The organism is Heyndrickxia sp. MSNUG (assembly GCF_049532715.1).
GTDB lineage: Bacteria > Bacillota > Bacilli > Bacillales > Cytobacillaceae > Mesobacillus.
Genome location: NZ_CP150978.1, coordinates 2,722,005 through 2,837,347 on the forward strand (window position 1 = coordinate 2,722,005; position 115,343 = coordinate 2,837,347).

Below are 115,343 nucleotides of genomic sequence, written 5' to 3' on the forward strand. Positions count from 1 at the left end.
ATAAAAGCATTATAACACAGGCGATGCCCAGCCCATCAATTAATGCTCTTTCGCATCATGGGCCAGGCACCTGCTATGTTATTTTTTTATGAAATGGTACATATGATTCATAATTTCTGTATATTTATTTTTTGCATCTGCCAATCCGAATTGTTCAGCTTCAATGAGGGGGACAACCTGATAGTGTCTCTGCCTGCTGCTTGATACAAAAGTAGGCATGAACTCAGGATTTCCCAAGACTATTTCCGTTTCTTCCGGTGTTACTTGCTTTGTTATTTCTATTGTGGCGAGCCCGCCGATATCTTTATAGTCCCACATCTGCCCGGATAGAAAATTGCCAAGGGAGTATACGACCAAAGCTTTTCTTCCATCGGCTGCTGTCAGCCAATCCATAGGCTGCAAAACATGCGGATGATGCCCAAAAATGATATCTACACCCGCATCAACGAGGAATTGGGCCAACTCTTTCTGCTCATCTGTTGGAAATCGCTGATATTCATTTCCCCAGTGAATACTCATAACCACGATATCCGATTGTTCTTTTGCGGTGCTGATCTCAAGCTTCATCATTTCTCTGTCTATCAGGTTCACCAAATAATCTTTGCCTAAAGGAACGGGAATCCCATTTGTTCCATAAGTGTAAGACAAATAGCAAACCTTGATTCCATTTTTAGTTAAAATTCGCAGCTTGTGCTGGTCTTCTGCATCCTTAAATGAACCAACATAGGGAAGTCCTGCAGCTTCCATGTGACTGATTGATTTCAGAACTCCTTTTTCAGATTTATCGAGTGCATGATTATTGGCATTTGAGACTATATCCACTCCTGCGTCAAGCAAGGCATCTCCTACCTGCACAGGGCTATTGAAGCTTGGATAGCTCGACAAGCCTAATTCAACTCCGCCCAGAATCGTTTCCTGGTTTGCAAGGAGCAGGTCAGGTTCAATAAGCTGGTTTTTTACATATCTAAATATCGGCTTAAAATCATAGCTGTTGTTTGAATAAGCATCTTCATATACAGTGTCGTGAATTAGAATATCGCCAATGGCTCCTAATTTCACTTTCTCAATATAGGATTTTCCAGAGACCTCAAAGCTCCTTTCACTATGCGCTTTTTGGCTTTTCACTTGCACATTTGGCTCTTTTGCTTCGACTTGTTGATACATTAGAAACATTAAACTTGTGGCTAATATCCCCAATCCTGCAAAAATAGATAATCCGAAAGCAGTTTTTCTATTCTTTTTTCTCATGACGCACTCCCCGGTAGAAAACTGAGGCATTTTTATTTTTTAGCCTCTATGGATAATATATTATAATTACAAGGCGAAATGTATAGATTAAAGGAGAATTTTCGCACTTTTGTCATAATTCGAGGACATTTGCGCTCAATATGCATCGAATTACAAATTTAAAGGAAGGTGAGATGCCCTTGTTTGAAATTACCGGGAGCGCGCTCCAAATTTTACAAAATGCGATTATAAAGGAAAGTGATGATGGAGAAAAGCTTTTTGTGAGGCTCACTATGGGAATCGGCTGAGGCGGCCCTCAGCTCAAGGTCGCTCTGGAAGAGCAGCCATTAACGAACGATAAAGTTTTCGATTTTAAAGACGTATCCATATTAATTCATGAACAGGATCATGTTTATTTCAATCAAACAAAACTGGATTATATTAGAGATGTATTCGGGATGGGGAAGTTTACTCTTATAAAAAAATAAACGCGGGTACCAAGCGAGGTATCCGCGTAATCCTGTTATTCGTTTACCAATCTGTTTGTTCCAAAAAATCCAATAGCTCATCCAGGTTGTTAATTCTAATCACTGAATCCTTCTTGTTCATATCTTGCAAATCAGTAATGAATTCCACCACGAAGTCATTTGGCGGCATTACCTCAGCAGTGGTTGTCGTGAATATATAATGGTCCGTAGACATAAGCACTTCTTCCATTCAAACCGCCTTCTTTCCAGGTTTTCTTACTTTCATTTTATCAATTATATTGATGGTCATTCCTCAATTAATTTGACAATATTTCGACTAATACAAAAAGGGATGGCATACATCTCCAAGTTCGTAAAAATTCAGATTGAAGGGAGTTCAAACGAAAACCTTGTTCGTCCAAGCTTAGAGCTTACTTTTAGCCTTCCCCCATGCTCTTCGATGATTTGCTTACAAATAACAAGTCCAATTCCCGTGCCATTTTCTTTTGTTGTATAGAATGGAGTAAAGAGTTTTTCTGCTCCCGTTTCTGCTAAGCCAGCTCCATTATCAATTACGCTGAATTTCGCAAATCCATTAAAATTCTTTACAGCTATCGCAATTTCACCGCGATCTACATCACTTTCCTCAATCGCTTCAAATGCGTTTTTCAGCAGATTTAAAGCCACCTGTTTTAGTTGTTTTTCATCTGCCCATACGAAAACTTCCACATCCGGAACCTTGACTGTCAACTCAATTTGCTTTAGCAATGCTTCACTTTTAAAAAGGCTGATGATTGCTTTTGTAAAAGAGTTTAAGGAAATTTTGTTTTTTCCCGAAGATCCAGGTTTGAAAATGGATAAAAATTCACTAAGCAAACCATTCGCACGATTAATTTCTTCTAAAGCAACATCGGCAAATTCAGATTTTCCTATTGTTTGCATTTCAGGCTTTAACAGCTGGATAAACCCCTTGATTGTTGTCAGCGGGTTTCTGATTTCATGTGCGAGTCCTGCTGCTAATTTGCTTGCAGAGGCAGCTTGATAATCATTTATCACTGCCTCGAATTTTCCATTCAGCTGCTTTAGCATCTGCTGTTTACTAAGAATTTCTTTATCCAGCCTGTCACACTCCTGTTCCAAACTAGACTTTCTTTCTTTTAAAGTAAAAAGGTCCAAGTGAGTTTGCTGAAAATATAAGGAACCGGAATATGTAAATGGTTTGCTTTGTTTGCTGTCTGTTCCTGTCTTTTTCGGTGCAGGCTTGTTGGTTAGGGAAGCAGGAGGATGGATTAACATTTCTTGTTTTGTGCTTTTAATTTCGTGCTTATTTTTCTCAGCAAGCCATAGGCTTCTATATGAATTTTGCATGATATCACTTCTCTTCTAAAAAATATTGGATCATAACTTTGTTAAAAGCCATCCTTGGGCAGAACATCAAAAATTCTATTCATTATTTTGTAGTTTACCTATTTTCGATATCTTTCGAATTTATATGACATTTATGTTTAGATTATACCAGCTTTTTAGATTTGTTTGTAATAAAGAACAAAAAAAATCTTATTAAGAACTTTTTTGTCACAAAACCAAAGGAGATTAACATCCATTTCTGGCCCAAACATGAAAGCACTAGACATTGTCCGCAAATAGAAAGCCGGCAAACCATATGGTTTGCCGGCTTTCTATTTTATAGCCATTTAATTTTTGGTTCTGTTTTATTGCGGATGCGGGTAATATTGGCCCGATGCCTATATATGACGAAAAATGCAAGAACGGCAACTACAATAATCAACGGAACATCCCTGGTAAAAAGGGCGTAAATAAAGGTTGCAATCGCAGTTAGCATAGAGGATAAGGACACATATTTTGTTATGTACAGACTTATAAAAAAGAATACGAGCATGAATAAAAATAATAACGGTGCATATGCAAGCAGAATACCACCTGAGGTTGCAACTGCCTTGCCACCGCGAAATCCTGCAAAAATTGGATACATATGGCCAATTACTGCGAAGACACCAACAGCTAGCATATGCATATCTGCTTCAAAAATAACTGGTAAGAATGCTGCCAGAGTTCCCTTTAATACATCAGCAATACTGACCGCAAGTCCAGCTTTTACCCCTAAAGTACGGAAAGTATTGGTTCCTCCTAAATTCCCGCTGCCATGTTCACGAATGTCTTTTCCAAAAAACAGCTTGCCTACAATTAAGCCGGATGGTATCGATCCAAGCAAATAAGCCAGGACAATAATAATTGCGTTTAATGCCATGAAATATTCTCCTTTAAAGATTTTAAGGTTCTTTTATTTTACCATGTTCTATTAAAAACTCCATGCAAATCTTTAATATAGACTGTTTTCGCCTTGATTGCTGCTATTTCAAAAAGCTATTGGTTGCTAAGTAAGTTTATAACTCACTTAAATAGTAAATAAGTATAGTATTAAAATTAAGGAGTACTATCATATGGGGATTGCTAAAAAATTATTTAAAAGCAAAAAGATGCTGATTCTGCTCATACTAGCATTGATTGTTGGAGTGACAGTCTACCATAATACACATAAGGAACTGCCCGAGGGACTTTCTTATGAAGGTAAAATCCATAACGTCAAGGATGTCCGGTTTTTATATGATTTAACCTACACAGGTCAAGATGGCGAAAAGAAATTCGAGCAGGAGATTTTTGATACTGTTCTAAAAAGAATCGGAGAAGCTGAGGAATTTATCGTTTTGGATATGTTCCTTTTTAATGATTACTACAAAAAGGATATGGGCTATCCAGAAATCAGTGAAAACATTAGTGAAAAATTGATTGCCCAAAAAAAGAAGCATAAGAATTTGAAAGTTGTCTTTATTACAGATGAAATCAATCTTACTTATGGATCCCATAAATCTGATACCTTGAAGGAATTGCGTGAAAATGATATTGAGGTCATCTTCACGAAACTAGATCCGTTACGTGATTCCAATCCATTGTACACCGGCATTTGGAGAGTATTCTTCCAATGGTTTGGCCAGTCAGGGGAAGGCTGGATTCCGAACCCGATGGCAAAGAACGCACCAGATGTAACTCTAAGGTCTTATCTTGAATTGCTGAACTTGAAAGCGAATCACCGAAAAGTCTTTGTAACGGAAAAAACAGCGATCGTTGCCTCTGCAAATCCACATGATGCCAGCGGATTTCACTCTAATATCGCATTTGAAACGAGCGGAAATGTCATCGGGGATATTTTAGAGTCAGAGCAGGCCGTGTCGGATTATTCAGGCGGGGGCAAACTCCCTGAGTTTTCAGCTGATGAGGAAACAGGGAAAATAAAGGTACAGGTTTTGACAGAAGGCAAGATATTCAAGCATCTTCTTGATGAGCTTAAGAAGACAAAAAAAGGCGAAAAAGTCTGGATCGGTATGTTCTATCTTGCCGAAAGGAATGTCATTGACGAAATTGATAAGGCTGCAGACCGCGGAGCTGAAATAAATATCATTCTTGATCCAAATACAAATGCTTTCGGCAACCAAAAGTCAGGTCTCCCAAATATACCAGTATCAGCGGAAATGCAAAAGCTGGGCAGCAAGAATATTCATATCAAATGGTATGATACCGGGGAAGAACAATACCATACAAAAATGATTTATTTTGACCGAAAGAATGAAGCAACTCTCCTTGGCGGCTCAGCCAATTTCACGAGTAGAAATCTCGATGATTTCAATTTGGAGACAAACCTAAAAGTTACCGCACCTGCTGGTAGCCAGGTGATTAAAGACGCAGATCGATATTTCAAGCGAATTTGGAATAATGAGGACGGCAAATTCACCCTTGAATACGAAGAAAAAGAAGACACGATGACTCCATTTAAATATATGATCTACTGGATTCAGAAAATCCTTAGATTTACAAGTTATTGATATTGCGGCTTCCTTTTTGAAAGCCTTTTTCAATTGGCTGCTAGTGAAGAAAATCAAATAGTCGACTTGTTATTAACTTTACCAATCATGTAAAAACCCCTTCTCATTTCCAGTTTCTTTCAGTACGATAGTTAATAGGGGGGGAATCGTATGGCAGAGCTTAAGACAAATGAATCAAAATATATATCAAAAAAAGTCATTTTAGCGGGTGTTATTTTTTCCGCTTTTTTAATAGCTTCAAGCATATACTTTTTGCTATATCCTTTTGCTTCTAAAGAAAAAGCGGAATACTTTAAAGGAGAGTATCCGATTATTTATAACGGTGAGCAAACTGGTAATGCTTTAATTCATCAAAATACAGTTTATGTTCCGCTTGATTTTCTGAAAAAACTTGATGAATCGATTGTATTTGATGGCAATTCCAACTCGGTGATTTTCACCACGGCCGACAAGGTAGTGCAGATGCCTACAGATTCACTTACGTATTTTATTAATGAAAAATCTGTAAAGCTCCAGATGACGCCTATCCATTCGAAAAATGGTAAGCTTTATGTGGCATTAGATCCGGTCATCAGCTATTATCCTCATAAATATAAAATCTTAAAAGAAACGAAAGCAATTCTTTTCCAAACAGATGGAGAGAAGATGAGGCAAGGTAAGGTTACAGGTGAAGATGTCCATCAAGAAGAGCTGCGATTACGTTCAGGTCCAGGTCTGGATTATCCCTATACAGCACAAACAGCAAATGGCGAAAGACTCTATATAGAATCTGAGAAAGATGATTACTATTTCGTCAGAAAGGACAACGGCGTGGCAGGTTATTTACATAAAGATTTTACCATTCCCGGTAAAACAGAGAAAATATCAGTTACAAGGAAAATTCCTCCTAAAAAGTTGCCTGATTTGGCAGGTCCCATCCATTTAACCTGGGAGGCTGTCTACTCCAAAAATCCGGACACGGAAAAAATACCTGAAATGCCAGGCGTGAATGTGGTTTCTCCAACGTGGTTTCATCTCAATGCAGCAGATGGTGAAATAAAAAGTTTAGCTTCTGCAGAATACAGCAAATGGGCAAGGGCAAAAGGTTTCCATGTATGGGGACTCTTCACAAATGCTTTTGATCCGGAAATGACACATGATGCTTTCAAGAATTTTGAAACGAGAAAGAAAATGATCCGACAGCTGCTCCACTACTGCAATATGTATGAGCTTCAAGGTATTAATTTGGATATTGAAAATGTCACCCCCGAAGATGGACCATTAGTGACTCAATTTGTCAGGGAAGCTTCACCCTATTTCCGTGAAGCGGGGCTCGTTTTGTCACTAGATGTAACCTTCCAGTCGGAGAGTGCGAATTGGTCCAAATTTTACGAAAGGGAGAAGCTGGCACAATCGGTCGATTATATAGCTGTTATGGCATATGATGAACATTGGGCAAGCTCACCAATTGCCGGAAGCGTTTCATCGTTGCCATGGGTAGAAAAAAATTTAGCAAACTTGCTAAAGGTTGTGCCTAAAGAAAAGTTGATCCTTGGTGTGCCATTGTATACCAGACTATGGTCAGAAAAGGAAGCAGAGGATGGCGCAATAGAAGTTAGTTCCAAAGCATTATCAATGGCAAAGGCTAAGGAATGGGTAAACGACAACAAGGTTGTTGTAAAATATGATCCTGAAAGCGGCCAAAATTACGCAGAACATTATGATCAAAAGGATAAAACGAATTTTAAAATATGGCTTGAAGATGATTTGTCCTTGAAAAAACGTACTGAGCTGGCTAAAAAATACGACTTAGCAGGTATCGCCACCTGGTCCCGTTTTTTTGCCGACAGTTCAGCATGGACAGCATTAACATTTGCCGATGAACAAAACGTAACAAAAAAATAATTGATAATGGAGACTATCAACATGAAAACTAGTCTTTCGGCAATCCAATGGATGGCTTTTATCATTGCAGGTTCAATCGTCGCACCCATCGCCATCGCGGATATATACCATTTGAATCCTGCCGAGACTACTGGAATGGTCCAGCGTACAATGTTTGTACTTGGGGTATCCGGTCTGCTTCAGGCTTTACTAGGGCATAGAATGCCCATCAATGAAGGGCCGGCGGGGCTTTGGTGGGGAGTTTTCACTATTTATGCAGGCTTAAGCACCACGCTGTTTTCTTCCAAAATTGAAACACTTCAGGCACTTGAAGGGGCGATGATCGTTAGCGGGCTTGTGTTTTTTCTATTAAGTCTATTCAAACTGATCGAAAAACTGGCTCAATTGTTCACGCCTGTCGTCAATGGTACATATTTGCTCCTGCTGATTATCCAGTTAAGCGGTTCTTTCATGAAAGGCATGATGGGACTGGGAGGCGATATGAATCAAATAGACCTTAGAGTCGCATCGTTCAGCCTTGTAATGGTGGCTTTAACTTTCTATTTATCCAGACATCGAATCAGGTGGGTAAGCCAGTATTCAATTCTGATTAGCCTTTCTGCCGGTTGGATGCTTTATTCATTACTTGGTTTAGGGGAAGGTTTACATTCTTATAAAGGCCCAGCATTTGATCTGCCTGAAATTTTCGCGTTCGGTAAGCCGGTATTTGACACTGGCTTGATGGTGACCTCAGTTTTTATCACCTTCTTGTTAATCACAAATATGCTTGCAAGCATCCGGGTTACCGGACAGGTCTTGAAAGAAAAAGGAAATGTTGAAGGAGAGCTGCGCTATCGTGCAAGTGGGTTTACCGCAGGAGTTAACCAAATTCTTGGAGGTGTGTTTTCGGCAATTGGTCCTGTTCCTATTTCAGGAGCAGCTGGTTTTATTGCTACGACCGGAATCACGAAGCTGCTTCCATTTGTGATCAGTTCTCTCTTGATCATTGCCGCAAGCCTTTTACCCGGTTCAATGTCATTCTTTGCTTCGCTGCCGGCACCAGTGGGGTATGCAGTAACTTTTGTCATTTTCGCAAATATGATTGCGATTGCTTTTTCCGAATTCGATCGTGAACCAGACAAAAATAGATCAAGACTTGTCATTGGAATCTCATTACTGGCAGGAGTGGGTGCTATGTTCGTCCCTGGTGAAGCCTTCCGTGATGTTCCGCCTGCACTTGTTTCGCTCCTGAACAATGGATTGATTCTTGGAACATTGATTGCTGTCATCACAGACCAATTTACCATGGGCAGAATGAAACCCAACAATAAAGCGTGAAGATGTAATAATTTGAAACGTTCTACCTTATTCGTTTAACGTTTTTTTTAGTGGATCGATGCAAGTATTTTCATTTATCGAAAGAAATTATAAGTAATAGGCAAGTTTATGTCACCTTTCAATATCTTAAGTTAAAATGAAATTGGGATAAAAATACATTCCTAGGAGTGAGTGGCACATGGCAATTGAGAATCCAAGCCGAAATGAAATCGGGAAAATCTTGAAAAAAGCGAAAACTATCGCAGTAGTCGGATTAAGTGATAATCCTCAGCGCACCTCATATATGGTGTCACAGGCAATGCAGGCATCAGGCTACGTAATCATCCCGGTAAATCCGACTGTTGATGAAGTTCTGGGAGTCAAGGCAGTGAAGTCTTTAAAGGACATTGAGGGCCACATCGACATCGTCAATATTTTCCGCCGTTCAGAATACCTTCCAGAACTTGCGAAGGAGTTTGCCGAAATCGATGCTGATGTTTTTTGGGCACAGCTTGGTGTGGAAAATGAAGAAGCTTATCGTTTTCTAAAGGAAAAAGTCTACACTGTCATCATGGACAGATGCATAAAAGTAGAACATGCAATGACTAGATAATTAGGAAGCGTGGGGATATATGTTCCCACGCTTTCCCTTTTGTTTAAGACAAAAATCCGCCATAATGGAAAGAAACATCTTCGTTTCAAGGCAGGGATTTTCTATGGAGTTTTTAAACAAGCAGCTCGCCCAGGAAATTGTCGATCGGACAATGAGCATCCTCGGCAGGAACATAAATGTGATGGATAACCGAGGAGTCATCATTGGCTCTGGCGATAAAAACCGGATTGACGATTTCCATGAGGGGGCAGTCATGGTGGTTGATAAGGGACAGGGCTACGCTATCAGCGATGAAGAGGCGGAAAAGTTGAATGGTGTTAAAGCGGGTATCAATCTTCCTATAACGTTCGAGGGGAAAATTGTTGGAGTCATCGGAATAACAGGACCACCTGATGAAATTATTAATTACGGCGAACTTGTGAGGATGGCCGCAGAGTTAAGCCTTCAGCAAGCTGTACTCATGAATGAAATCCAGTGGGACGAACGGTTGAGGGAAGAGCTAGTCAGCCAGATTATTCATTTTGAAGGCACATTTGATTCTCTTTTTCTTGAACGATCTAAACGTCTGGGAATCGACTTGCAGCTGCCAAGAACAGCGATGGTAATATTAACTTCCGATCGCAAAAAATCTTTTTCCTTTCTGAAAAGCAGGCTGGAAAAAGAAGATTTATATTTGATGCAGCACGACAGGATTGTCATTTTAAAGAAAATCCCTTCAGGAAACAATACAAATGAATTGGCTTATCTGAGAAAAATTGCTGAAGACTGGCATAATGGTATGAAAGAGTATTTAAAACTGGATGTAAAAATAGCGATTGGAGAATATCATGAAGGACTTTCTGGCACAGCGAAATCCTTTCTTCAGGCATCTAATACACTTATAGCAGGTCTAAAATTAGATGCTGATCAGCACATTTTCACTTATAAAGATTACTATCTACCTGTTTTTTTACTTGTAGCATCAAGGGATGGACTGACCGAGGATTTGGATCCACTCGTCGAGGTTTTATCAAAAAAGGACCCAAAAGGTGAACTAACGGATACATTACGAGTGTATATTGAAACGAATGGGGACATGAATGGCACCTCACAACAACTATACATCCATCGCAACACATTAAGGTACAGGCTGGATAAAATCACTGAAATCACTGGCAAGGATCCCCGAAAAACTGCAGATTTGCTACACTTATATATAGCTCTAGTAAATAAAGAGCTGAAATAATTGTGCTTTTGCACAAAAGACCTGTACTATTACAGGTCTTTTTTTGATCGTTTGTATAATGAAAAGCGATCAGATAGCGCTTACAATTATATTACAACAAGATACGAGGAGGAATTACATTGGATATACAAGTAAGCGCTTTCGGCGCGTTAGTAGCTCTTATTGTCGCAATTTTTCTTATTCTTAAAAAAGTATCGCCAGCTTACGGAATGATTGCAGGCGCCCTTATCGGTGGACTTGTGGGCGGAGTCGATGTCACGAATACCGTTACTTTAATGATGGAAGGTGCTAAAGGCATCATTCCGGCAGTTTTAAGAATTCTTGCTGCAGGTGTGCTTGCTGGTGTACTGATAGAATCAGGGGCAGCAGCCGTAATCGCAGAAACGATTGTTAAAAAAGTAGGAGAAACACGGGCATTGCTTGCACTTGCAATAGCAACTATGATCCTTACAACTGTTGGGGTATTCATCGATGTAGCGGTAATTACCGTATCACCCATCGCATTAGCGATTGCAAACAGAGCTGGCATCTCCAAAACAGCTATTTTGCTTGCCATGATCGGAGGCGGTAAAGCTGGCAATATCATGTCGCCAAATCCAAATGCAATTGCTGCAGCGGATGCTTTCCAAATACCATTAACTTCTGTTATGGCAGCTGGAATAATCCCCGCCATTTTCGGCCTAGCGGTCACATATATTTTAGCTAAGAAGCTAGTAGACAAGGGGTCAAATGTAACTGCACAGGAAAGTGAAACGCAGCACAGCGGAAAGCTCCCGCTCATTTTCCCGGCAATCGTCGCTCCGTTAGTCACGATCATCCTGCTTGCTCTTCGCCCGTTGTTTGATATCAATATCGACCCAATGATCGCCTTGCCAGTCGGAGGGATTGCAGGTGCTCTGGCTATGGGCCACATTAAAAAAATTAATGATTATGCTGTTTCAGGTTTAGGAAAAATGTCCGGTGTTGCCATCATGCTACTTGGGACAGGGACCCTTGCAGGAATTATCGCAAATTCCGGTTTGAAGGATGTTGTGATTAATAGTTTAGAAGCTTTAGGTCTGCCTGGTTATGTACTGGCTCCAGTTTCCGGTATCTTTATGTCAGCAGCAACAGCCTCTACAACCGCAGGCACGGCTGTAGCATCACAGGTATTCGGATCCACCATTCTTGAAATGGGTGTCACAGCACTAGCAGGTGCGGCAATGGTCCATGCTGGTGCAACTGTTCTTGATCACCTGCCACACGGAAGCTTCTTCCATGCAACAGGAGGCAGTGTAAATATGGAAATCAAAGAACGTCTAAAAGTAATTCCTTACGAAACGATAATTGGTTTAACTTTAGCGATCATGTCCACATTGATTTTTGGAATCTTTAAGTTTTTCGGATAGGACATTTTCACAATCTTATAGAGTTAGTCAATTTTGATAATCCGGTTCCAGCAATGAAAGGAGAAGCTGCGCATGAAAATCGTAATAGCACCTGATTCATTTAAAGAGAGCTTGACTGCACTTGAAGTGGCCCAGGCAATAGAAAAAGGGATGAAAAAGGTTCTTCCTCATGCTGATTTTATTAAAGTTCCCATGGCAGATGGAGGGGAAGGAACTGTCCAATCTCTAGTTGATGCAACAGGGGGGAGGATCATTTCAAAAACGGTCACAGGACCACTTGGAGAACCCGTCGAAGCATTTTTTGGACTATCTGGTGATGAAAAGACCGCAGTAATTGAAATGGCTGCCGCTTCTGGTCTGCATCTTGTTCCATCTGAAAAAAGAAATCCTTTAATCACCACTACAAGGGGTACAGGTGAATTAATAGCAGCCGCTCTTGATTTTGGAATCGAACGAATCATTATTGGAATTGGCGGCAGCGCTACAAATGATGGCGGATCCGGCATGGCAAAAGCTCTCGGCATTAAGCTTCTGGATTCTGAAGGAAACGAAATAGGTGATGGCGGTAGAGCACTTAGGGACATTGCCGCAATCGATATGTCCAATATAGATCCTCGCGTGGCATCTGTTTCGATCGAAGTTGCATGCGATGTCGATAACCCGCTTACTGGCCCAAAAGGCGCTTCGAGCATATTCGGACCTCAAAAAGGGGCTAACCCTGAAATGGTAAGACGTTTGGATGAAAACCTAATTCATTATGCTCAAATGATTCTCAGCGATGTGGGCAAGGATATCGAAAAGATTCCTGGCGCCGGTGCCGCCGGCGGTCTTGGAGGAGGCTTAATGGCTTTCCTGTCGGCAGAATTAAAAAGTGGCGTAGATATTGTTCTTGAAGCGACGGCACTTGAAGACAAGCTGAAGGATGCAGATTTTGTCCTTACCGGAGAAGGAAAGATTGATGGACAGACGATTTTTGGCAAAACACCAATAGGAGTTGCGAAAACAGCAAAAAAATACAATATTCCCGTGATCGCTATCGCAGGCAATGTAGGCTATGACAGTCATGTTGTCCATGAACATGGAATAGATGCCGTTTTTAGCATTGTACCTGGTATTATCCCACTGACCGACGCATTTGAAAATGCCAGTGTATATGTGGAAAGGCTGGCTTCAAATCTTGCATCTGTCATTAAATTAAGTAAATAACAAAAAAGCCGCAAGCTGTGTGAGCAGCATCGCGGCTTTTTTACGTTTAGTAAGGATTGTAAAAGGTTATTGTTGATTAACAAGCTCCATTGATTAATCGGAAATTAATAGTCCAGCTCAGTACAGTCAAAAAGAAAAATAAAAACACCTATAATTAAGGTGCATTTCGACAAAAAATGTATTTGAATTATGAATATGCACATAGTAAAATGAAAGGTGCTCTAACAGAAGCGCAAGTATATACACATAAAAACTCTATTATAACACTAACACAGATGAAAATGAATGTCAAGTATAAGGGCACGAATATTGGGAGTGGATTTTCATGGAAGAAAAGCAGCTGATAAACCTGGAAACTGAACAGAACCGTGTGGATTTTATCATAAAGGAGATCGATAAAAAAGCGGAAAAATGGAATGAAAGTTCTAGTGGTGTTGGCTCTGATGCTCTCCAGCTCAGAAAAACATTCTGGGAAGACGTCACTGTGAACTTTGATGAATCCGATGATGTCGAAGAAACATTCACCAGCATCAAACAGCAAGCAGCACTCCTTTCAGAGCGTGAACGTACACAATCCCAAATGATCAAGCAGCTGAAAACTTTATCCCGTCTTAGATTTTCCCCCTATTTTGGCAGGGTTGACTTTAAGGAAAAGGGTGAGAGCCAGACAGAGAAAATATACCTTGGAATCGCTTCGCTAATGGATGAAAAAGAAGAGAACTTCCTTATCTATGACTGGCGTGCACCGATTTCTGGGCTGTATTATGATTACTCCCCAGGACCAGCTAACTATAAAACTGATATTGAAACGATCGAAGGAACAATGGAGCTTAAACGCCAGTTTGTCATCAAGGCAGGAAAAATTAAGGCAATGTTTGAAACTGGTGTAACAATCGGTGACGAGATGCTCCAGGAAGTATTAGGCAACAATGCTGACACACAAATGAAGACTATTGTAGCGACAATCCAGAAGGAACAAAACCAGATTATCCGAAATGACTCCAGCAGCCTTGTTGTAGTCCAGGGGGTTGCAGGAAGCGGAAAGACCTCCGCGGCCATGCAGCGGGTAGCATACCTTTTATATAGATACAGGAATATTATAAAGTCAGAAAACATCATGCTTTTCTCCCCAAATCCGTTATTCAATAGCTACGTAGCCACAGTACTGCCTGAGCTTGGGGAAGAAAATATGCAGCAGGCCACTTTCCAGGAGTACCTGGCTACTAGATTCGGAAGTGACTATACACTTGAGGATCCTTTTGAACAAATGGAGTTTTTATTAGAAGCGGAAAAAGATGAATCATTTTTCGTACGTAAAGACAGCATCCGTTTTAAATCCAGCATGGATTTTAAATTCCTTTTAGACAGATATGCTGAAAAAATATCAACGGAAATACTCCCCTTTAAAAACATAGGTTTTAAAAAGCGGATTATTATTTCTAAACAGGACATCGCTGCCTTTTACGAATCCATTGACAAAACTATTTCGTTACCAAACAGGGTCCAGCTCGTTAAAGAGTGGCTTATCAAGGAATTGAAAAAGAAATCCAAAATTGAACAAAAACAAGAATGGGTAGAAAGAGAGATTCAATTTCTTGAAAAGGAGGATTATCTCGAAGCTTTTAAACAAAGCCAGCAAAAACAGGGTGCAGCAGATGATACCTTCAATGATTACGATCGTGAACAAAAATGGTTAACGGAAATGGTTGTAAAAAAACGTTTTAAGCCGCTGTTTAACTCTGTTAAAAAACTTAGGTTTGTTGATACAAGAACCATTTTTATTGATTTTTTTAAACATGGTCACGCACAAAATGAAGTTCTTCCAGATGAATGGGAAAAATCATGTGCTATTACAATCAGCAATTTAGAAAAACGTTTCATTGCTTATGAGGATGCAACTCCATTCTTATATTTGCAGGACTTAGTGGAAGGCAGAAAGTCAAATACATCGATTCGCCATGTATTCATCGATGAAGCACAGGATTATACACCATTCCAATTTGCCTACATCAAAATGATGTTCCCATACAGCAAAATGACACTGCTTGGTGATATTAACCAGGCAATCTATTCAGGACCTACAGGAGCTCCAACCATTTTAGCGGAATCTGAACTCGATTTTGGAGAAAAAGAAACCTATCGATTGACAAAGACATATCGTTCGACGAGACAAATTGTTGAATTCACTCGCCAGTTGATTGATGGAGGAGAATTAATTGAACCATTTAACAGAACTGGCCCTAAACCAGTGATTGTCCAAATTGAGGACATGAATGATCAAGTAACCAAAGCAAGTAAATTAATTGAGAAGATGCAAGAAGCGGGGCACAAAAATATTGCAATCATCTGCAAGACTGCAAAGGAAAGCAAATCAGCCTTTGAAGCAATCAAACAAAGGCATGATGCCAGACTGATTGAAAAAGGTACATTAACATTTGAATCAGGCATTAATGTTGTACCAGCCTATCTTGCTAAAGGTATAGAATTCGATGCTGTCGTGATCTTTGATGTTTCTGAATATCAAAGAGAAGAAGAGAGGAAATTGCTGTATACCGCCTGTACGAGGGCCATGCATGAGCTGTTCGTTCTTTCAGCAGGGTTTAGGAGTCCATTGCTAGACAGAGTGAATAAAGAAACATATGTCATACAATAATATCCATGTAAATTTTTTATTGATTGTATCCTCATTTTAAAAACTTGTTTAAAACGTTAAAAGCTCATCCGTCCTGGATGAGCTTTTTTTGTTGACCAGGGAATTATAAAATTTTTCAGGTGTGGATAACTCAAGCCGGATTTGCTTATTCCAGCCCCCGCGCCTAGCCCCTCGAGTCGCTTGTCCAGTGTCGCCTCCTAGAAACTCCGAAACTTCAACTCCGCCGGCAGAAGCAAAAAACGCTTCTTTGTCGGAGTCTCCAGTTTCTGCGTTTCTGGGCAGTCGGCTATACATTTCGATTTCGGTCCGCCCAATGAAGTCAAAGAACGACTTCACTGGTCGGCCCTTCGACAGACACGATGTCTTAGTGCCGACGTTGCCACAGGACGTGGCGGGTTTAGTCGGCCAGCGCTTGTCGGGGCTGACCAAGGCGCTTGCGCTTTTTGTTCCTTAACAAAAGCTGCCATATGTTTGATTTTCGGGATACCTAGGTGCTCATTTCTACAGTTCCTTTTATCAACAGCTTTTTGAAAAAACCTTTTATCTAAACAATTGAAAAATACTGCCTCGATATTTTTCGGTTTCCACTTTATTTGTTCTTGCTTGCTGCAATGCAGAATTGACATCAATCAACCCATTGCCAAAATCAATATCTTTACCCTTTTCGCCTAGATCGATTGCTGAGTTTATTATGATATTGATCACCTGAGTATTCGTTAATTCAGGATTTGCTGACTTAATTAAAGCGGCAAGGCCTGCTACATGCGGTGCGGCCATTGAGGTACCGGACAAGGAAGCATATTGCTTATTAAAATAGGTGCTGGGAATATAGACACCTGGAGCAGCAATATCAATGTACTCACCATAATTCGAAAAGCTGGCCCTTTTTCCGTCATAATCGACAGCCGCGACGCTCAGCACCTCAGGATAAGCTGACGGATAGGTTGGCTGATCTGAGCCGTCATTACCCGCTGCTGATACCATCACAACATTTTTTGAATAAGCATATCGTACAGCTTCTTCCAGCACTTGTGAGGGCTGGTAATTTCCCAGGCTGAGGTTGATGACATCTGCTCCATTGTCGACAGCCCAAACTATGCCTCTTGCAATATCAAACGTCGTACCATATCCTTTTGCTCCCATTGCTTTTACAGGCATTATTTTATTGAACCACGTTATGCCTGCAACACCCTCATTGTTGTTTGTCTCTGATGCAATGATTCCAGCCACATGTGTCCCATGTCCATTATCATCATCCGGCTCATTATTTTCATTCAGTACGTTATATCCTTTTACAATCCTGTTTTTCAGTTCCGGATGATCAAGATCCACCCCAGTATCAACAATTGCGATATTGATCTCTTTTGATCCGCGCGTAATATCCCACCCTTGTTCAGTTCCAATTACAGGTAAGTTCCACTGATAATTTTCCTGATAAAGCAGATCGTTAGGCAAATTAACTTGATTTTGCATCAAAATAAAATTAGGCTCGACATATTCTACATTCGTTCCCTCTTTAAAATAATCAACCATTTCAGGTGTTTCCATCACCGTCGACCTAAAAATATAGATCGAATCGAAATGCTTATTTACTACCCAGCCTTTAATGTCACGGGTAATTTGGTCAATCTCATCAGCACTTGGTTCATTTAAAAAATCGACCGTCACCTCGTGATCATAGTAATGGCTTGTATCTTTTTGGTTATGATGAATTCTCGTAACCTCTTGCTGTGTGTCCAACTGCTTCTTTATTCCTTCTCCCATTTGAACATTATTGATTTCAACCATATGTTGGCGGCCAGCCCCTGTTTTAATCATCATCCGCTGGCCTTCTGATTGGACAGAAGCCCCATTATGATCGGCTTTGATATCATCTCGCCTGAAGATTCCGCCGGCTGTAAGTGCTAAAAACAAAATCAAAGTTGCACCCAGGACAAATACCTTGGTACTTCTCATATATATGACCTCCGTAAAAAAGAGAATTTGTTCTTATGTTGCTGTACGATTGCTGATATTAATGGCGGGAATCACTGGGAGTTATTTTTTTCAGCCGTCTATCATTACGTGTTGGCGCTTATAAAGAAATGGATTGAATAGGCGGAATCAAGGAGCTGAATCACGATATTGCATGATTGGCGTTCTTATTCATTTTGCAACTATCAACGAAGACTTCTTTCAAAATTGTTATAGAATAGATTGTGCTGTAACCACAAAGTTTATGAAGAGGTGCCGATAAATCCATAAAAGATCTTATTCAAGTGTCCATTTATTTGATTTTTTATGACAAAATTCCATTTAATTCTTTAAATCCGTTTGCCAAATCCTAATTAATCGCTACAATTAAGCATAGACGCCATTCTTATGGTAAAATAAATATAGAGAACGAGTGTTCTCACATGTGATCTGGAGCACTTTTTAACACCTTACTATCTACAAAGACGAATACTTAATTAATTCATTGACACTATACATAAAAACCGTCAATGTTGTTTGCAAGAAATGAAAGGGGTATGTTTGTGGCAAGAAATCAGCAAGCTTTTGATTATAATGATGATGCCATACAGGTACTAGAAGGCTTGGAAGCCGTCCGGAAAAGGCCTGGTATGTATATTGGCAGTACAGATACACGAGGGCTTCACCATCTCGTTTACGAAATAGTTGATAACTCTGTTGACGAAGCACTTGGCGGCTACGGAAATCAAATTATCGTTAAAATTCATAAAGATAATTCTATAAGTGTCCAGGATAAAGGACGCGGGATGCCTACAGGAATGCATAAGCTTGGCAAGCCGACACCGGAAGTCATTCTTACCATATTGCATGCAGGCGGTAAATTTGGACAAGGCGGATATAAAACGAGCGGCGGCTTACACGGTGTAGGTGCTTCTGTCGTAAACGCGCTTTCAGAATGGCTCGTCGTCACCATTAAACGTGATGGATTTGTTTATGAACAGCGTTTTGAGAATGGCGGAAAACCAGTAACCACTCTTGAAAAAATAGGAAAGACAAACCAGACAGGTACAACGATTCACTTTAAGCCAGATCCAGAAATCTTTTCGACACTGACATATAACTATGACACTTTATGCGAGCGTCTTCGTGAATCAGCTTTCTTATTGAAAGGGTTAAAAATAGAAATTATTGACGAACGTCATGATGCCAAGGATGTTTTCCACTATGAAACAGGAATCCAGGCATTTGTTCAATATTTGAATGAAGAAAAGGATGTTCTTCATCCGGTAGTCAGTTTCGAAGGTGAATATAGCAAGATTGAGGTTGAGTTTGCATTCCAGTTTAACGATGGATACTCCGAAAATGTTCTTTCGTTTGTCAATAATGTCAGGACGAAGGATGGAGGCACTCACGAAGCGGGTGCAAAGACAGCAATGACCAGGGTATTCAACGAGTATGCCCGCAAAGTCGGACTGCTGAAGGAAAAGGATAAAAACCTGGAAGGCGCTGATATTCGTGAAGGTTTGGCCGGGATTGTATCAGTTCGCATTCCTGAAGAGCTCCTTCAATTTGAGGGCCAGACGAAAGGAAAACTTGGTACAAGTGAAGCCAGATCAGCAGTTGACTCTGTTGTTTCCGAACACCTTTTATATTTTCTTGAAGAGAATCCGGATATCAGTACGTTGCTGATCCGTAAATCAATCAAAGCATTCCAGGCACGTGAAGCAGCACGTAAAGCGCGTGAGGATGCACGCAGCGGAAAGAAAAAGAAACGCTCCGATGCAATGCTTTCTGGAAAGCTGACACCTGCCCAGTCTAAAAATCCAGCAAAAAATGAACTTTATCTTGTAGAGGGAGATTCTGCAGGCGGTTCCGCGAAGCAGGGACGGGATCGGAAGTTCCAGGCAGTACTGCCTTTGCGAGGCAAGGTTATTAATACTGAAAAGGCCAAGCTGCAGGATATATTCAAGAACGAGGAAATCAATACAATCATCCATGCAATCGGTGGCGGAGTTGGTACCGACTTTAATGTAGATGATATCAATTACGATAAAATCATCATCATGACAGATGCTGATACAGATGGAGCCCATATTCAGGTTCTGCTTTTGACATTCTTTTATCGATATATGAAGCCGCTTATTGAGGCTGGAAAAGTATTCATCGCACTTCCACCGCTATACAAGGTAAGCAAAGGTACTGGCAAGAAAGAAATCATAGAGTACGCATGGAGCGATGATGAGCTTCAGGGAGCGATGAAAAAGGTCGGAAAAGGCTACATGATCCAGCGCTACAAGGGACTTGGTGAAATGAATGCCGACCAGCTGTGGGAAACGACGATGGATCCAGAATCCCGCACATTGATTCGCGTGCGAATCGATGATGTAGCACGAGCTGAACGAAGGGTAACAACTCTGATGGGTGACAAGGTTGAACCTCGTAGAAAATGGATTGAATCTAATGTCGCATTCGGTCTTGAAGAAGACGGCAATATACTTGAAAATGAAAATATTTCAGTTGCAGAGGAGGTTGCTGGCGAATGAGTTCAGCAGAAAAGTTCCGTGACCTTCCTTTAGAAGATGTATTAGGCGATCGTTTTGGCCGTTACAGTAAATATATAATTCAGGAACGTGCACTTCCTGACGCAAGGGATGGACTAAAGCCTGTACAGCGCAGGATATTGTATGCCATGCACGTAGAAGGCAACACGAGCGAAAAAGGGTTCAGGAAATCCGCAAAGACCGTCGGTAACGTTATCGGTAATTACCATCCACATGGTGATACCTCCGTTTATGACGCAATGGTGCGGATGAGCCAGGACTGGAAAGTACGTAATTATTTAGTTGATATGCATGGAAATAACGGGAGCATTGACGGTGATCCTCCTGCCGCGATGCGTTATACAGAGGCAAGATTATCAGCAATTGCGGGCGAATTATTAAGGGACATTGAAAAGCGGACAGTGGAATTCATTCCAAACTTTGATGATACTTCCAATGAACCTACAGTACTCCCTGCCATGTTCCCGAACCTTCTTGTTAATGGTTCAACAGGTATTTCTGCTGGTTACGCAACCGATATACCACCTCATAATCTTGCTGAGGTAATCGATGGAGTGTTCATGCGAATGGACAACCCAGCCTGCACGATCGATGACCTCATGCAGGTTATTAAAGGGCCTGATTTTCCAACTGGGGGAATCATTCAGGGTGTAGAGGGAATCAAGAAGGCCTATCAGACGGGCAAGGGGAAAGTCATTGTACGCGGAAAGGCTGAAATCGAAGAAGTCAGAGGCGGAAAGCAGCAAATTGTCATCACTGAAATTCCATATGAAATTAACAAAGCGAACTTGGTCAAGAGGATTGATGAATTCCGTCTCGACCGAAAAGTAGAGGGTATTTCAGAGGTCCGTGATGAGACTGACCGAACTGGCCTTCGTGTTGTCATCGAGCTTAAAAAAGAAGCAGATGCAAGCGGAGTCTTAAACTACCTATATAAGAATAGCGATTTGCAAATAACCTACAACTTCAATATGGTTGCGATTAACAAGAAGAGACCTGTCTTAATGGGCCTTGCTGAACTCCTTGATGCATATATCGACCATCAAAAGGATGTCGTAACGAAGCGTTCACAGTACGACCTTCAAAAAGCAAGAGAGCGCCAGCATATCGTGGAAGGCCTCATGAAAGCTCTTTCCATCCTCGATGAAGTGATTGCTACGATTCGCGCTTCGAAGGATAAGCGTGATGCAAAGGATAACTTAATCAAAAAATTCGCTTTTACTGAAGTTCAGGCTGAGGCCATTGTTTCCTTGCAGCTATATCGATTAACAAATACGGATATAACAGCACTTCAGGCTGAATCAGAGGAGCTTGCCAAGAAAGTAGAAGAACTTTCTGCCATTCTTGCAAGTGAGAAAAAGCTTTTAGCAGTCATCAAAAAAGAATTAAAAGACGTGAAAAAACGATTCGCAGATGACCGCCGCACAAAAATAGAAGCAGAAATCGAAGAACTCAAAATTAACCTTGAAGTACTAATTGCCAGCGAGGATGTAATCGTAACGGTAACCAATGACGGATACGTGAAACGGACAAGCCAGCGTTCTTACGCAGCTTCCAATGGCATGGACTTTGCAATGAAGGACACTGACAGATTAATGTCACAGTTGAACATGAATACGAAGGATGTCTTGCTGTTATTTACCAATAAGGGCAGCTATCTATATTTGCCTGTCCATGAGCTGCCTGATATTCGCTGGAAGGATCTTGGCCAGCATGTAGCCAATATTGTTCCGATCGACAGGGATGAAGAAATCATCAAGGCTATGCCAATCAGTAACTTTGACCAAAATCTATTCCTAGTGTTTATCACTAAGAATGGTATGGTTAAAAAATCTGAATTAAGTTTGTATAAAGCACAACGTTACTCAAAGCCTTTAACTGCGATCAATGTGAAAGGTGATGACCGTGTTGTTGATATACACATCACGGATGGAACGAAAGAATTATTCCTAGCTTCATATCTTGGTTATGCCCTTTGGTTCAATGAAGAAGAGGTTAGCCCAATCGGTGTTAGAGCTGCTGGGGTGAAAGGAATGAATCTTAAGGATGGCGACTATGTTGTTGGCGGTAAAGTGATTGATGGTGGCCAAAGCCAGTCAATCGTTGTTGCTACACAGCGTGGAGCAGTGAAAAAGATGAAACTCTCTGAATTCGAAAAAAGCTCTCGCGCAAAACGCGGAGTGGTGATGTTAAGAGAATTGAAATCAAATCCGCATCGAATTATCGGTGTAGAAGCTGTCCGAGACCAGGATGAAATTTTCTTCCAAACGGAGAAACAGCATATTGTATCAGTAAAAGCTGGTGAACTTCGCTTTAATGACCGCTATACGAACGGTTCATTCCTAGTGGATGAAAGTGAAACCGGAAAGCTAAACGAGCTCTGGAAAGTCGAAAGTGAGCTGCCAGCAGATAATCAATAATTTTTCTTTTAGACACAGGTTAATCCTGTGTCTTTTTTGTTGGCTGTCTTCTGTTTATACTCTTGTTTAGAAAGCAGCAAAAAGATTACGAAAAGAGCCTTATTGTTGGATATTTTTATATACAGTGACAGTCTTGCATCCCGCGGAGGAATCGGTAACAAACAATTTGGTTTGAAACCCTTTGTTATTTCCGAGGGTTTTATGCATTTTTTTACCATTAATGGGCAACTTAACAGTATATATTTTGGAGGGATGCACATGAAGAAGGAGCTACTGCTGACATTCGCTGCTTTCTTTTGCATGTCATTAACTGCGCTGACCGGTGTATATGCTGGAGAGTCGCACGATAAGACAGTTACTGTATCAGAAGACAAAGTGGATGTCACAGGGGATGGAAAAAAGGATACCATTTATGTAAAAGGCGTGCCTTTTGAAGAAGGTGCACAGTTCCTAAAAAGAATCTACCTTAAAATCAAGGCATCGAACGGGAAAACATACAAAATTGAATTAGAAGGCGGGTATGACCCTTCAACCACTTTCCGGGATCTGAACCATGATGGGGTTAAAGATATCTTTGTCAGCATTCCAACTGGCGGCAGTGGAGGACTATCGAACTTTTTTTTATACACTCTGAAAGATTTTAAAGTAACTGATATCACTGTTCCTGAACCATTAACAATTAATAGCCAGTTTGAAGATGGCTATAAAGCATCCATCACGATTGAAGAAACTGGCCAATCTTACAGCTTTGACTTAAGTGACAGGAAAGAGGATTACGAGCGGCTTGGTCTTTACCAGGACGGCAAATTGAATGAACCAACTGAATTAATGGTCCTTCCTTATGGACTATTAAAGCCAGTAAAGGGAAAAGAAAACCTTTATTGTTTAGCTGGCAGTCAGCGAGTCAACGGAGCATATAATGCGGATGGCGTTGCGGAAGTGGAATCGACCTGGTTTTATGAAAAGGGCAAGTGGAATTTGGTCAATACAAGAGTTAAAAGCTTAAAAACTCCATAATGTAGGCGCCTGTAACGTATTGGGCTCATTTTGCATAGGCTATGAAAAAAAGGATTCTTTTTTTGAAAGGAGCCTTGGATCATGAGCAAATTCAAACCTGAAAAGTTGAGTGTGAAGTATATTCCACCCGCAACAGATTTTGAACCCGTTGACAGCAGGAAATATACATTAACACATTCTGATACAACCGGTGAACTATATTTAAGCATTGGGAACATATACGATTACCAAGCCATTAACTATAAAATGCGTGATGAAGTATTGGCTGAATGGATAACCGTTAATGGTGAATATTTGCTGTACGGAAAAGCATATGTCAGCAACGGGGAATTTGATAAAAATCTGTCCAGGATTCGATATATGATCTTTAAAAAAGAAATGGATCTGGCTTTAACCGGCATAATATATGGAGACAGAGGCTTTTACAGATACTATCCTTGGCTGCTTGACGTCCCAATTTATGTCCAATTTGCATCGGTTTATCCGGAATTTAGTGAATTAGTATATTACGGAACGCCCAGAAAGTACTTATATTTAGCCCAGAGAAAACGGGTCGACAAAACACAGGTTTAACCTGTGTTTTTCTTGTTAAACCAAGACTTGAGAGGGAGGAGGCAGAAACCAATCATGTAAAACTATTTCATTCCTTAGACCTTAGTAAAGTGAAATAAGGTTTAGCTTATGATCATTAAATAAAAAACAATCTAAGAAAAACAAAATGAAAGAGCAGATATTTACATAATAATATTATGTAAACTAATTTAATAAAAAAGGAATTAAAGATATAGAACTAGATATTAAATTAAGCTGGAATGCTTTAATTGACAGTTTCAATAATTTTTAAAAAACAATAATAATTAAAAGTTAATAGCAAGCTGATAAAAAACATGGAAACTTGATATAAAATAAAAGGAATTTTAAGTTCCAACTGAATTAAACTAAAAAACAAATTAATAAGTTGATTAACGATTAGAAAATAATATATAAAAAGTTAGTGATAAAATATGCAAAAATAAAATAATTAACTAAAATTAATCATTTCTTAAAAATTTCAATTTCATCTCACTAACTTAAGTATACTTAGTGATTGAGATGATTTGTATTAGCATTTATAGAACTTCCTAGAATTTATGTTATGTAAACTAGGAAAAATATAATTTGAACTAATGGATTTACTATCCCCCTCTTTATCTTTAATGTCCGTTGAAGTGAATCTGCCTACATTTCTTCTTATTAAGTGTTCCATAGCAATAACCTGGGTTACTGCTCAAAAACCCTTGCAACTTTTTGAAAAGAATTTATCTTCTTAAATAATTCTTAAAGAGAATTTACCTACCTTAGTTTTTATAGTTTTTTTGCATATTAAGTTTATTGATTGTATTTTTTAGATCCTCGTTTTTAAAATGTTTAAATATAGTACCGTTACATTTCAGAACTACTGGAAATCACCAAAATGTGTTCGGTTCCTTTCTTTCCCCCTGGTTTACATATTTGGTAATCACGACACAGGCTATTTATCCTTTTCTCCAAAACAGGTGTTATGTACAAGTTCACTGCAAGATACATCATAAACTTCCTTAATTGTTTACAGAAAACAAAAAGCAGGACTACTTTCAATAAGTATTCCTGCTTAGCAAAATCATGCCAAACTGGTTGGCGTTGTTAATCTATCTGCAAACACTTAAATCATTTATCCTTGCGGTATAAGTATATCTGCTGGCAGTCCAATTCGAACCCATCTGTCTAGGCGTAATTTCTAATAATAGATATTTAATTTAGCTCGGTCCGTTTTCTTAATAAGCCTGAGTGTTTACTCGCTGATTGGTACATCAATCAATAAATTTTCTTGGTATATGAAAAAAAGCAAAGCCATATTGGCCCTGCTTTTTACTTGACTATTACTTTCCCAACCATTCCTTCCTGGAAATGGTAACGACATATCAGTTCATAAGTACCGGCCTGTTCTGGTTTTACGGAAATGCTTTTTTCTTTTCCTGGCTGGACCTCGGTGTCAATTCCAAGCTTTTCCACTGTAAAAGTGTGCTCTTTCTTGCCTTTGTTTCTCAATATTAACGTTGTAGTTGTTCCGTTTGGAATCGTGATAACTTTAGGATTAAAATAAACATCATTCAATTCTACCTGAATCGCATTCACATTCTCCATTGGTTGGGTTACAATACCGAATTCGGCAAAAACACTGAGTGAGCCTGTAGTTGTCACAACCATAACCATTGCAAGAAAACCGACCAATCCTGTAATCCACTTTTTCAAAGACATTCGTAATCCCTCCTTTCCTAAACATTATTTTTTTCTAATTTATAAAAAATTATCACTCTAAATTAGATCCAAACTTCCTTTCAAACAGTAACCTTTTTATCTGAGTAACATCTGTTTCACCAAAGGCATACCCACCATGTCCTCCTGGGAATCTTTCAGGCCATTCTTGTGCTCCCTTAACTTCGATTTTAACTCTGCTTACATTGTTCCGAAAAACAAACTCCTGCACGGCTTCTGCAAATGAGAAGCCAAAAACTTAAGACCATCAATCTTAAGAGTTGATTGAATTTCGCTTTTAAGTTTAAAAACAACTAGATTAACAAATCATTTTTCAGAAAAACAAAAAAGGCAACACCCATAATAGGTCCGTTGCCTTTCTAATTGAATGGTTAAAAAAACAAGCCACCTATATAGCGTTTAATTAACCATTTTAAATCGGTGATACTTTTAATAAGAATTATTTAAAAAGCCCAATTAAATTTATCTTCTACTATGGCATTTGTGGTTTTCCACCTGTAAGGTGAGCATCGAACATGTCAATTATTTCTAAGAATCTATCCGCTTCACGGAACACATGGTCAGCCAATAATGGATGAATGATACTCTTTATTTTGCACTGCTCAATTAAATCACGGGCCGTTTTCTTGAAATCTCTTAGAGAAGATACTGACACACGATTTTGATCCAGGAACTGATCTAATAAAGGAACTGTTTGTGATTGCGGTTTCATCGATTCTAGGTCTCTTGCTTGATACATGAGCTGATCAAAATCGTTGCTGAAATTACGTGCTATATCAATTAGTTTTCTTTCGGACGGATCCAGCAAATGACCAATAAATTTTGCATGGTCGGCCATAATCCTTAAGAAGAAAACATTTTCTTTAATAATTGCATCAGGAAGTGGTTTCAGTTTACCTTCGTTTAGTTCAATCAATCGTTTTCGAAAATAATTCGCTTCCCTGCTTGTGTGATCAACTAATAGCGGAAAATTATTTGCCCCTGGCAATTTACAGGTTAGAATTAGCCCTAGCACTTTTCGTTTAAAGGCAAAAATACTTGCTGCCGCCTGCTGCACTTCTGAATTAAATCTTCTTATTTGTTCAGGATCTGTTTGATTGGTAAAAGAATGAGCTGTCTGTTCAATGCTTTCAAATAAACGGTAAAATTGATTTGCTTCTTGGATAAGTTGAGTATCCTCTGCTCGAAATCCTAGCCGAAGAAATAAGGAGTGTTCCTTCATGATCCTCGACCAAAAACGAATTTCATTTAACGATCGCTCAACAAACAATAAAGATGTAACGCCCGTATCCGCATGTAATAAGGATTCATCTTCATTCATTCCAATTCCCCCTATAAAGAAATTCATTCGCTCAATTCTTATTAACAAAATCATTCAAATATACCGATTAAAAAATAGCTTTGCTCTCCCTACTTAAATAAATTTATTTTTTAAAATTTCGTATTGCGAAGTATATTCAAAATCTTTAAAATAAAACAGACTGCATTTTTACATCAAGCTTAAGGGAGACATTATGAACCGCAAAATTTTTCTTTATGTAAAAGCTTTTTCCGATTTAGGAACCTTTATGGATCTAATAGCAATAAATGTTTTAATGTATGCAGCTACTGGAAGCTCAGCTTGGCTGGCGGCCACTATGGCAGTTCGTACACTCGGCGGAGTAATCTCAAGTTTATTTTCCGGGATACTTGCCGACCGCTTTGACCGCAGGAAAATAATGATTTGGACTGATGTATTCCGTGCAGTCATTATCCTGAGTTTGATTCCATTTCCAAATCCAATTATGATTCTGATCGTCTGTTTTTTAATTGGATTGACAAGCAGCTTTTTTGCAGTCAGCTATAGTGCGGAGATTCCGCAAATCTTTGGTCAGGATAAGGTACTTGAAACGAACGCTTTAATCTCGCGGTTAACCTCGATCAGTTTAGTTTTTGGTTTTATCGGTGCTGGGGTGATAACTGATTTCCTCGGATATCAGATTACCTTACTGATTGACGCGGCGACCTACATAATTTCTGCAATTGTTTTATTAAAAATGAAATGGGAAACGACAGTCCCAGTAGAGAAAATTGCCATAGCTAATGGATTTAAAGACAAATTGTATACCATTGTCAGGGATTTGAAAGAAGTCTATTCATTTATCATGCTGGCACCAATGCTTTTAATGATTAATATCGTTTTCCTTGTAGGTGCTTTTGCTGGTGCTTCGCATAACTTAGGGATTCCGTTATTGGCAGAGAATATTAATGCTGATAAGCAAAGCTTTTATTATGGCTTAATCTGGGGTGTATGGGGGATCGGTTCTGTGTTGGCAACTATGATCTTGCCTAAGTTACCATCACTTACAGGAAAGCGTCTCTATTTTACTTTCTTTATCTCTGCAATGCTTATGTCAGCAGGCTTTATCACTTTCCTATCCAATTTAAATCTCTGGATTGTTTTATCCTTTGCCTTCTTTACAGGTATTTTTGATGCATGCTTCACTACCTTGCATGCTACCATCTTACAAAAAACGGATAACCATATTCGTGGAAGAATCTTTGGAGTCGGAATGCTGTTAAAATCCTTAGGGTTTGCTCTCGGATTTGTAGTCGCACCTATTTTACTTGAAGTTTTATCACTGCCTGAAATGGTATGGATTTTCCACGGAACTTTGATTACCACAAGTATTTTTGTTATGAATTATGCCATTGGCATTCAGAAGAAGGCTGAAGGAGTAAACCAGAGTTTGTGATAAATAAAAGCCCAGTATTGCTGGGCTTTCGCGATTTTTTGTCTATTTTTATTAATGTGACAGCGGAATTTTTTATTATTCTCCTGCTTTACTGCTATCCATAAATACACGAGTGAAATCCTCTATGAATGCTGGAATATCCGCTTCCATACCAATCCAGTCGAGAGTTTCTTCCGGCTCTGGCTCAGGTTTTGGCCGGAAATCAGCCATGCTTTTGCCTCTTGCTCCTCCGAAAAGTTCAATTCTCACTCTCCGCGGCAAATATTTTACTAGATCCGGATTTACAAGTGCACTTAATGTTATTACATCATGAAGAGGTGCACCCGGAATACCAGGGACATTCTTTTTATATGCTTCAAAATAATAGTCATACACTGGTTTGATCAGATCCTTGAATGGTGAACGGCTGTTCTCGGCTAGATAATCGATTACACTGGGAGGAATAATAGCTTTATTGGTAATATTCAATGGATGCAAAAACACATTCCTGGCCTTTTCAAGGACTTGATTGGCTGCAATAGGATCAGCGTAAAAGTTCGCCTCGGCTTCAGCAGTGACATTTCCCGGTACAAGGAATGCTCCACCCATAATGTAAATAGCATTGACATTCTTAAAAGCTTCCCGACCGTAGAGAATTAAAGGAATTGCAAGATCTGTCTGCCTCCCTACTCCAACTATAACTAGATTATTGGCGTATTGTTTAACAATCTCAAGAATCTTGTTGATGTCATATACCTTTACCTCCCCTAAATCTTCAGGAGGTCTAATTGGTCCCAATCCTTCAGGGCCATGGATTTCCGGATAAAAGGTAGCTAGTTCTCCTGACAATGGTCCCGATGAACCTGCAATGATTGGAATGTCTTCCCTTCCCGCTAGTTTAAGTAAATAAGCAGTATTATTGATTACCTGTTTCTTAGTTATATTTCCGTATCCAGCCACAACACCTACTACATTTATTTCCGGATGTAATAGTGCGTACATGAGTGCCAGTGTGTCATCCACCCCGGAATCCGTAAACAACAGAACATTATACATAGCTTCCCCTCCTGTGATACCACCGTTTTCATTATATGACACCTGCTGTACCATTCATTCACTTTGGTTTTTAGTAAGGGCACTTCACATCTATTTTCATAAGTTAGGAATCTCCAATTAAAGAATAAAATGCCCCAAAAAACAGGACCGCTCCTGTTTTTTTGGGCATTTTATTTAAAGCTTTCTTGTTACGAAATAGTCTTTACTTCTGGCATAAGATCGTCTGCCTGCCATCTTGCTCACTCTCTTCAAAGAACAGAATCTTCCAATCGCTGAATTCCTTCAACAATTCATTGGATTCAAGTTTGTATTTATCTGAGATTGTTTGGTTCACGGTTTCAGTATCAACCTTATAGAAGGTCTCCATAAAAAAGAATCCCTGATCCTTTACTATTTCTTTCACTTTCGGAAAAATATTTCTATCTAGATAATATGTGATCACTGCTAGATCATATTTACCTTCGAAAACAATACCGCCAGTCACTGACATATCTGCTACTAATGCGGATACTTTCAACGCGAACCGATCAACTTGCTCACTTATGTATTTGACAGCAACTTCCGAAATATCAACTGCGGTTACTTCAAAACCCATACCAGCGAGAAAAATGCTGTTTCCACCCAGTCCACAGGCAATATCAATTGCAGTTTCCCCCTTTAGGTTCTCAGCAATCTGCCTTAGCCTTTCATTTGGTTCCGGCGGATTCATATATTCATTTTGTCTAAGTTTATTTGAATACTTGCCATTCCATTTATGCTTAATATCCATAAGGTCCCCGTCCCCTAAAAAGTTTTTCTATGAGTATATTATACTTTAAAAATCAGTTCTTCCAATTGGCAAAAAAACAGCCATTCTGCTATTGCAAAATGGCTGCTTAATATGCTATTCACCTAAATCTACATTATGATAGACCTGCTGCACATCCTCCAGATCTTCCAAAGCATCAATCAGCTTTTCAAATTGTGCCTGTGCTTCTGGATCGAGTGTGATATCATTTTGAGCAAGCATTGTGAGTTCCGCTACAGTAAATTCAGTAATTCCAGCATTCTTCAACGCTTCCTGGATCGCATGGAACTGGTCTGGCTCTCCGTATACGATTACGGCGTCTTCTTCCTCGATAATATCGCGAACATCGACATCAGATTCCATTAAAATTTCAAGCACTTCATCAGCTGTTTTGCCTTCAAAGCCGATTACTGCTGTTGCATCAAACATATACGCTACAGATCCACTCACTCCCATGTTTCCGCCGTTCTTTCCATAAGCGGCACGTACATTTGATGCAGTACGGTTCACGTTATTTGTAAGTGCGTCAACAATGATCATTGAGCCGCTAGGTCCAAAGCCTTCGTAGCGAAGCTCATCGTAACTTTCTTCTCCGCCGCCTTTTGCTTTTTCAATAGCGCGGTCAATGATGACTCTTGGTACATTGTAAGTCTTTGCTCGTTCAAGGACGAATTTCAAAGCCTGGTTGGATTCAGGATTCGGTTCACCCTGTCTTGCTGCTACATAGATTTCAAGTGCGAACTTTGAATAGACACGGCTTGTGTTTGCATCTTTAGACGCTTTTTTCTCCTTGATGTTATTCCATTTACGACCCATATATCCCACTCGCTTTCAACTTATATCAGTTGACTGCAGCTCAATAACTATCATAATAAAATAGTCTTTTCTACAGCCTTTCACAGATAATATTATACCTTAAAAGAAGGATTTGTTAAGAGGGAACTCCCACTAAATCACAGTTTCTCTTTTTATCAGTTCATTCGCAATCAATTGATAAGATTTGATCCGATCTTCCGGTGAATAGGTGATTGTCACAATCATAATTTCATCCGTTTTATATTGCTTTTGCAAATCTAGCAGCTTATTTTTGACTTGATCAGGATTGCCTATGATCATTTTCTTCTTCATTGTTTCTAATGCTTCTTTTTCAGGTTCTGATAGCTTATATTGTTTTACATCCTTTATAGAAGGCACGCCCGAATGCCCTTCTCCTTTCCCCCGTTGAATGCTCCATACGAGGGAACTCAAGGCGATTTCTTCAGCAAGTTCAGTTGTCTCTGCACAAAATGCTGTAACTGTGAGGATTGTTCGAGGTTGCCTATTACTCCCATTCTTGAATGCTTGATAATAGCAATCTAAAATTTCCGCAGCATCCTTGTCGCTCATAAATAATCCGAATGCATAGGCCATCCCATATTCTGCTGCCAGCATAGCACTTTTCTTGCTGGTCCCTAGCAGCCATGGGACAGGAGCAATATCCGGTATTGGAGCCGCATTGATTTTTGCAAACTCGCTGTCTTCAGGATGATCATTGTAGATAAAATGAAGCAAGTCCTTTAGCGATGCGGGCATATTCCAAACATTCTGGAGAAAGTGATCGGATAATGCGCTTGTTACTTCTGCTGAACCCCCTGGGGCCCTGCCAATTCCGATATCAATCCGATCTGGAAACAACGTAGCCAGCATATTGTACACTTCTGCGATTTTATACGGCTTATAATACGGCAGTAAAACTGCACCAGAACCTATACGGATACGGCTTGTGGCCGCTCCGATGTAACTGAGCATTACTTCAGGTGCAGGACAGGCTAATCCTGGCATATCGTGATGTTCGGCAATCCAGTAACGTTCATAGCCCAGTTGTTCTGCAGCTTGAGCTAATTTAACAGATTGTTCCAATGCTTCTTTTGTACTCTGATTAGACGAAATTGGCACTTGATCCAGTATACTCAGTTTCATCGTTTACTCCTTTTTTTCCAGCAGTACTAATTTGAAAATCCCAACTTGTTCGCTTTCATAAAGATTGGTAACAGAGGTTGAATACTCCACGATTCTTCCTCTGAACTCCAGGTTGCTCTCAGGCACTATTACATCAAACTCACCCTCATATAACAGAGTTGTAATATCGTGATATTCATTACTTGTCACCTTAAACTCTATTGAAATTTGAGTAAATCCATTTATATTACTTTCTTCATACTGACTTACCAGGATAACTTGATCATTAAGTATTATTTCCTTTATCATCATTTAGTTTAGCCCCTTTCCAAGCAATGGCTGGAACCTATTTTATCATTCTGTTTTTGAGCAATCAAAGAATCGGTTCGGTAAAAAAACCCACCCAAATTTGGGCGGGAATCTCTTAATTATATTTTGGCTAAAAAGTCTTCCATAGCCCTTACAAGCTCAGCAGGCTGTTCATACATGCTCATATGGCCTGCGCCTTTAATCAATACCTGTTGAATATTAGGTTTTTTAATTGTAAACGCCTTATCAGGAGGAATGATTTGATCCTGTTCACCCGCCACTATAAGAACAGGCACTTCAGAATCTTCAAGTACGTAATTTTGGTCCGGCCTGTCCCTCATTGCCAGTAATGCGCTCACAACGCCCTTAATTGATGTAGACATTCCAATTTTTACAGTAGTTTTAATATCCTGTGCATTTACCTCTGAATTAGCTGGTGAGAAAAGCTTTTGAGAGAGTCCATGGATGAACGAATCCATCCCTTCTTCAAGCACTTTCTTTGCGTTCGTTTCTCTGCCTGACTTAGCTTCATCTGAATCCGGATTGGCTGTGGAATGAATTAACGAAAAACCATTTAAATATTGCGGATATCGCTCAGCAAATGCAAGAGTGATATATCCTCCAAGTGAGTGGCCAAACATAGTTACATCCTCAAGTCCTAATGTATCCAGTAACTCCTTTATCAATCCTGCCATATCTTCAATTGAATTTTTTTCAAATCCCATTGTAGACTCTCCATGTCCGGGTAGATCTATGGCAATAGCTCGATAATTTTCAGAGAGATCAGGCAGCACCTTTTCCCAATATAGCTTGCTTCCTGCAAATCCGTGAATTAGCACGATTGTTTTTCCTTCACCTTTATCAAAATAGGATATTGCTGTATTCCCAACTTGTATTTTTTTGGATTCCATATCATTTGCTCCTATCGTTTTGTAATATTTATTTTATTCCCTTGTACGAATTTATTAATCTCTCCGCAGCTCCCACTTTGCAAAATATTGCGTTTGAACAGGTAGAAAGGCTGATATTACCACACCTCAAGCTCCTGTTTCTCTGTTACAATTTTAAAGTTGAATAATCTCAGGGGGACTCTGATATGAAAAAACGCATCCTGCTCCTAATGATCGTATTGGTTACCTTCGGTGGAGGTTTTATATCTGGAGTACTGTATTCCAGCAAAAAATCTACGGCTGAAGATGTACTTTATACTATTGGAAATACTCCTCAATCAGTTAAAAACCTTGAACTTAAAGCTGCTCCAAAGGCAAAAACACACAATCCAAAGGTGCTGATTGGCTATGTTCAGGACTTCCGCAATCCGGATGAGATCGACTATAAGAACCTGACGCATGTGATATTTTCCTTTGGCCATCCAACAGTCGATGGCAAACTCCTATTAAACGGTGACCAAGCTCTAAAAAATTTACGGGCAATTATTTCCAATGCAAAACAGCATGATACTAAGGTTATTTTAGCAATAGGCGGCTGGTACCATATAAACGGCGGCGAATCCTATGATTACTTCAAAGCTGCTATTTCCAACGAGAATTCCAGAAAAAAGCTAGTCAATGAGCTTGTTAGCTTGGCAGATCGAGAAAATCTCGATGGAATAGATATTGACTTTGAACATCCACGCTCAAAGGATGATGCTCGTTTCTTAGCTGCATTTTCAAAAGAACTAAGTTCCTTGCTTCATCCGAAAGGCAAAGAGCTATCCATAGCAGTAAACGCTAAGGTTCATAGCGTGACGGGCACCGAAATTCATTCTGTCGTATTCGACCCAGAGATGTTCCAGTATTTCGACCATGTCAATTTAATGGCATATGACGGCCAGTGGGATGGCGAGTACAATGCCGCCAATTTATCTCCTTACTCTTATTCTGCTAATATTGTTTCATATTGGTCGAATCTTTTTGATCGATACGGTTTTTCGAGGGAAAAGCTTGTGCTAGGTGTTCCTCTTTATGCGCAGCCTGAGGATTCCGCTATAAAACAGGTTTCCTATGAAGCTCTTATCAATAATAATCCTGCAAATGTTAATAAAGACAAAGTTAGTATGAATGGTACTATCTATCATTATAATGGGCATTCAACACTTCAAAAGAAAACAAAATTAGCGCTGGACCAGAAGCTTGGCGGAATGATGCTGTGGGAAGCTGGCCTCGATGCTCGAGGCCAAAATAGTGCGACTACATTGATTGCTAGCGTATTAGACAATAAAGATGACATACGCTTCTATACAAAGAAATAGCTAAACGAAGCCATTTAGGCTTCGTTTTTTTTGCCTCTGTCATACATGGACACAGATTTGCACCGCTTGAATAAATTAGCAATAAAGAATGTTAGGTGGTGCAACCTGCATGGAATTACCGACTATTTTAGGCGGCCCTATTTTACGAAGAGCTGAGCCTTCCTGTATATATATTTGGATCGCGTTAAGCCGGAAGCTGGAAATCGGCGCTGAATTGTTTCACATCCTTGAATCAGAGACCACTGAAACTGTTCAATATCTTCCACTGGACATCGGACTTGAAACTAAGACAATCAAGGCTGGAGATCAACTATATGTATCACTTATAAAAATAATGCCTAAGGACAAAGCTTTTCCTCCATACACACTACTCGGCTATAATCTGTTATTTAAACGCGGAGTTCTTCATCGCGACTTAGGAAGCTTTGATTTACTAACACCTGGACATACGGATGCAATTGTATATGGCAATCTCAAGTATCCTGCTTTTTATATAGACTATAAGCATGAAACAACCAGGATTCTATATGGGTCATGCCGGAAACCGCATGGCAATGGAAATGATGCATTTTCAGCTGCTGATCTATTGTTGCACGAGCAGTATCAAGATCTATCTGAACGCCCTAGTGCGTTATTTTTAATGGGTGACCAGATTTATGCCGATGATGTGGCAGACCCGCTCATTCCTATTTTAGGTGCTGTCGGCAAAACATTGTACGTTAACCAGGGAGCTACCCTTCCGGAAGGATCCTTGATAAATGATTCACTCTCTCCACGGCTGAACAAAATAAATGGCCGTCAATACCTGATTGAACATCTGGCTAAATTCACGACTAGAAATGGAGATAATCATTTAGTCTGTTTCAACGAATATGCCGTAATGTATTTAATGGTATGGAACCCTGAACTCTGGCATTATGTACAGGAAAATGAACTGCTGCTTTCTTTTCAGCAAGTGATCGATCGAGGCATGCTGCATCTTAAATTTGATCAAGACAAGAAAATACGAAAGAAAGAGCTAAAAAAACTTAAAGCGAGATATGAAGAGCAGCTTGATCACCTTAGAAATTTTATCCCATCCGTTTCTGCCGCCAGAAGGGTTATGGCGAACACACCAACATATATGATCTTTGATGATCACGACATAACAGATGACTGGAATATATCACCGGATTGGACTGAATCCGTCAGCCATTCACCTCTAGGTCAGCATATCGTAACAAATGGATTGGCTGCCTACTGGCTTTTTCAGGGTTGGGGGAATGACCCAGAAACTTTTGACCAGAATTTTTTGAAATCCATCCAAAAGTACATCGAATCAAAAAATAGTCAGTCCGAAGAGTATTTATATGGTATTAAAATGTTATCCGAGTTCCAATCCTGGCATTTTGTGGCCCCGACTATCCCAAAAACGGTTTTCCTCGACACCCGTACACAACGGGAATTTGACCCGCGCCCTAAGCCAGTTAAGCTTTTGAATATAATAGAGGAAACCACTCGGACTCCCTTTTTGATCAGCAATGAAGCATGGGACCAGATCACTCAGAAACTTAAGGCAAGCGGCTGGAAGAATAATACACCGCTGAATATAGTCTCTCCTTCACCGGTTTATGGAATGGGATTAATAGAATCCTTCCTTCACAAATATGTTTATCCTTTTAAAGTACTCGGAATTCCAGTCCAGACATCCTTTGATTTTGATTCATGGAAATACAACGGAAAAGGGTTTAATTCTTTTATAAGAACTGTAAGCAAATGGAAGCCAAGCTACTGTGTTTTGCTTTCAGGAGATGTTCACTTCTCAACTCAAGTAAAATCTGAAATTCAATATGATAATGGCGACAAATTATTCTTTTTCCAAGCTATAAACAGCCCCATTGTTAATGAAAGCTTTACTGGCATTTGGGGTGGGCTTATGAAGACAGTCATGTGGTTCAATGCAAGAAAACGAAAAAAATACACTCTTCATCGCCTCTGTGACCAGGAATATAATTTAACTTTACAAACGCAGCCGCCAAATAAAACCTCCAATCATTTATGGACTGAAACCATTCAATATCTTCCATTTGAGGATAACAGCATTATTGAAACCACAAACTCCATCGGTTCATTAAAAAATAGAAAAGGAAAAATTGAAAACACACTTTTGATCGGTTCAGAAAAAGTAAATAGTGCCAGTAAAATTTTATTCAATTTACCAATGAGAGAGTAATGTGACATTTTTTAAACTGATGAAGCGGACTCACCTTTTTCCGATGTCACTAGTTTTTTTGAATAAGGGAATAAAAAGAAGGCACCCTTAACTACTTCCAATATGCTGTCTTGATTTAAGTATGCAAAGGCTTCAAAATCTTAATTTGATACCGACAAATAACCCAGGAGAACTTTCTCCTGGGTTTCCTGTTTATAATTTTTGGTGCTTTTCGCTTCAATCACAGAGTTGAAAAATATCACAGTTTTTAATTTAGTAGATCCTTATATCCCGATTTGCTCAAACTCCTTAATCTTCTCTAGCCTTTCCACAAGCACCATGCATTTCCGGTCCCCAATTTCATATATATACATTTTATGGCCATTTTCTTTCAGAAGCTTCTTAAATTGGATTTCGCCTATTAGATCATACCCTTTGGCTAAATCCGCGATTTTCTGTAAAATCTGTTCTCTGCTTGGTTCGTTAGTAGAGGCTATTTTAATAGGAATGGGGATTCCTTTAATCTTAAAAGTTACTAAAATGACGCTATCCAATTAAATCAACTCCTTTCAAAACCAATTCGACGCATTTTATTATTTTTCCTCTATATATAGTTATTTCTTTGTCGCAACTAGTAAAAAGCTCTGACCTTTAAAACTCTCAACCTCATCACCTGAAAATGCGATTGAAAAATGCTTAACCATTGAGTCGGTAGCTGCTTTCATGAATTTACTTAATTCGGTTTTATCCTTGTCAGGCAAATCCATCATCTTACACCATGTCTCATAATGAAATTTCTTATCAAAAGTGAACATAGAATCCGTATATAAACCGGCTTTTTCAACTTTTAAAATCCATTCAGATTTTTTATATGCCCTAAAATGGCTTGGATCTCTTTTCTTTTCAACTGTGTTATAAAACTCATCATATTCGTTGTTCTCAGGCGCGACATTATCGACAAGAACAAATAGGCCTCCTGACTTTAATACCCGAAAAACCTCGCTTCCGAAACGGTCTACTGCCGAAAAATGATGGGCCGCAATCCGGCAAGTCACGACATCAAAAGATTCATCAGGAAAAGGTGTTTTTTCAGCATCCCCCTGAATGAAATCAACATTTTCATGACCGTTTAAACGTATAAACCGCTCAGCCTCATTAAGCATATCTTCAGTTAAATCTAATGCAGTGACCTTTTTAAAGTAAGGGGCAAGAGCATTCGCTACATGTCCTCCGCCTGTAGCTAAATCAAGAAGATTCCCAAAAGCCCCGTTATCTTTTACAATCTCAACAACTTTAGCCAAATCCATTCCTTTAGCGTGGGATTTGCTTGTTACATAATGGCTTGCATTTTTACCGAACTGCTGTTGGACCATCTCTTTTTCGCTCATCCGGATTCCTCCTGTTATCCTCATGTCACCATAATAACAAATAAAGGAAAAGTTTGGAATTAACAAAAAGAACGGAGAGCAATAAAGCTCTCCGTTCCTTTCTATTCCTCTTCATTCACCATTTCATCAAATGCAGCCGATACTTTTTCAAACTCTTCATCTGAGTCAATTGCCGTAAAATCGCCTTCTTGATCGACTTTTAAGAAGAAGATATCGATGTCTTCATCAGTTTCTTCCTGTAGATCTTCTACAAAACTGACAGCAACGTAATCTGTACCTTCAATGGTAACTGTTCCAATTACCTCAACTTCATTTTCCTCTTCATTTTCATCACTTATTGTAAAAACTTCGCCAACTTCGATTTTATCCATCATCCAGTCCCCTCTCAATATATTGTTACTCTCAGAAATAGTATATCTTAACTTTTTATTCCCGATTCAATGATAAAGGTAACACAAGTTTAGTGATTCTCTAACAAAAATGAATGAATCTCTGCTTTTCGCTCCTGAAAAACTTGTTTTCCAAGCTGCTTCATTTCTGTCATAAAGCTAATATCATCAAAAGGAATTTCTTCTGTTAATTCACAATTAATTCGCAAATAGTGACCCTCGAGTAAAAGACGGCAATGGTAAGTAACGGACTCAGACGACAAATCCATTGCGAGATCCAGAAGCTTTGGGGTGACCTTCAGTGAAGGAAAATGAAACGGCAGCCATTGCCGGACACCCCAATATCTTTCTTTTTCCATTTGAAAATCGATCCTTTGCTGTCCAGTTCCTATAGATAGGATTTTAATATCCGTAAGCTGAGCTTTGAAATGGTGTAAAGCCTCTGTCACACATACCAGCGAAGGATTATTTGCCCATAGACCTCCATCAATCGACATGTATTGATTGTTTACATTGTTGGGTGGAAAGTAGATCGGTGCTGAACAGGATGATAGAACAGCATCCCATAATTTAACGTTTAACACCTCTTTTTCCGAGAATCCATAATCTGATCGATGAACATACGGTTTGCCATGCGTAATATCAACTGCCGGTATAATCAGAGGCTTACTTATATCCCCAAGCGCTATTTCACCAAACGCTTTTTTCAACAGCCTGCGCAAGTATCGATCACTATAAACGCTCTTGAATAGCCCAACCTTTGCTTTACGCACAAAGATTTTCTCCCCATAAGTAAGATAGCTTTCCATCACTTTATCCATTTTTGTATTTAATGCAGCAGACGAAGCTATAATCGATCCCGTACTTGTCCCGGCAATAACATCGAACAATTCTGCTACCGGCACTTGGTATTCTTCCTCAATCGCCTGTAAAATCGCGATAGGGAATACACCTCTTATTCCACCGCCATCTATGCAAAGCATTTTCATGTTAATCCCCCGATATTACTCATTGTCATTAACAGCCTTCCCTAATATGGAAACAATATAATTGTATAAATATAAAAGCAGAGCCGATCATAAACGATCAGCTCTGCCCTTTAGCAACTCTTATGAAACTTTTTCTTTTTCACGGTCAAAGGTATATTCTTCTTCCCAATACTCTGCATTTTTAATGCCTAGCTTCTTCGAATTGAAAACTGGATCCAGACCTTGCTTTTTCTGCGCTTCGTAATCTTTAAGTGCAATTAAAGCTGGCTTTGCCAGAAGGATAATGGCAATTAAATTCAGCCACACCATCAACCCTAGACCGGCATCTCCCAATGCCCACGCAAGGGATGCTTCTTTGATTGCTCCGTAAAACGTTGCACCCAGGATCACAACCTTAAGAATGAACATCGGGACTCTTCCATCTCTTCCCCTAAGAAGGTAAGCGATGTTCGTCTCAGCCATATAGTAATATGCCATGATGGTAGTGAAAGCGAAGAAGAAAAGGGCCACAGCGACAAACCCAGCACCGAATCCAGGAATTACAGAATCGACAGCTGCTTGTGTATAACCAGGTCCAGCTTCAACTCCAGATAAGTTTTCGACAATGAATGACTTTCCATCAGGACCAACAGTATTGAACATACCTGTAAACAGAATCATGAATGCTGTTGCTGAACATACAAACAGAGTGTCGATGTAAACCGAGAACGCCTGTACTAAGCCTTGCTTTGCAGGGTGTGAAACCTCTGCAGCAGCTGCTGCATGCGGGCCAGTACCTTGTCCTGCTTCATTTGAGTAAATCCCTCGCTTTACTCCCCAAGCAATGGCGCTTCCTAGGATACCACCAAACATGGAATCAGCACCGAATGCACTTTTAAAAATAAGAGCAAAGACAGCAGGCAGTTCAGTGATGTTCATAGCAATAATTACTAATGAAACCAAGATATAGCCTAGTGCCATAAAAGGAACTGTATATTGGGCTACATTCGCAATCCTTTTAACACCGCCAAAAATAATTAATCCTAAAAGTGCAATTACAATGAGACCAGTAACACTTTTGCTGACCCCAAACGCGTTCTCCATGCCAATTGCGATAGAGTTGGATTGGATGCCTGGCATCAATAGAGCCATCGCTAATAGAGCTGAAATGGCAAAAGCGATTGCAAACCATCTGATTCCAAGGCCTTTTTCGATATAATATGCAGGTCCGCCTCGGTATAAACCATCTTGCTTAACCTTATAAATCTGTGCAAGAGTTGACTCTACAAATGCACTTCCAGCACCGATAAAGGCAATTGCCCACATCCAGAACACTGCACCAGGGCCTCCCATTGCAATCGCTGTTGCCGTTCCTGCGATATTACCAGTTCCAACACGGCCTGATAAAGCAATAGATAAGGCCTGGAATGACGAAACACCCGCAGCAGAACTTTTCCCTTGAAACATCAGCATTACCATGTCTTTAATGTGTCTAACTTGTAAAAACCTTGTCAAGACGGAGAAGAGCAAACCGATTCCTAAAATGATATAGATGACCGGTGTACTCCACAAAATCCCATTTAACCAATTCACAAATACTTCCAAGTGAATCCCCCTTTACAATTTTAAAATTCTTTCTATTTAGAATTATATGATAACATCTCTTGTGGGACAATTAAAATGTGATGTAAAACAGTACACTATTTCTTCATCTGTACAAAAACACACCCTTTTACCTAAGTAAAAGGGTGCTTCTCCCATTTGTATTCAGTTAGTTTATGATTTCACTTCACGCAGTATGGGAAGTGTACAGCATCTAAATGAACCACCAGATTTAATGATCTCCGTTATATCCACTTCAATAACTTCAAACCCTTTACTCCGGAGCTTTTCATTGACTCCTTTGTTTACAGGCAGGCTGAAAATATGCTTGTTTCCAACTGACAGAACATTTGTTCCGAGAGTGAATTGTTCTTCTTCCGTCACATCTATAAGTTCATATCGGGAACTGAATAATGTAATGTCCTCCTCTGTCAGTGCCTTTCGATAAATGAGCGCCACATCTGGAGATACTACGTTAAAGACACAATCCAAATGAAGATATTCTGCTTTGAAATGGATTGCCTTTACTTCAAATTGCGGCAGTAATCCTTGTAAATGATTCACAGCATTTTGATTTGTACGATTGCTCAGACCAATATAAATAGTTTCGCGATCAATGATGACATCGCCGCCCTCGATTTGGTCACCAAGTAAATTGTAATAAGAAATCCCCTCGTCCTCGAGCCATTGTTTCAAAACATCCTCTTCACCTTTACGGATATCACTTGCCATTTCAGCGACAAATATGGTCTGTCCAAGAGTGAACCCTATATCCCTTGTGAACACCTGCTCAGGATACTTTTTGTGATATGGAAGCAATATGACCTCTGCGCCGTATTTTCGGAGGGTACTTACAAAATCATTATGCTGTTCTAATGCTCGTTCAATATGTATTCCTTCATCCTTGAAATGTTTCTGCGTTTCATTTATCACTTCTCTAATCGTCATATACTGCGGCTGGCACAAAATGACTTTTTTCAGCACATCGTATTCATTTATTACAAACCCTTTATTATCTGCCTGGCTGTTCTGTTCCATATTCATTCCTCCTAGTCAATTCGTTCATAGGTTTTCCTTATTTTTACTTAATCATTACTATCAAACCAAAAGTTCGGTCAGGAATTCTTACACAATTACTGACGTTGAAATGAAAATACTTTACGATTATGAAAATCCAATACAAATAAAGGAAATGAGGCTCAGTCGATGAAAAACCAAAATGACCTGAGTTTAGCACAATTAATTGTACTGCTCGACGTTTTGAGGGATGAATTATATGAGGAACTGCTGAAAAGTCGAGGAAACCAGGCTCAAACCATTTTAAGGAGCGTACAAAACGAAAACAGCTAAAGGAGGAATATAAAAATGTCCATGCACTTACGATCTGCTATTGAAAAACTAAAGGACCATTATGTACATTATTTGTTGAAATCAGGTTTTACAGATGCATCCGAAGATGAATTAAAGACATTCACTATAACCGAATTAAAAAATCTAACAAACAATTATTCAAAATAAATTAGAATAGATAAAATTCTTTTGTTAAACCGAGTTTCATGTGAGAAAATATAACATAAACTAAATTAAAAGATTAAAGCGTGGTGAAACATATGGCAAACGAAGTGTCCTATAAGGAAAAAAAGGTGATTACAATCGGAATAGTAAAGGAGTTAACTGGCCTTTCAGAACGGCAAATCCGATATTATGAGGAAAGAAAATTAATTTTCCCTGACAGGACGCCAGGAGGAAGCCGAAGGTATTCATTTGCTGATGTTGAACAATTAGTCGAGATTGCAAATAAAATAGAAGATGGAGTCCAAACATACGAAATCAGGCAGGAAATGATCCGTGAAAAGAAACGCAATGATGAAGCAGCCCATAAAAAAGATGATCCAGGGACAGCTGAATGCACGCTTTGGAATAAAAAAATATTAATTTATGAATCTTTTCAAATTCCAACCCCCTTTGTGGGGTTTTTTCTTTTTGGCTCTGTTAAAGCTGAATGTTGATTTTCAATTCCCTGTTGATTGTAGTGTGAAAACTAAAAAAGCGAAAACAATGTTAGATTTCCTTACACGAATATAGAAACCTTACAAAATACATGCGAGAATACAAATTACATTCAAGTTTTTGAAAGGGGAGCCATTATGGATACTTTATTTTTAATGAACAGTCTTTGGGTGATGATTGCCGCAGTACTTGTTATTTTAATGTTGGGAGGATTCATCCTGCTGGAAACAGGATCAACTCGGATGAAGAATGCTGGCCATATTGCCGGAAAAACCATATTAACATTTGGTATTTCTTCCCTTGTGTTCTGGGCTGTAGGTTATGGGTTAGTATTTGGAGCAGGGAATTCAATCATAGGTTTTTCTGACTTTTTCTATTCCGGATATGATATCGAGGGCCTTGGCCTTTCTGGATCTGTTTTCTTTTTATTCCAGTTAGCTTTTGCTGGCATTTCATTAACGATCGCATTTGGCGGATTTGCAGAACGAGCGAAACTATCTGTATACCTGGTATTCGCATTACTATTTTCTGTTTTAGTCTATCCCTTCATCGCCCATTGGATTTGGGGTGGCGGCTGGCTGGCTGAACATGGCAAACAGGACTTTGCCGGCTCCACCGTCGTCCATCTTACAGGAGCCATGGCAGCACTCGCAGCTACGATTCTATTGAAGCCTCGAATGGGAAAATTCAACAAGGACGGTTCAGCTAACAACATCGAGGGACATAACCAGGTCTTCACCGCCTTAAGTGTCTTGTTGCTTTGGGTTGGCTGGTTCGGCTTTAATGCTGGGAGCACTGTTTCTGTTGACGGAGCATTCTTTGGCTTTGTAGCACTCAATACTAATCTTGCAGCCGCTGCAGGAACAGTCGCAGCTATGTTGATTTCCTGGATTGTAGTCGGGAAGGCAGATGTACCTATGATGCTGAATGGAGCTTTAGCTGGGCTGGTAGCTATTACGGCATCATGTGCATTTGTTGACACTTGGGCTGCTGTTGTGATTGGCCTAATCGCTGGAATCCTTGTATTCTATAGCATTCGTTTCTTTGAAAGCAGAAAAATCGACGACCCAATCTTTGCATTATCAGTTCATGGTACGGCAGGTGTTTGGGGTACTTTATCAACAGGATTTTTCGCAACACCTGAGCTGGCTTCTGTTGGAAAGCCTGGTCTATTTTATGGAGGCGGTTTTGAACAATTGGGAGTCCAGGCAATGGGAGTAGCAGCATGCGCGGCATTCGCTTTCATTGTTTCATATATCATTCTGGCAATCATGAAAGGATCAATGAAGGGATTGCGCGTCACAGAAGAGGAAGAAATCATCGGTTTAGATATGAGTGAACATGGCAGCTACGGTTATCCTGAACTTGTTCATACTGTATTAACAAAAAACGGAGAAACAGTTACAACAGGTACGGGTGTGAACACACAAACTGTACAATTGAAATCACAGCAGCCATCTATAAATTAATTGACAGACGTATAATGTAACGGCGGTCCCTTTTTCGGGGCCTGCCGTCTTTTCTATTTTATGGTTATCGGGAGGAAGAATGTCAGATGGAATTTACAAGTTATGAGCAAATAAATGATTTTCGCTTACAGGGAATCGCGCTAGCCTCACGTAACAATCATGAGCTGAATGATTTTCACGACCAGGTTTACGAACTTGTTATTTCTTTAGCTTTAAGACGTATGAACATAAGTTATGGCGATCCTCCCTCCTCTTTCACTTTCTTTGTCATGGGAAGTGCTGGCAGGTTTGAGCAATCGATTTGGAGTGACCAGGATCATGGAATTGTATTTGAGACTAATAACGATGAATCAAAAAAATATTTTATTCATCTAGGCCATGAAATATCCGATGGTCTTGAACGAGCTGGGTACCCGAAATGCTCGGGCGGAGTAATGGCAGGCAACCCATTATGGTGCAAACCTATGACAGAATGGAAAGCACAAATCCATAAGTGGACAGCTGAATCCTCCTGGGAATCGATCCGGTATTTATTAATTTTTGCAGATTCCCGTCCACTATACGGAACGACTTCTCTGCTCATGAGTATAAAAAAAGAATACTCTTCATCCATTGAAAAAGAGCACCTAATAAGAAGAATGCTGCAAAATACGATGCATATTAAAAAAGGAGTTGGTGTCCTGGGACAGCTGCTGGTCGAAACCCATGGGAACTTTTCCGGCTCAATCAATCTTAAAGACACAGCCTTCTTTCCTTATGTAAATGCCGCCAGACTCCTGGCATTAAACGAAAAAATCACAGAAACCTCAACGCTTTCAAGGTTAACTTTAGTTTCACAAAATGCGATGCCATCAGACAAGAGCATTTTTTTTGCAAAAAACTTTTCGAGACTGCTAGAATTCCGCCTGCTTTATGGCAATCATCATAATTACGAATCGGGTCACTATGTAAACGGAGACAATCTGACAAAATCGGAAAGAAAAGAGTTAAAAGCATTATTAAAATCAGGCGAACTGCTGTATTACAATGTCAAAGGCCAGATTGAAAAGGAAAATCAATATGGGAATGAATGATATGGTCCGCTTTGTGAGACAAATGTCTGGCAAACTGGGTTCGAATATATATGCAGGATTACAGCCTCAAACAAACGCTCAGCAAATTTCATTTATCAGGCAGCTGCAAAAAGAAATGAAACAAAAAAACAGCCTTGATTGTCCTTTGAATGAGTTGCCAGTTATCGTCTTTGATTTAGAAACAACGGGATTTTTCCCTGAGAAAGGAGATAAAGTGATTTCCATTGGAGCAATTAAAATGACCGGGAGCAAGATACATGAGAAGGACGTATTTTATTCTTTAGTTAAAACAGATACCTCCATTCCAATAGAGATATCGAAATTAACCAATATTGATAATGGACAGCTTGAAGGGGCTCCAGAAGCAAAGGATGTTCTGATAGACTTCTTTAATTTTATCGGCAGCTCCATATTGGTTGCACACCACGCAAAACACGAGCAAGCATTCATGAAAAAAATTTCTTTAGAACAGCTTCGAGTAAGTTTTGAACACCGAATCATAGACACATCATTTTTAGTCAGGTTAACAAATCCTGTCATTCATCCATTGCCATTGGAACAGCTCTGCAATGACTGTGGAATTGAAGTGACAGATCGCCACCATGCATTGGCAGATGCGAAAATGGCAGCTCAAATATGGGCATTTTTTCTTAAGAAAGCACAGCATCAAGGCTACAATAATCTTCGGGAAGTATATGAGTATCTTTCAAGGCAAAGATAGATTTCTCAGCTTCCCTATTCTTCCTCATTCTTTCTTCATATTATGATCTCAAAACATATTATTTTGATTAACGAAAGATAATTGGTACTATTGATTTGTAAAACCGCAGGGAATAGTAACTATCATTACTGCTTATTTATTTTTCAATGAAAGTAGATGAAAAAATGACAAATGGAAAATCATTAAACGACATTAAATATTCTGTACTTGATTTGTCTCCGATTCTTAAGGGGGGCACAGCATCAGACGCATTTAAAAATACACTTGACCTAGCACAACACGCGGAAAAATGGGGCTACAACCGTTATTGGCTAGCAGAGCACCATAACATGCCTGGCATTGCAAGTTCTGCAACATCGGTGGTAATAGGCCATGTGGCAGGAGGGACTTCCACAATCCGTGTAGGATCCGGCGGAATCATGCTTCCTAACCATGCCCCACTCGTAATAGCAGAACAATTCGGGACGCTGGAGTCACTTTTCCCTGGGAGAGTCGACCTCGGACTTGGACGGGCTCCAGGAACCGACCAGGTGACCGCATACGCTTTGAGGCGCGAACGCCGAAGTGATGGACAGGATTTCCCTGAGCAATTAGACGAACTGCGTGCTTATTTTAATCCGGAATTGGATTCACAATATCGGAGTGTTCGGGCTATTCCTGGCGAGGGACTTAACATCCCAATCTGGCTTTTGGGTTCAAGCGGCTATAGTGCCCAATTGGCTGGTCAGTTAGGTCTGCCGTTCTCATTCGCCAGCCATTTCTCACCTGAAAACACATTAGGTGCCCTTAAACTTTACAGAAGAAGCTTCCAGCCATCAGATGTTCTTAAAGAGCCATATGCAATGGTTGGAGTGAATGTAATCGCTGCGGACACAGAGCAGGAGGCTCAATTCCTTGCTACATCCATGCAGCAGCAATTCCTGAATCTGTTCAGGAATAATCCAAGCCCACTACTGCCTCCTGTTGAAAATATGGACGAACAGCTTAGTGAATATGAAAAGATGCTGCTGGACAGCCGTATTGGCTCATCAATCGTGGGTAGTCCGCAAACAGTAAAAGAAAAGCTACAGCAGTTCCTGGATGACACTCAAGCGGATGAAATGATCATTAACGCTCAGATTTTCAATCATGACTCAAGGCTGAAATCATTTGAAATTGTATCTAAGATTTTTAAAGAGATGGACTAACTTGACAGTTTTGCTCAAAAAGGAGAAGAATCCTAATATGGATTCTTCTCCTTTTAAGTTTATTCAAACGTTTTATTCTTGCTATACATAAATCTAAGCATGGCTGCTGCCGCAAGTCTGCTTGTAATATCACGGAAATCCTTTGATGGATCAATTTCTACGATGTCCATCGCTTTTACTTTTTCATGAGACGCAGAAATTGCAATACTTGAAAGCAGTTCCCTGCTTGTGATTCCGCCTGGCCCAATCGCCGGACAACCTGGCGCAAATGCCTGGTCTACTACGTCCATATCAACAGATAAATAGATTATGTCTACTAGTTTAGATAATCTTTCTAATTCTTTTTCTATGATTGAGACGATTCCAGTCAATTCAACATCTGCCATTGTATAGACAGAAATACCCTTTTCTTTTGTATAATCATGATATTTCTTAGCATTGGCAAAATCACGGATACCAATCTGCACCAAATGCTCCCCTTTTAAATAACCGCCTTCAATAAGGCTTCTGAATGGAGTCCCATTGGTCCTTCCACCGTCCTCTAGATTCCTTACATCATGATGAGCATCCCATTGGATAACACCTATTTTACCGAAACTTTCCTGAAATGCGCGGATAGAAGGATAGCTGACTCCATGGTCACCGCCAAGCATGATATACCGGTCGCAAGCATTTTTATCAATCATTTCTTTCACACTGATATGGAGGCGTGAAAGGGATTCCTCCATATCAGTTGGGTGGATCATTACATCACCAAAGTCTATGATTCTCACATCTTGGAAATCAGTATCACGCTCTCCTGAAAAAGTTGAAAAACTATTCAGACTCGCTCTGATCGTTTTCGGGGCATCCGATGCCTGAGATAAAGAGATAGATGTTTTGGAAAAAGGGAGACCAATCAATCCTATCTCACCTTTTTCACCTTCATCATATTGAAAAAGACACTCATTTACCTTTGTGACATATTGGTCTTTAAATACAGTCGTTTTACCTGGCTGAAGATAGCTGAATTTCTCCATAAGGCATCCTCTCCCACAGTTTGTTTCCTGAATGATAGACGCTTTGTACGTGATTCACGCCGAAGTGGTAAGGAATATATTTATAGTTTGGAATATCCCAAAGAACAAAATTAGCATCCTTTCCTGTTTCAAGCGTGCCAGCTTCCATCCCTTTTCCGATCGCATGAGCTGCATTTACTGTGACAGCATTCCAGATTTCCTCTGCAGACATTTTAAGCTTCAAAGCAGCAAGCGACATAATTAACTGCAGGTTTTCCGTTACACAGCTTCCAGGATTGAAATCAGTTGCCAATGCAACCGCTGCACCTTCGTCAATCATTTTTCTCGCTCGTGCATATTGGTCTTTTCCCAAGTAAAAAGTAGTGCCAGGAAGAAGTACCGCCACCGTATTGCTCTTGCTTAATCGATCAATGCCTTCGTCTGAAGCAGCAACTAAATGGTCTGCACTTACTGCTTCTAGGTATGCTGCCAATTCAGCTCCACCCAAAGGATCAATTTCATCTGCATGGATTTTCAAGCCGAATCCCTTTTCCTTTGCCTTTTGTAAAAATTGTCTTGATTGCTCGATTGTGAAGACACCTGTCTCACAAAAGATATCAACGAACTCTGCTAGTTCATATTCTTTGATTTCATCAAGTAACTCGGCCATTTCTGTTAGAAATTGATCTTCTTTTCCCTTATAGGCAGGAGGTACAGCATGTGCCCCCAGAAACGTTGAAACAATTGAAATGGGATACTTTTCTTTTAGTCTCTTAACAACCCTCAGTTGCTTTAATTCTGTTTCTGGATCCAATCCATAACCGCTCTTCGCTTCGAAAGTGGTAACACCATGGGAAATCATTCTTTCCAAATGGAAAGATGCCTTTTCAAACAGTTCTTCCTCTGTAGCATTTTTAGTTGAAGTAACTGTAGATAAGATTCCACCACCCTGAGCGAGGATTTCTAAATACGGCACTCCCGCCTGTTTCAAGGAAAGTTCATGTTCACGAGACCCTCCGAAGACTAAATGCGTATGCGGATCAACCAGGCCAGGGGAAACGACCTTTTCATTAGCATTTACACGTTCTTTTGCACTAAATGTAACGGCTTCCGCTTCAGGGCCAAGCCAGGCAACTTTCCCGTCAATTACCCCTATAGCCGCGTTTTCCATGATATTAAGCTGCTTCATTTCCTGGCCCTTCAATGGCCTTTTAGTGCCTTTTGGTAAAATAAGCTGTCCAATATTGTGTACAAGTAAATCGAATTCCAATTCTGCTCCACCCTTTCTTTATTCATATGTGATTCGATGCCAAATTAAGATGAACTCCACTCTTCTCATCTTGATATCTGAAATTTATGGAAGCATTGGGATATCGACACCTTTTTCCTTTGCTGTTTCGATTGCCTTTTCATATCCAGCATCAACATGGCGGACAACACCCATGCCCGGATCTGTAGTCAGTACTCTTGTTAGGCGTTCTTCGGCGAGGTCGGTGCCGTCTGCCACTACGACCATTCCTGCATGAAGAGAATAACCCATACCAACACCGCCTCCATGATGGACAGAAATCCATGAACCTCCGGCTGCAACGTTTACAAGCGCGTTCAAAATTGCCCAGTCCCCAACTGCGTCACTGCCATCCTTCATTGATTCAGTTTCACGGTTCGGAGAGGCAACTGATCCACTGTCCAAATGATCGCGGCCGATGACAATCGGAGCCTTTAATTCTCCCTTGCGCACTAAATCATTGATTGCGAGACCCATTTTCAAACGGTCACCATAACCAAGCCAGCAAATACGGGCAGGCAGTCCCTGGAACTCGACTTTTTCCTGAGCCATGTCAATCCAGCGCTGGAGAGGCTCATTTTCTGGGAATAGCTCTTTAATCAGCTCATCTGTTCGGTGAATGTCTGCAGGATCACCAGATAGAGCTGCCCAGCGGAAAGGTCCTTTACCCTCACAGAAAAGCGGGCGAATATAGGCAGGTACGAAACCCGGGAAATCAAAGGCGTGCTCCTCACCATTGTCCTTAGCGACTTGGCGGATATTGTTTCCATAGTCGAAGGTGACCGCGCCCCTGCGCTGGAATTCAAGCATAGCTGCTACATGCTTAGTCATAGAGAATGATGATTGCTTTACATATTTCTTTGGATCTTCTTCGCGAAGTTTAGCAGCTTCCTCCAAAGAAAGGCCAACAGGAATATACCCATTCAAAGGGTCATGTGCAGAAGTCTGGTCCGTCACGATATCAACCTTGAAGTTTCTTTGAAGCAATTCAAGATGCAGCTCAGCTGCATTTCCTACTAACCCAATCGACAGCGCTTCTCCCTTATGCTTTGCATCCTTTGCCCATTCAATCGCTTCATCAATCGAATAGGCGATGCGGTCACAATAACGTGTATCAATACGTTTTTGAATTCTTGCAGGATCAATTTCCACTGCGATACAAACTCCCCCATTCATCGTTACCGCTAATGGCTGGGCGCCACCCATTCCTCCTAAGCCTGCTGTCAATGTGATGGTGTTCTTTAATGACCCGCCGAAATGCTGCCTTGCGACTTCTGCAAAGGTTTCGTATGTCCCTTGCAAAATTCCCTGGGAGCCAATATAAATCCAGCTGCCAGCAGTCATCTGGCCATACATCATTAATCCTTTTTGGTCAAGTTCATGAAAATGCTCCCAATTTGCCCATTTTGGAACCAATACGGAATTGGATAATAAAATCCTTGGAGCAGCCTTATGTGTTTTAAATACAGCAACCGGTTTTCCAGATTGAATCAGCAATGTTTCATCGTTTTCAAGGCGGCGAAGCGTATCAACAATTGCATCAAAAGCATCCCAGTTCCTTGCTGCTTTCCCAATACCGCCGTAAACGACAAGCTCTTCAGGATTTTCAGCCACCTCAGGATCTAGATTGTTGTATAGCATCCTTAATGCTGCTTCTTGCTCCCAGCCTTTACATTCAAGTTCAAGACCCTTTTTTGCTCTGATATTTCTTTTAGCTTCGATTGCCATGTTTCCCACTCCTTCTTTTACTCTTAAATATAGATTATTAGATTTTAAAGCTATTAACTTTCCAGAACCAGGGTTCCTTCATCCTTTGTTATAGCTGTCCATTGCCTATTATTTTTTTTTAGCCATTCAGCAAGCCTCTCAATGTCCTCTGAAAAGATGCGGTCTTCTGTGATAGAAGGGACAATCTTTCTAGCTTCCTCATAAAACCCTCTTGTTTGCGGTGACATTTTATCGACTCCACGGTATTGGACAGCCTGCAGAGCACAGATACATTCAATTGCCAGTACACGCCTGACATTTTGTATAATATTATGGGCATGACGCGCTGCAATAGTTCCCATACTTACATGGTCTTCCTGGTTTGCAGAGGAAGGGATGGAATCAACACTGGCTGGGTGTGCAAGCGTCTTGTTTTCTGAAACCAATGAAGCTGCACTATATTGCATGATCATGGCCCCGGATTGCAGTCCTGGCTGCGGACTTAAAAATGGCGGCAAATCGTTTAACTGGGGATTTACAAGTCGTTCGATCCTCCGCTCAGAAATACTTGCAAATTCTGCCATAGCAATTTTCATGAAATCCATTGCAATTGCTATTGGCTGCCCGTGGAAATTGCCGCCAGATATGACTGTTTCCCCTCCATCAAAAATTAATGGATTGTCTGTCGCAGCGTTCATTTCAATTTCCAGTTTTTCTTTTACATAATCGAGCGCCTGCCAGGAAGCACCGTGAACCTGTGGGATACACCTCAATGAATATGCATCCTGAACCCTTTTTTCTCCTTGCCTTGTCATAAGCTTGCTGCCTGACAGCAGACCTCTCATACGCCCCGCAACATCCATTTGCTGCTTGTAGCCGCGCGCCTCATGGATTGCAGGATGAAATGCATCAATAACGCCCTCCAGACCTTCCATAGTAAGAGCAGCAATCCACTCAGACTGGTAGGCAATATCATTTGCCTCGATCCAGTTCACAACCCCCATTGCTGTCATCGCCTGTGTACCATTAATCAACGCCAATCCTTCTTTAGCCTGCAAAACGATTGGCTCAAGGCCTTCCCGTTTGTATATTTCTTCTGTCTTAAGTACCTTGCCATTGTAAAAGACCTTACCTTCTCCAAGAAGGACAAGCGCCAGATGTGATAAGGGGGCAAGGTCACCCGAAGCACCAAGTGAACCCTGTTGAGGTACGACTGGATGAATCTTCAGGTTGAGAAGCTCTGTCAATCGCTGGACAATCACTGGTCTAATTCCTGAAAATCCTTTGATAAGTGCATTAAGACGAAGTAAAATCATGGCTCTCGAGACCACCTCAGGGAACGGTTCACCTACTCCGCAGGCATGCGATCGGATTAAGTTTAACTGCAGGGCATTTACATCATGTTCCTCAATGATGACGTCACTGAATTTCCCAAAACCTGTATTAATTCCGTAGATTGTACGTTTTTCGGCCACAATTTTGTCGACCGCAGCCCTGCTTTCTTCAACCTTTCGCATACTGTCGGGACTAATCGTGACAACTTCACCCTGGTAGCAAACCTGTTTAATTTGTTCCAATGTTAATGTTGACCCTGTTAAAACAACCATTGACCCTTACCCCCTATTTAATAGATAAAATAAAAAGGAGACGACAATGGCATACTTAAACCATCATCGCCTCCTACTGACTTGTGTACTATAGGCAATGTACAACTATATGTGATTGATTCCCAAGCCTACCGTTTCGTGCTCTGAGCCTTTAACTGGAGCGCCGATTGTTCCATAAAAAGCGACGGCAATCCATTCTCCTTCACTATTGTCGGGGAAGGGAGTTCCACGGACAACTGCAAACCGAAGGCCAACGGTCCTGCTCATCTCGCCGATAGCAAGATGGCCTCTCGTTACTCCTTCCATTCCTTCCATGATTGCATGGTACAGCGCATGGGTCTCGCGGTACAAATTGGGATGAATGAGTCCGTGGCGCTTGGCTGCTGTTTCCACTGCGGAAATCACTTTTTGCATATTCATCGATCCAACTTTGCCAATACAATAATTAGCATCCTTTAATGAAGCACTAAAAAAAGCCATTTCTTCTTCAGTTAATGATGCAAGCAGGATCGCTGTTTTACCAATCGCTATTCGGTTCCCCATAACAAACCCCGTTTTCTGAATTTTAACTATTGACTAATAACTAATATTAATTTTATGTGTCCCACCCGTCTCTGTCAATGATTTTGGGAAATTTTAGTATTCTAATATAGTAGTATGATGACACACTAAAGCGTTTGATTTAATGATTCTTTTAAAGATTGGCTCTGTTTTACAAGGCTGTTGATTTTCGTTCCAGGCGCTTCGCTTTCCGCAGGGCTGGCGCTGAGCCTCCTCGTCGCTTCACTCCTGCGGGGTCTCACCTGTCCAGCTAACCCCCGCAGGAGTCTTCGCGCCTTCCACTACAATCAACAGGGTTTATAAACAACATTCAGCTTTAACAGAGCTTTAAGAAAAAAAATCCATAAAAAAAACGCAATACCACATTTCAGTTTTTCGAAAAAGCAATCATTCACCGTTCAGTTTTTAAAACCCTTCTGATTGGAGTAATGATCAACTAGAAAAAACAGTAGACAAACTTAATTTCCCATGTTTGTCTACTGTCTGAAACGCCATTTGGTTTTTATTTATTTCTTGGCTTCAATCCATTCAGCAAGACTGAATAAGAAACTGTAAATTAAATTGTATGCTTCACTGATTGTCATTTCTTCCTGGTAGCCCTCTACACCATTTAGCGCAAAATTAAGACTCCAAATCCCTTCATTGGAATCAAACATTAAATCAAAGCCTTCTTCATTTCCCAGAAGGTTTTCTTTTAAGTAGGATTTGATCACAGGATCATATTTCTTTTGAAGCTTAAGTCCTAGCATGACATCATACGTCCCGAAAACATCATCAGCCTCAAAGCTTACTGCATCAACACCTACTATTTCCCACCACTCTGACTCGGCATACAAAAATTCATTCTTATGCTTTTTGAAATAGGAGATCGGCTGCTTAAAGAAATCCGCGGATTCTTCTCCGAGGAACTCTTCTGTTTCTTTGTCTCCTCTCTCCAGATAAGCACCATTAAATCGGTATTCTGCCGGCAGGACTCTAATGGGATGTTCAACTCCTGCCAAAAGGCCATTTCGGTCAGCATATTCTTTTTCTTCACTATGTAATTCAACGGCATCTTTTGCAGATGCTTCATTGATTTTCTTGGCAAGATATTGCTCCACTTGTTTTTTCAGCATATTCTCTTTACCTCCACTTTCGTTCAACTTCTATCTGAATCAATTTTTATATTGAATGTTTATTAAAAAAATAGCAAATATTCTTCTTCATTTTTTCCATATTCGAGAAAGATTTTCCTGCTAAATAGTCACATCCCCATACAAAGCAGTGCTTTTCCCCATATCTTGTTATTATCATCACCACTCTATAAGAAAGGAGATGCTAAAATGAATTTCCATCATGAGCATGATCATGACCACGACTGTGGATGCAAGAAGAAGAAAGCGAGGAATAGGCACAGGGATTGGCATAAGCACAACGATCACGATAAGCACGACGATTGCGATAAGCACGACGATCGCGATAAGCACGACGATCGCGATAAGCACGACGATCGCGATAAGCACAGGGATTGGCATAAGCACAATGACTGCGATAAGCACGACGATTGCGATAAGCACGACGATTGCGATAAACACAGGGATTGGCATAAGCATAAAGACTTCGATAAGCACGACGATCGCGATAAGCACAGAAATCGGGATAAGGATTTTCATGACTGTGGATGTAAAAAAGACAGAGACAATGATGATAATGAAAAACATTCCAGAAGCTGTGTATGTAAAAAGGTCAGAGACATCAATGATGCCCAGCATGAAGTGGAACGAAAAAAACATGGCTGCGATGTCAGCTGTGACAGATCAATTAAAGAGTTGCTGAACCAATGCAAGCACTCAGGCTTGGATACAATTCCGTTTAAATTATTGTGCGGCTGCAAGGGAGATTGCGAGACATTTGTCGGTACGGGAGTAATAAAAATGGACGGCTGTTTTTTTGATATCCGCTCTACATTTTTCCGTGTTGTCGATTTTGTAAAAGGCTCCGATTGCTGTGCGATTTTGGAATTGTTATGTCCAGAGCGCTGCGAAGGAAAGCATCATGGAATTGAAGGCTTCATCAGAACCGGAGCTTGTTTAGAAGTAGATTTAAAAGATTTTACTGGAATTACCTGCTTCCCTCCTGTGAATGCAAAGAAAATGGACCCAAAAAAGATTTTGTGTACAGACAGCAGGAAGAAGTCAAGATAGGGAAAATCTATTCTGCTTTCCTGGCAGGATTGCATTCCCAATGCTTTCACAATTGACTCCTCCTAATTAGATTGGTTGAGACCCCGCTTAAAGCCAGTGGGGTCTCTTGATTTACCTTGTAATCCGCACTTGTCCCGAATTCTCTTAATATGAACACACATAATGTAAAAATATGTGATTGCCCTCTATCATTCGTCTATGCCATTGCCTTTGAACTGGCATATAAAATAGTAAGTCAAAAGAAAGAAACTGAAATATTCTGTTTCTTACTGCTTTTGATTATTAAAAAAAGGAGTGAATAAAATGAAGAGAAATACAGGTTGCAATTCTCAGCATGGCTGCCCGCCACAACTTCAATGTGATGAAGCAAAAACTATTCGGGTAGATTGCGATAGTGATGCCTTTCATCCGTATGGCAATACTTTAAAATATCCAGTCGCGGATATTCCTGTTGCACTGTCCGAAGTAGAACTTCAAGTAGAAGTAGAATCTGATATCTACTTGCCAACTGCTGCAAAGGAAATCAAACATATGCGCAGGAACGTTTCCCTGACGCAATGCAAAGCGATCCGTTCAGCAATGGATTACAAAAAAGTAAAACTCTATATTTCTGGTGTTGTCCACAAGAATATCCAGTATGTAGAGCAGTGCAGCGGTGTGCTGAAAGATTTCAGTGTAGATGTGCCATTTACCTGCAGCCAGGCAGTTAAGGTCTTTAACTATCCTGATTATGAGCACCTCAGCCAAAAGAACACAGTCTACGAAAGAAGATTCATTGATAATAAAGGCCACGGAGCGGACCGTTGTACTTCTGGAGCATTTACGTATGAATACTACAACGAACCTATCGAGTGCAAGCTGCTTGCTTCTTTCGTCAATGATCTAGACCTTTACAAGGATTTCGATAGCTGGGGAAGATTCAGCCGTATTACTGAAAAAATGGAAGTTGGCCTATTCTTTAAATTGCTGCAGACGCAACAGGTTAACTTAGGATCTTCATATCCATCTAAAGAATACGAAGAGTCTTCTTCTTCTTCTTCTTCTTCCTCATCTTCTTCTTCTGCTGAGGCAGGTTATGACATGGAGTCCCAGCCAAAAAGCATGAGAGATAGAATGTCTGAATTGCACAAGCACTACGAAGGCTAATCTAAAAAAGGGTGTCTCTTTTCGCGGCACCCTTTTTTTCTTTTATGGTAAAAGTAAACTCTTTAAGTCTACACATTGCTTCTGGTATAAATCTATTTTCATACTTGCTGTACCCTGGACCAATACCTTTTCATTATTAATAAATTGTTCGCTCCAAACACAATGTAAATTGGCCAGGTGAAAATGAATTTTCTCTGTCAAACTCTCACAGTATTCTCGATGGTATCCTGAATCCTGCCCACAGGAATCTGTGAACATATATTCTTTGCTGTTTTTCCAGGACAATTCCGGTTGATGACCCCATTCTACCTTGATGATTTTCTTCCATGGTATATGAATTTTTACTGAGTGCATTGCTCCACAATCATCTTTACCTACATAATCAATATCTAAAAGCAAGATACCCTTAGTAAAAAGGTTTGCAGAAGGAAGCAGTACTTCAACATCAATCGAGTGGAGTGAGCAATCTACTTTCGAAACTGAGGCAATTGCTCTTGATAATTGGAATGTGTCGAAAATGTCAATTTCCAAATCAACATTGGCTAAATGTACCGGAACTCTCACTTTTGTACCGGTTATCTCATAATCGATTCCCCTGTATGCCGCGGGAACAAGGTTCATTGATTCTTGCTCTTCTTCGGAGTCTAGCTGATCCTGCTCCGACTCGTCATCATCCTGCTCAAATTCAATGTCTTCTGTATCTTCTCCAGACTCATCACCCGAAGATAACCATTCTTCCGACTCTTCCTCAATGAAGCTTTGTTCATCAAAAGACGATTCTTCATAATATGAATCCTCGCTTTCATCCTTTGAATCATCAAGCACTTCTGTTTCCACATTAAATTCAACAACATCGCTTGATTCTTGATCATCGTCTTCTTGAAAAATCCTTGTCCTTGATGCTGAAGACTTTTCCTGAATACTTTTAATGGGTGGCGGAGCGAGGATTAAAGGTATTCCAGAAGTTTTTCCTTTTGCCCGTAAACGATTATTATTTTCAGGTTGAATTTTGCCAAGATCATGATCGATTTCTTCAAAAACTTTTTCCATGTCGATTTCACTAACCTGCTGCCTTGCGTTTTGTCCACGATTTGTCCAATTGCCTTGAAGTAGATTCACATCATGAAAGGTTCGATTTCCATTTTGCATGTTCTCTGGAAGGTGCTCCATTCAGTGCATCCTTTCCCTAACCTCCCTTCTCCCTTTCTGAAAAGCAGTGTTAAAATTGGCTGTATATTTCCGACCTTAATAGTGCCATAACAACCATTCGCTAAACATTGCCTTAAAAAAATACATAAAGGGGCATATACTATTGAATGCTTAGTATAATGCCCCGCAAATTTTAAATCATTTTTATTCTGACTCGTCAAAGTAATCTGGATCATTTGTTGCGGAAGAAACGCGGATTTGCTGGTTTTGCAGGACTTTGACTGTGAAATCGATAACCATTTTTTCTTCGATCTTCTGGAAAAACCCTTCATCGATCGGTGATGTTGTCGGAAGCGGCTGACGGTCAATTGCCTCATCCCATTCAATGATTTGGCTGGATACCAGTTCACAGAAAGGCAATTCATTATAGTGCTGCGTGCTTTCTTGGTGGAACTGAGATAAATCGCTTGTCAGCAATTCGTCTTTTTCCGGGAATCCAGTAGGCAATGGTTTTGATACAAAGAAATCAAATTCCTTGCGATTGTTCACTTGAGGCATTACTGGCTTTGACAGGAAGTGTTTGATTTCAGCAATTACCTGGAATGGAATATCTACTGTAAAAGAGTGCAGGTCAGAAGCTACAGACGATGATGAAGAAGCTTGAATATCCTGGCTAGGGCTTGCATACTGGATATTTTTCCTGACAAATCCTTTAATGAATAATTTATTTGTCGGTAGCAGCAGTCTGCATTGAGTTAATTTAATTCTCTTCTTAATATCCTTGATTTCCAATACCGGCTCTGGAAAATTGATGATCGTATCCAGATTCACTTGAAGAGTTAACTCCGCTAGCACCACCGGAACTTTCGTAACAATTTTCCCAAGGCTAACATGTGGATGATGATGGTGAGGCTTGCAATCAAAGTGATCTTTTGATGGCGCACACTCGTAATCAGGCTTTTTATTTTTATCTAACATACATGGCTCCTCCTTAAACTCCTGAGAGTGAAGATGTTCTATCCTATGCACTTTGAATTTTTGGGTCTAGGCATTAGCCCGTAGGCATAAGCGGAATTTAGGGTGAATACCCATTAGATTCCCTTTAATCCTTACACTGTACATGCTTCGATTCATCCTCAAAAAATTTTTAAGTTTTTTTTGCTTCTATTGTCATTATCAAATCCATTTTGAATTGCATATAAAATCATAAGCATACAAAAAAGCATGCCGTTTTCAGCTTTGAAATCGGCATGCTTTATAGAAATCTTATTTACTTATCGAACTACTACGACTTATAGAGCTTGAATCCTTACTTGCTGTTTTTGCAGTACTTTAATTGTGAAATCCAACATAGACTTCTCAACGATTGTTTCGAATGTTCCTTCCTCAAATGGACCATTACCTGGCAATGGATAGCGGTCAATTGCTTCATCCCACTGAACAATCCGGCTGGAAATCAGCTCACAAAATGGAAGCTGATTGTAGAACTGTTCACTCACTTGATGGAATTGGGATAGGTCGCTGGAAAGCAATTGATCTTTTTCAGGGAACCCGTGGCCCAGATTTTGTGCTCTAAAGAAATCGAATTCGTTCCGTGTATTGAGATCTGGAATGATTGGATTTGTAAAGAATTGGTCTGGTTGAATATTTGTTACACACTCAAATGGTACATCTACAGTCAGGGAGCGCATCTCTGATGCTACGCAGTCACTCTTGGCAGTTGGGCAAGGTGTTGCATACTGAATATTCTTACGGATGAAACCTTTAATGAACAGCGGAACCGGTCTAGTTAATAATCCATCTTCACCAACAGTGTTTCCACCCAATAAAAGTCTGCACTGTACAATTTTCACCCGCTTTTTAATATCCTTGATTTCAAGTACAGGATCTGGGAAGTGAATATTGGCAACCAGATTGCTAGTTACACGAATTTCCGCTAGTGTAATAGGCAATTGCACAATTGTTGGTCCTGCGTCTACCAATGGTGGGTTAACAGTAACATTCTCACATTGCTCCATAGACGCTGATTTATTTATGTTGACACAACCATGAGAACCTTTATGATTATTAGTCATTCTTTAATTCCTCCTTGTAATTTCTTGTACAGTTTATCCTATTCTTCTAAGTCTTTTTGGCATAGATGAATGTAGCGGTGCAAACGCGGATTTTTAAAAGAATTGAAGAATTAGGCACCTTTTAATTGGGTACGTGCACAGATGCCCATGCCATATGCATAGTATTCAAAAGGAGGAGGATAAAATGAACAAATATAATTACTTTGCAGTTGATATAGGCAACAGCTGGTATAAAGTTTTGGCCTCTGATCAAGGGGAACTGTCAGAATACCAGCTGCCAAACGCCATCGCCCTATATGATGATGAATTTTATGAAAAGCCCTATGACGAGGAAGATATAGACCTCGAGGAAAACTTGATTGCAGAGATAAAAAGCCCGGCAATCATTAACAAGAGAGAAGTTTTTTATGCAGGAAAAGCCGCTGCCAAGCAAAGAAACGTCAGCTTGACATCAAGCAACAACCAAAAAGCAGATGAAGATCGCACATATGTCCTTCTTTTTGCAGCAGCAGCCTACCACGCTTCATTAATTAATCCCGAAGACATTGAAATAAATTATTCAATTGATCAATTAGCCGTATCTCTGCCAACTACACAGTATAAGGAAAAGAAAGATTTATTGAAGCAAAGGTTAATAGGCAGCCATACAGTTATACTCCATAAGGTCCCAGGCATTCCAGAGCCTAAGGAATTGACTGTAAAGCTTCAAATCAAGGATGTCATCGTTGGTGCGGAAGGAGCCTGTGCTTATTTAGGCTTAATTCGGGATATCGACACATTGGCCATCAAGGATGATAATCTGGTAAAGGATTCACGAAAAGGAATCATCATTGGTGACCTTGGCGGTGACTCTGTTGATTTTGTAGGCATCAAGAATAATAAGCCGGTCGCTTCTGTTGAGGGAGACCATTTTGGAATCAATTTATTCCTGGATACCATCATTAAAAAGGTCAGCAAAAATGAATTATACACTTTTGATTCAAGGTCTGAACTTGAAGAGAAATTATACGCAGGACAGTCAGAATGGTATGTAGAACCTTTCGCCGGGGTCAGAAAAGATATTAGCAAATACGTGATACCTCAATTAAAGATCATGGCTATCAAATATCTTGAACACTTTGACCGTGCCAGGAGCAGTTCCAGTGAAATCAAAGGTGCGTCCCGCTATATCGCAGTAGGCGGAGCTGCAAAGCTTGCCCAAAAACAAATTCAGGAAGCTGCAGTAAGATGGTCAGAAAAAGGCCGTCCAATCGACCTGACTTTTCCTGAAAACCTGGAAAAATTGAATGTCTTCGGCCTCATGATTTTAGCCAAAATGAACCAACTTAAAAAACAACATGAGAATACCGAGGAATTAATTTCCGTTGAAGGATGATCGGTATGTCAAACACTTATACGGATTACCACAATAAAATCGCGATAACTGTCCCTGAACGATATATTGATGTTAAAACTGGCGAGTCATACAGTGTCTCACCAAAAGTCATTGAACAAGTAGAATACCATGCAGATAACAGCACATTGAACCATCTTATTATGTCGGCTCTTCATCAGTATCTCACTCCTAAACCTATTTTAAATGGGGGTTCTGCTGAAATACTGCGGCAGCTTGCAGATATCAGAGCAATACTCGAAAATGGTGTATACCAAATTCATCCTTCTGCTCAGCCAAAGTATCGAAAAGATCAAACTGCCGCTGCTAAGCTTCTCGACATGAAAGAAATTGAAGATATCCTTGATGCATTCGGCGGGTAACTAAATTAAAACAATCAAGGACGGTACATTTGTACGCGTCCTTCATTTTGCCTATTCGTATCATACAAACAATCAAGTGATTATTACTTTTTTTGAAGCAAACGAAAAATGAGGGAAAGAAGTTTTGGATAGTTTTTTTCGAAGAATTCATGGTCTGTGGCAACGGCTTTTTTGTTATAAAACTCAATTATTTTTATAGCCGTATCTCTTTTTTGGTTTACAGGGATATGGAAAAAGTCAATGACAGGTGAATAAGTTCCATCTCCGGCAGGGAGCAAATATCCAAAAATCAGATCTCCTTCACGAGGCTGGTGGTAAATCTCATTATAAACCGCTACAAGTTTCTCTTTCATTTGAAAAACATCAGTAACGACAAGAACCCTTTCTCCAGCAATTTCTTCAACATAGTAGAATCCAGGCATCGTATACTTCCATTCACTGATGATTCTATGCACCTTCGGCCTTCTTCGTCTTTTATATTCCGGTGATTCAAGATAATGCTGAAAAATGGTCTTGCTGCTATTACGTACACGGTGACATAGGGTCGCCCACGAAATAAAATGAGGAATCATCATGGATGATAAGTCATCATCTTGGTGCTTTTCTTCTATAAAATCATCTATCAAATCCAGCAAATATTCTCCGTAATACTGATCCGCATAATAAAAAAGCTCTCCAAGTTCGTCAAAAACCACATCCTTTAATTTTTCTTGCATCGAAATAACATTTTTCTCAATGAACATTAATTTTCTCCTTTCAATTACTTAGTATCACATCCATATCGTAGCACAAAAATTTATAAGAACCTGGGTAATTTTTGTCTGAATTTTTACATATATCAGGCACTTTTCGATCGAACTTTTGGAAAGAAAACCATTGGAAAGTATTTTTGAATCATCAAAGTTCATTTTTAACATTATCATCAAATTTTAATGAGAGCTTTGTCAAAACATGCTCATATTATACTTAGCAGACATTATTTCCAAAAGCTTAGTGCCGCCAATACTGTTCCCTTTTTCATCTAATGCCGGCCCGAAAATTCCTATGCCAAACCGATTTGGTACAGAACCCATGATTCCGCCTGAAACACCGCTTTTCGCCGGAATACCCACTCTAACTGCGAACTCTCCTGAAGCATTGTACATTCCGCAAGTCACCATGAATGTTTTACAAAGCCTTGCTACGGATGCAGGAATCAACCTGAGATTTGTCCTCGGCTCCACTCCATCCATTGCTAATACACATCCGATTCGTGCCAGGTCAAGACAATCCATTTCAATTGCGCATTGCTTCGTATATACTCTTAGCAATTCCTCAATATCTTCATCAATTACTCCATGCTGTTTCATAAAATAGCAAAGCGCCCTGTTTAAATCAGAAGTTCTATATTCTGATTCGGCAACTTCTGCTGAATACCCGATTGCAGAGTTGCCTGCGAGCTGTTGAATGAATGTAAGGATTCTTTCAAAACGTTCTTCTTCATTTTTTCCTTTAATCATATGCGTAACGGCCAGTGCCCCAGCATTGATCATCGGGTTCAATGGTTTGGACGGGCTAAATTCCAATTTAACGATTGAATTGAAAGGGTCACCGGTCGGTTCATAGCCAACCTTACTAAAAACCGCTTCTTCACCATAGTCCATTAATGCAAGCGCAAGTGTAAGCACCTTAGAAACACTTTGAAGAGTAAGCTTCTGCTTTACATCCCCGGCAGAAACACACGTTCCATCATCATGAAAAATAGCAACTGAAAGTTCTTCATGATGCGCCTTCGCCAAAGCTGGTATATAGTCAGCCACTTTTCCCTTCCCGGTATACTTTTTTGCCTCCTGAACAAGTTCATTCAATTCTTTTGTCGTTCTGCATGGCATGAAATATTCCTCCCTGACTTATCTCATTTAACAGTTAACCCGGCACACATATTATTGCCATTTTAGACAAGAAAAAAGACGATGCATTAACATCGCCTTTTTCATGCAGTTACAACTAAAACCTGCCAGATTTTAAAATGGAATAAATGATCCAAAGGAACATCATAAATGCGATGAAAAATCCAATCTCAATCGCCGGCACGCTAGTCAGCATGGTATTATTTCCAAAGGTTGCCCCCACGATCAGGCCAAGAACAACAATGCTGAATGCAAGAAGTGTTAAACTGAATGAAACCTGGTTACTGATTCGATCAAATTTATGAAGAATCCTGTTAATTTCTGAAAGACTGATTTCAAATTTCAAATCTCCCTTGGACGTCTGGTCTAGTACATCCTCCATTTTTTTAGGGATATTGGTTAGAGTATCTGTAAAATCGTCAGCCTTGTTCCAAAGCCTTTTGCCCATTTTTACCGGGTCATAACGTTCTCTCATGAGCTGTTCGCCATATGGCTTGGCCAGCGCAATCATATCCAGGCTAGGGTCCATTTCAGAAATGATGCCTTCAATTGTAACAAGTGCCTTCCCCATCATCGTCATTTCCTTTGGCAAAATGATGCGATGTTCCTGAGCAGCTGAAAACAGCTCCTTGACGGTCAATCCTAAACTCAGGCCCTCTTTAGGAGAGTGGTCAACCATTTTTCTGATTGCTTCCACATCATCATAAAAGTGCCTTTCATTTATATCAGAAGGAACGTACGCCATCCTGAAAATAGCTTTTACAATTTGATGAGTATCCTCCTGCATGATGCCCATCATCATAGAAGATGAATCATACCTCATGCTTGCGGAAAGCCTTCCGACTTGTCCAAAATCGATGAATACCAGCTGTTGGTTTTCAGGGATATAGAGAATATTTCCAGGGTGAGGATCTCCATGAAAAAAACCTTCTCTTAATATTTGGGTAATAAAGGCACTTACCAGTAAATCCGCAATCTTCCGCTTTTCATCTATTGTGGCAGCCATTGTGTGCAGTTCATTCAGCTTTATACCATCTATCTTTTCCATAGTAAGGATTTGGTCGGTCGAATAATCATGAAAGATCTCCGGGACTTTGATAGATTCACACTTTTCGAATTGCCTCTGAACAATGTCGGTATTACGAGCTTCTTCAGAGTAATCGAGTTCCCTGCGGATCGACTCAGATAGTTCTTCTACCATCTCGGTTATATTGTAATATTCAGCCCAGTCATATCGCTGTTCAATTAGTTTTGAAAGATCCATAAGAATTTCGAGGTCTGTATACACAACCTGCCTGATGCCTGGACGCTGTATTTTGACCATGACTGTTTCTCCGGATGGCAGGGATGCTTCATGAACCTGACCAATTGAAGCTGCGGCAATACATTCTTCATTAAATGATTGAAAAACTTGATCCACCGGCCGGCCAAAATCCTGATTGATTTTCGCTTTTATCTCTTCTACAGGAACAGGCGGAACCTGATCCTGCAGCATTTCTAATTCCTTAACGATTTCAGCCGGAAGCAGGTCACTCCTTATACTGAGCAGCTGGCCAAGTTTTATGAATGCCGGTCCTAATTCCTCCAGCATGCATCTGATCCGGTACCCTGCTTCTTTCGTATTTCCATGCTTTACTTCAGCAACGATCCTATCTTTTAAGGAAAGAACCTGAAACAGCCCTACCTCTTCCAGAACATAACCAAATCCATACTTTACTAATATTGATGCTATTTCTCTATATCTATTCAACCTTCTCAAACGCTCTGTCAACATTCCGTCACCTGCTATTATTTCACGTCTTTTGAAAAGCCAGGAGGAATATTTTCTATCCCTTGTTCCGTCTGATCCAAATCCGTATTTGATTTATTGTTTCGCAGCTGTGTCAATTCCTGCTGAAGCAAGACAAGCTGTGCCTGGACAATATCTAATTCTTCCCTTGTCACAAACCCAAGCTCCCTCAGCTGACTTTTTGCCATTTCCCTGAATTCCTTGTCCCACTCCTCGCTTTTAGTTTCTCCTTTTCTGAATAAATCATCAAATATGGTATCTGCCTCTGTTTGTGTCATGCTGCCTTTTTCGATCAACTTCATAAAAGTATCATCAAGCTTTTCTTTGCCTGCAACTGCCGCACCTAGCCCTAGCAGAAATCCGCTTTTTATAAAACCATTCATGATAAGATCCTCCCTTTATATAAAACTATTTCCATACCTTTACCCCAAAAAAGAGGGCGTTATCACCCAATAAAATAAAAAAACACCCGCTTTAACTTAAAAGCAGATGCTGTGATCTTTCTTCTGAACCCTTTTTCCACGCTGAAAATCTTATATTTATCTCTCATCAATTCTTGAAAAAACTCATGTCCCTGCTTTCACAATATTGAACTTCTCCAGATATGCCCAGTTTTGCGGAGCAGGCAAACTCATTTGCCAGTAAGTAGTTCCAAATAATTGATAGAGGTCAATTTGTCTGTATTTTTCTATATAACTTCTAATATCTTCAAACCATACGATATGTTCTTCTGTCCCTTTCCAGTATCTGAACCATGGAGATTTTGCCGCCTGGTCGAATTGAATGATCGAGCCAGTTGTTATAGCAAGATTTTGCGCCTGAAGTACCGAAAGAGATTTGGTCTGGTTCGTCCCTACAACCTTATCATTCCCATACAGTCCAAGTGCAATTTGAAGTTTGTCAGCAGGAATCAAACTCAAAGAGTACCGGATGACTAGCGCTAACCACCATAAAGGAGTTATCGGATCTGGCGGGCCACCAGGATACCCATAATCAATCGTCATTACTGCAACCAGATCAGCTATTTCTCCGATTGCTTTATAATCATAGGCTCCGATAATTGGGTTCGTTGGAATGTCCTCTGTCTTAGCATGGACATTCACATGTAAAATCAGAGTTCCCATTGCGACTTTCAATTCACGCAGAAATAGGTTGAAATCCTCCCTTTGTGGCGGAGGAACGAACTCCAGGTCAATACTTATACCGCCAAAACCTCTCTGATTTACCAGGTTGACAAGACTTGCTATCAAGTTTTTCCTATACACAGGATTGCCTAGAACTGTACCGGCAAGCTCTTTGCTGAAACCATCAGGAGTTGTATTTTGCAGAACTAACATAGGGATGACATTCTTTTCCTTGCTCTTCGTTACATATGCTGAATCATCTATTATCGCAAAGGCGTACCCTTCATTGGTAAAGGTATAGTTAACGATCGCAAGGAAAGTCAGCTTTGGCGCTAATGCATCAAACCAGCTAAGGAAGGATTGAAGAGAACCCGGTACAATGAAGCCAAGTGTAGCCATCTGTGGTTTTATTGGTGAAGGAATATTTATATTTTGTCCAATATACATTCGGTTCGGATCAAGACCAGGATTTGCATTCATAATGCTAATGACCGTTGTACTGAATTGAATGGATAGCTTCCATAAAGTATCGCCAGATTTGATTTTATAGAATCGGGTAATCGGCTGAAGATCAGGAATATAAAGGGCTAGACCAGGAACAATTAAATTCGCGGAAGGCAGCCCGTTCACATTTACGATGTTTTGGATTGTCACTCCATAGGTTTTAGCGATGGACCAAAGATTTTCTCCTGCTTTTACTACATGTACAGCCATCTGATCACACCTTTATAATGGTCTCTATAATCATCATATGGTAATCAAGATTGTATTTATTACAAATTTGGCGGAGCACTTACCATATACTTTGCTAAATTATAACGTGAGGTACAAAACTACACACTGAAAAATTAAAAATACAGGAATTATTTCCTGTCAAAAGCTTTTACAGATTGAACCTAACACAGATTTCTGCAATAATACACAAAAAACAGGGTCCTTATTTTAGGGACCCTGAGTAACGCTAATTATCTCCATCGATCGCGTCCATCTGAACGATTCCTGAATCTTGCAGAATGGCAGGCATCGCATATCTGATAAGGAGATTCTACATGGATTCCCTTACCACAGTGCCTGCACTTCTTTTTATAGTTTTTGACCTCAGTCTTTAGAAATTCGTGAACATCATCACTTAACCCAGTACGAAGCCTTTCCCAGTAAACAGCTTCCGTTTTGCGGCCAAGCTTATATAAGAACAATAGATGGAGGCCAATCGCTTTATAGGATAGCTCGAGCTCCTCAAGGCTTGCAGTTTTGATTACGGGTTCTGGCAGCTCTGTATCTGCTACGATTGCCTTGATTGTTTCCAGCCATTGATCAATTAGCGCCGGCTCTCTTGATGAGAATGGCAGGTGCAGGAAACCATACAGATCCATCATAGGCAGTCTTGCTTCAATTTCAGTGTCTCTCACATACTCATACAGTTCTCGCTCTTCTGAAAGAGAGGCTTTTTTTGTTCCCTTTGGACTTTCGAATTGGTCCCATAGTTCAAAGAAAACTGCAAGAGAGCGGTGATATTTTTGAAACCTTTCAAAGATTCCTGATGTCGGTGCTATTGAAAATATTGCAACAGGCTCATCCCCTTTTTCAAGAAGCTTTGCCATTATATTGATATCCGACGTAAATGCAACTTTTCCTACATCATAAATTCCTTTTCTTCCAGCCCTGCCTGCTATTTGCTTCACTTCCTGTGATGTTAGGCGCCTTCTTCTTGTTCCATCAAATTTCTCATTTTCTAAAAACACAATTCTCCTGATTGGCAAGTTAAGCCCCATTCCTATTGCATCGGTCGCCACTATCACAATCGTTTCCCCTTTTACAAAACGCTCCATTTGCTTCTTTCTCGTCTCAGGGGGCATGCTGCCATAAATCATGCTGACCTGCCTGCCGCTATTTTGTAATTTCGATGCGTTTTCCAGTACTTGCCTTCGTGAAAAACAAACTAGTGCATCACCTTTTTTCGTATAGTTCAGGCTAAACTCCTTGTTCTCCACCTGGAGAGGAATGTCTCGTGAATACTCATAAATCTCCATTAAATTATCTTCAAGCAGCTCCATCATAATGCTTTTTATGTTCATGCTGCCAATAATATGAACTTCTTCCGCATTGGCTTTAGTAATTGCCTTATACCAGGAAAATCCGCGGTCCTTATCGGCAATCATCTGAGATTCATCGATCACTACAACATGATAAAAATCCTTTTCGTGAAACATTTCAACGGTGCAGGAAATATGTGCAGCTCCCTCGACAGGCTTCTCTTCTTCACCTGTTTTCAGAGAGCATGGAACTCCTTCAGTGTTCAGTTTTTCATACACCTCAAGAGCCAGAAGCCTAAGCGGCGCCAAATATAATCCGCTTTTTGCTTCTTTCATTCTTTCAAGTGCGTGATGTGTCTTCCCTGTGTTGGTTTCCCCGATATGAAGGATATACCGGACATTCCTCCGAAGTGAAGGATTGTATTCCCGGCCGAAAATATCTTCAAGCATTCTTGCCTCTTCTTCTTTTTTCCGCTTTCGTTCAGCCTCTTCTTCTTCTTTCATGCGTATCCTAGCTTCAAGATCCCTTTCATAAATCTCACGATGGATCATTTCATCAAAAGGAGTTTCTGCTAAACCTAAAAGATCACTAATGTATTCTTCATGCAGTTTATACAGATAACCATCTGTATATGCTAGCAACATATCGCGGATAATCCTTTTTAACTCTTCCTTTGAAAGCTTATCATCTACCGTTTTCTCATAATCACTCATTATATCTGCTGGAAGACCTAGCAGTACTTGTTGAGAGCCAATATCCTCAAAAAACTTAATTACCTCTTTTTCAAAGTAATACTCGTACGTTTCATATTCAAAATAATGTCTTCCCCAATGTGTGGTCTGATGGATCTGGCCGGTCAATTCATCGAAGAAATCTGCTAAAACGCTGTAATCATCTGGTTGAAATGAACCCTCTTCTGTCAATTTCTGTTCAAGCATAAATGTATCGATATCCTTGTATTTAGGGTTTTCTTTGAAAATATGGAATAAATCTTTTGCAATATGGTACCTGATCTTTAGGTAAGAGATTTCCTGATACTTTTCCAGTGTAACTCTGGCATTCTGACTGATTTTCTCACGAATAAGTGCCTTCTCCTCAAGGAGCTGTTCTTCTGCTTCTTTTTTCAAAAATTTTTTCTGGCTTTTTCGTGCAATTCGTCCCATGTTTGATTGTCGAAAGCAGACTCGATCCAGGTAAAAACATTAAAAGGATTGTAGTCCCTCATCTCATTTCTGAAAAGCTTATTGATCAGCTTGCGGTCAACACCCTCGACAACAAACCCTCTCTCACTTAAAAATGCCTTCTTATCGCGCTTTGAAAAGTCATTCGTTGATTTAGTAAGCCAGACATTCAGCCAAATGTGGCTGATATAAGTTTTTCTTTCCTCCAGATACTCCTTAAATGAAGGGGGATATTCATGCTCACCAAGAAATTTCTCAAGATCTTCCTTTACCTTGTTTTTTGTATGTTCAACTGACAGCTGATAAATAGTATCGATTTGGTCCATATGTAAGCCCCTTGATTGAATAGAATTAATAATTTGCAGCGTGCTAATAATGACAACTTACGGTAATTGATTGGTTTATTGGTTTATTGAAAAGGTACATTTAAAGTATCATGCTCTAAAAATCATGAAACCATCATTTCCTTCTTAGTACAATGCAATGTTTCCCAAAGATCCGCAAAAAAGAGGCCGCACAAATTATTGTGCGATCCCCTTGATTTCCATTATTCACTGAGTTAAAGGACATGCCTGAATAATTGTGCTTATGCGTTCTTTACCTTCAACATTTTTACGACCCGATTTAATACTTTCTTATCCTCTTTCGTTACGCTCTTCGGCTTAATCGGTGAAACAGGCTTAATTTTTTCTGTATTTTCCAAGCAAAGAATTTCAAGATAAAATGCTGTACTTTCCCGATTTCCATTTAAATATCCCTTGAGGATTTTCATTTTATCCGAAGTTCCAGTAAAATCACTCTTGTAATCCCATTCGATTTCATTTGCATATTTAGAATCCATTCTTTCTTTTAAAGCCAGCGCTTCTGAAACAGCATCCTGCGGCGTTGTGAAATATGACTGGGTTCTCCTTAATCCCTTTTTCGTATTGCCATCGCCCGCTTTTGCCTGATAAAGTTTAACGATCATTTTCCTCATCCTTTCTGGTTTTGGTCTCACGCCTTCTCATGGTTAGTCGTTACACCAGAAGACCTAAGGATTTCATTCATATACATAGTATACCCTGTTTTCCACCGTTTACCTATTAATAAGGTGATTAGTTTAATATCAGAGGCTTCTTACCACGTTGCCCTGGAGCAATTCTTTCTCATCCTAAAATATTATGCTCCTTGACTTATTCCTATGACATTTTTCTTTCAGTGCACTTTTTTTTGACACTAATCAGATTTATTAATGACTCGGTTCTGTTTAATTTAATTTTTACTTTTTGTATCTGTTAATTTGGCTCTTAGCATGAACTTTGTTGCTTTCTCAACGAAAGTAAAAACCAGCACGTGGATTTTTACGAGTTTTAATGTGAATTTTGTTCAGAAGCCTCCTCGAAAAAGCCCAGTTACCTTAAACAATGCGGAAACTCATACTTGTTCGAAAAGCTACAATCAATGCGAAAGTGAGTATCTTCATTGGAAATCAAGCGACTCTTTTCAATTACAACGAAAGGGTGCCCCAAGATACTTTTTGGGACACCCTCAATTTGATGATACAGGAAAAGAAAATTATACCTATAAAAGTAACGCTATTTACTGGTTTTTATTTTGTTGATACTGCAACCTTCTCCGTGCTTTGCCCATGGCGGATTGTAGCTTGTGCTGCTGCTAATCGGGCTAGAGGCACACGATATGGTGAACAGCTTACATAGTCAAGCCCTGCGTTATAACAGAATTCAATTGAACTCTTTTCGCCGCCATGCTCACCACAGATTCCGGTTTTCAGACCAGGTTTTGTTTTACGGCCAAGGTTTACGCCAGTTTCAACCAATTTGCCGACTCCTTCACGATCAAGCACCGCAAATGGATTTTCAGGCAAAACTTTTTGTTCGATGTATGCCTGCAGGAATTTACCTTCTGCATCATCACGGCTGTAACCAAACGTTGTCTGTGTTAAATCATTTGTACCAAAGGAGAAGAAATCTGCCTCTTCAGCAATTTGGTCAGCAGTCAATGCAGCTCGTGGAATTTCAATCATCGTACCTACTGTATATTCAAAATTCTTTCCTGTTTCTTCTTTAATACTTTGAGCTGCTGCATTAACCAGAACACGCATTTCCTTAAGTTCATTTACATGGCCTACGAGTGGAATCATGATCTCTGGCTGGACTTCAATGCCTTTGTCAGCTAACTTCGCCACTGCGTAAAAGATTGCCCTTGCCTGCATTTCATAGATTTCCGGATGGATCATGCCAAGTCGGCAGCCGCGGTGGCCAAGCATCGGATTGAATTCATCCAATTGACGGACTTTCTTTAACAATGCTTCCTTTTCCTTCAGCTCTTTAGACTGCGGGTCAAGGATTTGCAGCCTGGTAATTTCAACGATTAGTTCTTCTTTATCAGGCAAGAACTCATGAAGAGGCGGATCAAGCAAGCGAATTGTCACTGGCAGTCCCTGCATAACTTCAAGGATACCTTCAAAATCTTCTTGTTGCATTGGCAGAAGCTCATCCAAGGCTTTAGTTCGCTCTTCATAATTTTCAGCAAGGATCATTTTCTGGACAATCGGCACCCTAGTTGCATCCATGAACATATGTTCAGTACGGCATAATCCAATTCCCCCAGCTCCGAATTCAAGCGCCTTTCCTGCATCTTCTGGATTATCCGCATTTGCGCGGACACCAATCTTGCGCTCTTCATCCGCCCATGAAAGAAGAAGCTGGAATTCATCAGAAAGTTCAGGTTCAATCATCGAAATCTCACCAAGCATGATTTCTCCTGTTCCGCCGTCGATCGTGATGATATCGCCGTGGTTAACCACAACCTCACCAACGCGGAATTTCTTCTCGTGAAGATCAATCTTCATAGCTTCACATCCGCAGATACACGCTTTCCCCATACCGCGGGCAACAACAGCAGCATGGCTGGTCATGCCGCCGCGGCTTGTAACCACAGCCTGGGCAGCAATGATACCGTGGATATCATCAGGAGTTGTCTCCGGACGAACTAAAATGACCTTTTGGCCATCATTTGATAGCAGCTCAGCTTCATCCGCATCGAATACGACCTTTCCAGTAGCAGCACCAGGTGAAGCAGGCAGCCCTTTTGCGAGCTGTTTCCGTTCAAAGTTTTCATCAATCCTGCGGTGTAGTAGCTGATCAAGCTGTTCAGGATCAACGCGAAGCAGCGCTGCTTTTTTATCAATAATGCCTTCTTCAACTAGTTCTGCAGCAATACGGATTGCTGCCTGTGCAGTTCTTTTTCCAGTTCGGGTTTGAAGAATGAATAATTCACCGCGCTCTACTGTGAATTCGATATCCTGCATATCTGCATAATGTTGTTCAAGTACTTTGCAAGTATCTACAAACTGCTGGTAAACCGCAGGCATTTCATCCTTTAATGTCTGGATCGGCTGTGGAGTACGGATACCCGCAACAACATCCTCTCCTTGTGCATTGATTAAGTATTCACCATAAAGAATATGTTCACCAGTAGATGGGTCCCTTGTGAATGCAACTCCTGTTCCGGAATCGTCACCCATGTTTCCAAAAACCATGCTCTGGATATTTACTGCTGTTCCTAAATGAGAAGGGATCTTGTTCAAGCGGCGGTAAACAATTGCTCGCTGATTGTTCCATGAATCAAATACTGCATTGATTGAAAGGAATAATTGCTCTTTTGGATCCTGCGGGAAAGGCTTCCTTGTATGCTTTGTCACGATATTTTTATAGCCTTGGATGACTTCCTTCCAGTCTTCTGCCGTCATTTCAGGATCGGAACTATAGCCTTTAGCTTCCCTGGTTTCCTCTAGCAGACGTTCAAAGAAAAATACATCAACATCCAGCACAACATCACTGAACATCTGAATAAAGCGGCGGTAAGAATCATAAGCAAAACGTGGATTATTTGTAAGCTTAGCCATTCCCTCAACCGTTTCATCATTCATTCCGAGGTTAAGGATGGTATCCATCATGCCTGGCATTGAAAATACAGCACCTGAGCGCACGGATACAAGCAGAGGATTTTGGGGATTGCCTAGCTTCTTGCCTGTTTTCTCTTCAAGTTCTCCAAGTGCCTCAAGCACTTGAGCCTGGACTTCAGCAGTAATTGTTTTGCCTGCATCATAATACGCGTTACAGGCTTCAGTTGAAATCGTGAATCCGAAAGGGACTGGAAGCCCGATTCGAGTCATTTCCGCCAGGTTAGCACCCTTGCCTCCAAGAATTTCTTTCATGCCGCTGTTTCCTTCATTAAAGAGATAAACAAATTTAGACATTAAGTAAAACTCCTCTCACTTTTTAGAATATCGAGAATTAAACCGGCTGTTTCTTCGATTGCCTTATTGGAAACGTTGATAACCGGGCAGCCAACACGCTTCATGATTTTCTCTGCATAATCCAATTCTTCTAGTATCCGTTCATAGCTGGCATAATTCGCCCTCGATCCTAATCCCAGGGCCTTAAGCCGCTCTGTTCTTATCTCATTTAATTTATCAGGAGAGATAATCAAGCCAACGCATTTGCTTCTCGGGACCTGAAAAAGCTCATCTGGAGGCTTTACTTCAGGGACAATCGGAACATTTGCTACCTTGAATCGTTTATGAGCAAGGTACATGGAAAGCGGAGTTTTTGATGTGCGGGAAACGCCCACTAAAACGATATCCGCACGGAGTATTCCACGTGGATCCCTTCCGTCATCGTATTTAACAGCGAATTCGATCGCTTCGATCCTGCGGAAATAGTCATCATCAAGCTTTCTCATCATTCCTGGGCGATGGTTAGGCTCTTTGTTGAACTTTTTTTCAAAAGCATTCATGAGCGGATTCAACAAGTCAACAGCATAAATGCCCTCTTCCTGTGCCCTCTTATCGAGATAAGCCTTTAACGCCGGCACGACAATCGTGTATGCAATGATGGAGTGCCCTTGTTTCGCAACCATGATCACATCCTCAATGTCCTCTTCGTCCTCAACGTACGAATTCCTCCGTATATCAACCTGGCCGCCATTAAATTGTGTAGCAACAGCTTTTACTACAAATTCTGCTGTTTCTCCGACTGAATCGGAAACTACATAGACAACTTCCTTCATATCCAAAACGCGCTCACTTCCTAGACAGATTTTTGCTCTACTATTTCTAAGTAAATCTTTGTAATCGTGGTTTTTGTAATCCGTCCGATGACTTCATATGTATCTGGTTTTTCTTTGAGTTCACGGACGACAGGGAGTGAATCAATTCGGTTCAGGACAAGCTTCTTAGCTGCCTGGAGCATTGTCTCCTCCGGTTTTACAGTAATGATATTTGGCATTCTTGTCATGATGACGCTTACAGGAAGATCCTCCAGGTTCTTGTTTCCGATGGCCGCCCTGAGCAAATCCTTCCTTGAAATAACTCCAGCCAGGCATCCATCTGAATCTACCGCGTAAAGCGTACCCACATCCTCAAGGAACATCTGGACAATAGCATCATAAACTGAGGCTGATTTTTGCACGACAATTGGGTGACCTTTATAATCATTGACCTTCAGATCAAGAAAGGCTGTAGCTTTGAATTGTTTCTCTTTATCTTTGTTAAAAAAATAGCCCACTCTCGGCCTTGCCTCTAAACTGCCAGCCATTGTCAATATGGCAAGGTCAGGTCTTAGCGTAGCCCGAGTCAACTTCAGCTTTTCTGCTATCTGTTCCCCTGTAATTGGACCATCTTCCTTGACGATTTGAACGATTTCTTCCTGCCGTTTTGTTAGTTTAATAGAACTCACCACCAACTTACCTCCAATAATAATGATGTAACATTATCAAGGAATTTTTAAATGTGTTATCCTTATTAATTTATAGTATATAACATTTAATGAAAAATCAAAAGAAAAGGTTTTATTAATTCTCAAATTCTTTTAAAATAAGCAATTTATCATACTTTAAATAGGCTATACTTATGGCCGCATTAACATTATATATAAAAAAATTCCCCTGGATAAACAACCAGGGGATACAATTAATCATTTATATTCAGATCAAGAGTGACCGGGCAATGGTCACTTCCCATAACAAAACATTCAACCCCGGCATCTATGATTTCAGGGGCAAGCCTTTCAGATATAATAAAGTAGTCAATGCGCCAGCCAATATTTCTTTCCCTTACCTTGTTCATATATGACCACCATGTATACACTCCTTCTGCTTCAGGATATAAATGGCGGAACGAATCAACAAAACCATTGCTCAGCAGCTCTGTCATCTTGCTCCGTTCCTCGTCCGTAAACCCTGAATTCCCGCGGTTGGGTTTAGGGTTTTTCAGATCTATTTCATTATGCGCCACATTCAAATCGCCGCACAGGATGACAGGTTTATTACCGTCCAATTCCAAAAGGTATTCCCGGAGTTTGTCTTCCCAAGCCAATCGGTAGCCAAGACGGGCAAGATCACGCTGTGAATTTGGTGTGTAGACATTCACAAGGAAAAACTGCTCAAATTCAAGTGTGATCGCACGGCCTTCGCAATCATATTCAGCAGACCCAATTCCGTATCTGACCGCTATAGGCTTTTTCTTTGTAAAAATAGCTGTACCGGAATAGCCTTTTTTCTCTGCGTAGTTCCAAAACTGATGATATCCCTCTAATTCGAGATTAATCTGGCCTTCTTGAAGTTTCGTTTCCTGGATACTAAAAAGGTCAGCATCTGCCTCTTTAAAATAATCCAAAAACCCTTTGCCCGAACAGGCGCGGATTCCATTCACATTCCATGATACTAATTTCATATTCTCTCTGTTCCTCTCAGTTATTGTTTTCTTTTACCGTTCAGATTCTTAACAGAGCCCAGAGTTATTGCAATAAAGATAGCATTTAAAGTATTAGCTCTGTTAAACAAGACTGTTGATTTTCATTCCATGCGCTTCGCTTTCCGCAGGGCTGGCGCTGAGCCTGCAGGACACTGAATATCATCCTTGAATCTGACCACGCACGATGGAAATGCTTCGGAGGAGTCTTCGCGCCTTCCACTAAAATCAACAGTTTTAAAAAACAACATTGGGCGTTTACTCAGCCAAAGTATTAAATAGATTAATGATTCTATATCAACCCTAGCATTATTCTTTTATGAAGCCTTTAAATTTTACTTGTATCAATTACCTTGAATCATACTTACCTACAAGTCTCGAATGACCCCTTCTATTTTAGCAGTCTTCGATAATTGATTCTAATATCGCGATTCCTTTTACAATATCAGCCACAGGAGCATTTGCGAATGACAGCCTGAAATGCTGGAGTTTCTGTGTGGCATAAATTCTTCCCGGATTAATGAGGACCCCCTTTGCAAAAGCTTTTCTATATAAATCCGCTAACGATATTTCAGGATTCATTTTAATCCAGATGAAGAAGCCGCCTTTAGGGGCCTCCCAATCCGCGTAACGTCCTAAATGAGTTGCAACAGCAGCAAGTACCGCATCTCTCCGCTCTCTTAACTGCTTTCTCACGTTTATTAAATGTCGGTCATATTTCCCGCTTGACAGCCATTCTGCAGCAACTTTTTGTGAAAGGGAACTTGAGCCATAATCCGTTTGCATCTTCAAGTCAGCCAGCCTGTCAATAACTCCCTGAGGCCCTGCAATCCATCCAATCCTTAAACCGGGATTAAGACTCTTAGACAGACTTCCAATATATAAGACATTTCCGTGTTTGTCATATGACTTGATTGGCGGCGGGGGCGGTGAATCAAGCCATAGATCACCATATACATCATCCTCAATGATCGGAAGCTGAACCTTTTCCGCGACCTGGATCAGTTCTTGTCTCCTGGCATCTCCCATCAAAGCACCGGTCGGATTATGAAAAGTCGGATGGCAGTATAGCACGGATTTCCTATGGTCCCTCGATGCTTGAATCAAATTAGGCACTATCCCCTCCTGATCCATGGGGATTCCCTGCAGCTTCATGCCAGCCGATTGGAAGGTCGATAATGAATAAATATAGGAAGGATTTTCGAGAAATACAGTTGATTCCCTCTGCAATAAACCTATTGATATGAGGTGCAATGCCTGCAATGCACCTGATACAACAAGAATGGAGGATGGCGGCGCTTCGATACCTTTTGGTTTCAGGTAATTGCTTATTGCTTCTCTAAGAGCGGGATTTCCTTTTGGATCTTCATAGCCGAAAGGCATAAGTTCCTTGCCAACCTTCGAGATTACTTCCTTCATTTCTTCAAGCGGAAAAAGATCCTTTGAAAGCTCTCCCTTGCTCAGCTGAATCATGTTCTCATCCGATTCAGCAAGATTAATAGCCTGGACAGTGCCCAAGCTTGCCTGATGGGTGCCAAGCTTGACCTGTTCATTCCAGTTCACAGGGGCATTTGAACGCATGAGAGTCCAGGTATTGTTTACTACAATTGTTCCTGCTCCGAGCTTCCCTTCAACCAACCCTTCAGCAGTAAGTTCATCAAGCGCCGTAACAACCGTGCTTCTGTTTACTTCAAATTGCTTAGCAAGTTCACGCTGGCTGGGAAGCCTGCTTCCAACTGGCCAAGTTCCATTCATTATTTGGTCTTTTATATAATTGATAATCATTTGATATTTTGGTGCTTTCATCTAAAGGCTCCGTTCATTTTTAAAGGTAATTGGTTGGTTTTTATACTTCCTGATTGGTTGGATACATTTTACCAAGACCCGTTTATATTTGAAAGAAATAACCTGATACAGGTTTAAATTGGATGGTTTTTATAGAGGTGATGTCGCTTGAATATAAAAATTATGGCTGCACATGCGCTGATTATTCTCTTTTGGGGTTCAGCATTCGCCGGTATACGGCATGGTCTAGAAGGATATTCACCTGAACATTTGTCGCTTCTAAGGCTTCTGGTTGGTTCCATTGCCCTTGTGGTTTATGCCGGAAAGACAAAAATGAAATTACCAGAATTAAAAGATTGGCCTATTATTTTTTTATTTGGATTTCTTGGATTTGCGGTCTATCAGACTGCTCTTAATATTGGTGAAAAGTCTGTCAGTGCAGGAGCTGCAAGCCTGCTCATTTCTACATCACCAGTCTTTATTGGTTTATTAGGAAGGATTTTTTTTAAGGAGCGAACCGGTAAGATGTATTGGCTGGGAGCTTTCATCAGCATAGCTGGGATTCTCCTTATTTACCTGGGCTCAGGCGGAGAGCTGGAGCTCGGTTTAGGTGTCATGTTGATTTTGATAGCTTCTCTATCCGAATCACTTTATTTTGTATTACAAAAAGAGTTCTTAAATAAATACGGGGCGCTTCCTTTTACAGCCTATACGATATGGGCTGCGACTCTTCTCATGCTCGTATACACACCAGGTTTGGGGGCACAGCTGGCTGAGGCTCCTGTCGGGGCAACGGCAAGCGCCATATACCTTGGATTATTCCCTACTGTGATCCCATATTTCGCTTTAGCTTACATTACAGCTAAATCCCGAGCTTCTGAAGCAGCAAGCTCATTGTATTTAACGCCTGCTGCTTCGTTCATCATCGCTTGGATATGGCTCGGTGAAGAACCGACAATGACGACGCTGTTCGGTGGACTGATCACTCTCATCGGGGTGTCATTTACCTACCTCAAGGTAAGCAGGAAAGAAATTGAAGAAGCAGAGTCATCATGTTAAATGTCATTAGCTTTTATTGATAATAGATCTTGTGTTTCATGGATGGTTCATTCAAGCATAAAAATATTTTATAAATCAAAGGATAGCTGTTCTGTTTCTCCAGCCTTTTTTGGTGCCAGGGCAGCACTTTCATTGTTTATTTTCTTCTCAAACTGGAGCTTGGCATTCTTGTTCATTTTTACTGCATCCACCATGGGTGTTTGATACTCTAGCTTGTAAAAGCCTGGGTATAGCCACGGTTCATGTATGAATTCAGCAGGTACATTATTTAATTCAGTAACATATCTGCGAATGAATGCTCCGTCGGGATCGTGTTGTTTTCCGAATTTTATTGGGTTAATCCATTTCACTTTATGCTGTTCAAAAAAACCAGCTTGCTTTTGTACATAAAAGTTGTGAATCTCCGGCTCGTAATCCAAAAACAACTCAGCCAATGCTATTGAAGGTTTTCGGCAGTCCAGCTGCAATGTATTGCAGATAAAAGAAATGACCATTGCCCTTAAATTGAAATTTAACCAGCCGGTTTTATAGACACTCCTCATCGCTGCATCTATTATCGGGATTCCCGTTTTCCCATCTGACCAGCGTTTGTACCATTCTTCATTCCATGTTTTCTTGATTGCGCTCATTTCTGCACTTACCGGATATTCTTTTGCAAATTGAATAATTTTTGCACGGGCATACAGCTTTGATAAGAACTCTTCAAACTGGCGCTTTTCTTCATCACTGCAAGTTTGAAGCCGTTCAATGGTCTTTTGATAAATCATCCGCTCTGAAATATTTCCCCATGTCAGATATGCCGAGAGCCTGCTGGATGATAAGGATGATGGCAGAGGTTTGTTGTGGTTGATGATATAATTCGCAAATCGATTCTCCAGAAATGATTCCAGCGTTTCTATTGCTTTTATTTCACCACCCTGTTGACCAAAACGAATCTTGCTGCCATTCATCTTAAAGTTTCGGAACCTTTTAATATCAGTAAAAAGAAGTTCAGGTATACATGTAGGTTTCTGTATCCTTTTTGGAACATCGATAATCGGTTTCTTAAGATTGTCTGTCCACCGGCTTTTAAATCCCTTTTCTGAAACATTTTCAAATTCCATACCATAGGTGAACAATTTCTGGTTATTTTCATCAACCCATTGGCTGATGCGGCTTCTTAAAATCGTTTGGCTATGGGCAAACAATGTGAGCGATCCATATTTGTTCAGCAGTTCCGATAGCACAGCCTCCATTTCACTAAATGCAAAAAACAACTCTCCTCCGAGTTCCTGGATTTGCACTGACAACTCTTCCAGGCTTTCAAGGACAAATTGAAAATGACGGGCAGAGAGCTCGGTTTCACTCCAAACAGAAGGTTCAACCACGTATAAAGGCAAAACCTCCCCGATTTTGGCTGCTTCTGCCAATGGCTGATGATCAAATATTCGTATATCTCTTTGAAAAAGAACAAGATTCATCGTTAATCACTCCATTTTTCAATCCACATATACCCTTTACCCATTAAATAAAATGGCATCCCAAAATGGCTGCCATTCATTTATTCCTAATTAAGTACTTCTCTTAAAAGGATTCCAAATACAATTCCCAGAAACATCGATGTTAATGTTCCAAGCAGAAAATATTCCGCCCAGTCGCGGTCATCCATCTGCTTGAAACGTGCGATTGATTTGGCTGTCACGATGAAGGCGATTGCGGGATAAGAAGCATAATATGTAAGAAGGATGACGAGCAGGCGTTCTATATAACCAATCAGCTTCCCACGCGATAAGTCATGTTTGTTGAAAATCATATAACTGTATTGTTCAGACAGCCCTCTTTCTCCATTGCTGTTTTTAAGGTAATCGCTTTCCTTCAGGTCATTTTTAAACGTATATTTCCCCTCAAAAGTTAGAAGCTGGCCTGGCAGGGATCCGAGCAGAATCCTGATGATATGTCCACTCACTGTGGTTCCTAAAATTAAGATGATCACAAGGAACAAAATTGTGTTTAGCTCCCCAATCTCGCCCCCTTCTCCCATAAGGAGTTCTGAAAGTCTATCAAAAATTGAAACTAGCGGGATTTTATAAAATAACTGTAAAGCTATTAAAATCATCACCAGATGCAATAGCTGGTCAATCCCAAAAAACCATAATTTATTTAAGTTTTCACTGTTGGTATATTGATCTACAAGCTTAATTTTAAGCAGGTCAATAAAAAAATGAGTACCTGTTATGAAAAGAACTGGCCAAATGATTGCTGTTAAAGGGTCAGTCCCTTGTTCATTCAAATACCATGCTAATGACAGGACGGCAGCATTAACAATTAAATGGTGAAACAAGTGTTTTTTAATATTCTTCAGTTTGTCATTCACCATGTTATCTGTCTGCAGGTAAAAATCCGCTATTAAATGCGCAATGATTAAACTTAATAAAAGCATGCCGACCCCTTTCTGCAGATAAAGCCTATAGATTAAATACATCGTTCAACAGACCTTTTACATGCTTTCTAATATTTCCTTCTAGCAAATCCGGATTACAAGCCGTCGCATCCCCAAACTCCTTTGTTTGAAGCGAAGCCAATACGCGGGAAACTTCTTGATAACTGCCAAGCACGAGTTCGCTGTGGCCCTTTTTATAGTGACTATATATAGTAGGCGCAGACCTTTCAAGCAGCTCTGCGATCACATTTTGCTTTTCATATACCAAGTACAGGGAACACACCAGCCGCTGGACATCCGTTTGCTGCTTGCTTAGCGCATTCTGCAGTTTTAGCATGCCATTTAGCAACGTTACTAGTTCATGCACATGTATGTTTCCGTCTAAGTCAAAATGAAATGTCTCTCTTTCCTTTTGCTTTTTCAGGAAATCATTTGCGAGCCTTGCTTGTTTCACTACTGGATGAATCCACTTTTCAATATCGATTTCCTCTATACTTTTATCAATGCTGCCAAAAGCCATTCCAAAATACGGCTTATTGTTCTCAAACTTCCATAGACGACTAATGAAGAACGCGGTTACAAAGGCTGTAGCATAACCCTCCGCGAGGAATATAAGCTCATCGCCGGAACGGTGCCGAACCTGAATATGTCCATAACCATGAAACCACTTATTAATCCATTCCTCAATATCAGATAAATAAGAGCTCAGTTTCTCTCCCAGCTCAGCAGAAGAAGATTTAGATATATCCATTATAAAGATTGAAGCTGGCTGCATGGCCATTCCACCTAACATTAAATTAATTAGACTAACAGATATAATTTTATATAAATTAGATAGTATAGTCAAATTTATTCAATATTAGACTTTCCAATAAAACTATTTTATACACATCAGTACACTTTCATTGTAACAAGAGCATACGTTCGACACAATGGGTAGAAAAGTACAAAAAAAGAGCCACAAGGGCTCTTCTTTCATTTCCTATTCTTCAGTTACAACAACCTTTTCCATTACATCGCCATTGCGCATAGCCTTAGCAGCTTCCAGACCAGAAGTAACCTTTCCAAAAACAGTGTGAACACCATTTAAGTGCGGTTGTGATTCATGTACTATAAAGAACTGGCTGCCGCCTGTATCTTTTCCTGCATGCGCCATAGAAAGCGAGCCTGGTACATGTGTATGTGGGTTGCCTTGCGTTTCACATTTAATTGTGTAGCCAGGACCGCCTGTTCCCGTTCCGTTAGGGCAGCCACCTTGGCTGACGAAACCTGGAATAACACGGTGGAAAGTCAAACCGTTGTAGAAGCCTTCGTTGGCAAGCTTTTCAAAGTTTGCAACTGTTCCAGGAGCCTCATTTGGGTATAGTTCAAATTCGATTTTCTCACCATTTTGCATCTCTATGTATCCTTTTTTAGCCATGAAAATCATCTCCTTATGTTAAAATCACTGTTATCATAACACTTTTTTAAATAAAAATGAAAGTCATGTACCCTTCAATCGTTAAAAATGTATTTTCCGCCCTGCTTTGTGTTAAAATAAAAGTGCCTCTGCCGGACATTCGCTTGTTGCGGGACACTTAACCACTGTACGGACGGCAGGGGCCCTGCTATGCAGGAATAAACTCAATGAACAAAACCTTAACGGAATTCTTCTGTAAGGTTTTTTTATATTCTTTCTTTATGGAACTCCCTCTCTTCAGTCATTACCTCTTCCCTTAACTTTGAGGTCTAAATGACCGAATTACCTCTCAATCAACCTTAAAATACAAATTCCCGGCAATAAACTTCATAAAAAGAATTTTATATAATTGGTATGTTTAAAGTCTGGTAAAATGAGAATTAACTATAAAAGTACATACATGGAGGGTATATGTTAAATCAATTAGAATTTAAAAACAAAAAGTGGACGATTGCGTTTGCTTATACCCTGTTTGGACTTTACGTGATCATTGCAGCGGTACTGTTATTTTTCAGCCCATACAGGCAGGCTGCCTACGAAATCAATACTTCAGGAACACATCCATACAATATTATTCCTTTCAAAACGATCAGCAATTATATCAAAGCATCCTCCCATATCAACCAGAATATCTGGATATCGAATCTTTTTGGCAATGTGCTTGCTTTCCTTCCTATGGGCTTCTTTCTTCCTATGCTCTTTAAAAGGTTTAATGGCATCTGGAAAACAACATGTGCAGTCTTTTTAGCGACATCTTCAGTGGAAGTCCTGCAGTTTCTGACCCGGGTAGGCAGCTTTGATGTGGATGATATCATCCTGAATACAGCAGGCGGCATCATCGGCTACCTTTTATTTGCGATGGTTTTCAGGATTATGCAGAAAAGGGTGAAAGAATAATATGATCATTACACCGCTTAGAAAGGATGTACATCCACCCTGGGATTTGCTTCTACTGGCAGATCCATCTGAAGATATGGTTTCAGCTTATTTAAAAGGCGGCTACTGCTATGTTGCAGAATTGGACAATTCCGTTGTAGGGATAATCGTTCTGTTTCCAAAGTCGAAAGTTATAATTGAAATAAAGAACATAGCCGTATCAGAATACTTGCAGGGGAAAGGAATTGGCAGCAAGCTGATCAAGCATGGGATTGAAGCTGCAAAAGAAAAGGGCTTTAACACTGTGGAGATTGGGACCGGCAATTCAAGTATTAGTCAGCTAGCGCTGTATCAAAAAGCCGGATTTCGGATTATCGGGATTGACCATGACTTTTTCGTTCGCCATTATCCCGAACCCCTCTACGAAAACGGAATCCAATGTCGGGACATGATCAGACTTTCGATGCAAATTTAAAAGGCAATCCTTTTACAACGGGATTGCCTTTTCATTACTTCAATTTTCCAAGCAAAGCTGGTATCTCTTTATAGATGCCCACAACTTCATCCATCTTCATTCTGACAAGCCCGCTTGAAGAAGGAGCAACAAAATCAATCGTTCCAGAGACTTCTGATTCTTCTTGCCTTCCCCAATGCAGTTCTTTCTTGCCGCTATATTGCTGATATACTCCCTTGCCGACAAAACAAACGATTTTCGGATGGTACGTTTCTATTTTCCGCTTTAGCTCCTGCTTGCCATGAAGATATTCTTCTTTAGTTATTTCATCCGCAGCTTTAGTTGGTCTTGCCACGATATTTGTCATCCCGTAGCCTAACTCCAACAGCTTATAATCTTCCGTTGTCACATACTTTCTTGGTGTAATCCCTGATTCAAAGAGAATCCTCCAAAACCTGTTATTAGGGTTTGCATAATGATGGCCGGTTTCGGATGAACGGATACTAGGGTTAAACCCCACAAAGATGACATCTAAATTCTTGCACAGATGATCAGCAATCGGTTCCATGGCTCCCCCCCTCTAGCTTCAATCATTTTCTATTGTGGTATACGGCCTCACCAATACCGAGGTGGCAATTCATTATTTTTACAAATTCCTTTGAAAATTTTCAAATGAAAAAGAAATTCATCATAATACATTGCTTCGGCACTTTCAAAAGAATAAGCATTTGAAAGGTTATCTAAAAGTTCAGCATCTATACTTTCCTCAAGCCCGCTGAGCCACATTTTATAACCGTGTCTTTCATAAACATTCGATAAGCCAGCCCAATCAAACATATCTTCAAGTTCATGCTCTTCCATTCTATCACTCCTCTGTATTCACCTCCATTTTTCCAAAGTACATCGTACATTATACTTAAAGTAAAATCCGGAATGATGACAAAATGTGACGAAAGCTCCACTTACCTGCTAGAAAAAGCCGAGTTTACTTAACCCGGCTTTTTGAAAGTGTATACTTAGCATCCGCTATACGTTCAGGATGAGTATAAACGTTTAATGATCGATTTCGGATGAAACCGATTGTCGTGATGCCAAGACTATCGGCAAGCTTAAGGGCGAGCTCAGTTGGTGCTGACTTCGATAAAACAATTGGACATCCTATTTTTGCGACTTTCAGTAAAATTTCAGATGAAATCCTCCCGCTGAAAACAATCACTTTATCATTGATTGGGATATCATTCTTCAGGCAATGACCATAAATTTTATCCAGGGCATTGTGCCGGCCGATATCCATCCTTGAAACCACAGGCCCGAATAAATTGCATAAAGAAGCATTATGGACTCCGCCTGTATTTTGGAACAAGTCAGCAGAGTCCTGCATCTCCTCCATCAGTCTAAAACAATCCTCAACCTCGATTTCTGTTTTAACTCCATGAAGCTTTTTTGCCGTAAGAGCATCGTTGGCAAATACAAAACCTGAGCGGCTTGCTCCGCAGCAGGAAGTTAAATAGCGCTTCCCCTGAAGGTTTTTATAATAAGGATTTTCTCTATTGGTTTTCACATGTACGAAACCCTCTTTTTCCTGGATCCATATATCTTCAATATCAGTGAATTTTCTTATGATCCCCTCTGAAGCAAGATAGCCAATGACCATTTCTTCGATGTAGTCGGGGGTACAAACCATCGTCACAAATTCCTGCCCGTTCACCTTAACCGTGACAGTATATTCGGTCACGACACTGTCTACCATTCTTTCGGCCTGGCCATCTCCAAAACGAAGAATTTCCCTTTTGACTTCGACTGGTTTCATAACAGCCATTCCCCTCTAATTAAAGTTTTCCTAACAGTCTTTTACTTTTAACCAAATTCTGAAGCATTCAAACTTGCAGATTCTCATTAGGAACCTTCATTGCACTGTCTTTTCGTTAAGATAAAAAACAGGCAGCGAAGCTAGTAAGCCTGCTGCCTGCTCATTCTCTTGCAATTACCTCTCGAGCGTCCCATCCTTGCTTTGGTGCAAATCCTGGTCTTCTGGAAGCTGGGTCGTCCTCTCTAGCCCGCTCGTATCTTCCCCCATCCCTTTCAGGAATTCAAAAAGCAATGTAAGAGCGCGGTTGATCTCAGGATCCTTCAATGATCTGACAATATCAAAATAGCCTAATTTATCATCGTTATCCTTGTATTCTGCCACTCTTGCAATCCCAGAATTCAATTTCAGCAGCAGCGGTTCGAGCTGCTTAACATTGATGGTTCCAAGAACGCCGACCATTAGCAACAGATTCTTTAACGTATTTGTAGCCTCTGGTTTGTCGGCAGCATTCACCAATACATTTAAAACTTTGTCACCCTCGCTGAATAATCCGCTAAGCAATGCCAAAACTCCACGATCATGCATATGTTTCATGACATCCAGTGATTGTAAAATAGCATCCTTGTTATCTAATAGGGCACTCTCTACTTCTTCGAGATCCATCTTTCTTTTTTGGTCCTCTGACAATTCGATATGCTGAATTTTAGTTATTGCTTTAGCCATGCTGAGTCCGTCCCTTCTTCACAAGATCACCAGGGAAAATATAATCCGGTCGTGCCCACTTCTTCTGCACCTGGACGCCGATTTGCGGCTGAGGATTACCGTATCTGAAATTATTCCTTGGTAAAGGATTAACACCTTCATATTGCAGTATTTCCATTTTCGCTTTTGTCTCTTTGTATGCCGGGGTGTCAGTGTCCTTGTCACCAAAGCTGCTTGTAAGAAGATTGATCGCCGCATCCCCCTGGTCATTCATTGGCAGATAGACTTCTTTACCTGTCACTCTGTCTGTAACTACACATCTGACCTTTACGTTGCCGTATGGCGATGTCAACCTTACGAGTGTGCCATCCTTCAATCCTCTCTCCTCAGCAAGCTCTGGAGAAACTTCCAGGAAAGTTTCAGGAGTTTTTGAGGTAATTCCTTTCGATTTATACGTCAAATTCCCTTCATGAAAATGTTCCAATAAACGTCCATTGTTCACATGAATATCATATTCTGCACCATACTGCACAGGGATCGACCATTTTACCGGGTGAAGCCTTGCTTTACCATCCGGGAATGGGAAACCGTCTAAATATAGTACAGGGCTGTCGGTACCATCTGGATTTACCGGCCACTGAAGGCTGTTGTAACCCTCCAGACGTTCATAAGAAACACCAGCGTAAATCGGCATCAGGCTGGCAGCCTCCGCCATGATCTCAGCCGGGTGCTGATAAGTCCACTCTGCGCCAAGACGATTTGCAACTTCCATCAGGATTTCCCAATCAGGCTTCGATTCGCCCATCGGCTCGAATACCTGATATAAGCGCTGAATCCTTCGTTCTGTATTCGTAAATGTTCCTTCTTTTTCAAAGCTGGGACTTGCAGGCAATACTACATCGGCAAATTGGGCTGTTCTGGAAAAAAATACATCCTGAACTACGAAGAAATCCAATTTTTCATAGGCTGCGTGCACATGGTTGATATTTGAATCAACAAGGCCCATTTCCTCGCCTTTGATATATAGAGCTTTTAATGTACCGTTATGCATGCCCTCTATCATGTCATGATTATTGATTCCCGGTTCTGCCGGAAGTTTGGCGCCCCATGCCTGTTCAAATTTTTGACGTGCAGTATCATCGAATACCTTCTGATATCCTGGCAATGAATCAGGACTGCTTCCAAAATCTCCAGCCCCCTGTACGTTATTATGGCCGCGAAGAGGGTAAGCTCCCGTTCCAGGACGGCCATAATTGCCTGTTATCAACAATAAGTTGGAAATTGCTGTACTGGTGTCACTGCCCCCAAGATGCTGTGTAACACCCATAGCCCATAAAGCACAAACACTCTTCGCTTCATGAATATGGGTTGCTATATCAATTAATGTTTCTTTGGAAAGGCCAGTGGTTTTCTCTGCATACTCCAAGGTGAATCCTTCCAGGCTCTCAACATACTCTGAAAGACCATTCACTTTGCTCTTTAAAAACTGCTCATCTGCCCAGCCCTGGTCTACGATATACTTGGTTACAGCTGAAAGCCAGATTAAGTCGGTTCCTGCTTTCGGTCTTACAAACAGGTCAGCACGATCAGCCATCTCATGCTTCCTCAGATCTGCAACAATGACTTTTTGTCCATTCAGCTTTTGAGCCCTTTTCACTCGAGTCGCAAGGACTGGATGAGCTTCAGATGTATTGGAACCAATGATAATAACTAAATCAGAGATAGCAATATCCTTAAATGAACCCGCATCTCCTCCATAGCCAACAGTCCTGAACAGCCCAACTGTAGCCGGAGTCTGGCAATACCTTGAGCAATTGTCGATATTGTTCGTGCCAATAACAGCTCTAGCAAGCTTTTGCATTAAATATGATTCTTCATTTGTACATTTTGAAGATGTGATAAAACCAAGTGAGTCTTTACCGTATTCACTCTTAATAGCATTGAATTTGTCAGCGATCAAGCTAAGAGCTTCTTCCCACTCCGCTTCTCTGAAGCTGTCTCCTTCACGTATCAGCGGCTTCGTAAGACGTTCTTCACTATTAACAAAATCCCAGCCGAACTTCCCTTTTACACAGGTTGAAATCCCATTGGCAGGCGCATCTATTTGAGGTTCCACTTTTAGGATCTCACGGCCTTTCGTCCACACATCAAAACTGCAGCCTACACCGCAGTACGTACATACTGTTTTGGTCTTCTTAATTCTTGAGTCACGCATTGCTGACTCCATATCGGAAATAGCCAGGATGGACCCGTAACCCGTTTCTACCCCCTTTGTGATTTCAATCATCGGACGGAGCGTCTCTTTGGCGATTCCAGTCAGGAAGCCTGCTTCTCCTTCCATTCCTTTCTCCATCATTGCATTACATGGACATACCGTTGAACAATGGCCACATGACACACAAGAAGATTCATTGATTGGAACATCGTTATCCCAGATCACACGAGGACGGTCACGATCCCAGTCAATTCTTAGAGTCTCAGTAACCTGTACGTCCTGGCACGCTTCTACACATCTTCCACACAATATACATTGATCAGGGTCATACCGGTAAAAAGGATTTGAATTATCTTTTTCATATGGTTTGTGATCGAATGGGATGCTCTGGTGATTTATTTTCATTTCTTTGACTGTGTTATGTACCTCACATGTCCCATTATTGTAGTCACAGACCGTACAGTATAGTTCGTGATTAAAAAGAATTTTATCCATTGCCATTGTTTGTGCCTTCTTTACTTCAGGCGCGACTGTATCAATGACATCACCATTATTCATCTTGGTGGAACATGATCTGACCAGTTCCCCATTCACTTCTACTATACACGTATCACATGTCTCGATTGGTCCCAGGCTGGGATGATAGCAAACGCTTGGAACTTCAACCGAGCTGTCTGAAAGGTATTGAAGGATTGTTTGATTTTCTTTAGCCGTCACTTCGGCCCCGTTGATTCTTACGTTTATTTTGCCAGACAAAGCCTCATCTTCCTTTCTTCTATAAAATCGCTCTATTCCTCACTACCCTATCCCATAAGAACCTTAACCACTTTTTTTGAGATTAACATCAAAAAAACCCTCCAGAAAATCCGGAAGGTTCTCAAAATATCAAATTATAAGAAGCGGCATGATTCGTCACCAGCTGCCTCTGAAGCTAAAAAATAGAATGATTTACCGCTTTGTAAAGTCTCCTTAGCAAATCCAAAGTTATCTAAGAAATCAACTTCATCTACCACGATAATGGTGGAGGCAAAAAGCAAAGCCTGCAGGTGAAACAGAGAAGTTTCGATCATGAATGTAATTGACTCTGCTGATCTCAGTCCAGCTAATACAGCAAGTCTTCCTCTTATCCCAAGTGTTTCATATGCATATTCAACGCTTTCAGCCGTCATATCTGAAATGGAAGCCGCCGTATTGATGAGATCGCTCCAATTCTCGTCAAATACGAAAGCACTCCAGTAATATCGGCCGTTATCAGCCTCTCCGCCCTCCTGCAAAAAATTGATTGTTAAAAATTGCTCGTCCTCATTAAAAGTATACACGCACTTCAAATCAGTCATGAATTCCCTCCCGGAAGAAATGAATTTAGTGTGCCTCAAACTGATCTCGTTCATGATTGCACTGCAAATGACATATTAAAGAATGAAAATCAACAAATAGTAAAATACTTACAACAAGAGTTCGCCAAATGGGAGCTGAGTTTTATGCAGAATAAACGATTCCACTTAGTACTTTTGTTCATCGTAATAATCATTTTTATCTGGTCGGCCATCAAGCCAGTTTCTTATTACTCCTGGATTTTGGAAGTTGCACCAGCAGTTGCTTCAATTGCCGTTGTTCTTATTCTTTATAAAAAGTTCCGGTTAACAACCCTTTCCTACACCATAATCGCATTTGTTACCATCCTTATGTTCATTGGCGGACATTACATTTATTCAAATGTACCGCTTTTTGATTGGCTGAAAGATATATGGGATTTAAAAAGGAATCATTATGACAGGTTTGGCCATTTCATGAAAGGCCTGATAGCAATCGTGATCCGCGAAATTCTTTTAAGAAAAACCTTGCTCTATAATGGACGCTGGCTGAATGGGATTGTGATCTCAGTTGTTCTGGCAATTGCCTCTCTTTATGAAATCGTAGAATGGATTTTTGCGATGCTGACAAAAGGAGGCAGGGCTTCGAAGGACTTTTTAGGGACACAGGGAGACATTTGGGATACACAATGGGATATGGTGTTAAGCTTTGCCGGCTCTATAATTGCGTTAATACTTTTAACAAAAATGCATGACCATTTGTTAAAACGGGAAATAGGATTAAATCCAAATAAATTAAAGAAGGAGGAAAAAGAATGAAGAAGGAACATAGAGAAAAAATGAACCACACTGACGAAGCTGAACAAAAACACAGCATGGTTTGTAACGATCAGCTATTTTTCCAGGAGTTGCGGATAGCAGCTGAGGAAGCAGAAAAAGATTATGACGAACAGGATCATTTAAAATCTTGATATGGTTGAAGAAAGGGCATTATAAACCAGCTTCCTTCGCTCGTATTTTAAAAAAACCATTAAAAAAGAAGGCACACCAGATGGCGTGCCTTCTTAAAATATTCTAATTCATGAACCGGTCCCTTTCGGCAGCTTCTTCTGCGCGTTGTGCTTCACGCCCTTCATACCAAAGTTTGATATGAGTGAGGATAGAAAAGACAAGGAAAAAGTTCATTGTCCAGACACTGACAAAAGGAGCAATCCCGCCGAAATCAATGGCCTCATATTGCTTTATTCCCATAACGATGAACGACTCGATAAAAACAAGAACAAAACCGGCCACACCAGCAATCGCCATCCGCATCATAATCACCATCAACCACCTTATCGTTGATTTATCAGATTATTTAAATAATACGACTTATTATCATTAAGTGCAACCATTTTGTTCATAAATTTGACTAATTTTAGTTATTGAAAATTATCTTCTTAAGTTTTTTTGCTTTTGCATGATCTCATATGACTTTTCGATAATATCTGTCAATACATCACCTTTATATATTCTGCCAATCTTCGTATTTTCCTGATAATATTCAACAATCTCTTCGAGTTTATCTGATGTTTCTTTAGTCACTCTGACATTCAACTGAATTCTCTGGGCATCATTCATAGAATTAATTCCCCCTCCAATTCCTTATGTATCAAGAAAAAATTTCACTCTATCAAACTGCTAGCATATGGATATCATGTAGATATTTGTCGCTAACAACTTGTAACGAAACCCATTTTAGCACATTCAGCACATAATAACACTTTCTTATCCTTATTTACTGTTTTCCCATTAGCAATCAGGGGTATTTCTCTAAAAAAGACTTGGAGACGTGACATGGAATTAACACAATGGTCATACACAAAAAGATACAATATTAAAGCCCAGTTCAAAGAGTACCCTGATTCTCTTGTCATGTTCAGGCGGGTAAAAAACTACTATTTCGTCTATACAGTCCAGTGGTCAATGAACGATCCTTTTGTCACGAAAAACGCACTTGAGGAGATGGAGTGGCTGCTTAATAGAGAATTAGGTACCGAAGAAGATTATCGGCAAAGAAAGCAGTTTCGAAAATGAAGTTTAGTTTTTACAAAAATATGAGGGAATCTTCCACTTCTTCAAAGGGAAATCAATTTTGAGTTATTTCCATTGAGATTACATCAACTATAAAGTCGATCAGCTATTTGCTGACCCTTTATCTACATAAAGCTGGTTACTCGCTCTGAAAAAAGAGGATTCGGACAAACTATGTTTCCTATATCCTGTCAGACCGATTCTTTCTTTTTGACAACTTTGCTGCGGTTGCTTCAATTTTTGACCGAATGGAGCGTGCTTTCTGACAGCATTGTGGCTGTTGCCCCAAAACTTGTCCCAATCACCCTTGCTTTCTGACAGGTTTGCGACTATTTCCTCAAATCCTGTCCCAATGACGGTTGCTTTCTGACAGCTTTGCGATTGTTTCCTCAAATCCTGTCCCAATGTTAGCTGCTTTCTGACAGCTTTGTAGCTTTTTCCCCGAAACCTGTCCGAATGGAGCGTTCTTTCTGACAGCTTTGTGCCTGTTTCCACGAAACCTGTCCGAATGAAGCTTGCTTTCTGACAACTTTGCTATGGTTCCCTAAATTCCTGTCCAAATACCATCAACTTTCTGAAAGCTTGGCCGCTAGCTGAAAGCTAGCGCTTCAAACGGAAGTCAACATCCCTAATTCTCATACAAACAAACGAAAAGACTGTACACAAGCCTGATTTCCATCGACTTTGTGTACAGTCTGCCCTGAGCACATATATAGGTGCTGGGTTCCAACTTCCATTACATTTTTTGGCAGAGGTAATTCTGCTTTTATTTTGCAGAAACTATTGCTTCCCAATCAATTGTTCCATTCTTTATTTGTTCACGTTTTTCCTTATTCATGATATCAGCCGGCCTTCCGCCTTTTGGCCAGTCTCCCTCATGCCCTTTGAATTCAGGACGATCATGAGAAAGAATATACGCAGCTACATTGATGGCATCTTGATCGGACAAAGTGCCACCCTGACCTTTAGGCATATTTTTTTGCACATAACCAGCCATCTTTGTTAATCTTGACATTCCTGCGCCATCATTAAAGGATTTTTCTCCCCAAACTGCAGGGCCCGAAGTTGGACCTGTTCCTGATCCATCTGCAGCATGGCAACTCGCGCAGGATTGTCCATAAAGCTTTTCTCCATCTTGAACACTAGGTACTGGAAATTTCTTAGGCTCTTTCGGTGCTCTCCAAGGAAGTTCGGATCCAGCAGGTACCCCTTCTGACATATATTGCAGGTATGCAATCATGGCACGCATTTCCTTGCTGTCAGTTGGCAGCATCTTTCCGTTCATGCTTCGAATCATGCAGCCGTTAATCCTGTCTTCAAGCGTATAAACTTCTCCTTCACGAGGCCTGTATTCAGGATAGACTGCTGAAAGGCCCACCATAGGCGCTTCTTCTTTAACAATTCCGCCATTGGCGTGGCAGCTTGCACATGATAGATTATTACCAACATACTCATCAGCTACATTATTTGTTTCCATCATTAATTGATGACCATATTTAATACTCTCTCCAAGTGGACCATCTGGAACATCTTCCATGCTCGGCGGGTTAAATTCAATACCCGTTCCCGCTGTCATTGATTGTTGTTGGGGCACTGCTGCGGTTTCAACTGGGGCTAGGTCCTGGCTGATTTTCCAGCCAACGAAGAGTGAGCCAAAGATTAAGAATCCAATGATAATTGCTAAACTGTTTTTCATTTCATTTCCTCCTTATGTAGTATCAGGTATCTGTATTTTCTATATACCTATTCTAGTATAGGTAATCCCTTTATTTTTATATTAATTATGTATAAATAGTGAATAATATAGTAATAGAAAAAGAGCTGGAGTTTATCCAGCCCTTTTAGTAAATAACTCTATTTTTCTTTTACTAAAAAGTAAAGGAACCATACCGCATGATTTTGTTCATCAAAAGCAGCACGCCGAAAAACCCTCATAATTGCCTGATCTGTTGCACCATCTGCAATTTCATGATAAAAGTCGACAGTCTTTTGTTCATCATTTAGCGATGCTTCCAATCCTGCAAGGTAATTTACAGCGCATTCTTCTGTCATTTGAAGCTGTGGCTGTCTGCCTGTAAGTGATGTATAAATTTGCGAGAATTGTTGAAGATGTTTTTTCTCATCATTTAAAATTTCATTGATTCGATCACGCTGCACAGCATTTGGCGCCATTTGGGCAAGCCTGGCATAGCATTGTGTCGCAGTATATTCACCGTTAATGGCCGTTGTAAGATCATTGATCAGTTTTTCATTTTGTCTGTAATGGTAATAATATGGATACATGTCGTACCTCCCCAAACTATTTTAAATATTGTATGGGGGGGTTGAATTCGTGTGCCTGTTTTTATTCCAGGTTAACACCCTCGAACTCAACAAAAATGCCTTTCAAATATTTTTTCTCTTTTATTACCTTGATGCCTGAATCCTTCATGTACCTGCCTGTGTCCCGGTTCAAGTGACAGCCGTCGCAAAGCTTTTTCCAAGCAGGAGTCAGAACATCCTGCAGCGCAGCAAGCGAAGCAGATTCTGTTCTCACATGTTCAAACAAAACAATCCTGCCGCCCTTTTTACATACTCTTTTTATTTCTTTAAATACTGTATGAGGATCTTGCACAGAACATAATACAAGCGTTGCAACCACCGTATCAAATTCCCCATCCTTAAATGGCAGAGATTCAGCCACACCTTGATGAAAATGAACGGGGATTCCAATATCACGCGCCTTCAGTTTTGCTTGTTCCAGCATGTAAGGATTTGGTTCGACCGAATCTAAACTCCCTACTTTTTCAGGAGAATAAAAAGGAAAGTTGGCTCCTGTTCCAGTCCCAATTTCTAGCGTCTTTCCTTCCAGCCCTGATATTATTTTCTTTCTGATATGTGCAATCCATCTTTTTTCAAGTGGTCCCATAACAGTGTCATATAAACTAGCAAACAATTTCGCCACAGAAAAACTCCTTATATGTCAGTTTTTCTAATTATAATAAAAAAAAGGCCTGAAAAGCTATTTGCTTAACCTGGCACATTTTTTATTACCCGAATTTTTGTGAAGCTGCCATTAAAATCCTTTCTTTTACCTTCTGTTTAATAATAGAATAATTTCTCTTTAAATCTTCGCTTAGACCAAAATGAAAATTGATTTCATATGGCTCTACACCAATCAATAACCCCTTCTTTAAGCTTAAAGCATGAAAAAGATGAAAATTATGAGCAGCGATACCCTTTTCCATCATGGTAAGCTGTGTGAGGGGCATTTCATAAATACTGCCTTTTTTGCTGCCCATTTGAACTGCATCAAGAATAATTAAAAATTCGCCATCTTCAGCTTCGGCTAGGCAATAATCTACATCTGTTTCGCCGATAACAAATTTGATTCGTTTGTCGTTATTTTCCGCCATCAGGTCTTCTGCAAGATAAACTCCGATCCCATCGTCCTGCATCAACACATTGCCAATCCCCATAATAAGCATCTAAAACACCTTGATCGATTTTATTTCATGTCCGGGTCTGTATACATGTGTCGCGCATGACATACATGGATCGAATGTACGTAAAATTCGTCCTAGCTCGACGGGATTTTCCGGATCATGGAGCGGTGTATTCATTAAAGCTAGTTCCGCTGTTCCTTTAGAAGACTCATCACTTGCAGAGAAATCCCATGCAGAAGGAGTGATAATTTGATAAAAGGAAATGACCTTGTTTTCGATTTTAACCCAATGTCCAAGTGAGCCTCTCGTCGTTTCTACCAGTCCTGCTCCCTGAGCCACATTGGGTACTTGCCATTTCTTTTGCACATGTGTCCCGGGAATGATTTGATCAATAAGAATCTTCATAATTTCTGCAATTTTCTTGGCTTCCAATGACCGTGCAATCGTTCTGTCCATAGCAGAGATTCCGTTACGGTACTCGCCGCTCAGCCAGAGCCTTGAAAGGGGGCCCACTTCCATAGGGACACCCTTGTAACGCGGAGCCTTAACGAAAGTGTATGCATCTTCTTTATCCATATCAGGTTCCTGCATTTCTTCAAATGGGCGTGTTGTTTCATTCCCTTTATACCAGGAATAGCGTATTTTTTCTTCAATATACTTTGAGTCAAAAGCTTCTGTTTTCCCTTTTAAATATACTAACGGCTCCGTATATAAGGTTCCTAGCTCTTTATAGTCATTGAATGCACCAAATGATAAGAAATTTCCAGGCCCGCCGCCAAGATTAAACAACTCCGGATAATATTTAGCAACCGTATACGTATCTGGAATCATTTTGTATTCTATAAAATAACTAACCTTATCAAGGACTGACTTAATATGAATGATTTTTTCCGCATCGGCAGGAGTTGTAAAACCTCCTACGAATATCCCGTGATTATGAGGCGCTTTACCTCCAAATACAGCCAGCATCTGATGTGCAAGCCTGCTGTAGTTCAGGGATTCAAAGTAATGCGCAGCCAGTGAATCATTAATTTCCTTTGGGATCCTGTAATCCGTATTCTCCGAAGTGAACAGTGGATATTTTGGAGGCATCTTTACGTAATCAGGCAGTGAATATTGGTAAAAATGCCTTAGATGATTCTGTAGGAATTCACAGCAATGAATGATGTCACGGATATATCTGCCTTGATCCGTGACCTCAACGCCGAGAGCTTGCTCAAGTGCCGTCGAAGAGGCAACCGAATGAGCAGTTGAACAGATTCCACATATCCTTTGGGTCAAATAAATCGCATCAAATGGACTGCGGCCAACCATCATCTGCTCAAAACCGCGAAACATTACTCCTTTCGTTTTGGCATTTGTGACGGCATTTTCTTCAACTGTAACATCAAGTTCAAGAAACCCGCTTAGCCTTGTAACAGGATTTATGACTATTCTTTTGCTTCCGGACATTTTCCCTACTCCCTTGTTGTGTTGTATGAAATGAATGGTGCCATTCTATCTGGAAAACCCGATTGCGCACAGCCAATACAGGTGCTTGCCCCTATCGGCCAATTAACATGACCGTTCCATTGTCTTGTCGGACAATCAACACGGGTCACCGGGCCCCGGCAGCCGAGCTTGAATAAACAATATGGTTCTCCAAGCGTTTCTGAAAAAACTCCTTTATCAAAATAATGTCTTCTCGGGCAGCGATCATGGAGTAGATCACTGTAAAACATCTTAGGCCTGCTTTGCTGGTCAAGTTCAGGCGGACCATAAAGGAGCAGGTGCGCAAGCGTTCCGAGGAACCAGTCTGGATGAACAGGACAGCCTGGAAGCTTGATTATTTTCTTGTTGCCGAGAACTGCTTGCAGGCCTACTGATTGGGATAAATTAGGTCTTGCTGCAGATGGTCCACCATCAACGGCACATGCGCCAATGGCAATGACAGTACTCGCCTTTTCCCCAAGCATCTTTGCTGCCTGCAAGCCTGTGAGCGGCTTACCGTTTCGAGTGCCAACCAGATGAAACATTCCCTCGTTTTTCAGCGCAACTGCACCCTCCACACCGAGAATGAAATCTTCTTCCCCATCCGCCATTTCAAATAATCTGTTAATGGCCTGTTCGCCATCCGCCACCATCATGCTGTTACTGTAGACTAAGTCAACCATCTGTGTAATCGCATATTCAAAATCCGGCTGAAAACCATTCAAAAGCGAGATTACATTTCCAGAGCAGCCGTTCAGCTCTAGCCAAACAAGCTTCTTCCTTTTTAACTGGCCAGATTGAAGCCCATTTTGTGCAGCTTCTAATAATCTCTTGGAAATCGCCTCATTGGTCACGGATTCAGGAGGTAAAATAATGTTTTGTTCGCTCATGACACCAGCCTCCCAATCGGTTTTAGCTGAGCTAAAATCCATTGCTGTCCAGCATGGCAGCTTGCGAATTCTGCAGTCCAGTCCTTGCCCGCTGACAGTCCAAAGTGAGTCGCCAGAGACCAGGCCGCATTATTCGTGACATCATATACGACACCATTCACCGCAACATAAGCTGGCATCCCGTTCAGTCCGGTGAATTGGGCAAGTTGCTCTTTCGTAAACGTTTGGCCATTAGGATTGCTTGGTTGAGTAAATGGAATTCCTGGCTGTGGCTGGATTCTTGATGGTTGAGTTACTAGGTATACTGGATGGTGCTGGGAAGATAATTGACTTGCAGGATACGCTAGCTGTGTATGTGTTAGTGGTAATTGAGTAGTTGGGAATACTGGCTGATATTTAGACGGAGGTATGTGAGTTATTTGGTTTGCCGGATGGTTCTGGGATAGTGGATATCTTTCGCTTACTGAATGGCCTGTCTGTACTTCGTTACTCCTTAATCCCCCCTGTACAGGTATTGTATCTGTCTGAAATTGCTGGTACGGGTGAATAGCTTCGGGGTTACTCTGCTGCAATAGAGCTTTATTTCGTTCATTTTGGAGAATGGCTACAAGGTAATGTAAATAAGATACTTTTTGGCATAACTGATTCAACGCTAAATTTCGTTCTCCTGGATTTCCAGTTGCGTAAACCAGCTGGATTATATAATTTAATTCTGAAAAAGTTACAGCAATCTCGCTGTCGATCAACTGATGATTTGCCATTTTTAGCGAACCCCCTTCTGGGGAAGTTTTAGTGTTATGATTCCTTTTGTCATCTTATTCTAATAAACTATTTTTATTACAAAAATGGCAGGTGAACGCAAACCTTCGTGATGAAATTTTTTATTGTCTCGAAAGTTGAGGAAGAAAACTAGGAAAAATCAAGGAAAATCGATGACACCCAAAGCATGTAAAATTATATCTACCATAGGAATTAGCTTTTCAAGGCTTAGACTCTTTTTCTACACAACTGTCATTTCTTCCCTACTCTTTCCTGTTTAATGCAACAACAGTAAAGAGACAGGCAGCCATCAAAAGCCTGTCTCTCTTATTCATGTTAAAATTTATGGCTTCAAAACTACCTTAATGCAATTATCCTTGCGGTCATTGAAAATATCATATCCTTTGGCGGCGTCTTCGAGAGGAATCCGGTGGGTGATAATATCTGTCGGATCAAACTCGCCGTTAACCACCATGTCAAATAGCTTTGGCATGTAATGAACGACTGGTGCCTGGCCCATTTTCATGGTAATGTTCCTTTCGAAAAAGCGTCCAAGCGGAAACAGATTGTAGCGTAACCCATAGACTCCGGTCAGTTGTACCGTTCCAAATTTGCGCACAGCTGTATGTGCAATCTCAATTGCGGAAAGCGTACCGCCCTGCAACTTCAATTTTTGTTCAACCTTTTCAACTGCGGATTTCTTCCCGTCCATCCCAACACAATCGATGACGACATCTGCTCCGCCTTCTGTCAGGTCCTGAAGGAATTTCCCTGGGTCATCCTGCTGAGTAAAGTCAAAAATTTCAACATTATTTGTCGATTTCGCGTGCATGAGTCTGTAATCAAGATGGTCAACGGCAATGACTCGTTTTGCGCCTTTTATCCAGGCAAACTTTTGCGTCATTAATCCAACAGGCCCACTGCCGAGGACGATGACAGTATCTCCTTTTTTTACTCCTGCATTCTCGACGCTCCACCATGCTGTTGGAATGACATCTGACAGGAAAAGGAGTGATTCGTCTTCGAGCTCACATGATTCAGGCACGACAAAAGATGTGAAATCTCCATAAGGTACCTTTAAATACTCTGCCTGACCACCCGGATGGTTACCGTATTGCTCGGTATACCCAAAATAACCTCCGGTATCCTTGTATTCATTCGAGTTGTCACATTGGCTTTCCATTTGATTCTGGCAATAAAAACATTCACCACAAGAAACGTTAAAAGGGATAACGACACGATCCCCTTTTTTCACCTTTGTAACGCCTGGCCCAACTTCTTCCACAATACCCATCGGTTCATGGCCGATGACATATCCTGGACGGAGAGGCATATTCCCTTGGTAAAGGTGAAGGTCAGACCCGCAAATAGCTGTAGAAGTAATCTTGACTATCATATCTTTTTCGTGTTCAATCTTAGGTGCTTCTACATTTTTCACTTGTACATCCTTTGTACCTTGATACGTAACTGCTTTCAATTCACGCCACCCCATTCCTTTATTTACATTAAAAAGAATTCCCTTGATGTAAAATAAAAAACATGTTTGGCAGCTTTTCCAATATTTAGCTTCATACATAACTTTCTTTTTATAATGCACCTTATAAAATGGAGGTGTTAAATATGGACCAAAATCAGCCCGGAAATGAGAAGCTTCCTGATTTTAAGGAAATGAGCGATCGGATCTTTATCAATCCTTACTCTGGCCCCCAGCTAGTAGTTAAAACGAATCTCGACCCGAATGACGCGACAGATGAAAATCCTTATTTTAAAAATGATAATATGACGGATCCCCAACAATTCAAGGAATATTTCAAGGAGTAGATAATGGAAAAAACACAAGCATATTTGCGCGAAATTCTATCTGATTATACTGAAAGCTATCCCCTTAGCAAAAAAATCTATCAGCGGATCGAAGAAGGCAATTACGCATCAGAAGGTGAATTTGTAAGAAATCTTACAGCGGAAGAAATTGAATTTTTGAATAAGATTCTCCCCGAAGCAATTGAATATGCGAAAAACGAACTGGATGAAAAACGGGCACACCAATTGAATGAAGTTTATGAATTACTCTATTAATACCAGGAAGGCACTTGCTCCTTCCTGGCACCTTTTTGAATCAATTCCAATTGATTTTATGTAGTTTCCCTCTTTCAAAAAAATCTTCTCTCAGTATCCCAATTCACTAGTTATACAACTATTTTTAAGCCCCATTAAAGAATTTTCAAACATGATTCATCACACTGTGAAAACGATTGATATATAATCTAGGTATTCATTTTAAGGAAAATGACAAAAAAACCTGTATTTCCGTTTTAACAATGCATGTATATAAAATTCAAACATCGGAGGACAAAAATGAACAAGCTCGGAGGCTTTATTTTTAACTTTAAGAAAACGATCATTTTAGTTTGGGTCGGACTTATCCTATTTTTAGGTTTTTTCGCCTTACAATTGCCTTCGGTTTTAAGCGGCAATGGATTTGAATTTAATGGTGAATATAAGCAGACTAAGAATATTCTTGAGAAGGATTTTGGTCAGCATAGGGCTTCAATCATCATCCTTTATGAAAAAGAAAAAAACATTACAAAAGAAGATTGGGTTTCCTTTATTAAGGAATCTTTCAAAGATGCTGCAAAGGCTTCAGGAGCCGTGGATAGTGTGTCACCATTTCAGCAAAAAGGTATGATGAAGGAAAAAATAGCGTATGGACTTTTATTTTTTGACAAAGATGCTTCCTCAATGGGGGAGGATATTAACGGACTTCGCGAGGTCTTAAAGGATGAGAATGGGATAAAGGTATCAATTACGGGTGAGCCCGTGATCGTTAAGGATTTAAACCAGGCTAGCCAGGATGATCTTGCAAAAGCTGAGATGATCGGTCTGCCAATCGCGTTGATTGTACTGATACTTGCATTTGGAAGTATAGTCGCAGCTAGCTTGCCACTTTTGGTCGGGATTTTTTCGATACTTAGCACAATGGGGGCAGTATATTTTTTCAGCTACTGGTTCGACTTGACGATTTTTATCCTTAATATCATTCCAATGATTGGGCTGGCATTAAGTATTGATTTCGCTCTTTTATACATAAACCGATTTAAGGAAGAAATTAATAAGCAATCTGTTAAGGATGCAATCATCACTACGACCGCAACCGCAGGACGTTCAATAATTTTTTCAGCGATGTGCGTGTTTATCGGCCTTCTCGGCTTGATGTTCATCAAAATAGACATTTTTCAGAACGTAGCAATCGGTGGCATGACGGTTGTATTCATATCTTCTCTATCTGCCATTACATTCCTCCCTGCAATCCTTGGCCTATTAGGTAACAAAGTTCACTCCTTAAGTGTATTAAAGGTGAAAACGGACAAGCCTGGAATATGGAGCACTTTTGCGCATTTTGTTATGAAAAGGCCAGTTATTATGACGTTTCTGGCTCTTTGTTTATTAATTACCGGATTGATTCCCATTAGACAAATGGAGTTAACTGTACCTGGGGTTGATGCGCTGCCTCCGACTTATGACGCTAGGATAGCCTATAATAAATTCCAGGACGAATTCGTAGAACAAAATAAAAGTACCGACAAGGAAGTAAAGGTAATTCTAAAAACAGAAGGTAACGTTTTATCAGAAGGAAATGTTAAAAAACTGCACACCGTGTTAGGTAAATTAGAAGAAAGCAATGATGTAGAGTCCGTGGATTCGGTCTTCTCATTATCTGGAATTGATGACCCTGCTGTATTTTTTGCGGCTGCATCTCAGGTGAACAGCCCTGTCACGCCGGTAATTGACAGGTTTATTTCAGAAGATAAGATGCTTGCGAGCGTTTATTTAAAAGAAACTTTATCTGCACAAGAAGCGCATGATTGGGTTAGGAATGCTGCCGATAAAGGGTATGATGTTTCACTATCGTTCGGAGGAACTCCAAAATTCGAACAGGAAATCTTTGATGAGATTTTTGAAAAAGCGCCAAAAGGTTTGGCTTTAATCCTTATATCTACCTTTATCATCTTGATGATTGCTTTTCGGTCCGTGCTCATTCCGCTTAAGGCAATTATCATGAATATATTAAGCTTAAGCGCAACCTTCGGAATTGTCGTCTGGATCTTCCAGGATGGTCATCTTGGAGTAGAACCAACAAATATAGCACTTGTCCTACCAGTGTTTGTATTTAGTCTTGTCTTTGGTCTTTCGATGGACTATGAAGTGTTCCTGATTTCACGTATTCAAGAAGAATATCTGAAAACAAAAGACAATAATTATGCAACCTTAACCGGTTTGATTTCTACTAGTAAAATTATATCATCCGCGGCAGCAATAATGATTGTCGTTACAGGCGCATTCGCTTTTACAGGAGTTGCTCCAGTCAAGCAAATGGGAGTTGGAATCGCACTGGCAATATTTATTGACGCCACCGTGATAAGAATGGTACTAGTTCCCACACTGATGAAGCTGCTTGGTGACTGGAACTGGTGGTTTTTTGGACTTAAACCATCTAAAGACAAAAAATTCGGGCATTAAAATTAAGACACAAAAAAACAGCAGAAGCCTGCTGTTTTTTTGTATGATAGTAAAAATTATCCTCTAGCTGTTAAAGTTTTTTCATCTTCAATGGTTTCTTCCCCCGTTTTTTCCCGGTGGTAAATCGCATTGATTTCACCGCCAAGGACAAGCGCGAGCCCTGTAAGGAATAACCAAAGCATCAGGACAATTACACCGCCAAGGCTGCCATAGGTTGCTGAATAGTTTCCAAAGTTGCTAACATAAAATGAAAATCCAAGGGAAATCAGCTGCCAAACGACTGTAGCGAAAATGGCACCTGGAATGACATGCTTGAATGGAAAATGCTTATTTGGCGCAATCCGATACAAACCTGCTATTACTGCTACCATTACGACGAATGCAACAATCCAGCGGACAATACGGAAGATAATTTCAAATTGTTCTGGGATATGAATGATGGATTGAACTGTATCTAATAAAACTTTCCCGAATACTGGTAGCAGCAAGGCTACAACAAATGCAATAATCAAACCAATTGTCAGCATGATCGATGTAAGTCTTGCCTTGATGAAGGATCTAGTTTCCTCCACATCAAAAGCGATATTCATTGCTTTCATAAATGCATTCATACCATTTGATGCTGACCAGATTGTTCCGATAATACCGAATGTCAGCAAACCCCCGTTCCTCTCACTGACAAGTTTAACGACATTATCTCGTAATAATTGTGCTGATTCTGATGGGAGCAATTTGTTTACGACATCAATTGCTTTTTGAGGATCGATATTTAAATAAGGAACAATTGCAATTAGCAGAATCATCATCGGAAACAATGCAAGCATATAGTAATAGGCCTGCTGTGCTGCCAATCCAGTTGCCCGGTCTTCTTTTAACTCACCTAGCAGACTCTTTCCATAATGCATAATTTTCTCTTTCATTTACGACTCACCTCTCGTTGGACATCAAGTATGCTAGTCTTTTCCCCTTCCTGATATGTTTTAATCATGATAATAAATCCAGCACGCCCTAAGATGCATAATTGTCCATGCAAAAAAGGCCATTTCTCGGAAATGGCCTTTGAAGTTTTTGTTAATGGCTCTTTTGGTATTCATTTTTGCTTTTAATAAATTGATTTGCTTTCTAATATTTCATTTTAAAACAACAATCTTTTCGAAAACAGTCTTATTTATCATCATCTACATACGGATCATGTTCAAAAGCCGGAAGGTCTCCAAAGGATGTCATAATCCCTTCCTGATCCAGTTCATCTTCATATTTTTCATGCTGCTTGTTTGGGTAGACAGTGATTTCTTTACCAGTTATGTCATTGCCTACAAAGTTTTCAAAGTCTTCAACGTAACCGACATTTTCCTCTGATTCAATATACGTATCATTATAATTGTCCTGAGGAGTGACAAAATCTGATGGAGATTCCGATGTACCCCAGCTAGATACTTCCTGCCAGGAGTCCTCAGCATCATAAGCCACATTTTCATCCTTGTTATCAAGATCAAATTTCCCAAAAGGAGGCATTAACACTCCCTCTTCTATAGGACGATTATGAGAAACAGTTCTGTCTGGTGTATGTTCGATACAGAATCTTGTTTCTGGTAAGGCTTCAAGTCTTTCAAGCGGAATTTCTCGGCCGCATGCCTCACATTTCCCATATGTTCCTTTGTCTATTGCCTCCATTGCCTTGTTAATATTCTGGATTTGATATTCTACATGGTCGTTTAAGGCAATGTCTTTTTCCCTCTCATATAATTCAGTTCCTTCGTCACCTGGATGGTTGTCATAGCTAGAAAGCTCACCCATTGATTCATGAAAATGTCCACTTCTTAAATCAAAGTGATCATTACTGTCCAGATGGGATTCGAGATCTTTTTTATTTTTGAGAAGCTCTGCCTTGAATGCCGACAGCTGCCCATTTGTAAGCATATCAGCTGCTCCTTTCTTGAAAAAGCGGTTTTTCTTATCTTGCTGCAAACTGTCTAATTTAATAAAAGGTAATAAGTGTTATCTTTTCCGCCAGTACCATTTTTGCCACTGGGTTCATAAGATATATGACAACTTCCCAAAAATAATAGGAGTGATGCCAATGACTTTATTTGTTAACGGATTTGTTTCTCCTCAAATTTACAAAAAAAACGAGGAAATAATTGAACTGAGCAACCAGGAAAAATTTCATCTTAATTTTTTGCAAGAAGTATTGAATGAACAGCAGAAATTAAATAGTGAATTATCGGGAAGCGTTTCACAGTTCGACAACACCCTTCAGCAAAGCCGCAAGGAACAATATTCAAATTTCATGGAGTTAGTATCTGTTCTGGCTAGACAGGAAAATTTATCAGAAAAGGTTATTGAAAATATCTCGGAACATAAAGAGTCCACAACAGAGTTAGATGAAAAGCTAATTAAGCTGGAAGAAATGCATGAACAATTTACAAAATCATTCTTAAGCAAGGAATTAACAAGCCAAGCCCTTCTCGACCAGCTCGCCTTCCAGGAAACAATGATACAGGATTTAAATCGAAAGCTAATTGAATATGAGGATGTAACAAAAGCACTCGTCATTCAAGCGAAGAAACAAGAGGAACTTCATGACTTGGTTTTAAAACAAGCGGATTTACAGGGAATCTTCCATCAAACTATCATGGATCAACTAGGCAAGCAAGATGCAGTAGGCGAAACAATCACAGACCAGCTTAGTGAAATTAAAGACTCAATTTCAATGAAAGCCAATGCTATAATCGATAAAATAGAAGAGCAATATTCTAAAATCACCCAGTTCTTCCTGAATCTAATCTTGCCCAACATCCATCAAAAGAAAATAATTAAAGGAAAAACCTTTAAAACCACCAGTATAAAGAAAGACTAAAAATAAAGAAAGACTAAAAAAGCATTGGCATATGCCAATGCTTTTCAAATATATGTTTAGTCCAGAATAGTAACTTTAACTTGTTTTCTTCCCCATGCAAGTGCATCATCTTGAGTCGGTACGAATACATCGATACGGTTGCCTTTGATTGCTCCGCCAATATCCGCAGCTGTCGCATATCCATAACCTTCGACGTGAACTTTTGAACCCAATGGAATCACAGAAGGATCTACAGCTATAACCTTTGCATCTGGGTTGGTTTTCAGATTTACACCCGTTTTAGTAATTCCTGAACAACCTTCACAGCTTGCAGTGTATGCTGTAGCTTCAACGGTGATTTCCTTTGAAGAAGCTGGTGCCTGCACCGTTTTTGCAGGTACTGCTGACGCTGCAGCCTTTGCTGGTGCCGCAGTGTTAACTGCTGCTGGCTGAACAGCCGCTGCTGGTTTCGCCTTGATTTCTGTAGGCATATTTGTGTAAACGGCTATTCTCATGCCTGGACGAATAAGATCAGAAGATAATTTATTCCATTCTTTTAGATCATTTACGGATACTCCATATGCTTTTGCCATATTCCAGAGTGTATCTCCTTCTCTTACTTGCACATACTTAATAGGAGATACTTCTAGCAGGTCATTTGGATGAATAACATCGCTAGTTAGGTTATTCCATTTTTTTATGGATTCTACAGATGTGTCGTATGTTTTTGAAAGACCCCACAATGTATCTCCCTTATGTACGACGATTTCCTCTGCCTGTGCTTGTGCGCCGGCAGCTCCAGAAATTGCCGCGACAGCAACCAATGATAATAATGATTTTTTCATTTGTTTGCCTCCCATCGGCTAATTTATATCACGTGAATTATCGTAACATAGAAATTCCGGAGAAAAAGAACAGTGAGATGTAAATTCGATTACGAGAATAACAGGAATATAACGGGAATATGTCATATTTACTGAAAATTCTGTAAAAATAAACACTATTAAGGATATAATTTCATTTTATTTACATATAGTCCTATATTTTTCTAATTTATCCAGGTTTTAACTGAACGTAATAATTGCGTGCATATAAAAATCTAGGTCTACCATGACATTAAACATCTCAATGACTTACCTTTTTTACTTGTTAGTAGACTTTTGTTTAAATGAGCTTTACCTGAACCAAGTTGAAATAACACTTTTCGTACTGGCAAGCAATTAAATTCCTGAGTCCTGATTCGCAAAAAACATAGTGAAGGTTCATTTAATCCATCCACTGAAAGTTTATGTATCGATCTTTATCTACTCCGAATCGTTCCATTTATCGCCAAAATCCAGCGAACTGCCGTTAGATACAAGGATGTTGGTCAGATTATCTTGGCCAAAAAATAAAAATAGCTAAAACCTCCAAAAAGGAGGTTTTAGCTATTTGTTACGTTATCTTTTCAACCTTCACTGCACATGCTTTAAATTCCGCTGTACCAGAAATCGGATCGTATTCATTCAGTGTCAATACATTGGTCGGAACCTCGGACCAATGGAAGCTCATGAATACAAGTCCTGGTACCACCTGGTCTGTGATTTTCGCTTTCACTGTCAATGTTCCTCGTCTGGAGGTTACCCTTACAATTTCACCATCTATAATATTTAATTCAGATGCGTCTTCAGGATGTATATCAATCGTTTCCTCAGTCTGTTTAATCTTAACACCCGAAGCATAATGACGTGTTTGAGTATGCGTATTGTATGACTCATACCGCCTTCCGGTAGTCAGTGTAAAAGGAAATTCCTTGTCAGGCTGTTCAAGAGGCGGTGTATACCCGACTGGGACGAACGATGAACGTTTATCGTTCTCCTGTCCTGTATAAAATCTTTCGTGGAGAATTTTAGTGCCAGGATGGGTCTCATCAGGGCATGGATAATGGATTCCATACTCCTTATCTAAACGAGCATAGGAGATTCCTCCATACATTTCCCAGGCCAGCTCCCTCACTTCATCCCAAATTTCCTCGCTTGATTTGTAATGCATTGTATAGCCCATTCTTTCCGAAAGCTCACAGAGGATTTCCCAATCTTCTTTTACACCTTCTCGTGCATGTACCGCGGTGCGGACACGCTGGATTCTTCTATCTGTATTGGTGTATGTTCCATCAACTTCTCCCCACGACTTTGCGGGTAATACTACATCTGCCATCTCGGCCGTTTCTGTCATGAAGATATCCTGTACGATCAATAAATCCAGTTGCTCTAAGAGAACCTTTGTGTGGTTCATATGCACATCTGCAAGAAGCGGATTTTCACCTATGACGTACAAAGCTTTAATTTCACCAGTCTCAATCTTGTCGAATGTCCTCGTCTGTGTATCGCCAATTTTTTGACTGATGTCTACCTTCCAGGCCTCCTCAAAGCGTGAGCGATAATCATCCTGCAAAAGACTGACGGCACCAGTCAGCTGGTTAGGGAGACAGCCCATATCACCGGCACCCTGTACATTGTTTTGCCCCCTTAATGGCATGATTCCAGAACCCTTCTTGCCGATTTGTCCTGTAAGCAATGCCAGATTGGCAATATCAAACACGTTGTTGACACCGCAATGATGTTCTGTGATTCCCAGTGTATAGGCAATCATCGATTTACTTGAGTTTGCATACAATCTTGCAATCTCCATAATATCCTCCGGTGGGAGGCCTGTAATTTCCGATGAGAATTCCGGAGTGTATCTAGCTACTTTCGCAAGCAATGCTTCAAACTCATCAGTATGTTTTCCAATAAACCCCTTATCGTACAGATCTTCAGTGATGATGACACGAATCATGGCATTGATGAGTGCGATATCAGTTCCAACATGAATTTGTATATGCTTGTGGGCAGACTTAACCATGTCAATTTTTCTTGGATCGATCACAATGACCTTTAATCCAGCTTTAGCGGCTTTTTTAATTCTGTTCCCTATGATAGGGTGGGCCTCTGTCGTATTAGAACCCATTAGTAAAAGAACTTCAGCTTCATCTATATCTTCAAGAGTATTAGTTGGGAAACCGCTTCCAAAAACAGTCGCCAGACCGGCGACACTAGGAGCGTGTCAGGTTCGGTTACAGCCATCAATATTATTGCTCCCGATTGCTGTCCTCATGAATTTTTGTGTTATATAATTTGATTCGTTGGTGGTCCTTGCACAAGCAAACATGGAAATCGCATCGGGTCCAAACTCTTTTTTAATCCAAGCAAGCTTGTTTGATATGAAATTATAGGCTTCCTCCCATGTAACATTTACAAGCTTGCCTGCTTTTCTGATCATAGGAGTCGTGAGTCTTTCTGGAGCATGGACATACTGATAAGCAAAAGCACCTTTCACGCAAGTTTGACCTTTGTTGACAGGCGCTTCTTTATCGCCTCTAATTTTCATAATCTTATTATTTTCCACTTCCAATATCAATCCGCAGCCCGTTCCGCAATACCCGCAAACAGTCTTAATTTGGCTGGTCGATGTCATTCCTTCCCCTCCCTGCACTTAATGGTATTAATAGCTTCCTCACTTTAAATAGTAGTCTAAAATTTGCCAGTAATGTTGAATATTCCAGAGAATTTTTTGTCATATTTCCAACATTTTATCGACATGAATTTTCAATACGCATGTTTCATTTTTAAGCTATGAAGATAGTATTCGTTATTCGAAATTTGAATCTGTGTTTACGCATCGTATATAGGAAGGAACAGGAAGGAACGGAAATTCACAAATGCTTTCCTCTGCCGTTGAAAAAAGAAAATAAAAAAAGGCGAGAAATAAGCTCGCCTCTAACAATGATACTATGCAATTTTTGCTGGCAGCAAAATTTTAAAGGTTGTTCCTTTATTTTGCTCACTTTCGATATAAACCTTTCCATTATGGCTTTCAATAATCTTGAAACTAACCATTAGGCCAAGTCCGTTTCCATTTTTCTTTGTTGTATAGAATGGCTCACCAATCTTTTTAAGGGTCTCTGGAGGGATACCGACACCAGTATCCTTTATGGAGATAAGCACATTCTCTTCCTGGATCTCTGTCGTAACCCTTAAATCTCCACCATCGGGCATCGCTTCAATACCATTTTTAATAAAATTAAGGAACACTTGCTTAAGTCGATTTTCATCGCACTCAATTTGAACGATATCCTCATCTGCATCGAACTCCAGTTTGACGTTTCTCTTTCTTGCTTCAAACTTGAGCATCGAAACGACATTCTGCACAATCGGGATAATATTCTTTTCTTCAAGCTCAACAGCTTTTGGTTTAGCCAATACCATGAATTCCTCAACAATATTATTGACTCTGTCAATTTCATCAAGAATGATTTCAAGGAACTCCTGGCGCTGCGGATCTTGTTCATCCATTTGAAGGAACTCAGCGTACCCCTTCATCGAAGTCAGAGGATTCCTTATTTCATGTGCCACACCAGCTGCCAGTTGACCAACTGCTGCCAGTTTATCCTGTCGATGCAACATTTCTTCTGACTTTTTCTTCTCTGTAATATCATTCCTGATGGCAAGGTACTGATAGGGTTTGCCATTTTCATTCAGAAAGGGAACGATCGTTGTATCCACCCAATAAAAGGAGCCATCCTTTGCCCTGTTACGGATTTCACCCTTCCAAACCTGCCCGGAACCAATCGTTTTCCAAAGGTTTTTAAAAAATTCTTTAGAATGCAAGCCGGAATTTAGAAGGCTATGATCGCGACCAATCAGCTCTTCCCTGGTGTATTTAGAAATCTCACAGAACTTTTCATTAACACTCTTGATAATTCCTTTTTCATCGGTAAACGCTACAATAGACGATTGGTCCAATGCAAAATTAATATCGCTGACCTCTTTAAGAGTTTCCTTCAGACTCGCTTCTGCCTGCTTCCTTTGTGTAATATCAGATCGAATAGAAACGTATTGATATGGCCTCCCCTTACTATTCAGGAAAGGGACGATTGTAGTGTGTACCCAATAAATCGAACCATCCTTGGTTCTATTACGAATTTCACCCTTCCAAACTTGGCCAGAACCAATTGTTTTCCACATTTCCTTGAAGAATTCCTTTGAATGAAGCCCAGAGTTCAAAATAGAATGATTCTCTCCTAGCAATTCGGCTTCACTATATTTGGAAATCTCGATAAATTTATCGTTAACGTATGTTATATTCCCTTTCGGATCGGTGATTGCAACGATCGCTGAAGCATTCAAAGCATCTGTAATGTCTTTCAAATTGGTGTCAGAGACCGCCAGTCTTTTGCTAATCAAGGCACTTGAACCTATCAAACCCGCGAGAATCAAAACTGAAACAAACACGATTATATAACTGATTAAAGATTCAGGTATACCCGACTGTACAAAAGACACATTCTTGTTATATATGGTAGAAGCCCTTGAAAGCAGGAAATGACCTTCGGCAATCGCAGCCGTTACTACTAAAGCACTTAATGGCTTTATCCAGCCATGGTTGCCTTGTGTAAAGCTTTTGGAGAAAAAAAGCATCCAGAAACAAAAGTAAAAGGAAGCGAAAACAATCCCCAAAGCAATTATTAATATGATTGGATCGTAAAAGAAATTCAGCTTCATTGAAAACATACCAAGCATGTGTACAGCCAGGACAGCCAGCATCATAAAAAAGCTGCCAGTAAATAAGTTAGCCTTGTTTACCCTTTTTCCGGTAAGCGTATAAAAGGCCATTGCGGTTAAGGAAATGCCCAGGATAATAGAAAAGATTGTGATTGGAATTTGGTATGAAGCAGAACTATTTAGATTAACAGCGAGCATCCCAAAAAAATTCATTACCCATATTCCTATACCAAGCGAAAAAGTCCCGCCCAAAAAAAGAAACCGTTTATTCCGGTCAGAGGATTTAATAAGACTGAATAAATCTAGAGCTGTATACGAAGACATTACCGTCAATGTTATGGCCACAAGCAACAAAATTGGATTAAAGGATAATTCAGGATTATCCATTCAGGCATCATTCCCTAATTAGAGTTTTCATATCGATTGTAAGTTAAAATAGCACAGATTAAAAGGGGGTATAAAATAATTTGTAATAAGTTTGTCACTTTTAGATATTGACTCCGACTCTTAATGGGTCCATTCAAACTTCCCAAAATCGCTTCAAGCATTTAACTTTTTAAAATCCTCCCTTTTTCTTAAACACAGGAACAAAAACCTATTTTTTATGTTTTCTTAAAAAAAGTCTACACAAATTCTTTTTTTATGTTTATACTGTACTATAACAGGTTAAATAAAAATTAAATTGTACTATAAAAGGAGGAAAACAAGTTATGATGAGTCCAGTTGAGTTTTTTCGTAATTTACCAAAGAAGGTTTGCCCAGAGTGCGGAGAAGGAATGCATGAGCAAGCAGAATCTTATTTAATGGAATGTGATCGCTGTCTATCAAAAAAAGAAGAGTAAAATCCCCCTGAAAAATGAAAATGGACTTTACGGATGTGAATCTTAATTAACTAATTTTTTTAGAAAAGGCACCTTGAGAGAAGGTGCCTTTTTTACGGCAATTTTAAGACATCTCGCAGCATTTAATGTATAATTTATCCATACATATAAGGAGATTTAGCAATGGCTTATAAACTTTTAGCTGGTCGTATTATGGAAGTCTACCCCGATTTGAAAATCGTTAAGTACGAAAAAAATAATTTTGGTCAAAATAATGACGTACTCATAATTAATGACCAACTTGTTTTCCGCTTTCCCAAGTATGAAGATGGCATAAGAAATCTTGAAAGAAAGTATCACTATTAAAAATATTAGAAGATAAAATTACTGCTGCTATTCCCTCTCCAATATACACTGCACTAGATGACAAGCAAGCTGGTAAGGTATTTTCAGGCTACAGGATGCTTGATGGGAAACCCATGTGGAAAAGGGATATGGAGGGTTTGAACCAACAAGGATTAAAAAAATTGGCAAGCCAGCTAGTTTCCTTTTTAATTGATTTACATTCAATACCTATCGCGACTTTACAAACTGTTATACAACAAGATGAAAAAAATTCTCTCAGCGAAATAAAAATCATGTTTGCTAAACTTCAAAATAAAGTTTTTCCGTATATGAGTAAGGCATCCAAGGAAACTGTGTACTTTGAGTTTGAGTCATTCATTGAAAAAGAAAGATTAAGGGAAACTAAGACAAGCCTTATCCATGGGGATTTTGGAGCTTCCAACATATTATGGAAAGTTGAAAATACTGAGATATCAGGGATAATTGACTTTGGGGCGAGTGGATTGGGTGATCCAGCCTATGATTTCGCAGGTATTTTGTCTAGTTATAGCGAGGATTTCTTCGAACAATGTATCCGGTTATATCCTGGAGGAAAGGAAATTAAAGAAAGAGTGTTGTTTTATAAAAGCACCTTTGCATTACAAGAAGCCCTGCATGGAATTGAAAATAATGATGAGCAAGCCTTTAAAAATGGCATCAAAGCATATCTTTAAATAATTCTGCAGATTTCTATATTTTAACCACTAAGTTTTGTATATTAACATACATTATGAAACTCGAATTTTCACTCAACAGGAAATTTCAGCTTCACCGTTCCCTATATAAAAATTTTTTGCTACTCGTCAAAGATGGAAAGATGGAACGGTCCTTAATCATCAAATTTTCTTTATTAACAAAATCATTTTTACTACTTGTTTTTATACAGGCAAAAAAAAGAAGCCCCAATCGGAGCTTCTCTTTTTAACATCTTAGGAGACCCAACCATCATCAGCCTAAAACACAATGGTACTATTGAGTTGTAAAATCCTCATTCCTATAGCCGATGTGTGTTTGTTCCGCATTAAAGGTGTCTTTTCATAAAAAGGTATTCCCTGATTTTATGAAGACCCTTTACAAACACATTTTCCAGTAT

At 40.2% G+C, this 115,343-nt stretch carries 106 protein-coding genes and 1 pseudogene; 39 read left to right on the plus strand and 68 right to left on the minus strand.

Features of this window, described 5'->3' with window-relative positions; genetic code table 11:
- Nucleotides 1-78: 78 nt before the first annotated feature.
- The 4 genes from AABM38_RS13655 to plsY form a co-directional block, all read right to left on the minus strand.
- Entirely contained in the window at nucleotides 79-1,248 is a 1,170-nt protein-coding gene (locus AABM38_RS13655; RefSeq protein ID WP_423406927.1) for a CapA family protein, read from the minus strand.
- Between the two features lie 510 nt (nucleotides 1,249-1,758).
- Complete coding sequence (locus AABM38_RS13660; RefSeq protein WP_423406928.1) at nucleotides 1,759-1,944, minus strand: hypothetical protein; 186 nt, start codon at nucleotides 1,942-1,944, stop codon at nucleotides 1,759-1,761.
- A 131-nt stretch (nucleotides 1,945-2,075) separates the two neighbouring features.
- A complete protein-coding gene (locus AABM38_RS13665) occupies nucleotides 2,076-3,062 on the minus strand; it encodes an ATP-binding protein (RefSeq protein WP_423406929.1) in 987 nt (328 codons plus the stop codon).
- 316 nt (nucleotides 3,063-3,378) lie between these two features.
- The gene (gene plsY, locus AABM38_RS13670) at nucleotides 3,379-3,963 is read right to left on the minus strand and encodes a glycerol-3-phosphate 1-O-acyltransferase PlsY (RefSeq protein ID WP_423406930.1); all 585 of its coding nucleotides are present in this window, start codon (nucleotides 3,961-3,963) and stop codon (nucleotides 3,379-3,381) included.
- 193 nt (nucleotides 3,964-4,156) lie between these two features.
- Between plsY and AABM38_RS13675 the strand changes: the two genes are divergently transcribed.
- The 8 genes from AABM38_RS13675 to helD all read left to right on the plus strand — a co-directional run bounded on the left by AABM38_RS13675 (nucleotide 4,157) and on the right by helD (nucleotide 15,858).
- Nucleotides 4,157-5,593 carry a phospholipase D family protein gene (locus AABM38_RS13675; RefSeq protein WP_423406931.1) on the plus strand — a complete coding sequence of 479 codons (1,437 nt, stop codon included), beginning with the start codon at nucleotides 4,157-4,159 and terminating at the stop codon, nucleotides 5,591-5,593.
- Between the two features lie 150 nt (nucleotides 5,594-5,743).
- Nucleotides 5,744-7,477 (plus strand): glycosyl hydrolase family 18 protein, encoded by a 1,734-nt coding sequence (locus tag AABM38_RS13680; protein WP_423406932.1) that lies wholly within the window; start codon nucleotides 5,744-5,746, stop codon nucleotides 7,475-7,477.
- A gap of 21 nt (nucleotides 7,478-7,498) precedes the next feature.
- Entirely contained in the window at nucleotides 7,499-8,794 is a 1,296-nt protein-coding gene (locus AABM38_RS13685) for a purine/pyrimidine permease (protein ID WP_423406933.1), read from the plus strand.
- Between the two features lie 178 nt (nucleotides 8,795-8,972).
- Nucleotides 8,973-9,386 (plus strand): CoA-binding protein, encoded by a 414-nt coding sequence (locus AABM38_RS13690; protein ID WP_423406934.1) that lies wholly within the window; start codon nucleotides 8,973-8,975, stop codon nucleotides 9,384-9,386.
- Nucleotides 9,387-9,489: 103 nt separating this feature from the next.
- The gene (locus AABM38_RS13695; protein ID WP_423406935.1) at nucleotides 9,490-10,611 is read left to right on the plus strand and encodes a sugar diacid recognition domain-containing protein; all 1,122 of its coding nucleotides are present in this window, start codon (nucleotides 9,490-9,492) and stop codon (nucleotides 10,609-10,611) included.
- Nucleotides 10,612-10,730: 119 nt separating this feature from the next.
- Complete coding sequence (locus tag AABM38_RS13700; protein ID WP_423406936.1) at nucleotides 10,731-11,999, plus strand: GntP family permease; 1,269 nt, start codon at nucleotides 10,731-10,733, stop codon at nucleotides 11,997-11,999.
- Nucleotides 12,000-12,071: 72 nt separating this feature from the next.
- The gene (locus tag AABM38_RS13705; protein WP_423406937.1) at nucleotides 12,072-13,205 is read left to right on the plus strand and encodes a glycerate kinase; all 1,134 of its coding nucleotides are present in this window, start codon (nucleotides 12,072-12,074) and stop codon (nucleotides 13,203-13,205) included.
- A 325-nt stretch (nucleotides 13,206-13,530) separates the two neighbouring features.
- Complete coding sequence (helD, locus tag AABM38_RS13710; RefSeq protein WP_423406938.1) at nucleotides 13,531-15,858, plus strand: RNA polymerase recycling motor HelD; 2,328 nt, start codon at nucleotides 13,531-13,533, stop codon at nucleotides 15,856-15,858.
- A 48-nt stretch (nucleotides 15,859-15,906) separates the two neighbouring features.
- On the opposite strand, the gene AABM38_RS13715 is transcribed toward helD, so the two are convergent.
- Entirely contained in the window at nucleotides 15,907-16,194 is a 288-nt protein-coding gene (locus tag AABM38_RS13715) for a hypothetical protein (RefSeq protein ID WP_423406939.1), read from the minus strand.
- 204 nt (nucleotides 16,195-16,398) lie between these two features.
- Nucleotides 16,399-17,814, minus strand: coding sequence for a S8 family peptidase (locus tag AABM38_RS13720; protein ID WP_423406940.1), 1,416 nt, complete (start codon nucleotides 17,812-17,814; stop codon nucleotides 16,399-16,401).
- Between the two features lie 560 nt (nucleotides 17,815-18,374).
- On the opposite strand from AABM38_RS13720, the gene parE reads away from it, so the two are divergent.
- The 4 genes from parE (at nucleotide 18,375) to AABM38_RS13740 (ending at nucleotide 24,382) form a co-directional block, all read left to right on the plus strand.
- Nucleotides 18,375-20,354, plus strand: a complete 1,980-nt coding sequence (gene parE / locus AABM38_RS13725) for a DNA topoisomerase IV subunit B (protein WP_423406941.1) — start codon at nucleotides 18,375-18,377, stop codon at nucleotides 20,352-20,354.
- Entirely contained in the window at nucleotides 20,351-22,792 is a 2,442-nt protein-coding gene (gene parC, locus AABM38_RS13730; RefSeq protein WP_423406942.1) for a DNA topoisomerase IV subunit A, read from the plus strand. Before parE ends, parC begins: the two co-directional genes overlap by 4 nt.
- A 258-nt stretch (nucleotides 22,793-23,050) precedes the next feature.
- A complete protein-coding gene (locus tag AABM38_RS13735) occupies nucleotides 23,051-23,809 on the plus strand; it encodes a hypothetical protein (protein ID WP_423406943.1) in 759 nt (252 codons plus the stop codon).
- 81 nt (nucleotides 23,810-23,890) lie between these two features.
- A complete protein-coding gene (locus AABM38_RS13740) occupies nucleotides 23,891-24,382 on the plus strand; it encodes a staygreen family protein (RefSeq protein ID WP_423406944.1) in 492 nt (163 codons plus the stop codon).
- 1,314 nt (nucleotides 24,383-25,696) lie between these two features.
- Here the strand turns inward: AABM38_RS13740 and AABM38_RS13745 are convergent.
- Together AABM38_RS13745 and AABM38_RS13750 are read right to left on the minus strand one after the other, a co-directional pair.
- A complete protein-coding gene (locus AABM38_RS13745; protein WP_423406945.1) occupies nucleotides 25,697-26,086 on the minus strand; it encodes a cupredoxin domain-containing protein in 390 nt (129 codons plus the stop codon).
- A 490-nt stretch (nucleotides 26,087-26,576) separates the two neighbouring features.
- Entirely contained in the window at nucleotides 26,577-27,425 is an 849-nt protein-coding gene (locus AABM38_RS13750) for a DUF2935 domain-containing protein (RefSeq protein WP_423406946.1), read from the minus strand.
- A gap of 193 nt (nucleotides 27,426-27,618) precedes the next feature.
- Here AABM38_RS13750 and AABM38_RS13755 point away from each other — a divergent pair, with 193 nt between their 5' ends.
- Nucleotides 27,619-28,839 (plus strand): MFS transporter, encoded by a 1,221-nt coding sequence (locus tag AABM38_RS13755; RefSeq protein ID WP_423406947.1) that lies wholly within the window; start codon nucleotides 27,619-27,621, stop codon nucleotides 28,837-28,839.
- 75 nt (nucleotides 28,840-28,914) lie between these two features.
- On the opposite strand, the gene AABM38_RS13760 is transcribed toward AABM38_RS13755, so the two are convergent.
- The 6 genes from AABM38_RS13760 to AABM38_RS13785 all read right to left on the minus strand — a co-directional run bounded on the left by AABM38_RS13760 (nucleotide 28,915) and on the right by AABM38_RS13785 (nucleotide 33,819).
- Nucleotides 28,915-29,874: a nucleoside hydrolase gene (locus AABM38_RS13760; protein WP_423406948.1), complete on the minus strand. Its 960-nt coding sequence runs from the start codon at nucleotides 29,872-29,874 to the stop codon at nucleotides 28,915-28,917.
- Nucleotides 29,875-30,076: 202 nt separating this feature from the next.
- Entirely contained in the window at nucleotides 30,077-30,643 is a 567-nt protein-coding gene (locus AABM38_RS13765; RefSeq protein ID WP_423406949.1) for a class I SAM-dependent methyltransferase, read from the minus strand.
- A gap of 114 nt (nucleotides 30,644-30,757) precedes the next feature.
- A complete protein-coding gene (locus AABM38_RS13770; RefSeq protein ID WP_423406950.1) occupies nucleotides 30,758-31,477 on the minus strand; it encodes a YebC/PmpR family DNA-binding transcriptional regulator in 720 nt (239 codons plus the stop codon).
- Nucleotides 31,478-31,609: 132 nt separating this feature from the next.
- On the minus strand, nucleotides 31,610-32,620 hold the full coding sequence (locus AABM38_RS13775) for an LLM class flavin-dependent oxidoreductase (protein WP_423406951.1): 1,011 nt from the start codon (nucleotides 32,618-32,620) through the stop codon (nucleotides 31,610-31,612).
- Between the two features lie 3 nt (nucleotides 32,621-32,623).
- Nucleotides 32,624-32,908: a DUF3219 family protein gene (locus tag AABM38_RS13780; protein ID WP_423410736.1), complete on the minus strand. Its 285-nt coding sequence runs from the start codon at nucleotides 32,906-32,908 to the stop codon at nucleotides 32,624-32,626.
- A gap of 119 nt (nucleotides 32,909-33,027) precedes the next feature.
- Nucleotides 33,028-33,819 (minus strand): alpha/beta fold hydrolase, encoded by a 792-nt coding sequence (locus AABM38_RS13785; protein ID WP_423406952.1) that lies wholly within the window; start codon nucleotides 33,817-33,819, stop codon nucleotides 33,028-33,030.
- 185 nt (nucleotides 33,820-34,004) lie between these two features.
- Between AABM38_RS13785 and AABM38_RS13790 the strand changes: the two genes are divergently transcribed.
- Nucleotides 34,005-35,159, plus strand: coding sequence for a glycosyl hydrolase family 18 protein (locus AABM38_RS13790; RefSeq protein WP_423406953.1), 1,155 nt, complete (start codon nucleotides 34,005-34,007; stop codon nucleotides 35,157-35,159).
- A 109-nt stretch (nucleotides 35,160-35,268) separates the two neighbouring features.
- Nucleotides 35,269-37,371, plus strand: a complete 2,103-nt coding sequence (locus tag AABM38_RS13795; RefSeq protein WP_423406954.1) for a hypothetical protein — start codon at nucleotides 35,269-35,271, stop codon at nucleotides 37,369-37,371.
- 263 nt (nucleotides 37,372-37,634) lie between these two features.
- On the opposite strand, the gene AABM38_RS13800 is transcribed toward AABM38_RS13795, so the two are convergent.
- The 6 genes from AABM38_RS13800 to AABM38_RS13825 form a co-directional block, all read right to left on the minus strand.
- Nucleotides 37,635-37,904, minus strand: a complete 270-nt coding sequence (locus AABM38_RS13800) for a hypothetical protein (protein ID WP_423406955.1) — start codon at nucleotides 37,902-37,904, stop codon at nucleotides 37,635-37,637.
- 60 nt (nucleotides 37,905-37,964) lie between these two features.
- On the minus strand, nucleotides 37,965-38,738 hold the full coding sequence (locus AABM38_RS13805; protein WP_423406956.1) for a class I SAM-dependent methyltransferase: 774 nt from the start codon (nucleotides 38,736-38,738) through the stop codon (nucleotides 37,965-37,967).
- Between the two features lie 101 nt (nucleotides 38,739-38,839).
- Nucleotides 38,840-39,109, minus strand: a complete 270-nt coding sequence (locus tag AABM38_RS13810) for a DUF1292 domain-containing protein (protein WP_423410737.1) — start codon at nucleotides 39,107-39,109, stop codon at nucleotides 38,840-38,842.
- An 89-nt stretch (nucleotides 39,110-39,198) separates the two neighbouring features.
- The gene (locus AABM38_RS13815) at nucleotides 39,199-40,116 is read right to left on the minus strand and encodes a CBASS cGAMP-activated phospholipase (protein WP_423406957.1); all 918 of its coding nucleotides are present in this window, start codon (nucleotides 40,114-40,116) and stop codon (nucleotides 39,199-39,201) included.
- Between the two features lie 120 nt (nucleotides 40,117-40,236).
- Nucleotides 40,237-41,700 carry an alanine/glycine:cation symporter family protein gene (locus tag AABM38_RS13820; RefSeq protein ID WP_423406958.1) on the minus strand — a complete coding sequence of 488 codons (1,464 nt, stop codon included), beginning with the start codon at nucleotides 41,698-41,700 and terminating at the stop codon, nucleotides 40,237-40,239.
- 171 nt (nucleotides 41,701-41,871) lie between these two features.
- A complete protein-coding gene (locus AABM38_RS13825) occupies nucleotides 41,872-42,735 on the minus strand; it encodes a dimethylarginine dimethylaminohydrolase family protein (protein WP_423406959.1) in 864 nt (287 codons plus the stop codon).
- 168 nt (nucleotides 42,736-42,903) lie between these two features.
- Between AABM38_RS13825 and AABM38_RS13830 the strand changes: the two genes are divergently transcribed.
- The 7 genes and pseudogenes from AABM38_RS13830 (at nucleotide 42,904) to AABM38_RS13860 (ending at nucleotide 48,157) form a co-directional block, all read left to right on the plus strand.
- Nucleotides 42,904-43,047 carry a hypothetical protein gene (locus tag AABM38_RS13830; protein WP_423406960.1) on the plus strand — a complete coding sequence of 48 codons (144 nt, stop codon included), beginning with the start codon at nucleotides 42,904-42,906 and terminating at the stop codon, nucleotides 43,045-43,047.
- Nucleotides 43,048-43,062: 15 nt separating this feature from the next.
- Entirely contained in the window at nucleotides 43,063-43,215 is a 153-nt protein-coding gene (locus AABM38_RS13835) for a Fur-regulated basic protein FbpA (protein WP_423406961.1), read from the plus strand.
- 92 nt (nucleotides 43,216-43,307) lie between these two features.
- A pseudogene (locus AABM38_RS13840) lies at nucleotides 43,308-43,632 on the plus strand (MerR family transcriptional regulator).
- 212 nt (nucleotides 43,633-43,844) lie between these two features.
- On the plus strand, nucleotides 43,845-45,176 hold the full coding sequence (locus AABM38_RS13845; RefSeq protein WP_423406962.1) for an ammonium transporter: 1,332 nt from the start codon (nucleotides 43,845-43,847) through the stop codon (nucleotides 45,174-45,176).
- Between the two features lie 86 nt (nucleotides 45,177-45,262).
- Entirely contained in the window at nucleotides 45,263-46,249 is a 987-nt protein-coding gene (locus AABM38_RS13850) for a DUF294 nucleotidyltransferase-like domain-containing protein (RefSeq protein ID WP_423406963.1), read from the plus strand.
- The gene (locus AABM38_RS13855; RefSeq protein WP_423406964.1) at nucleotides 46,236-46,970 is read left to right on the plus strand and encodes an exonuclease domain-containing protein; all 735 of its coding nucleotides are present in this window, start codon (nucleotides 46,236-46,238) and stop codon (nucleotides 46,968-46,970) included. The genes AABM38_RS13850 and AABM38_RS13855 overlap by 14 nt, the downstream gene beginning before the upstream one ends.
- Before the next feature lie 164 nt (nucleotides 46,971-47,134).
- On the plus strand, nucleotides 47,135-48,157 hold the full coding sequence (locus tag AABM38_RS13860) for an LLM class flavin-dependent oxidoreductase (RefSeq protein ID WP_423406965.1): 1,023 nt from the start codon (nucleotides 47,135-47,137) through the stop codon (nucleotides 48,155-48,157).
- A gap of 59 nt (nucleotides 48,158-48,216) precedes the next feature.
- Here the strand turns inward: AABM38_RS13860 and hutG are convergent, their stop codons facing one another.
- The 7 genes from hutG to AABM38_RS13895 form a co-directional block, all read right to left on the minus strand.
- Nucleotides 48,217-49,176, minus strand: coding sequence for a formimidoylglutamase (hutG, locus tag AABM38_RS13865; RefSeq protein ID WP_423406966.1), 960 nt, complete (start codon nucleotides 49,174-49,176; stop codon nucleotides 48,217-48,219).
- Nucleotides 49,145-50,425: an imidazolonepropionase gene (gene hutI / locus AABM38_RS13870; RefSeq protein WP_423406967.1), complete on the minus strand. Its 1,281-nt coding sequence runs from the start codon at nucleotides 50,423-50,425 to the stop codon at nucleotides 49,145-49,147. The genes hutG and hutI overlap by 32 nt, the downstream gene beginning before the upstream one ends.
- Before the next feature lie 84 nt (nucleotides 50,426-50,509).
- Nucleotides 50,510-52,171: a urocanate hydratase gene (hutU, locus tag AABM38_RS13875; protein WP_423406968.1), complete on the minus strand. Its 1,662-nt coding sequence runs from the start codon at nucleotides 52,169-52,171 to the stop codon at nucleotides 50,510-50,512.
- A gap of 53 nt (nucleotides 52,172-52,224) precedes the next feature.
- Nucleotides 52,225-53,757, minus strand: coding sequence for a histidine ammonia-lyase (hutH, locus tag AABM38_RS13880; RefSeq protein WP_423406969.1), 1,533 nt, complete (start codon nucleotides 53,755-53,757; stop codon nucleotides 52,225-52,227).
- Between the two features lie 105 nt (nucleotides 53,758-53,862).
- Nucleotides 53,863-54,300: a hut operon transcriptional regulator HutP gene (gene hutP / locus AABM38_RS13885; RefSeq protein ID WP_423406970.1), complete on the minus strand. Its 438-nt coding sequence runs from the start codon at nucleotides 54,298-54,300 to the stop codon at nucleotides 53,863-53,865.
- Nucleotides 54,301-54,824: 524 nt separating this feature from the next.
- Nucleotides 54,825-55,433 (minus strand): branched-chain amino acid aminotransferase, encoded by a 609-nt coding sequence (locus AABM38_RS13890; protein ID WP_423406971.1) that lies wholly within the window; start codon nucleotides 55,431-55,433, stop codon nucleotides 54,825-54,827.
- A gap of 177 nt (nucleotides 55,434-55,610) precedes the next feature.
- Nucleotides 55,611-56,090 carry a hypothetical protein gene (locus tag AABM38_RS13895; RefSeq protein ID WP_423410833.1) on the minus strand — a complete coding sequence of 160 codons (480 nt, stop codon included), beginning with the start codon at nucleotides 56,088-56,090 and terminating at the stop codon, nucleotides 55,611-55,613.
- Here AABM38_RS13895 and AABM38_RS13900 point away from each other — a divergent pair.
- Both AABM38_RS13900 and AABM38_RS13905 read left to right on the plus strand, forming a co-directional pair.
- Nucleotides 56,052-56,501: a CotY/CotZ family spore coat protein gene (locus AABM38_RS13900; RefSeq protein WP_423410738.1), complete on the plus strand. Its 450-nt coding sequence runs from the start codon at nucleotides 56,052-56,054 to the stop codon at nucleotides 56,499-56,501. The two genes, AABM38_RS13895 and AABM38_RS13900, sit on opposite strands and share 39 nt — an antisense overlap.
- A 303-nt stretch (nucleotides 56,502-56,804) precedes the next feature.
- Entirely contained in the window at nucleotides 56,805-57,647 is an 843-nt protein-coding gene (locus AABM38_RS13905; RefSeq protein ID WP_423406972.1) for a CsxC family protein, read from the plus strand.
- Between the two features lie 42 nt (nucleotides 57,648-57,689).
- Here AABM38_RS13905 and AABM38_RS13910 read toward each other — a convergent pair whose 3' ends face one another.
- The 3 genes from AABM38_RS13910 to AABM38_RS13920 form a co-directional block, all read right to left on the minus strand.
- A complete protein-coding gene (locus tag AABM38_RS13910; RefSeq protein WP_423406973.1) occupies nucleotides 57,690-58,817 on the minus strand; it encodes a hypothetical protein in 1,128 nt (375 codons plus the stop codon).
- A gap of 183 nt (nucleotides 58,818-59,000) precedes the next feature.
- Entirely contained in the window at nucleotides 59,001-59,774 is a 774-nt protein-coding gene (locus AABM38_RS13915) for a CsxC family protein (RefSeq protein ID WP_335376175.1), read from the minus strand.
- A gap of 314 nt (nucleotides 59,775-60,088) precedes the next feature.
- The gene (locus tag AABM38_RS13920; RefSeq protein WP_423406974.1) at nucleotides 60,089-60,871 is read right to left on the minus strand and encodes a CsxC family protein; all 783 of its coding nucleotides are present in this window, start codon (nucleotides 60,869-60,871) and stop codon (nucleotides 60,089-60,091) included.
- A gap of 184 nt (nucleotides 60,872-61,055) precedes the next feature.
- On the opposite strand from AABM38_RS13920, the gene AABM38_RS13925 reads away from it, so the two are divergent.
- Both AABM38_RS13925 and AABM38_RS13930 read left to right on the plus strand, forming a co-directional pair.
- Complete coding sequence (locus tag AABM38_RS13925) at nucleotides 61,056-62,246, plus strand: hypothetical protein (RefSeq protein WP_423406975.1); 1,191 nt, start codon at nucleotides 61,056-61,058, stop codon at nucleotides 62,244-62,246.
- A 5-nt stretch (nucleotides 62,247-62,251) separates the two neighbouring features.
- Nucleotides 62,252-62,626: a hypothetical protein gene (locus AABM38_RS13930; protein ID WP_335376178.1), complete on the plus strand. Its 375-nt coding sequence runs from the start codon at nucleotides 62,252-62,254 to the stop codon at nucleotides 62,624-62,626.
- Between the two features lie 83 nt (nucleotides 62,627-62,709).
- Here AABM38_RS13930 and AABM38_RS13935 read toward each other — a convergent pair whose 3' ends face one another.
- The 13 genes from AABM38_RS13935 to AABM38_RS13995 all read right to left on the minus strand — a co-directional run bounded on the left by AABM38_RS13935 (nucleotide 62,710) and on the right by AABM38_RS13995 (nucleotide 79,203).
- A complete protein-coding gene (locus AABM38_RS13935; RefSeq protein WP_423406976.1) occupies nucleotides 62,710-63,369 on the minus strand; it encodes a hypothetical protein in 660 nt (219 codons plus the stop codon).
- A gap of 201 nt (nucleotides 63,370-63,570) precedes the next feature.
- Nucleotides 63,571-64,497, minus strand: a complete 927-nt coding sequence (glsA, locus tag AABM38_RS13940) for a glutaminase A (protein WP_423406977.1) — start codon at nucleotides 64,495-64,497, stop codon at nucleotides 63,571-63,573.
- A gap of 115 nt (nucleotides 64,498-64,612) precedes the next feature.
- Nucleotides 64,613-66,289: an ABC1 kinase family protein gene (locus tag AABM38_RS13945; protein ID WP_423406978.1), complete on the minus strand. Its 1,677-nt coding sequence runs from the start codon at nucleotides 66,287-66,289 to the stop codon at nucleotides 64,613-64,615.
- Between the two features lie 14 nt (nucleotides 66,290-66,303).
- Nucleotides 66,304-66,687, minus strand: a complete 384-nt coding sequence (locus AABM38_RS13950) for a phasin family protein (protein WP_423406979.1) — start codon at nucleotides 66,685-66,687, stop codon at nucleotides 66,304-66,306.
- Nucleotides 66,688-66,870: 183 nt separating this feature from the next.
- On the minus strand, nucleotides 66,871-68,142 hold the full coding sequence (locus AABM38_RS13955; protein ID WP_423406980.1) for a LysM peptidoglycan-binding domain-containing protein: 1,272 nt from the start codon (nucleotides 68,140-68,142) through the stop codon (nucleotides 66,871-66,873).
- Nucleotides 68,143-68,393: 251 nt separating this feature from the next.
- On the minus strand, nucleotides 68,394-70,589 hold the full coding sequence (locus AABM38_RS13960) for a helicase-related protein (RefSeq protein WP_423406981.1): 2,196 nt from the start codon (nucleotides 70,587-70,589) through the stop codon (nucleotides 68,394-68,396).
- Complete coding sequence (locus tag AABM38_RS13965; RefSeq protein WP_423406982.1) at nucleotides 70,586-70,969, minus strand: hypothetical protein; 384 nt, start codon at nucleotides 70,967-70,969, stop codon at nucleotides 70,586-70,588. The genes AABM38_RS13960 and AABM38_RS13965 overlap by 4 nt, the downstream gene beginning before the upstream one ends.
- 260 nt (nucleotides 70,970-71,229) lie before the next feature.
- Nucleotides 71,230-71,610 (minus strand): hypothetical protein, encoded by a 381-nt coding sequence (locus AABM38_RS13970; protein ID WP_335376185.1) that lies wholly within the window; start codon nucleotides 71,608-71,610, stop codon nucleotides 71,230-71,232.
- A gap of 621 nt (nucleotides 71,611-72,231) precedes the next feature.
- The gene (gene ppdK / locus AABM38_RS13975) at nucleotides 72,232-74,904 is read right to left on the minus strand and encodes a pyruvate, phosphate dikinase (protein ID WP_423406983.1); all 2,673 of its coding nucleotides are present in this window, start codon (nucleotides 74,902-74,904) and stop codon (nucleotides 72,232-72,234) included.
- On the minus strand, nucleotides 74,904-75,722 hold the full coding sequence (locus AABM38_RS13980; RefSeq protein WP_423406984.1) for a pyruvate, water dikinase regulatory protein: 819 nt from the start codon (nucleotides 75,720-75,722) through the stop codon (nucleotides 74,904-74,906). Before AABM38_RS13980 ends, ppdK begins: the two co-directional genes overlap by 1 nt.
- Before the next feature lie 14 nt (nucleotides 75,723-75,736).
- On the minus strand, nucleotides 75,737-76,384 hold the full coding sequence (locus AABM38_RS13985; protein WP_423406985.1) for a helix-turn-helix transcriptional regulator: 648 nt from the start codon (nucleotides 76,382-76,384) through the stop codon (nucleotides 75,737-75,739).
- Between the two features lie 233 nt (nucleotides 76,385-76,617).
- A complete protein-coding gene (locus AABM38_RS13990) occupies nucleotides 76,618-77,379 on the minus strand; it encodes an exodeoxyribonuclease III (RefSeq protein WP_423406986.1) in 762 nt (253 codons plus the stop codon).
- A 414-nt stretch (nucleotides 77,380-77,793) separates the two neighbouring features.
- Nucleotides 77,794-79,203, minus strand: a complete 1,410-nt coding sequence (locus AABM38_RS13995; protein ID WP_423406987.1) for a PLP-dependent aminotransferase family protein — start codon at nucleotides 79,201-79,203, stop codon at nucleotides 77,794-77,796.
- A gap of 162 nt (nucleotides 79,204-79,365) precedes the next feature.
- Between AABM38_RS13995 and AABM38_RS14000 the strand changes: the two genes are divergently transcribed.
- Nucleotides 79,366-80,241 (plus strand): DMT family transporter, encoded by an 876-nt coding sequence (locus tag AABM38_RS14000; protein ID WP_423410739.1) that lies wholly within the window; start codon nucleotides 79,366-79,368, stop codon nucleotides 80,239-80,241.
- A 68-nt stretch (nucleotides 80,242-80,309) separates the two neighbouring features.
- Here AABM38_RS14000 and AABM38_RS14005 read toward each other — a convergent pair whose 3' ends face one another.
- The 4 genes from AABM38_RS14005 to AABM38_RS14020 all read right to left on the minus strand — a co-directional run bounded on the left by AABM38_RS14005 (nucleotide 80,310) and on the right by AABM38_RS14020 (nucleotide 84,080).
- Nucleotides 80,310-81,701 carry an FAD-binding domain-containing protein gene (locus tag AABM38_RS14005; RefSeq protein ID WP_423406988.1) on the minus strand — a complete coding sequence of 464 codons (1,392 nt, stop codon included), beginning with the start codon at nucleotides 81,699-81,701 and terminating at the stop codon, nucleotides 80,310-80,312.
- 86 nt (nucleotides 81,702-81,787) lie between these two features.
- Nucleotides 81,788-82,660: a DUF3307 domain-containing protein gene (locus AABM38_RS14010; RefSeq protein ID WP_423406989.1), complete on the minus strand. Its 873-nt coding sequence runs from the start codon at nucleotides 82,658-82,660 to the stop codon at nucleotides 81,788-81,790.
- A gap of 25 nt (nucleotides 82,661-82,685) precedes the next feature.
- Nucleotides 82,686-83,435 (minus strand): hypothetical protein, encoded by a 750-nt coding sequence (locus AABM38_RS14015; protein ID WP_423406990.1) that lies wholly within the window; start codon nucleotides 83,433-83,435, stop codon nucleotides 82,686-82,688.
- 207 nt (nucleotides 83,436-83,642) lie between these two features.
- Nucleotides 83,643-84,080, minus strand: a complete 438-nt coding sequence (locus tag AABM38_RS14020; protein WP_207499482.1) for a peptidylprolyl isomerase — start codon at nucleotides 84,078-84,080, stop codon at nucleotides 83,643-83,645.
- 450 nt (nucleotides 84,081-84,530) lie between these two features.
- On the opposite strand from AABM38_RS14020, the gene AABM38_RS14025 reads away from it, so the two are divergent.
- Together AABM38_RS14025 and AABM38_RS14030 are read left to right on the plus strand one after the other, a co-directional pair.
- Entirely contained in the window at nucleotides 84,531-85,016 is a 486-nt protein-coding gene (locus AABM38_RS14025) for a VanZ family protein (RefSeq protein ID WP_423406991.1), read from the plus strand.
- A 1-nt stretch (nucleotide 85,017) separates the two neighbouring features.
- Nucleotides 85,018-85,470: a GNAT family N-acetyltransferase gene (locus AABM38_RS14030; protein ID WP_423406992.1), complete on the plus strand. Its 453-nt coding sequence runs from the start codon at nucleotides 85,018-85,020 to the stop codon at nucleotides 85,468-85,470.
- Nucleotides 85,471-85,504: 34 nt separating this feature from the next.
- Here the strand turns inward: AABM38_RS14030 and AABM38_RS14035 are convergent, their stop codons facing one another.
- From AABM38_RS14035 to AABM38_RS14060, 6 genes are all read right to left on the minus strand, one after another.
- A complete protein-coding gene (locus AABM38_RS14035; RefSeq protein WP_423406993.1) occupies nucleotides 85,505-86,017 on the minus strand; it encodes a mismatch-specific DNA-glycosylase in 513 nt (170 codons plus the stop codon).
- A gap of 47 nt (nucleotides 86,018-86,064) precedes the next feature.
- Nucleotides 86,065-86,310, minus strand: coding sequence for a hypothetical protein (locus AABM38_RS14040; protein ID WP_423406994.1), 246 nt, complete (start codon nucleotides 86,308-86,310; stop codon nucleotides 86,065-86,067).
- 124 nt (nucleotides 86,311-86,434) lie between these two features.
- On the minus strand, nucleotides 86,435-87,259 hold the full coding sequence (gene fdhD / locus AABM38_RS14045; protein WP_423406995.1) for a formate dehydrogenase accessory sulfurtransferase FdhD: 825 nt from the start codon (nucleotides 87,257-87,259) through the stop codon (nucleotides 86,435-86,437).
- A gap of 174 nt (nucleotides 87,260-87,433) precedes the next feature.
- The gene (locus AABM38_RS14050; RefSeq protein ID WP_423406996.1) at nucleotides 87,434-87,982 is read right to left on the minus strand and encodes a DUF1641 domain-containing protein; all 549 of its coding nucleotides are present in this window, start codon (nucleotides 87,980-87,982) and stop codon (nucleotides 87,434-87,436) included.
- Nucleotides 87,975-90,932 carry a formate dehydrogenase subunit alpha gene (gene fdhF / locus AABM38_RS14055; protein WP_423406997.1) on the minus strand — a complete coding sequence of 986 codons (2,958 nt, stop codon included), beginning with the start codon at nucleotides 90,930-90,932 and terminating at the stop codon, nucleotides 87,975-87,977. The genes AABM38_RS14050 and fdhF (AABM38_RS14055) overlap by 8 nt, the downstream gene beginning before the upstream one ends.
- A gap of 134 nt (nucleotides 90,933-91,066) precedes the next feature.
- Nucleotides 91,067-91,513, minus strand: a complete 447-nt coding sequence (locus AABM38_RS14060; RefSeq protein WP_423406998.1) for a hypothetical protein — start codon at nucleotides 91,511-91,513, stop codon at nucleotides 91,067-91,069.
- Nucleotides 91,514-91,648: 135 nt separating this feature from the next.
- Here AABM38_RS14060 and AABM38_RS14065 point away from each other — a divergent pair, with 135 nt between their 5' ends.
- Nucleotides 91,649-92,308: a DUF2238 domain-containing protein gene (locus AABM38_RS14065; protein ID WP_423410740.1), complete on the plus strand. Its 660-nt coding sequence runs from the start codon at nucleotides 91,649-91,651 to the stop codon at nucleotides 92,306-92,308.
- The gene (locus AABM38_RS14070) at nucleotides 92,305-92,460 is read left to right on the plus strand and encodes a hypothetical protein (protein WP_423406999.1); all 156 of its coding nucleotides are present in this window, start codon (nucleotides 92,305-92,307) and stop codon (nucleotides 92,458-92,460) included. The genes AABM38_RS14065 and AABM38_RS14070 overlap by 4 nt, the downstream gene beginning before the upstream one ends.
- A 103-nt stretch (nucleotides 92,461-92,563) precedes the next feature.
- Here the strand turns inward: AABM38_RS14070 and AABM38_RS14075 are convergent, their stop codons facing one another.
- Nucleotides 92,564-92,815 (minus strand): hypothetical protein, encoded by a 252-nt coding sequence (locus AABM38_RS14075; RefSeq protein WP_423407000.1) that lies wholly within the window; start codon nucleotides 92,813-92,815, stop codon nucleotides 92,564-92,566.
- Nucleotides 92,816-92,920: 105 nt separating this feature from the next.
- Nucleotides 92,921-93,109 carry a hypothetical protein gene (locus AABM38_RS14080; RefSeq protein WP_423407001.1) on the minus strand — a complete coding sequence of 63 codons (189 nt, stop codon included), beginning with the start codon at nucleotides 93,107-93,109 and terminating at the stop codon, nucleotides 92,921-92,923.
- 216 nt (nucleotides 93,110-93,325) lie between these two features.
- Between AABM38_RS14080 and AABM38_RS14085 the strand changes: the two genes are divergently transcribed.
- The gene (locus AABM38_RS14085; protein ID WP_423407002.1) at nucleotides 93,326-93,565 is read left to right on the plus strand and encodes a hypothetical protein; all 240 of its coding nucleotides are present in this window, start codon (nucleotides 93,326-93,328) and stop codon (nucleotides 93,563-93,565) included.
- Nucleotides 93,566-94,328: 763 nt separating this feature from the next.
- On the opposite strand, the gene AABM38_RS14090 is transcribed toward AABM38_RS14085, so the two are convergent.
- From AABM38_RS14090 to AABM38_RS14125, 8 genes are all read right to left on the minus strand, one after another.
- A complete protein-coding gene (locus tag AABM38_RS14090) occupies nucleotides 94,329-95,258 on the minus strand; it encodes a c-type cytochrome (protein ID WP_423407003.1) in 930 nt (309 codons plus the stop codon).
- Between the two features lie 158 nt (nucleotides 95,259-95,416).
- Nucleotides 95,417-95,845 carry a ferritin-like domain-containing protein gene (locus AABM38_RS14095; RefSeq protein ID WP_423407004.1) on the minus strand — a complete coding sequence of 143 codons (429 nt, stop codon included), beginning with the start codon at nucleotides 95,843-95,845 and terminating at the stop codon, nucleotides 95,417-95,419.
- A gap of 61 nt (nucleotides 95,846-95,906) precedes the next feature.
- Nucleotides 95,907-96,506, minus strand: coding sequence for a class I SAM-dependent methyltransferase (locus tag AABM38_RS14100; protein ID WP_423407005.1), 600 nt, complete (start codon nucleotides 96,504-96,506; stop codon nucleotides 95,907-95,909).
- Nucleotides 96,507-96,591: 85 nt separating this feature from the next.
- Nucleotides 96,592-97,029, minus strand: a complete 438-nt coding sequence (locus tag AABM38_RS14105; RefSeq protein WP_423407006.1) for a hydrogenase maturation protease — start codon at nucleotides 97,027-97,029, stop codon at nucleotides 96,592-96,594.
- On the minus strand, nucleotides 97,030-98,439 hold the full coding sequence (locus AABM38_RS14110; protein WP_423407007.1) for a nickel-dependent hydrogenase large subunit: 1,410 nt from the start codon (nucleotides 98,437-98,439) through the stop codon (nucleotides 97,030-97,032). It lies immediately after the preceding gene.
- A gap of 5 nt (nucleotides 98,440-98,444) precedes the next feature.
- Entirely contained in the window at nucleotides 98,445-99,347 is a 903-nt protein-coding gene (locus AABM38_RS14115; RefSeq protein WP_423407008.1) for a hydrogenase small subunit, read from the minus strand.
- A complete protein-coding gene (locus AABM38_RS14120; RefSeq protein WP_423407009.1) occupies nucleotides 99,344-100,108 on the minus strand; it encodes a cytochrome b5 domain-containing protein in 765 nt (254 codons plus the stop codon). The genes AABM38_RS14115 and AABM38_RS14120 overlap by 4 nt, the downstream gene beginning before the upstream one ends.
- A 341-nt stretch (nucleotides 100,109-100,449) precedes the next feature.
- Nucleotides 100,450-101,583 carry a zinc-dependent alcohol dehydrogenase gene (locus AABM38_RS14125; RefSeq protein ID WP_423407010.1) on the minus strand — a complete coding sequence of 378 codons (1,134 nt, stop codon included), beginning with the start codon at nucleotides 101,581-101,583 and terminating at the stop codon, nucleotides 100,450-100,452.
- Between the two features lie 143 nt (nucleotides 101,584-101,726).
- On the opposite strand from AABM38_RS14125, the gene AABM38_RS14130 reads away from it, so the two are divergent.
- The 3 genes from AABM38_RS14130 to AABM38_RS14140 all read left to right on the plus strand — a co-directional run bounded on the left by AABM38_RS14130 (nucleotide 101,727) and on the right by AABM38_RS14140 (nucleotide 104,624).
- The gene (locus tag AABM38_RS14130) at nucleotides 101,727-101,927 is read left to right on the plus strand and encodes a hypothetical protein (protein WP_423407011.1); all 201 of its coding nucleotides are present in this window, start codon (nucleotides 101,727-101,729) and stop codon (nucleotides 101,925-101,927) included.
- A gap of 3 nt (nucleotides 101,928-101,930) precedes the next feature.
- On the plus strand, nucleotides 101,931-102,182 hold the full coding sequence (locus AABM38_RS14135; protein WP_423407012.1) for a sigma-G-dependent sporulation-specific acid-soluble spore protein CsgA: 252 nt from the start codon (nucleotides 101,931-101,933) through the stop codon (nucleotides 102,180-102,182).
- A 279-nt stretch (nucleotides 102,183-102,461) separates the two neighbouring features.
- Complete coding sequence (locus AABM38_RS14140) at nucleotides 102,462-104,624, plus strand: MMPL family transporter (protein ID WP_423407013.1); 2,163 nt, start codon at nucleotides 102,462-102,464, stop codon at nucleotides 104,622-104,624.
- A 56-nt stretch (nucleotides 104,625-104,680) separates the two neighbouring features.
- Here the strand turns inward: AABM38_RS14140 and AABM38_RS14145 are convergent, their stop codons facing one another.
- Together AABM38_RS14145 and AABM38_RS14150 are read right to left on the minus strand one after the other, a co-directional pair.
- Entirely contained in the window at nucleotides 104,681-105,544 is an 864-nt protein-coding gene (locus AABM38_RS14145) for a YihY/virulence factor BrkB family protein (protein WP_423407014.1), read from the minus strand.
- 244 nt (nucleotides 105,545-105,788) lie between these two features.
- On the minus strand, nucleotides 105,789-106,544 hold the full coding sequence (locus AABM38_RS14150; RefSeq protein WP_423407015.1) for a TraR/DksA C4-type zinc finger protein: 756 nt from the start codon (nucleotides 106,542-106,544) through the stop codon (nucleotides 105,789-105,791).
- 160 nt (nucleotides 106,545-106,704) lie between these two features.
- Here AABM38_RS14150 and AABM38_RS14155 point away from each other — a divergent pair, with 160 nt between their 5' ends.
- Entirely contained in the window at nucleotides 106,705-107,484 is a 780-nt protein-coding gene (locus AABM38_RS14155) for a hypothetical protein (RefSeq protein ID WP_423407016.1), read from the plus strand.
- 56 nt (nucleotides 107,485-107,540) lie between these two features.
- Here AABM38_RS14155 and AABM38_RS14160 read toward each other — a convergent pair whose 3' ends face one another.
- The 3 genes from AABM38_RS14160 to AABM38_RS14170 form a co-directional block, all read right to left on the minus strand.
- A complete protein-coding gene (locus AABM38_RS14160; protein ID WP_423407017.1) occupies nucleotides 107,541-108,308 on the minus strand; it encodes a LysM peptidoglycan-binding domain-containing protein in 768 nt (255 codons plus the stop codon).
- A gap of 589 nt (nucleotides 108,309-108,897) precedes the next feature.
- Nucleotides 108,898-110,958 carry a formate dehydrogenase subunit alpha gene (gene fdhF / locus AABM38_RS14165; protein ID WP_423407018.1) on the minus strand — a complete coding sequence of 687 codons (2,061 nt, stop codon included), beginning with the start codon at nucleotides 110,956-110,958 and terminating at the stop codon, nucleotides 108,898-108,900.
- Nucleotides 110,959-111,272: 314 nt separating this feature from the next.
- Nucleotides 111,273-113,432: a PAS domain S-box protein gene (locus tag AABM38_RS14170; RefSeq protein ID WP_423407019.1), complete on the minus strand. Its 2,160-nt coding sequence runs from the start codon at nucleotides 113,430-113,432 to the stop codon at nucleotides 111,273-111,275.
- Nucleotides 113,433-113,755: 323 nt separating this feature from the next.
- Between AABM38_RS14170 and yhfH the strand changes: the two genes are divergently transcribed.
- The 3 genes from yhfH (at nucleotide 113,756) to AABM38_RS14185 (ending at nucleotide 114,924) form a co-directional block, all read left to right on the plus strand.
- Nucleotides 113,756-113,887, plus strand: a complete 132-nt coding sequence (gene yhfH, locus AABM38_RS14175) for a protein YhfH (protein ID WP_023613959.1) — start codon at nucleotides 113,756-113,758, stop codon at nucleotides 113,885-113,887.
- Nucleotides 113,888-114,049: 162 nt separating this feature from the next.
- Nucleotides 114,050-114,232 (plus strand): hypothetical protein, encoded by a 183-nt coding sequence (locus AABM38_RS14180; protein ID WP_423407020.1) that lies wholly within the window; start codon nucleotides 114,050-114,052, stop codon nucleotides 114,230-114,232.
- Nucleotides 114,233-114,273: 41 nt separating this feature from the next.
- Nucleotides 114,274-114,924: a phosphotransferase family protein gene (locus AABM38_RS14185; protein WP_423410741.1), complete on the plus strand. Its 651-nt coding sequence runs from the start codon at nucleotides 114,274-114,276 to the stop codon at nucleotides 114,922-114,924.
- The last annotated feature ends 419 nt before the right edge of the window (nucleotides 114,925-115,343 follow it).

What these genes read in the sequence shown, in the direction of transcription:
- AABM38_RS13655 (WP_423406927.1), bottom strand. Translation starts at nt 1,248, where the DNA reads ATGAGAAAAAAGAATAGAAAAACTGCTTTCGGATTATCTATTTTTGCA.
- AABM38_RS13660 (WP_423406928.1), bottom strand. Translation starts at nt 1,944, where the DNA reads ATGGAAGAAGTGCTTATGTCTACGGACCATTATATATTCACGACAACC.
- AABM38_RS13665 (WP_423406929.1), bottom strand. Translation starts at nt 3,062, where the DNA reads ATGCAAAATTCATATAGAAGCCTATGGCTTGCTGAGAAAAATAAGCAC.
- plsY (WP_423406930.1), bottom strand. Translation starts at nt 3,963, where the DNA reads ATGGCATTAAACGCAATTATTATTGTCCTGGCTTATTTGCTTGGATCG.
- AABM38_RS13675 (WP_423406931.1), top strand. Translation starts at nt 4,157, where the DNA reads ATGGGGATTGCTAAAAAATTATTTAAAAGCAAAAAGATGCTGATTCTG.
- AABM38_RS13680 (WP_423406932.1), top strand. Translation starts at nt 5,744, where the DNA reads ATGGCAGAGCTTAAGACAAATGAATCAAAATATATATCAAAAAAAGTC.
- AABM38_RS13685 (WP_423406933.1), top strand. Translation starts at nt 7,499, where the DNA reads ATGAAAACTAGTCTTTCGGCAATCCAATGGATGGCTTTTATCATTGCA.
- AABM38_RS13690 (WP_423406934.1), top strand. Translation starts at nt 8,973, where the DNA reads ATGGCAATTGAGAATCCAAGCCGAAATGAAATCGGGAAAATCTTGAAA.
- AABM38_RS13695 (WP_423406935.1), top strand. Translation starts at nt 9,490, where the DNA reads ATGGAGTTTTTAAACAAGCAGCTCGCCCAGGAAATTGTCGATCGGACA.
- AABM38_RS13705 (WP_423406937.1), top strand. Translation starts at nt 12,072, where the DNA reads ATGAAAATCGTAATAGCACCTGATTCATTTAAAGAGAGCTTGACTGCA.
- helD (WP_423406938.1), top strand. Translation starts at nt 13,531, where the DNA reads ATGGAAGAAAAGCAGCTGATAAACCTGGAAACTGAACAGAACCGTGTG.
- AABM38_RS13720 (WP_423406940.1), bottom strand. Translation starts at nt 17,814, where the DNA reads ATGAGAAGTACCAAGGTATTTGTCCTGGGTGCAACTTTGATTTTGTTT.
- parC (WP_423406942.1), top strand. Translation starts at nt 20,351, where the DNA reads ATGAGTTCAGCAGAAAAGTTCCGTGACCTTCCTTTAGAAGATGTATTA.
- AABM38_RS13735 (WP_423406943.1), top strand. Translation starts at nt 23,051, where the DNA reads ATGAAGAAGGAGCTACTGCTGACATTCGCTGCTTTCTTTTGCATGTCA.
- AABM38_RS13740 (WP_423406944.1), top strand. Translation starts at nt 23,891, where the DNA reads ATGAGCAAATTCAAACCTGAAAAGTTGAGTGTGAAGTATATTCCACCC.
- AABM38_RS13745 (WP_423406945.1), bottom strand. Translation starts at nt 26,086, where the DNA reads ATGTCTTTGAAAAAGTGGATTACAGGATTGGTCGGTTTTCTTGCAATG.
- AABM38_RS13750 (WP_423406946.1), bottom strand. Translation starts at nt 27,425, where the DNA reads ATGAATGAAGATGAATCCTTATTACATGCGGATACGGGCGTTACATCT.
- AABM38_RS13755 (WP_423406947.1), top strand. Translation starts at nt 27,619, where the DNA reads ATGAACCGCAAAATTTTTCTTTATGTAAAAGCTTTTTCCGATTTAGGA.
- AABM38_RS13760 (WP_423406948.1), bottom strand. Translation starts at nt 29,874, where the DNA reads ATGTATAATGTTCTGTTGTTTACGGATTCCGGGGTGGATGACACACTG.
- AABM38_RS13765 (WP_423406949.1), bottom strand. Translation starts at nt 30,643, where the DNA reads ATGGATATTAAGCATAAATGGAATGGCAAGTATTCAAATAAACTTAGA.
- AABM38_RS13770 (WP_423406950.1), bottom strand. Translation starts at nt 31,477, where the DNA reads ATGGGTCGTAAATGGAATAACATCAAGGAGAAAAAAGCGTCTAAAGAT.
- AABM38_RS13775 (WP_423406951.1), bottom strand. Translation starts at nt 32,620, where the DNA reads ATGAAACTGAGTATACTGGATCAAGTGCCAATTTCGTCTAATCAGAGT.
- AABM38_RS13780 (WP_423410736.1), bottom strand. Translation starts at nt 32,908, where the DNA reads ATGATAAAGGAAATAATACTTAATGATCAAGTTATCCTGGTAAGTCAG.
- AABM38_RS13785 (WP_423406952.1), bottom strand. Translation starts at nt 33,819, where the DNA reads ATGGAATCCAAAAAAATACAAGTTGGGAATACAGCAATATCCTATTTT.
- AABM38_RS13790 (WP_423406953.1), top strand. Translation starts at nt 34,005, where the DNA reads ATGAAAAAACGCATCCTGCTCCTAATGATCGTATTGGTTACCTTCGGT.
- AABM38_RS13795 (WP_423406954.1), top strand. Translation starts at nt 35,269, where the DNA reads ATGGAATTACCGACTATTTTAGGCGGCCCTATTTTACGAAGAGCTGAG.
- AABM38_RS13805 (WP_423406956.1), bottom strand. Translation starts at nt 38,738, where the DNA reads ATGAGCGAAAAAGAGATGGTCCAACAGCAGTTCGGTAAAAATGCAAGC.
- AABM38_RS13810 (WP_423410737.1), bottom strand. Translation starts at nt 39,109, where the DNA reads ATGGATAAAATCGAAGTTGGCGAAGTTTTTACAATAAGTGATGAAAAT.
- AABM38_RS13815 (WP_423406957.1), bottom strand. Translation starts at nt 40,116, where the DNA reads ATGAAAATGCTTTGCATAGATGGCGGTGGAATAAGAGGTGTATTCCCT.
- AABM38_RS13825 (WP_423406959.1), bottom strand. Translation starts at nt 42,735, where the DNA reads ATGGAACAGAACAGCCAGGCAGATAATAAAGGGTTTGTAATAAATGAA.
- AABM38_RS13830 (WP_423406960.1), top strand. Translation starts at nt 42,904, where the DNA reads ATGAAAAACCAAAATGACCTGAGTTTAGCACAATTAATTGTACTGCTC.
- AABM38_RS13835 (WP_423406961.1), top strand. Translation starts at nt 43,063, where the DNA reads ATGTCCATGCACTTACGATCTGCTATTGAAAAACTAAAGGACCATTAT.
- AABM38_RS13845 (WP_423406962.1), top strand. Translation starts at nt 43,845, where the DNA reads ATGGATACTTTATTTTTAATGAACAGTCTTTGGGTGATGATTGCCGCA.
- AABM38_RS13850 (WP_423406963.1), top strand. Translation starts at nt 45,263, where the DNA reads ATGGAATTTACAAGTTATGAGCAAATAAATGATTTTCGCTTACAGGGA.
- AABM38_RS13855 (WP_423406964.1), top strand. Translation starts at nt 46,236, where the DNA reads ATGGGAATGAATGATATGGTCCGCTTTGTGAGACAAATGTCTGGCAAA.
- AABM38_RS13860 (WP_423406965.1), top strand. Translation starts at nt 47,135, where the DNA reads ATGACAAATGGAAAATCATTAAACGACATTAAATATTCTGTACTTGAT.
- hutG (WP_423406966.1), bottom strand. Translation starts at nt 49,176, where the DNA reads ATGGAGAAATTCAGCTATCTTCAGCCAGGTAAAACGACTGTATTTAAA.
- hutU (WP_423406968.1), bottom strand. Translation starts at nt 52,171, where the DNA reads ATGGCAATCGAAGCTAAAAGAAATATCAGAGCAAAAAAGGGTCTTGAA.
- hutH (WP_423406969.1), bottom strand. Translation starts at nt 53,757, where the DNA reads ATGGTTGTTTTAACAGGGTCAACATTAACATTGGAACAAATTAAACAG.
- hutP (WP_423406970.1), bottom strand. Translation starts at nt 54,300, where the DNA reads ATGGGGAACCGAATAGCGATTGGTAAAACAGCGATCCTGCTTGCATCA.
- AABM38_RS13890 (WP_423406971.1), bottom strand. Translation starts at nt 55,433, where the DNA reads ATGCTGAAAAAACAAGTGGAGCAATATCTTGCCAAGAAAATCAATGAA.
- AABM38_RS13895 (WP_423410833.1), bottom strand. Translation starts at nt 56,090, where the DNA reads ATGTTTTTTTCGTTCCACTTCATGCTGGGCATCATTGATGTCTCTGAC.
- AABM38_RS13905 (WP_423406972.1), top strand. Translation starts at nt 56,805, where the DNA reads ATGAAGAGAAATACAGGTTGCAATTCTCAGCATGGCTGCCCGCCACAA.
- AABM38_RS13910 (WP_423406973.1), bottom strand. Translation starts at nt 58,817, where the DNA reads ATGGAGCACCTTCCAGAGAACATGCAAAATGGAAATCGAACCTTTCAT.
- AABM38_RS13915 (WP_335376175.1), bottom strand. Translation starts at nt 59,774, where the DNA reads ATGTTAGATAAAAATAAAAAGCCTGATTACGAGTGTGCGCCATCAAAA.
- AABM38_RS13920 (WP_423406974.1), bottom strand. Translation starts at nt 60,871, where the DNA reads ATGACTAATAATCATAAAGGTTCTCATGGTTGTGTCAACATAAATAAA.
- AABM38_RS13925 (WP_423406975.1), top strand. Translation starts at nt 61,056, where the DNA reads ATGAACAAATATAATTACTTTGCAGTTGATATAGGCAACAGCTGGTAT.
- AABM38_RS13930 (WP_335376178.1), top strand. Translation starts at nt 62,252, where the DNA reads ATGTCAAACACTTATACGGATTACCACAATAAAATCGCGATAACTGTC.
- AABM38_RS13935 (WP_423406976.1), bottom strand. Translation starts at nt 63,369, where the DNA reads ATGTTCATTGAGAAAAATGTTATTTCGATGCAAGAAAAATTAAAGGAT.
- glsA (WP_423406977.1), bottom strand. Translation starts at nt 64,497, where the DNA reads ATGCCATGCAGAACGACAAAAGAATTGAATGAACTTGTTCAGGAGGCA.
- AABM38_RS13945 (WP_423406978.1), bottom strand. Translation starts at nt 66,289, where the DNA reads ATGTTGACAGAGCGTTTGAGAAGGTTGAATAGATATAGAGAAATAGCA.
- AABM38_RS13950 (WP_423406979.1), bottom strand. Translation starts at nt 66,687, where the DNA reads ATGAATGGTTTTATAAAAAGCGGATTTCTGCTAGGGCTAGGTGCGGCA.
- AABM38_RS13955 (WP_423406980.1), bottom strand. Translation starts at nt 68,142, where the DNA reads ATGGCTGTACATGTAGTAAAAGCAGGAGAAAATCTTTGGTCCATCGCT.
- AABM38_RS13965 (WP_423406982.1), bottom strand. Translation starts at nt 70,969, where the DNA reads ATGGACCAAATCGATACTATTTATCAGCTGTCAGTTGAACATACAAAA.
- AABM38_RS13970 (WP_335376185.1), bottom strand. Translation starts at nt 71,610, where the DNA reads ATGATCGTTAAACTTTATCAGGCAAAAGCGGGCGATGGCAATACGAAA.
- ppdK (WP_423406983.1), bottom strand. Translation starts at nt 74,904, where the DNA reads ATGTCTAAATTTGTTTATCTCTTTAATGAAGGAAACAGCGGCATGAAA.
- AABM38_RS13990 (WP_423406986.1), bottom strand. Translation starts at nt 77,379, where the DNA reads ATGAAATTAGTATCATGGAATGTGAATGGAATCCGCGCCTGTTCGGGC.
- AABM38_RS13995 (WP_423406987.1), bottom strand. Translation starts at nt 79,203, where the DNA reads ATGAAAGCACCAAAATATCAAATGATTATCAATTATATAAAAGACCAA.
- AABM38_RS14000 (WP_423410739.1), top strand. Translation starts at nt 79,366, where the DNA reads ATGGCTGCACATGCGCTGATTATTCTCTTTTGGGGTTCAGCATTCGCC.
- AABM38_RS14005 (WP_423406988.1), bottom strand. Translation starts at nt 81,701, where the DNA reads ATGAATCTTGTTCTTTTTCAAAGAGATATACGAATATTTGATCATCAG.
- AABM38_RS14010 (WP_423406989.1), bottom strand. Translation starts at nt 82,660, where the DNA reads ATGCTTTTATTAAGTTTAATCATTGCGCATTTAATAGCGGATTTTTAC.
- AABM38_RS14015 (WP_423406990.1), bottom strand. Translation starts at nt 83,435, where the DNA reads ATGCAGCCAGCTTCAATCTTTATAATGGATATATCTAAATCTTCTTCT.
- AABM38_RS14020 (WP_207499482.1), bottom strand. Translation starts at nt 84,080, where the DNA reads ATGGCTAAAAAAGGATACATAGAGATGCAAAATGGTGAGAAAATCGAA.
- AABM38_RS14025 (WP_423406991.1), top strand. Translation starts at nt 84,531, where the DNA reads ATGTTAAATCAATTAGAATTTAAAAACAAAAAGTGGACGATTGCGTTT.
- AABM38_RS14030 (WP_423406992.1), top strand. Translation starts at nt 85,018, where the DNA reads ATGATCATTACACCGCTTAGAAAGGATGTACATCCACCCTGGGATTTG.
- AABM38_RS14035 (WP_423406993.1), bottom strand. Translation starts at nt 86,017, where the DNA reads ATGGAACCGATTGCTGATCATCTGTGCAAGAATTTAGATGTCATCTTT.
- AABM38_RS14040 (WP_423406994.1), bottom strand. Translation starts at nt 86,310, where the DNA reads ATGGAAGAGCATGAACTTGAAGATATGTTTGATTGGGCTGGCTTATCG.
- fdhD (WP_423406995.1), bottom strand. Translation starts at nt 87,259, where the DNA reads ATGAAACCAGTCGAAGTCAAAAGGGAAATTCTTCGTTTTGGAGATGGC.
- AABM38_RS14050 (WP_423406996.1), bottom strand. Translation starts at nt 87,982, where the DNA reads ATGGCTAAAGCAATAACTAAAATTCAGCATATCGAATTGTCAGAGGAC.
- AABM38_RS14060 (WP_423406998.1), bottom strand. Translation starts at nt 91,513, where the DNA reads ATGACTGATTTGAAGTGCGTGTATACTTTTAATGAGGACGAGCAATTT.
- AABM38_RS14070 (WP_423406999.1), top strand. Translation starts at nt 92,305, where the DNA reads ATGAAGAAGGAACATAGAGAAAAAATGAACCACACTGACGAAGCTGAA.
- AABM38_RS14075 (WP_423407000.1), bottom strand. Translation starts at nt 92,815, where the DNA reads ATGGTGATTATGATGCGGATGGCGATTGCTGGTGTGGCCGGTTTTGTT.
- AABM38_RS14080 (WP_423407001.1), bottom strand. Translation starts at nt 93,109, where the DNA reads ATGAATGATGCCCAGAGAATTCAGTTGAATGTCAGAGTGACTAAAGAA.
- AABM38_RS14085 (WP_423407002.1), top strand. Translation starts at nt 93,326, where the DNA reads ATGGAATTAACACAATGGTCATACACAAAAAGATACAATATTAAAGCC.
- AABM38_RS14090 (WP_423407003.1), bottom strand. Translation starts at nt 95,258, where the DNA reads ATGAAAAACAGTTTAGCAATTATCATTGGATTCTTAATCTTTGGCTCA.
- AABM38_RS14095 (WP_423407004.1), bottom strand. Translation starts at nt 95,845, where the DNA reads ATGTATCCATATTATTACCATTACAGACAAAATGAAAAACTGATCAAT.
- AABM38_RS14105 (WP_423407006.1), bottom strand. Translation starts at nt 97,029, where the DNA reads ATGCTTATTATGGGGATTGGCAATGTGTTGATGCAGGACGATGGGATC.
- AABM38_RS14110 (WP_423407007.1), bottom strand. Translation starts at nt 98,439, where the DNA reads ATGTCCGGAAGCAAAAGAATAGTCATAAATCCTGTTACAAGGCTAAGC.
- AABM38_RS14115 (WP_423407008.1), bottom strand. Translation starts at nt 99,347, where the DNA reads ATGAGCGAACAAAACATTATTTTACCTCCTGAATCCGTGACCAATGAG.
- AABM38_RS14120 (WP_423407009.1), bottom strand. Translation starts at nt 100,108, where the DNA reads ATGGCAAATCATCAGTTGATCGACAGCGAGATTGCTGTAACTTTTTCA.
- AABM38_RS14130 (WP_423407011.1), top strand. Translation starts at nt 101,727, where the DNA reads ATGGACCAAAATCAGCCCGGAAATGAGAAGCTTCCTGATTTTAAGGAA.
- AABM38_RS14135 (WP_423407012.1), top strand. Translation starts at nt 101,931, where the DNA reads ATGGAAAAAACACAAGCATATTTGCGCGAAATTCTATCTGATTATACT.
- AABM38_RS14140 (WP_423407013.1), top strand. Translation starts at nt 102,462, where the DNA reads ATGAACAAGCTCGGAGGCTTTATTTTTAACTTTAAGAAAACGATCATT.
- AABM38_RS14145 (WP_423407014.1), bottom strand. Translation starts at nt 105,544, where the DNA reads ATGAAAGAGAAAATTATGCATTATGGAAAGAGTCTGCTAGGTGAGTTA.
- AABM38_RS14150 (WP_423407015.1), bottom strand. Translation starts at nt 106,544, where the DNA reads ATGCTTACAAATGGGCAGCTGTCGGCATTCAAGGCAGAGCTTCTCAAA.
- AABM38_RS14155 (WP_423407016.1), top strand. Translation starts at nt 106,705, where the DNA reads ATGACTTTATTTGTTAACGGATTTGTTTCTCCTCAAATTTACAAAAAA.
- AABM38_RS14160 (WP_423407017.1), bottom strand. Translation starts at nt 108,308, where the DNA reads ATGAAAAAATCATTATTATCATTGGTTGCTGTCGCGGCAATTTCTGGA.
- AABM38_RS14170 (WP_423407019.1), bottom strand. Translation starts at nt 113,432, where the DNA reads ATGGATAATCCTGAATTATCCTTTAATCCAATTTTGTTGCTTGTGGCC.
- yhfH (WP_023613959.1), top strand. Translation starts at nt 113,756, where the DNA reads ATGATGAGTCCAGTTGAGTTTTTTCGTAATTTACCAAAGAAGGTTTGC.
- AABM38_RS14180 (WP_423407020.1), top strand. Translation starts at nt 114,050, where the DNA reads ATGGCTTATAAACTTTTAGCTGGTCGTATTATGGAAGTCTACCCCGAT.